The sequence below is a fragment of the Gryllotalpicola protaetiae genome, assembly GCF_003627055.1.
GTDB classification, from domain to species: domain Bacteria; phylum Actinomycetota; class Actinomycetes; order Actinomycetales; family Microbacteriaceae; genus Gryllotalpicola; species Gryllotalpicola protaetiae.
Genome location: NZ_CP032624.1, coordinates 2,195,694 through 2,308,380, shown reverse-complemented (window position 1 = coordinate 2,308,380; position 112,687 = coordinate 2,195,694). Strand labels below are relative to the sequence as shown.

Here is a 112,687-nt window from a genome sequence, read left to right as displayed (position 1 = left end):
TCGCCATCACGTCGTTGACGGCGAAGACCACGTCGGGCCGCTCCTCGCGCTCGAGCACCTGCCCCATCGCGTCGTAGCCGCCGTTGCGCGTGAACTCCGCGTGCACGATCTCGATCGAGTCATACGGATGCCCGGCCGCCGTGTACCCCAGAGTGAATCCCTCCGCGCGCTCGCGCGACGTCATCAGCCGCTCCGGCCCCGCGAGCACCACGGGGTGGCGGTAGCCGGCGGTGGCAAGCCGCACGGCGAGCGACCCGGCGCCCTCGGCGTTGTCGAAGGCGATCGTGTCGAACGGCAGCCCCGCCTGCGAGACGAGCACGACGTGCCCTCCCTCCGCCTCGAAGCCGCGCAGCTGCGCCTCGAGGCGGTCGGTCACCGCGGCGTCCGTCACCCGGCTGCCGACGAGCACGATCCCGCTCGGCCGCTGACCGCGCAGGGCGCCGACGAGCTGCACTTCGCGCTCGGGGTCACGGCTCGACACGCTCATCGTGGCGACCAGTCCCCCGGCATCCGTCGCCTTGATGATGCCACCTGCGATCTGCGCGAAATACGGGTCGGTGACGTCGGCGACGATGATGCCGACCGCGTTGGTGCGGCCGCGCGCGACGGCCTGCGCCTGCAGGTTCGGCGCGTAGTTCAGCAGCTCCGCGGCGGCGAGCACACGGGTGCGGTACTCGTCCTTGACCCTGCGCGCGCTGCCGTTCAGCGAGCGCGACGCGGTCGCGAGAGAGACACCGGCCTCGCGCGCCACGTCCTGCAGGGTCGCAGGCGGCCGCACCGCGGTCGGCAGCGATCGCTCATCGCGCGCCATCCTGCCTCCCTTGCGTCGTGAACCGGGCATCCAGCAGCTCGAACATGCCCTTCGCGCCGATCACGGCGAACAGTGCGAAGAGCCCGGCCAGCAGGCCGAGGACGAATTCGGATTCCAGATAGATCGTCGCACCTGCGAGCACAAGAAGCGCGACATTCGTCACGGTCGAGCGCGGCGCGGCGACCAGCGCGTACCCGGCGAGACGCAGCACGTCGCGCGTGCGGAACGCGTACCGGCTGATGATGAGCAGCACCGCGCTGAACCAGATCGTCGACAGAGCGGCGACGATGCCGACCACCCAGCGCAACGCGAGGCTCGCGCTCGGCGAGATCACGTCGGCGCCCGCCGCGATGAGGAGCACCCAGTACGGCACCCAGACGAGCAGCGTCTGCCGCCAGTTGAGCGCATAGCCGCGCCAGAACGACGTCACCGGTCCGCGGTCGCGGTCGGCGAGGTGCACCCGCGTCGCGTAGAGCAGCGCGGTCCAGGCGGGGCCGATGAGGATGCCGGCCAGCGCGATCGTCACGGCGCCGGGCGCCATGACGACCGCGAGGGCGAAGGGCAGGCAGACGACGAGGAAGCAGGCCGTCGGGCCCAGGACGCCGTAGACGGCCTGGGTCAGGCGGTGGAGCGGGCCGCTCCCGAACTCCCTCGTCGTCTGCGCGGTCATGATGACCTAGCTCTTCTTCTTCGACTTGTTGGCGTCGTCGTACGCCTTGTTGGCCGCGTCGACGTAGGCCTGCAGGCCCTTGCCCTTGAGCTCCGACACGTAGTCCGACCAGTCGGACGAGACCGACTTGCGACCGAGGATGAAGTCCATCGTCCACGTGTTGGTCGAGTCGGTGATCGCCGTCTGCTTGAGCGCGGCCTGCTGCGCCTCGATCGGCGTGTACGGGATCGACGGCGACGGCGGGATCGGCTTGAAGTTCGCGATCGACTTCTGCCAGGCGAGCTCCTCGGCGGGCATGGTCGACTCGACGATGGCCGTCGTGCCGCCGTACATGAAGTTGCCGCAGCTGTAGCCGTCGTCGATGCGGATGTCCTTCGTGGCGCTCGGGTCGCCGAAGCCGTACGCCGCGAGCTTCCAGCCGGGGGCGGTGTCGTACTTGCCGTCCTTGTAGGTGTAGGTCTCGCCCTCGACACCCCACTTCACGAGGATCTGCGCGGCATCGGAGTACCACTGCCAGTCGACGAACTGCAGGAACGCCTCGAAGTCGTCGCGCTTGGCCACCGACGACGAGAGCATGATGCCGTTCTCGAGGCGGCTGCCCGAGACGACCTTTCCCTTCGGGCCGCCGAGCAGCACGTTCTTGGAGATCTTCGCGCTGGTCAGGCCGTTCTTCGCAAGCGAGGTGCGGTCGAGCTGCAGCTGCTGTGCGTTGGTGCTGATGACGAAGGTCTTGCCCGTCGCGAACTTCGACGCGGCGGTGTCATCGGTCTGCGTGAAGGTCTCCGGGTCCATCAGGCCGGCCTTGACGAGTCCCGCGAAGTAGCTCACGAGCGCCTTGTAGTTGTCATCGGCCGGCGTGTAGAAGAACTTCTTCTTGCTCTGGTCGAACTGCAGACCGTTGTTCAGGCCCCAGCTCGACTTCGTGACGGCGCTGTAGCCGCCCATCGTGCCATAGACCTGCGCGGCCTGGTTGATCGCGTTCGCGCCGCCGTAGCGGTCCGAGTAGACGTAGCCGTCGGTGTGCGCCTTCTTGAGCTCGGTGAGCGTCTCCTTGAACTCGTCCCAGGTGGTCGGGTGCTTGATGCCGAGCTTGTCGAGTTCGTCGTCGCGGAACGAGAAGGTGTAGTCGGGGTTGAGCGACTGGTGCAGGCCGGGCAGCAGGTAGTACTTGCCGTCCGACTGCTTCAGCGTGTCGACGTCGGCCTGGAGGTTCCAGTCCGCCACCTTCTTGGTGAAGTTCGGCATGTACTTCACGTAGTCGCTGACTGCGAGCACCGCGCCGCCGCCGACGAACGGCGACTCCTGACCGGGGTAGGTCTTGGCGATGATGTCCGGAGCGTTGCCGGCATTGATCAGCACGGACTTCTTGGTGGTGAAGTCTGCGAAGGGGATGACGGTCGGCGTCAGAGTGACGTTGGTGCGCTTCTGGATCTCCGAGAACACGGTCCAGGTCGGCTTGTAGGGGTAGGCCGGGTTGTCCTGGAACAGCATCGACACCTTGAGCGGCTTCGTCGCCTTGAACTGCTTGCCTGCCGCATAGTCCTTCATGTAGCCGGTGGTCTTGCCGGCGATGGTCAGGCCGCCGGTCGTGGCCGCCTTGGTGCTCGCCTTCGAGCTGCAGCCGGCGAGGAAGCCGGTCGCGGCGCCCGCAAGGCCCATGACGAGGACGTCACGGCGAGATACTTTGATTGACATTTTCTGCGAAACCTCCGTTGGTGTTGCAGCTTCTTGGTTGTGTGGTGCGGGTAGAAGAAAATGACGAGCGGATGCCTGCGCCAGGCGTCCCCCAGAGGGCTCAGCCCTTGACCGAGCCGAGCATCACGCCCGAGACGAAGTAGCGCTGGACGAACGGGTAGACGCACAGGATCGGGATCACGGTGAGCACCATGGTCACGGCCTTGATGTTGGCGCTCACCTGGGTCAGGTTGCTGTCGGCCGAAGCTCCCGCGTCCTGCGCACCGGTCGCGCCGGCGATCAGGTTCCGCAGGTACACCGTCACGGGCATGAGGTCCGAGTGGTCCATGTAGAGGAACGCCGAGAACCACGAGTTCCAGTTGGCGACCGCGTAGAAGAGGATCATCGTCGCGATCACCGCCTTCGACAGCGGCAGCACGATGCGCAGCAGGGTTTCGTATGTGCTCAGGCCGTCGATCGATGCCGCCTCTTCGAGCTCACGCGGCATGTTCTCGAAGAACGACTTCATCACGAGCACGTTGAACACGCTGATCGCGTTCGGCAGGGCGATCGCCCAGATCGTGTTCGTCAGGTGCAGGTGGTTGATCAGCACGTACGTCGGGATCAGGCCGCCGCTGTAGAGCATGGTGACGAGGGCGAGGCCGATGAAGAAGCCGCGGCCCTTCAGGTCCTTGCGCGAGATCGCATAGGCGAAGATCGTCGACAGGAACATCGAGACGACGGTCGAGACGACCGTGTACACGACCGTGTTCCGGTAGTTGACCCAGAACGTCGGGTCGCTCGCGACGAGCTTGTACGTGTCGAAGTTCCAGCCGCGCGGCCAGATGGTCACCACGCCCTGGTCGATGAACTTCTCGCTCGACAGTGACTGGGCGACCACGTTGACGAACGGGTAGAGCGTGATCGCGACGGCGAGCAGCAGGATGACCACGTTGACGACCGCGAAGGCCTTCTCGCCGCGGGTGCGCGAGAGCGCGGTGCGGCGGCGCCTCGGTCGTGCCTTGCCGGCGAGTTCGGGGGCGGCGGCGATGGTGCTGGCCGCCTGGGCGTCGATCACCACAGGCTTGCTCCTACGATTCGCTTGGAGATGAGGTTGGCTGCGCCGATGAGCACCAGGCCGATGAGCGCCTCGAAGATGCCGATCGCTGCGGCGTAGCTGAAGCTGCCGGACTGGATGCCGACGCGGTACAGGTACGTCGAGATGACGTCAGAGGTCGAGTAGGTCGACGGGTTCTGCAGCAGCAGGATCTTCTCGAACCCGACGCTGAGGAACGAGCCGATGTTGAGGATCAGGAGGGTGACGATCGTGGGCGCGATGCCGGGAAGCGTCACGTGCCAGGTCTGCTGCCAGCGGTTGGCGCCATCGATGCGGGCCGCCTCGTAGAGGTTCTCGTCGATCTGCGTGAGCGCGGCGAGGTAGAGGATCGTTCCCCAGCCGACCGTCTGCCAGATCTCGCTGCCCACGTAGATCGCGGGGAACCACCCCGGCTCCTGGATGAAGGAGATCTTGTCGAGCCCGACGGTCGTAAGCAGATGGTTGATCGAGCCGGTCAGCGACGTCAGCTGCAGGATCATGCCGGCGACGATGACGATCGACAGGAAGTGCGGCAGATACGTCGTGGTCTGGACGAAGCGCTTGAATCCTGCGGAGCGCAACTCGTTCAGCAGCAGCGCGAGGATGATCGGCGCCGGGAACCCGATGACGAGCGCGAGTCCGCCGAGCATCACCGTGTTGCGGAAGACCAGCCAGAAGCTCGGGTCGGCAAGGAACAGCTCGAAGTTCTGGAACCCGGTCCACGACTCGCCGAAGATGCTGCCGCCCGGCACGTACTGGCGGAACGCGATCACGTTTCCGGCCATCGGCAGGTACCGGAAGATGATGAAGTAGGCCACCGGCAACACGAGCAGCGAATACAGCTGCCAGTTCTGGTGCCAGCGGCGACGTGAGCGCACCTTCTTCGAGCCCTGCCGCATTGCGGTGGCTCGGGGTGTCATCGTCGACATCCGCGTCCCTCTCGTTTGGCGACGCGGCGGCTGAGGTCTACCGCGTCGTAGATCGTTTTCGCTCGGTTCGAATTCGTGCGAAACGATTTCGAAGAGCGATCGAAAGCGAAGCTAACGGACGTACGCTTTCCGCGTCAAGTCGAACGGGTAAGCGTTTCCCGAAATCAGGTCTCGATAAGGTTACGAACCGAGCGGGACGGCGCTACGACGCTCGACCATCGTGGTCGCCAGCTCGATGTGCCGTGCGACGTGAGCGTCCGGGTCGACGGCGAGCTGCTGCACCAGCCGGATCGCCTCAGCAGCCATCTCGGCGAGCGGCTGATGCACGGTGGTCAGAGCGGGCGAGAGATAGCGCGAGAGCACCGTGTCGTCGAAGCCGATGACGGACAGCTCGCTGGGGATGCGGATGTCACGCTCGCGCGCCGCCTCGTAGAGACCCGCCGCCTGCTGATCGGAGCTGCAGATGATGGCGGTGGGTCGCTCGGGCAGATCGAGCAGCCTGCCGCCGGCATCGTGGCCCCCGCTCACCTGAAAGCGGCCTTCGACGACGAGCTCCGGCTGGAACTCGATGCCGCTGCGGCGCAGCGCGGAGGCATAGCCCTCGAGGCGATGCATCGCGGCCGGGGCCTTGTATGGGCCGACGATGAACCCGATGCGGGTGTGGCCGAGCTCGAGAATCCGCTCGGTCGCTGTGAACATGCCCGCCCAGTTGGTGGCGCCGATCGTGGCGAACCGATCCGAGACGTCGAAGCTCGGGTCGATCACGACCACCGGTGCGTTCAGCTCCTGCAGGGCGCGCAGATGGTGCTCGCCGAGGCTCGGCAGCGCGGCGATGACGCCGTCGGAATGCCGCGCGGCGACCGCGTCGAGCCAGGTGGGCAGATCGAATCCCGGGTTCACCGATGACGTCACGACGACGGCGGAGCCACGGTGCGCGGCCGCCGCCTCTGTGCCTCGCACGATCTCGAGCGCCCACGGTGAGTCGACCCCTTCGATCAGCAGATCGATGACTCCGGCGAGATCGTTCCCCGGCGCCCGACGCGGGGCATAACCCGTGTCCTGCAGAGCGCGCTGCACCCTGGCGCGCGTCGCGTCCGAGACATCCGCCCGGCCGTTGAGCACCTTCGAGACCGTCGGAACCGATACGCCGGCAGCCTTCGCGACGTCGGCCATGGTTCCACGCGTTCCCGCCATCGGGTGTCCTCTCGGGTCTGGTCGCCTTGCGCGAACGATTTCATCCGCCTAGGCTCGCTTGACGTTCAAGAGTATCGAAAAACTTTCGATTCTCGTAACGCCCACGGCACTAATCAATGAAGATTTCGAAGGATTCCCGTCCATGACCAGCACTCCCAGCTCGCTCTCGCTGCTCCACGACGTCGGCTCAGAGGTCGCGGTGCGTGCGGGGGCCGAGTTGTTCCGCTACGTGTACCGCCCGACCGAGGCGCAGTACGAGTCGCCCCGCCCCTACCTCCACCCGATCCGCACCCGCTCCGGCAAGCTCGTCACGGTGTTCCGCCCACACGACCACGTGTGGCACAAGGGCATCACGCTCTCCTTGCCGAATGTCGGCAAGCACAACTTCTGGGGCGGCGCGACCTACACCCGCGCGACCGGCTACGCGAACCTCGACAACAACGGCTCGATGGAGCACGTGGAACTGCTGGAGGCATCCGTCACCGACACCGCAGCCACCTTCGCGCACCGCCTCACCTGGGTGAGCGAGCCTGCGGCCGGTCAGGCCGCAGGCGACCCGGTCGTCGACGAGGTGCGCACCATCCGCGCCGTCGTGACCGACGCCGGTGCGGATCACTGGGTGCTGACCTGGTCGAGCACCATCACCAACGTCTCGAGCGCCCCGCTGCACATCGGCTCCCCCACCACCGAGGGCCGCGACAACGCGGGCTACGGCGGGCTGTTCTGGCGTGGGCCCCGTTCGTTCACGGGCGGCTACATGGTCGGCGCCGACGGCACAGAGGGCGAAGACCTGCGCGGCACCCAGAGCCTGTGGGCCGGCTTCAGCGGCAAGCACGACGACATCGACGCAGAGTCGACGGTCGTCTTCATCGACGGCACGTACGGCAGCGACCTGCCCACCAAGTGGTTCGCGCGCGCCGAGCCCTTCGCGTGCCTCAACCCCGCCCCGTTCTTCGACGAGGTGCGCACGCTCGAGCAGGGCGAGAGCCTGACTCTCGACTACGCCGTCGTGATCGCCGACGGTGCGAGCGACAAGGGCCGCATGGCTCAGCTGGCGGATGCCGGAGTGAAGGTGCTCGCAGATGCGGGCGTCCGCGTCCAGACCGAGGCGGTGGCCCGATGAGCGCCCCGATCCGCATCGGCATCGTCGGCACGGGCGGCATCGCCCGCGTCCACGCCGACAACATCGCGAAGCTCGGCGACCAGGCCGTCATCGTCGGCGCCGTCGACGTCGACCCCGAGCGCCTCGCCGGGTTCCAGGCAGAGTTCGGCGTCGAGGCCGGCTACGGCAGCCTCGAGGAGCTGCTCGCGCAGGGCAAACCCGACATCGTGCACCTCTGCACCCCGCCCGGGCTGCACAAGGAGCAGGCGCTCGTGGCCCTCGCGGCCGGCGTCGACGTGCTCTCCGAGAAGCCGCCGGCACTCTCGCTCGCCGAGATCGACGAGCTCGTCGCCGCTGAGCAGGCATCAGGGGCGCATTTCGCCACCGTCTCGCAGCACCGCTTCGGCGGCCGCGCGAAGTGGCTGCGCGAGCGCCTCGCCGACGGCAGGCTCGGCCGCCCGTTCGTCGCGGTCTGCAACACGCTGTGGTACCGCCCGGACTCGTACTTCGACGTGCCGTGGCGCGGCAACTGGGCGATCGAGGGCGGCGGCCCGACGATGGGTCACGGCATCCACCAGCTCGACACGCTGCTGTCGATCCTCGGCCCGTGGTCAGAGGTCGTCGCCGTCTCGGCTCGGCAGGCACGCCCGGTCGCGACCGAGGACCTCTCGACCGCGATCGTCACCTTCGAGAACGGCGCCGTCGCGACCGTGGTCAACAGCCTGCTGTCCCCGCGCGAGACGAGCTATCTGCGCTTCGACTTCGAGTTCGCGACCGTCGAGCTCGAGCACCTCTACGGCTACGGCGACGACAACTGGAAGATCACGCCGGCGCCCGGTCATGAGGAAGAGGTCGAGGCCCTGTGGGCAGAGGGGCCGCACGGCAACTCGGGCCATGCCGCGCAGTTCCGCGAGGTCATCGTGGCGCGCGAGCAGGGACTGCCGCTGCCCGTCGAGACGGCGTCGGCGCGCCGCACGCTCGAGCTGATCGCCGGCATCTACGCGTCGTCCTTCACCGGCGCGCGCGTGGCGACGGGCGACATCGACGCGGATTCCCCGTTCTACACGAGCATGGAGGGCAGCGGCGCCCCATGGCGCGAGGCCCTCGTCGCGGCCGAATGACGACAGGTCTGGCGGGAGAGCCCGGGAACGCTGGGGAGGCCTTGAACAGAGGCCTCCCCGGTGGCATCGCCGTGTCACGCCTGCGCGTGTACGACTGGCCGACCACCGACGGTCGCATGGGCGGGTCGCCGCACCTGCACACCGCGTCGACCGAGGGCTACGTCGTGCTCGTCGGCACGGGCGAGCTCGAGTCGCTCAGCTCGCGCGGGCTCGAGACGACGCCGCTGCACCCCGGTGCGGTCGTGTGGTTCACGCCCGGCACGGTGCACCGCCTCATCAACGGCAGCGGCGACCTCGACATCCTCACCCTGATGTCGAACGGCGGCCTCCCCGAGGCGGGCGACGCCGTGCTGACCTTCCCGGCCGAGGTGCTCGCCGACCGGGATCGCTACGCGGCAGCGGCTGCGCTGCCGCAGACCGATGACCAGGCCGAGCTCGAGCGTGCCGCCCGCGCCCGACGCGACCTCGCCCTCGAGGGCTGGGCCGAGTTGCGCGCCCACGCGGAGGCCGACCTCGTCGACGCGCTCGACGGGCTCTACTCGGCTGCCGCGGCGCTCGTCGCACCGCGCATCGACACGTGGCGCGAGATCTGGCAGGCAGGGCCGGCCGCGCAAAGCGCCGCGACGGGCCAGACGCTCGAGCTGCTCGCCGCTGCTCAGACCGCGAGCCTCTACGGCAGTGGCGTCGCACAGCTCGACCCGCTTCCCGGGCTCGAGCGCTGGGGCATGTGCGGCCGCCTCACCGTGTGGCCGAAGGTCTGAGGAACAGCGAGAGAACGCCCGGTTTGTCACCCTTTCGTGGGGGTGCCGGCCGGGCGTTTTCGATGCCACTATCTCGCCTCGAGGGGAAGGGAATCCGGAAGGCTCCCTGCACATGTCGAACACCAACGTGGCGGAACGCACTGATGCGGCATCCGCTGCCATCAATGTGGCCAACACTCAGCTGCTGCTGCGCGCCCTGGGCGAGTCCCAGGCCGGTCTGCTGCAGCTCCTTCTTGCGAAGGGCTTGATCAGCGCGACCGATCTGATCCGTTTCGGGCTGTCCTGAACGGGATGTCAGGCGACGCGCGCCCGCTTTGCGACACCCTGCACGAACGACGCCTGGCCTGCGTGCTGCCAGTCGTCGCCGATCACCGAGATCAGCCGCACGCCGAGCGTGACGGGCGGGTCCCACGACGTGTCGACGACGCGGTCGAGGTCCTCGCCGGTCAGCGTCGTGAGGTACGCGACGGTCGCGTCGTGCACGGCGTCGTGATAGCCGAGCAGCAGCTCGGGCGACGCCATGACCGACACGACCTCGCTCGTCGAGTGGCCGTACCCCGTCGAGTTGCGCGGCAGCGGCAGTGCGAAGCGGTCGGCCCATTCCGTGAGCCACAGTTCTTCGGTTCCCGCCACATCGGCCACCTGCGCGTCCTGCCCGCGGGTCAGATGCCAGACCAGCCACGCGATCGTGTTCGCCTCAGGGTCGATGCGGTAGCCGAGCAGCTCGGGGCTCGCCCCCTCGACCACCCGGTGCACGATCCCGCGGATGCGATCGAAAGCGTCGATCAACAGCTCGTGTTGCTCCATGCCCTCGAAATTACGCGCGCAGGATGCCTCAGGCCAGCGTCTTCGCGAAGAACTCGTTGACCTTCTCCCAGGAGTCCGTCGCGGCCGCCTCGTCATAGGTGTGCGCGTTCGTGTCGTTGAAGAACGCGTGGCCGGTGCCCGGGTAGACGGTCGCCTCGAAGTCGACGCCGGCGTCAGACATCCGCTTCTCCACCTCGGGCAGGCCCGTGATGAGCCGCTCGTCCTGCTCGCCGTAGAAGGCGCGAACCGGGCATGCGAACCCGTCGAACTCCGTCGTCTGCGGTGGGGCGCCGTAGAACGGGGCGGCGGCACGCACCCGGTCGTCGGCCGCGGCGAGCGCGAAGGTGTAGGTGCCGCCGAAGCAGAAGCCGGTCGCGGCGATGCGGCCGGCGACGCCGGGCTGCACGTCGAGCCAGTCGACGACCTGCTTGAGGGCGCTGACAGCCCACGACCCGTACTCCGGTTGCTGGGTCGGCGCCATCTTCTCGCGCATCAGCGGTTGCATGCGGGTGCGCTCTGCCTCGTCGTCGCTGTTGCGCAGGCGATACAGCTCGTTGCCGACCTCGGGGGTGATGCCCGCGTGGCTGAGGATGTCGGGGGCGACGACGAGGTAGCCCTGCCTCGCGAACCGGTCGGCGATGTCTTTGATGTGGTCGACGAGGCCCCAGATCTCCTCAATGACGATCAGACCGCCGCGCACCTCGCCCGTGGGGCGCGAGACGTAGCCGCTGAATCCGTCGAATTCGATGTAGTTGTCCATGTTCGAGACGCTACTGGCCTTGTATTTGCGGGAGCCGCGACCTGTTGGCGCGCGACGTCGAGACGGCTGTCAGCACGCTTACAGCACGAATACGCCCTGGGAACCATACGGACACGGCATCTGCCGGCGGCCTCTCATGGGCATCTGGGGGCTGGCGCTGTTGCCAAGTCCGCGGACGGATTCGGCGAGCACGGCGGTGTCCCGCGACCGGTGATCTCCTCTGATTCCGCGGAATACCGGGCGGCAACCACGGCAGGTCACGCATTCCAGCACAGCCGGCTACGGGGTGGACGCATAGGTCTCGGTGACAGAGCCACCGAGACAGGGGCATCTGGGGAAGCCCCCAGAGCGCTGGATCGGTGGCGCCCCACCTACCCCGGGATGCCCCCGGAGAATCCGACACCGATCATGACGACGACAAAGACCCCGACCTGCCAGAACTGCGGAAAGGCCCACCCCAACCTCGACATGGGCCTGCGCGGCCGGCTCGTCAACCTGCAAGAGGCCGCCTACGTCACCGGCTCAGCGCCGAAGACGATCCGCAACTACTCCGAGCTCAAAGACCCCACCGAGAAGGCGCGGCGGTGGCCGGTGCGCTCGACGAAGGTCGGCGGCCTGAAGTTCGTAGGCGACGACATCGCCTGCCACATCGCCAACGGCCTCAGCTGACGCGCTCACGAGACAAGGAAGACGATCATGGGACGACCGCCTCTGGCTCCCGGCTCGCTCGGGAAGATCGGACCGCCTGAGCTCAACACGAGCGGCACATGGACGGTGCGCGCCAGGTTCCGCTTCCCGGACACTCTCCAGACCGAGGGCGTCCGACACACAGCCGAGACCCCGGAGCTCGCCATCGCGGGGCTGCGCGAGTGGGCTGCGAATTACAGGGAAACCATCGGCACGCGGAAGCTCAACTCGAAGTCCACCCTCGCAGACCTCATGGAGGGCTGGACCAAGCACTGGCTGAAGGTCGAGGAGCGCACCCCTGGAACGATCAACACGAACCGGACGACGACCAGGAAGCTCCTCAAATGCTTCGGGGCCGGCCGGCTCCTGGAGGACATCGACCCGGACATCGTCGATGAGATCATCGAGAAGCTGCACCACGAGTTCCCGGCGCAGAGCCGGGCGGTGCACAACCTCATCGTCCGCGCTCTCACGTGGGGACAGTCACGCGGCGCCGTAGACCGCACTTGGCATTATCCGAAGGCAACGACCAAGCCCAGCTACAGGCCGCGTTGGGTGAAGGAGAACGACGGGCGGCCGATCACTTACTCGCCGCGGCAGATCCTCGACTTCCAGCGCGCGCTGCGCGAATACCGGACGCTCGTCACACCTGCCAACGGGAAAACGCCGTACTACCTGCCGCAGCACCGCACGCCCTACTACGCGATCCTCGCGGACATGGTGTGTCTGCAGTTCGCCGTCTGCCTGCGCGCGAGCGAGGCTCTGGCGCTGACCGCCGACTGCGTTCGGTGGGATGAGGAGATCGGATGTTATTTTGTCGACGTCCGCCACTCGCTGGTCCATAACGCCGGCAAGCCGTTCCTCGGCCCGACGAAGACGAAGTCCAGCCTGCGCGAACTACCGGCGCTCCCTGAGTTCAACGAAGTGATCTCCCGCCTCCTCCACGAGGCGCGGAAAACCGGCGAGAACACGGCGCTGCTGCGAACACCGAAGCGCCGTTTCGCCGACCACGGCACCATCTACCGGCAGTTGCGCATCTTCCGGGAGAACGCCGCAGAGCTCGGGCTCATCGACGGGATGGAGAACCTGAAACTGCACCAGGTCAGGAAGTCGTCGGCCACCTTCATCAGGAACGAGCATTCCCGCGACGTCGCCAGAATCTTCCTCGGGCAGCGCGAAGGATCGACCGTCACCGACGACTATGTCGGCAGCAAACAGGTCATCGACCAGGCACGCATCGCGGCCGTCGCGGCGATTGGTGCGCACATGGCGTTGGCACCCGAAGCATACGCAGACGACGAGCAGGACGACGACCCGAACTTCGACTGGGCTGCCTAGACATCGCGTCCACGCAGTAGGGCGACGGGCTCAGCTGGATGCCGTCACTTCGCCTCAGACGGCAACGGCCACGCAGGCTTCTCGAGCCGGTGCTCCGGATTCTTACAGCGCCAGACAAGCGTCGTTCCGTCGTCGAGGACGTGCAACCCCATCTCGAACAGCCCGCACTCGCACACCCGCTCCGGGTCGAGCGCCCCGTCCGCCCACCGGCGCTCCGCAAGTTCGTTGTCGCCGACGAGAATCGTTCCGATCTCCTCGGTGAGCCACGGGGTGACGTCTACCTCAGGTTCAGGGCCGGAGACCGGGATCACTTCGAGGTCGGTTGGAACCGTGAATTTCGAGAGCTGGTCGCCCGGCAACTGGATCTCGACGTTCCCGGACGTGTCGAGGACTCGCATCAAGCCGTCGTATAGCTGGATCGTGCGAACGTCCTCGGAGGCCAACCGGTAGACGGCACCATCTGCTCGGAGCTCGTAGGCGCTGTCGATGATCGCTGCTCGCATATACCGATGATCCCGCAGACCCCGGCATCCGTCTCAGTCGATGCGGGAGCTGATCAGCTGCCAGTCCCCCGCATCGAAGCTCGCCTCGAGCTCGCGTCGGGACTCCGGGTAGCTGGGCGCATCGACCACCAGCTCCTGCGTCTCACGCGAGCCGGCGCGGATCTCGAGCGTCCCCGTCTTCTGATCGACGCCCCAGATCCGCTCGGCCTCAAAACCGCCAGGCACACCGGCCAACAGCTCGGCTCGGACCGCGGCCTGATCGCTGCCGCTCGCCTCCGCCGAGTAGATCTTCCGGCTCCGGATGACTCCCACGATGCGCACGGTCTCCCAGCTTACGAAGCGGTCGCGTTCAGCTTCGGATCGGGGCTTGGAGTGTCGGGACGAGCATGCTTATTCTGTTCACCTGATCGAACACGATGACGAATGTCGAGGTGCATCTGTGCTGACCCAAGTCGAACTTGTCGGGGCGCCCGCCGAGTTGTGGCTCGATGAGCGGCGGCTGCCCGAGCGCATGGTCGCGGGCGGTCACCGCTGGATCGTCATCGACGAACCGAGTGTGCTCGACACTGTCGAGCCCTCCCCCGCACTCACGCATCGGCCGGCCGGCGTCGTGCCGCGGACGTTGCGGTTCACCGCACGGTCCTTCGACGAAGGTGAGGCACTCGTCTTCGACGTGGAGCGGGAGATCGGTGATCACTGGGTCGTCCGAGCCACCTACGTCTAGCGATGACCAGGGATCTGTCGATCGGCGCGGGCGATGACCTCTCGCGTGTACCTCAGCTTCAAATGCAGCCATTGAGCCTCTCGCAGCGCGAGATTGCGTCGACCGATGACGCTCTCCGGCCGCTCGACCCGCCAATACCGGTCAAGGTGTGGGTTCACGTACTGACACCGGACGGCATCCTGGCGGCGTTCGTCACGGCCGAGGCGACCGCCACCAGCTCGAAGGTAGTCCGCGTGCGCCGGACCGGCGGCTCGACATGGGAGACCCATGTTTGGGCACCCGCCGTGCGGCGCGTCGATCCCGTCGCACCATCGCAGAGGCGACCGTCGTCGGGGTCGACCGTCGCGAACGCCGCGCGGTAGCCTCACCGCATGTGCGCTTCTTACGGCCTCGGCGGAGGCGGTCACGAGGGCGACCCGCTCCCCTCCGACCCTGATCTTGCGCCCCTCGACGAGCGCGTCGAGCTGAGTTTCGACTTCGGCAAAGGCTGGGGCTCGAGGGTCCGCGGAAAGCACACGCTCACCGGGAGGAATGCACGGAACCTCAACCCCATGTTCCGACGCGACGACGTCTGCACGCTGCTCGACATGGCCTGGTTCAAGCTCTGGCCCGGCGGCAAGTTCGATACGAAGGCGAACACGTTCAACGCCCGAGCCGAGAACCTTGTCAGCAGATGGAGCGGCTCATTCAAGACATCGCGGGGTCTTGTGCCGGCAGACTGGTTCGACGAGAAAGGGAGCCAGTTCACGACCGCCGACGGTCAGCCGTTCATGATCGCGACTGTCTGGAACCAGGTCCATGAGGAGGACGGCAACCTCCTCACGACCTATGCCTTAGTGACGCGCCCCGCGGCCGGAGCCGTCGCCACCAAGCACGACCGTATGCCGCTGCTCCTACCTCCCGAGCTCTGGGAAACGTGGATCGACCCGCACGAGGTCGGGACCCGCCAGCTCGCCGAGGCAGCGGTCGCGGCATCGAACGACCTCTCAGGGGGCGTCCGGTTCCTGAACGAGCCAGACGCCGAGCCCGGGCTGCTCGATCTCGGCTGACGTTTCTCCTGCTGTATTGAGGTGGTCGGCGAGCCCGCCAGCGTGATTCGGTCTGTGATCTTCCGAGTGCGTGATCTCGAAGTTCTGTTCATTGATCAGGGGTGCTCTGCCGCGCTATCAGCTTGAGCGCGCGCGCGATGCGTCTTCGGCATGCCGGCCTCGTCCGGCCCGAATCCACACTGGGCGCATGACATCCACATGGACCCGAGGGCGCCGCATCGGCGCATCGGTCATCGCCGCGGCCTCGCTTGCCGCCATCGCAGTTGTCGTTCCCGTTCAGATGGGCTTCGCCTCCTCGAACTCTTCCCCGGCCCCTCACGGAGCCCCGTCCGGCGGCAAACCGACCATCGTGCTCGTACACGGCGCGTGGGCGGACGGGTCGAGCTTCGCTCCGGAAACCGCCGCCCTCCAGCGCGACGGCTACAAGGTTCTCGTTGCGCCGAATCCGCTGCGAGGGGTCGCGAGTGACGCAGCCGTCCTGAGCGCGTTCCTCGCGCAAAAGACGAGCGGTCCTGTCGTCCTGGTCGGGCACTCCTACGGCGGCGCCGTCATCAGCGCCGCGGCCACGGGCAACGCGAACGTGAAGGCGCTGGTCTACATCGACGCCTACGCACCCGATCAGGGCGAGAGCACGCAGGACTTGACGAACGCAAAGCCCGGCTCACTCCTGAACGTCGACCCGACTACGGTGTTCGACTTCGTCCTTCCGACGCCTGACGCAGGGCAGGGTGACTGGGACGCTTACATCAAGACCGACCACTTCAAGGCGGTCTTCGCAGCGAGCCTGCCGACAGCCACGACCGATGCCCTTGCGGCTGCCCAAAGCCCTGTCACCTTGGGCGCGCTCGCAACACCCTTCGCTGGGACGCCTGCGTGGAAGACCATTCCGAGCTACTTCTTCATCGGCACCGAAGACAAGCTTTTGCCGCCGGCCGAGCAACTGTTCATGGCGAACCGCGCCCACGGGAAAATCACGCAGGGTCGTGCACCGCACCTCGCGATGCTCGCCGACCCCACGCAGGTGACGGGCGTCATCCTCGACGCCGCCCGATCCTGCCAGCACGGAGGTCGGTAACGTGCCTACCATCGCCGCGGAAGACGGAACCCAGCTCTACTACAAGGACTGGGGTGATGGACCGGTCGTCACGTTCTCGCACGGCTGGCCGCTGAACGCGGACGCCTGGGACGGGCAGATGTTCTTCCTCGCCGAGCACGGCTACCGCGTGATCGCACACGACCGACGCGGGCACGGCCGCTCCGAGCAGGCGGCGACCGGCAACGACATGGACGGATACGCCGCAGACCTGCACGCGGTGATCGAAGCGCTCGACCTTCGTGACGCCAGCCTGATCGGCCACAGCACGGGCGGCGGAGAGGTGGCGCGCTACATCGGGAATTACGGCACCGAGCGGGTCGCTAAAGCCGTCCTCGTCTCCGCCGTTCCGCCGATCATGCTGCAGAGCGCGACCAACCCGGAAGGCCTTCCGATTGACGTGTTCGACGAGCTTCGTGCCGGTGTCGCCGGGGACCGATCACAGTTCTACCGTGATCTTGCCGTGCAGTTCTACGGTGCCAACCGCGACGGCAGCCACGTCTCGCAGGGCACGCTGGAGCAGTTCTGGCTATGGAGCATGCAGGCCGGGGCCCTGAACGCCTACGAGAGCATCCGCGCCTTCTCGGAGACCGACTTCACGGAGGATTTGCGTCGGTTCGATGTTCCGACGCTCGTCATGCACGGGGAGGACGACCAGATCGTCCCGGTGCACGATTCCGCACGCAAGTCCGCTCGGCTGATTCCCGGTGCGGAGGAGATCTACTACCCGGGAGCACCCCACGGGCTCACGGCAACACACGCAGAGCTCGTCAACGCGGCACTGCTGGCGTTCCTCCAGAGCTGAGAGAAGAGGGTACCTCAGGAACTGCAGCCAGCTCCAGGAACCGTCGGGTCGTTGGCCCGGCGGTTCCTGCGCGTCGAACGAGACCTATGTGCCGCCTGGCCGGCTTGGGCAGTGCCGCCAATGTCAGGCCTTCAGCGCGAGCTTCGATGGCGTCGGGGCGCGGGAGGATCGCGACGGAATGGGTCCACCTCATGATCGGCGAGATGAGCTCGCAGCTCGAGACTTCCAGGCGCGACGCCGGAGCCTCCCCCAGAGAGGCGAAGAGCGAGCCGGCGCGATTCCGCGTGCGCGTCATAGGCAGATGGATGAGGGTGCGGCCGCGAAGCTGCTCTGGCGTCACGACTGGCAGCTCGGCCTCTGTCGTCGCCGAGTTGTGTCCGCCTGGGCCGAGGACAACGACCAGCTCCTCGGCGCCGACGTATGTCACCTCCAGACCGTCCGCGTCTGCCGGGAGTTCAACGATCGCGAGGTCGAAGGCCGAAGAGGCAACGGCAGCTAGGGCTTCGGCGTCGGAGGATGCGGAACCGGCGCGTATCGCGACGCTGGGAAACGCTTCGTGAAATCGGCCGACAAGCTCCCCGAGGAGCGCCCGGCTCAGGTCGGTTGTCCCGATCACAGTCAACGTCCCGCGTGTCCCGCGCCTGACCAGCTGCACTGCGTCACGGATCGCTCCGGTCTCACGCAGTGCGCGGCGCGTCGGTTCGATCAGCGCCTCACCGGCCTCGGTCAGGTGGACCCCGCGGGAGGTGCGCACGAAGACCTTCACGCCGAGCTCCCGCTCCAGCATCGCGACCCGGCGCGTCAACGCCGGTTGGGAGAGGAAGAGCCGCTCGGCCGCGGCGGAGAAGCTGCCGTGCTCGTGGATCGCCACGATGGCCTCCAGCGCCCGCAAGTCCATGGTCTTCGCCTTCTATCGGCGGGTGCGAACGCCGATTTCGATGATGATGATAATCTAATTGAACATGTGGCGCCAGCACGGCCCACCGGATGATGCGGAGGCAGGAATGGGACGCTCCTCTCGTGCGGACGCGCAGCAGCATCGCGAGGACATCGTCGAGGCGGCGGCCGCGATCCTGAAGCGCCGCGGCCTCGATGGGGCGACCATCCCGCAGATGATGGCCGAGGTTGGGATGACGCATGGTGGCTTCTACCGCCACTTCAGCTCCAAGGACGAGCTCGCCGCGGCCGCCATCGACCATGCCTTCGCTGAGCAGCGGGCCGAGTTCGACGGCATCGCAGCGCGGCACGCCGGCGACCACGCCGGCGCCCTCGAGGAACTCGCAGCGATCTACCTGTCGGAACAGCACCGGCTTCGGCAGATAGACGACTGCCCGGTGGCTGCACTCGCCACCGATGTCGGGCGCAGCGCACCCGGGTCGGCCATGCGCGATCCGTTCACGCGCGGCCTCGATCAGATCCTCGAACAGATTGCGGCGCTGGGCAGCGACACCGCCGGCAGTGACGAGGATCGCCGCGTCGCTATCGGGATCTTCGCGACCCTGGTCGGCGCGATCAGCCTCGCGCGCGCGACCGACGACAGAGCGCTTGCCGCAGAGATCCTCGACGCGGCACACACCCATCTCGACCAACTCCGGTAGTCGTCGATACCGGTTCCGATGCCAGCCATGCATCCCGCGCATGTGGAACCCGCATGGCCCGCCGCGCCGCCTACGGTCTGAATTGAGATCACGCTCGTCATTCGCAGAACAGCAGGGACACCCGTGACGCAGACATCAGCGACCGCAGATGCGGGTCGGCGGACGCCCGCCGGCGCGACCAATGGCATCGGGCTCGTCCACTTCGGGGTGCCTCTCGGCGTTGCCGGCCTCGCTGGGGCTTGGACCGCAGCCCAGGGAGCACTGAACGCGAGCGCGTGGGTCCCGGACGGCCTGTGGACCATCGCCGGCCTGCTGTGGTTGATCTTCGGAGCGCTCTACATCGGGCGGAGGCTGCGCACGCCGGGCTGGTTCCGGGCAGATCTGCACCATCCGGTGCTCGGGCCGTTCGCCGCCTATCTGCCCCTCATCGCGGTGCTCCTGATGACCCACTTCGGGCAATACCTCGGACGCGCGGCCGAGCCGATCGTCTGGGTCCTTGTCGCATGCTCGATCGTCGTGGCCGCACAGCTCTTCGCCCACTGGCTGATCGGCGATGTCAAGATCGACTACCTGCACCCCGGCTACTTCCTTCCCGTCGTCGCCGCGGCATTCGTCAGCAGCATCGGCCTGTCCAGCGTCGGCGCACATGACGGAGCCATTGCCGCCTTCGGCGTCGGCCTGTTCTTCTGGCTCGTGATCGGAACGATCGTCACCGGCCGCCTCATCACCGGAGGTGCGCTCCCCGACCAGGTCAAGCCGACACTCGCCGTGCTCCTCGTCCCGCCAGCCGTCGGAGGCGACGCATGGATCATCCTCAGCGCGGGACAGGCGAATGCGGTCGGCTACGGCTTCCTCGGGCTCCTGATCACCTTGCTCCTCGTCCAGCTCGTCCTCATCCAGGCGTACCGGAAAGTTCCGGTCAGCATCTCCTTCTGGACCTTCATCTTCCCCATCGCAGCATCCGCGAACTTCGTCATCCGCTGGACAGCCGCCGCCCCGTTCCCGGGGGCGACCGCGATCGCTTGGGCGGCGCTCGGACTTGCCACGCTCGCCGTCGCCACGGTGGCGGCAGTCACCCTGGTACCTCGCCGCTGACCGACCTTCCCCAACCGACGAAACGAGCCGCCATGACATTCAGCCAGCCGTTCCTCGACAGGAACCGTCTCTTCAGCGCCACGAGAGCCCACCACGGGAAGAAGATCTACCCCGCCGGCGAGCTGTGCGTCATCACCTGCCTGGACCCGCGAACCGACCCGGCCGAATTCCTTCAAGCCGAACTGGGCGAGATTGCGGTGATCCGCAATGCTGGCGGCCGGGTCACCCGGGAGGTCCTCAACGACCTCACGCTTATCACCTTCCTCGCGGAGAAAAAGCTTCGGCCCGAAAGCGAAGCGCTCTTCGAGGTCGCGATCGTCCATCACAACGACTGCGGCACGAAAGCCCTGGCCGATGAGCAGTTCCGCCATGCCTTTGCCGAACACACCCACCTCAGCGAAGCGGCCCTTGTCGCAGAGGCTGTCGTCGACCCCGCCCTGACAGTCGCCACCGACGTTGACCTCGCGCTGCACCACAACGCGCTGTCCCGAAAGATCTCCGTGTCCGGACATGTCTACGACGTCGAAACTGGACTGCTGACGACGGTCATCCCAACCTCTCCGATGCCCGCAATCGCGGCGCCCGAAATGGCTCCTGAGGAGGGCGCACGCTGATGCTCCGATGGGCGCCGTACCTCAACTTCCGCGGGAATGCGCGGAAGGCGATGGAGCACTACCAGTCGATCTTCGGCGGCGAACTGATTCTCAACACCGCCGACGACCTCGGCATCGAACTGCCCGCACAGCGCCGAAACCAAGTCATGCACGCCCAGCTGACGACGTCCGCCGGGATCGTGCTCCTCGCCAGTGACATTCACGCAGAGGACACGGATCAGCAGAGCAGTGGAAATCTGCACTCGATCATGGTCTACGGGGACGAAGCCGAGACCACACAGGTCTGGGAACGACTCACTGAGAATGGCACCATCACCGTGCCGCTCGCGCGTTCAGCATGGGGCGACTTCTTCGGAGCGACCGTCGACGAGTACGGCGTGACGTGGCTCGTCAACAGCCGATGACGAGCGCCCAATCGGCACTCAGTGCACGGTCGAGCCCGAACCGGGCGACGCGTATTCGTAGACGACCGCTGACCAGTGATTCTCGATCTGATCCCAGGCACCACTGCCTTGATATGCAAGCCTGAACCGGTCGTTTAGAAGCGGTTCGAGAACCTCGATCACACCCGGAAAGAATGCCGTTTCGGGCGAAAGCCCGAGCCCAAAGCTTGCGATGATCGAGTCGTCGGCGCCCCGCAACCAGACGCCCCAGCCACGCTCGATCGGCAGCGCGACGACGCGGAACACGTGAGCGGGGTCATAGCCATCGGGAAGAGGCGCTTGCTCGGTCATCTCGCCACGGTAGAACAGGCCGTCCCGAAGGCCGCAATGAAGAACATTCCGGGGGCGATGGCGCCGTGCCCTCCTCTCCCTCCATACTCACGTCATGCCCTTCGAGCGCCAGTATGCCGAACACGCGGCCGCCGCGGAGGACGCGGGCCCGGAGTCCGTCCCGTGGGCACTGAGCACCGCTGCAAGCTTCGCCCTCCCCACCGACGAGAAGCCCGTGGTCGCCGCCTCATCCGAGATCATCGGGCGTCTTCTCGTGGTGAGCGGGAACGAGGAAGAAGGCACGCGGATGTTCGATGACTATGCGAGCCCGGCACTCGTCGCGATCGGACAGCCGCGTAGAGCTGAGGCGCTTCGGCGACTTACCCATTGACCGGCCGTCGTGTCGCGAATAGGAACAGGACACAACACATGACGGATGCCGCGCCCGAGATTGCTGCACTCGCCTTCAACGTCGTCATTCCCGATGATCTTCGCTGGCGAGACATTCGCCGGGGAGTCGAGTACGACCTTCAGACGATCACCGTACGGCTCCTTCCAGACGGCAGCGTTGCCGCGAAGGCTTACGGCCGACCAACTGCCGGAGGACGCGGCGGGTACGTCTCATTTCCGGTCCCGAGTCGCCCCGAGATCGCTGACCTGATCTCGGCGGCCGCGGACAGGGCTGCAGATTTGTGGGCTCGTCACGAGCCGTATCTGTGATCCTGATTCGGTGACCGCTGTCCCTTCCTCCTGGATCGAACACCGCCGCGCATCGGATCGCGAACGAGTCGGCTGGCTGCGCGAGGAAGGTGACGGCTGGGTGGCCGTCGATCTGCTCGGGCGGGATGTGACCGGAGTCGTGTCGCTTGATCAGGCTGAGGGGACGCTCGACGAGCTGGGGCTCGGATATCTCGCGGAGCGTTACGAGATAGTCCTCGATGAAGGCCGCGTCGAGCCGGTGCGCATCGTCGAGGTGACGCCGGACCGCATCATCCTGAAAACTGAGGACTGGGGCGCCATCGACGCACCGGTTGAACGGCACGAGCTGTCATGGCCGGCCCCGCCGGCGTTGCGGCTGCGACGTCCGTAGGCCGCCGACCGCGCCGCAGCCGTGCCGATACGCTGCGCCTGCGTGAAGGCCGTGGCGGTGGACGTGCCGTGTGAGCCGGCTCACACCGCGATGCGGTGGCTCGCCAGCCACTCGTCGAGGACGCCCGCGGTTTCATGAAGGAACTCATCCACGACCGCCTCAGAGTCAGGTTCCGGCGCACCGTCGTCGCGCGCATCGTCAAGCTCGTCGCTCAGCGCGACAAGGCGCTGCGCGATCTCGGGACCTGCGTGCCCGACGAGCGCGTGCGCGAGGTCCGCGAGGAGGCGTGCGGGTGTCCCCTGCTCCGTGAATCTGTGCAAAGTGATGATCACTGCGTCATCTCTGGACATGCCCTCCCAATCCACGCCGACCTCGTCGAGCGCACCGTGGAGGACTTTGTCGAGCTCGGCGTCGTCGGATGCCGGCAGGCCGGCGAGCTCACGAAGAGCGGACCCATCAGCACCGCCAGAGAGCGCACGTACCGCCCCGTCCACGGCCGTCGGCGCTGCCTCCTGCCCGAGCAGACGCAGCGCATGAGCGGTGACTAGCGCGCGGACCCCGGCGTCAGTCGAGAGCATCAGGCCTCATCAGATCAGGTCCTTCGACCAGCTGCGCCCGAGCCCACCGCCGCCTGGCAACCTCATCTACCTTGACCAACTCTTCCCGTCCCGCCGGCTCGAAGACATCGCGGTCCATGTCGAACCGGCGATCGGGTCTGGACAGGTGTGCGGCTCCGAGGTGATCTCGGCGCCGCAGGTGATGCAGACGGTCATCAACCGATGGTGGCACGTTTGCGTCGTTGAGTGATCGAGTTCTCCACGCTGATTGAAACGGCAGCCGCTTCGCTTCCTAGGTGTAGTTCCTCGTGAGGTTGTGAACGCGTTCTGAGGGGCTCTTGCCGCCGATGCCGGTGTGGGGTCTGTGGTGATTGTAGTGATGGACCCAGGCCTGGTATTCGGCGGCTCGGGCTTCCTCGGACGCGTACGGCTTGGCGTAGGCCCACTCGGCGGCCAGGGTGCGGTTGAACCGCTCGACTTTGCCGTTCGTCTGCGGCCGGTAGGGTTTGGTGAACTTGTGCTTGATCGTCCCGAGCTCCTTCGCCAGCAGCCGTGAGCGGTAGGCCGAGCCGTTGTCGGTCATGACCCGCTCGATCGTGATGCCGGCCTCGGAGAAGAACGCTTTCGCGCGCTGCCAGAACGCGACCACGGTCTCCTTGCGCTCGTCGGCGAGGATCTCGGAGTACGCCAGCCTCGAGTGGTCGTCCACGACGTGGTGCAGGAACGCGTAGCCGCGCCCGGCCTTGCCGTGCCCGGTGTTGTTCCTGTTGCCCTGCTGCCGGCCGAGCACCCGGTGGCCACCGCCGTCGGGGATGCGGCCGAGCTTCTTGATGTCCATGTGCACCAACTCGCCCGGCTTCTGACGCTCGTAGCGCACCGGCTTCGGCTTCCGGACGGGCAGGCCGGTGTTCTGATCCAGATGGGCGAGCTTGGGCATCCGGTACCGGCTCAGGACGCGCTCGACGGTGGTGCGGGCCAGATGCAGGTGGAAGGCGATGCGGTGGGGGCCCCAGCGGCGGATGAACCGCAACGCGACGATGCGCCGCTCGGTGCGCCTACTGGTGCGGTTCGGGCTCGAGCGCGGCCGGGAACTGCGATCGGTCATCGGCAGGCCCGCGCGCAACCGATCCGCCCACTTCTTGGCCGTGGCCGGCGAGCACTGGAACCGCTCGGCTGCCCGCCGATAGGACCAGCCCTGCTCGAGGATCGACTGGGCCAACCGCAGCCGGCCCTTCGGAGTCAGATGGGCATTAGCGTGAGTCACGAAGACCTCCGGTGAACGAAGTGAGTGTGGTAACCCACATCGTCCCGGAGGTCTTCACTACATCAACCCACGTTCACAACGTGCCGAGGAACTACAGCTAGCCGGCGGCGCTCTGGGGGCGATTCAGGCGACCCTGACGAGCGGCAGGAAGATCTCGTCGATGATGTCGGCGATGGCCGTCGAGGACACTGGCCGCATCGTCATCATGAGTTCGTGCAGGAACAGATCGAAGGCGACGCTGCGCACGCGCGGTGTGAGCTTCGCGGGGTCGATCTCGCCCCGGTCGACGGCCCGCTGAAGCATCCGATCGATGGCCTCCGAACGGGCTTCCACCAAGCCTTGACGCAACTCGCCGAGGTTCGTGCCCGTGTCGCTGTAGAGCGCGCCCAGCCGGCTTAGGAGCGCGATTCCCTTCTGCGCTCGCGACCCGTTCGCGTTGTTCATGAACTGGATGAGGTCGCCGCGCAGGCTGCCGGTATCGGGTACTTCGATGGTCTGCTGGAAGCCGCGATTCCGGATGGCGGCCTTCACCAAGTCCTGCTTGGTGGACCACCGCCGATAGAGCACGGTGCGGGCGGCCTGGGCCCGCGAGGCGACGGCATCCATGGTGAACGCGTCGTAGCCGCGCTCGACGAGCTCGTCCCACGCCGCGTCGAGAAGTGCGGCGTCGAGTTCGGCACCTTTGCGACGACGCTGCACGGATGGGTTTCCGCTAAGCAACATTGTGTTTCCTCCGCGACGATCGTATCCTTGAAACTAAGCAACAGTCTGTAGCTTCATTGGAGGACATCGTGGCAGACAAAGTGAAGATCGAGCCGGCGGTGTGGCGCGTCATTTGGACAGCGCTCGTCGGCGGTCTTGCGGTGCTGTTCGACACGACTATCGTTGCGGTCGCGCTGCATACCCTGGCGACCAAGCTCGACGCATCCGTCGCGACGATCCAGTGGGTGAGCACCGGCTACCTGCTCGCGCTTGCCGTCGTCATGCCCGTCACGGGGTGGGCGCAGCGGACGATCGGGCGCAAGCGCGTCTGGATGATCGCGCTGACGGTGTTCATGGTCGGCTCGATCCTCAGCAGCCTGGCCTGGAACGTCGAGAGCCTGATCGCCTTCCGGGCACTGCAGGGCGTCGGCGGCGGTGCGCTGATGCCGCTCATGGGCACGATCGTCGTCCAGGCATCCGGCGGAAAGAACCTGGGCCGCATCATGTCGATCATCGGCATCCCGATCGTGCTCGGGCCCGTGCTCGGGCCCGTCCTCGGCGGCCTCATCCTGCAGAACCTCAGCTGGCCGTGGCTGTTCTGGGTGAACGTGCCGGTGTGCCTCATCGGGCTCGTCATGGCCGCGTTGTTCCTGCCGAAGGACCCCGCGGTGACGAGGGCGCATTTCGATGCGGTCGGCTTCGTCCTCCTCGCCCCGGGCCTGGTCGCGCTGCTCTACGGCTTGAGCAACGCCGGCCAAGCCGGTGGCTTCGCGCAGGGCGACGTCGAGGTGCCGCTGATCGGCGGGGTGATCCTCGTCGCCGGGTTCGTCTGGTGGGCACTCCGCCATCGCGGCAAGGCATTGCTGGACCTGCAGCTGCTCAAGTACTGGCCACTGGCCTCCGCTTCGCTCGTGCAATTCTTCTCCGGCGTCTCGCTGATCGGCGCGATGCTGCTCGTACCGCTGTACTTCCAGGAGCTCCGCGGCACCTCTGCGCTCGGCGCCGGCCTCATCTTGATCGCCCAAGGCGCCGGCGCGCTCGCGGTGCGCTCGTTCATCGGGCGCCTCTCCGACCGGTTCGGGGCCCGATGGCTGGTCGTGACCGGGTTCTTCATCGTGCTGCTGGGCACCGTGCCGTTCGCGTTCGCCGACACGACGACCAACTGGGTCACGCTGATCGCCGCGTTGTTCGTTCGCGGCCTCGGTCTCGGCGTCGTCACCACCCCTCTCATGACGGTGGGGTTCCGCGGCCTCCCCGGACCCGACGTGCCCGACGCCAGCATCATCAGCCGGGTCTCCCAGCAACTCGGCGGCTCGTTCGGCGGCGCGGTGCTGACCGTCATCCTTGCCGGAGCGGCAACCACGGCAGCCGCAACGGGCGCACACGGACTCTCTGTCGCGGCGTTCCAACAGAGCTTCTGGTGGGCCACCGGATTCACCGCGCTGGGCGTCGCGCTGTCATTCCTTCTCCCGGCCAGCTTGCCGGCGGCCGCCCCGCATCCCGGCGGCGCGGGGACCAAGACGGAAGAGTCCGCGCCTGCGGCGAGATAGCGACCATCACACCGACAACCACACCGACACCGACACCGACACCGACACCGACACCGAAAGCGAAACGCTCATGACACTCCTGCCCCACTATCCGATCGCGATCGTCGGCGGCGGTCTCGGCGGACTGACCGCCGCCGCGGTCCTGCACGTCAACGGCATCGAATCGACGGTCTTCGAGCTCGAGGCGGGCCGCCATGTCCGCACCCAGGGCGGGATGCTCGACATCCACCAGGGCACCGGCCAGAAGGCCCTCGACGCCGCCGGACTCTTCGAGGTGTTCCTGAAGCACATCCTCCCCGGCGGCGAGGCCACCCGCATCCTCGATCGAAGCGGGGCGGTGCTGCTGAACGAAGAGGACAACGGCGAAGCCGGCCGGCCCGAGATCGAGCGCGGCACCCTTCGCGAACTGCTCCTCGACGCGCTTCCTGCCCACACCGTCAACTGGGGTTCCAAGGTCACTGCCGCCCGCGCGGTCGAAGGCCGCCCCGGCCGGCACGAGGTGCAACTCGCCGACGGCACGGGCTTCACCACCGATCTGCTCATCGGCGCCGATGGGGCGTGGTCGCGGATTCGCCCGCTCGTCTCCGACGCAGTGCCCGCCTATAGCGGGATCTCCTTCATCGAAGCCGACCTGTTCGAGGCCGACGCCAGGCATCCGGTCGAGGCGGAAGCCATGGGCGGCGGCATGCTCTTCGCGCTGGGTGGAGACACCGGGATCATGGGGCACCGAGAGCCCGACGGGAGCCTGCACGTCTACCTCGGCCACCGATCTGAAGAGGCCTGGATCGACACCATCGACTTCAACAACGACGCCGCCGCGAAGGTCGCGGTGCTACGGCTTCTCGATGGCTGGGGCGAGAACCTGCGCGGGTTGATCGCGAACGCAGACACGATGCTCACGCCCCGCCACATCCACGCCCTGCCCGTCGGCCACTCCTGGCCGCGCGTGCCCGGCGTCACCCTCATCGGAGACGCCGCCCACCTGATGTCGCCGTTCGCCGGCGAAGGAGCGAACCTCGCCATGTACGACGGCGCCGAGCTCGCGCGCGCAATCGCGGAACATCCAGGCGCGACAGAGGACGCGCTCGCGCAATACGAAACCGAGCTCTTCCCCCGTTCCGAGGCGTCCGCATCCGAGACGGCCGAGAGCATGGAGCTGATCTTCGCCCCCGATGCGCCCAAGGGCCTGCTCGAAATGTTCGAGATGATCGCAACCCTCACCGCACAAGGGGCCGGCGGCGGGGAGCCGTAAAAAGAGCGACAGGTCAGAGTAGCGCGTCGAATTCGATGCTGTCGCCCCATAGTTCGCTGACGGGAGCGACTTTGGGCGCGTTGCCCATGCGCCGCGTCCGCCCAGGTTGGGATAGCGTTTTCCCGATGTCTGCCCCTCACCTTGCACGTTCCGGCAGCGCAACGCTGCTCATGGTCGATGACGCCCCGTTTGTCATCCGCGGCGGTGAGCTCGGGAACTCGAGCGCCGAGCGCGCCTACCTCGACGAGTTCTGGCCGAAGCTCGAGGCCATCGGCCTCAACACGGTCGTCGCCCCCGTCTACTGGCATGCGATCGAACCCGAGGAAGGCGCCTTCGACTGGGCCCTCGTCGACGAGCTGGTCGACGACGCGAGCGCGCACGGCATGCGCCTCGTGCTGCTGTGGTTCGGCACGTGGAAGAACAGCATGTCCTGCTACGCGCCCGCGTGGGTCAAGACCGACCTCGCGCGCTTCCCGCGGGCGCGCACCGCACGCGGCCAGACGCTCGAGCTGCTCACCCCGTTCGCGGCCGAGAGCCGCGACGCCGATGCGCGCGCCTTCGCCGCGCTCATGGCTCATCTGCGCGAGACCGACACGGAGCACACGGTGATCATGGTGCAGGTCGAGAACGAGATCGGCATGATCGAGGACCCGCGCGACCACAGCGAGCAGGCGGATGCCGCGTTCGCGGGCCCCGTGCCCGCTGATCTGCTGCCGGCCGGGGCTCGACCCGGCACATGGACCGAGGTCTTCGGCGACTCCCCCGCCACCGAGGAGCGCTTCATGGCGTGGGCGTTCGCGCGCTACGTCGACGCGGTGGCTGCGGCGGGCAAGGCCCAGCTCCCCGTGCCGATGTACACGAACGCGGCGCTGATCCGCCCGGGCGCGACACCGGGCCAGTACCCGAGCGCGGGCCCGTTGCCGCACCTCGCCGACGTCTGGCGCGCGGGCGCGCCGAGCCTCGACTTCATCGCCCCCGACATCTACTTCCCGAACTTCGCCGAGTGGGCCGATGCCTACGTCGACAGCGGCAGCCCGCTGTTCGTGCCGGAGGCGCTGCGCAGCATCGACGCGGCGGCCAACGCGCTCTATGCGTATGGCCGGCATGCGGCGCTCGGCTTCTCGCCGTTCAGCATCGAGTCGATCTCGGGCGAGGCCGAGTCGTACCTGACCGCCGCCTACGACGTCGTCGCGCAGCTCACCCCGCTCATCGCGGCCCACGCGGGCGACGGCATGATGACCGGACTGCTGCCTCCGTCGGACGACATGCGCGCCCCGCACCGCGTGCGCCTCGGCGACATCGTGCTGTCGGCGAGCTACGAGCGCGTCGGCGCGCCAGCGCTCGCCGACGGCGTGATCAACGAGTCGGGCGACAGCCACGGCACCCGCCGCCTGCCATCGGCGGCGATCGTGATCCGCACCGCTCCCGACGAGCTCGTCGTCGCCGGCATCGGCGTGACGCTCACCTTCCATTCTGTCGAGGCAGGCGGCGACACGGTCGGCATCCTCGACTGCCAAGAGGGCCGATTCGAAGCGGACGGAACCTGGCGCCGCACGCGCTGGCTGAGCGGCGACCAGACCCACCAGGGGCGCCACGTGCGCCTCGAGCCGGGCCGCTTCGCAATCCAGCGGGTGCGCCTCTACCGCTACCGGTAGCCGCCCCCGCGCCGGCGGGTGCGAAACGCACGTTCGTTCGCCGTCGAACGTGCGTTTCGCACCTCTGGATCGCGGCTAGAGCCGCGCGAGCGCTTCCAGCACGTCGGCGACCAGGTCGGCGGCGGTCTCGACGCCGACCGAAAGCCGCACGATGTTGGTCGCGATCGCGAGCGGGGTATCCTTCACGGACGCGTGCGTCATCTCGCTCGGGTACCCGATGAGCGACTCGACGCCACCGAGTGATTCGGCGAGCTGGAACACCCGGGTGGACTCGGCGAAGCGGCGAGCGGATGCCTCACCGCCGGCGAGTGCGACGGAAAGCATCCCGCCGAACCCTGACATCTGCCGCGCCGCGAGCTCGTGCCCCGGGTGCATCGCGAGCCCGGGGTAGAACACCCGCTCGACCGCGGCATGCCCCTCGAGCGCCTCGGCGACGGCCTGCGCGTTCGCGGAGTGCTGCCGCATGCGCAGCTCGAGCGTCTTGATGCCGCGGCTCGTGAGGAACGCGTCGAGCGGCGACGACACGGCGCCGACGGCGAACTGCTGGAACGCGATCGCCTCCCCCACCTCGTCGAGGCCGGGCGCGATCACGACCGCGCCGCCGATCACGTCGGAGTGCCCGCCGAGGTATTTGGTCGTCGAGTGCACGACGATGTCGGCCCCGAGCGCGATCGGCTGCTGCAGCGCGGGCGACGCGAAGGTGTTGTCGACCACGGCGAGCGCGCCCGCCTCGTGCGCGAGTTCGGCGAGAGCCGCGATGTCGCTGATCTTCATCAGCGGGTTGCTCGGCGTCTCGACCCACAGCAGGCGCGTGTTCGGTGCGCCAAGAGCCGAGCGCGCGGCATCCGTATCGCCCAGATCGACGGTCGTGAGCCGCACGCCCCACGCGCCGAACACCCGGCTGATCAGGCGGTGCGTGCCGCCGTACGCGTCGTTGCCGAGCACCACGTGGTCGCCGGGCTTGAGCGTCGCGCGCAGCACGGCGTCCTCGGCGGCGAGCCCCGACGCGAACGACAGCGCCCGCGCGCCGCCCTCGAGCGCGGCGAGCTGCGTCTGCAGCGCATCACGGGTCGGGTTGCCGCCGCGGCCGTACTCGTAGCCGTTCCGCAGGCCGCCGATGCCGTCCTGCACGAACGTCGAGGTGAGGTACACGGGCGGGATGATCGCGCCCGTGGTCGGGTCGAACTCCTGTCCTGCGTGAATGGCCCTGGTGGCGAATCCGTCAGTCATGTCTTTCCTTTACTTGCTCAAGAACGTGAGGAGATCGGCGCGCGTCAGCACCGTCACCGGGGCGCCGCCGTCGGTGATGAGCAGGGCGGATGCCTCGGCCAGCCGCTCCTGCGCGGCGGCCACCGACTCGCTGATGCCGATCAGGGGCAGCGGCGCCTGAACGACCTTCGCCACCTCGTCGCCGAGCGCCGCCTCGCCCGTGAACACCTGCTCGAGCAGCGTGGCCTCGTCGAGCGCGCCGACGACCTCGCCGAGCACAACGGGCGGCTCGGCAGACAGCACGGGCAGCTGCGAGACGCCGTACGTTCCCATGATCTCGATGGCGTCGTGCACCGTGTCGTGCGGGTGCGCATGGACGAGCGCGGGCAGCTCGCCCGACTTGCTCGCGATCACATCGCGCACAGTGTGCTCTGCGGCGGGCTCGCTGAAGCCGTAGGAGCGCAGCCAGCCGTCGTTGAAGATCTTGCCGAGGTAGCCCCGACCGCCATCAGGCAGCAGCACGACGACCGTGTCGTCGGGGCCGAGGGTCGCGGCGACACGCAGCGCGGCGACGACCGCCATGCCGCTCGAGCCGCCGACGAGCAGGGCTTCCTCGCGCGCGAGACGGCGGGTCATCTCGAACGCCTCACGGTCGCTGACGGCGATGACCTCGTCGGGCACGCTCGGGTCGTAGGCGGGGGGCCAGATGTCCTCGCCGACGCCCTCGACGAGGTAGGGGCGACCTGTGCCGCCTGAGTACACCGAGCCGACGGGGTCGGCTCCAATGATGCGCACGCGCCCGTCTGAGATCTCTTTGAGGTAGCGGCCGGTGCCCGTGATGGTGCCTCCCGTGCCGATGCCGGCGACGAAGTGTGTGACGGTGCCGTCGGTGTCGCGCCAGATCTCGGGGCCGGTCGACTCGTAGTGGCTGCGGGGTCCGTTGGGGTTCGCGTACTGGTTGGGCTTGAACGCCCCGGGGATCTCGGCGGCGAGCCGGTCGCTGACCGAGTAGTACGAGTCGGGGTCGTCGGCGGCCACCGACGTCGGCGTGACGACGACCTCTGCCCCGTATGCCGTGAGCACTGCCCGTTTGTCCTCACCGACCTTGTCGGGCAGCACGAACACGCAGCGGTAGCCGCGCTGCTGCGCCACGAGCGCCAGCCCGACGCCGGTATTGCCGCTGGTCGGCTCGACGATGGTGCCGCCGGGCTTCAACAGCCCGTCGCGCTCGGCGGCGTCGATGATCCGCTCCGCGATGCGGTCCTTGGCCGAGCCGCCGGGGTTGAAGTACTCGACCTTGGCGAGCACGGTGGCGGGGATCCCGGCCGTCACCTTTGTGAGGCGGACGAGCGGCGTGTCCCCGATGAGGTCGACGATGTGATTCGCGATACGCACGACGCGCCAGCCTAGGCGGGCCGACCGAGAGCGGCAATCGGTGTTACGGGCTCGCCACTGCAGAGCTACCTAGACTGGCCGCATGCCGCTGTCCGAGCTGTCGAGCACCGCGCAGGATTACCTCAAGGTGATCTGGACTGCCACAGAATGGGCGCCCGGCCCGGTCACCGTGACGCTGCTGGCCGACCGCATGGGCGTGCGCAAGGCGACCGCCAGCGACACGGTGCGGCGGCTCGTCGACGCGGGCCTGCTCGAGCACGAGCCATACGGGGGCGTCGACCTCACCGAGCTCGGCCGTGAGCACGCGATCGGCATGGTGCGTCGCCACCGCATCCTCGAGACCTTCCTCGTCGACTCGCTCGGCTACGCGTGGGACGAGGTGCACGACGAGGCCGAGACCCTCGAGCACGCCGTCTCCGACACGCTCATCGACCGCATCGACGCGATGCTCGGCCACCCCGCGCGTGACCCGCACGGCGACCCGATTCCCACGCCGGACGGCCTGCCGCATCTGCCCACCGCGATTCTGCTGGCGGATGCCCCAGCCGGCGTCGCCCTGACGGTCGAGCGCATCTCCGATTCCGACCCGGAGGTCCTGCGCGGCCTGGCCGCCCGCGGCATCCGCCCCGGCTCCGTGCTGACGCTCCCCCTCGACCTGTCGCCGCAGGAATCCGCGGCGATCCGCGTCTCGCTCTAGAACGCCAGCACCACCAGCACGACGTTAAGCACCACGATCCCGGCGGCGACGATCACGGCGAGCACGCGCGTCCGCACGGCGTCCACCGCGTCCCCCATCACCGCGCGCGAGCCGGTCAGCCTGATCAGCGGGATGATCGCGAACGGGATGCCGATCGACAGCACCACCTGGCTCAGCACGAGCGCCCAGGTCGGGTCGACGCCGACCGCGAGCACAACGATCGCCGGGATCAGCGTGACCGCGCGGCGCAGCAGCAGCGGCACCTTCACCTTGAGCAGCGCGCCCATCACGACCGCGCCTGCGTAGGCGCCGACCGACGATGACGCGAACCCCGACGCCAGCAGCCCGATCGCAAAGGCGACGCCGACGACCGGGCCGAGCGCGTGGGCGATCGCCGCATGCGCCCCCGGGATCGTGTCGGTGCCCGGCACGCCGCGCAGCGCGTCGGCGGCGAGCACGAGCATCGCGATGTTGACGACGCCGGCGATGACCAGCGCGGCGATGACGTCGACGCGATTCGCCGCGAGCAGCGCGCGCCGATGCTTCTGCGACTTGTCGGTGCGGTGCCGGTCGCGCGACAGCGCCGAGTGCAGGTACACGGCGTGCGGCATAACGGTCGCGCCGAGCATGGAGGCTGCGAGCAGCACCGTGTCGCTGCCCTCGAAGCGCGGCACGAGTCCGCCGGCGAACCCCGACCAGTCGACCGGCGAGACCACGGCGCCCGCGACGAATCCGACCGCGATCACCGCGAGCAGGGCCATCACTGCGAATTCGAAGCGGCGCTGACTGCGGGTCTGCACCGCGAGCAGGCCGATCGACGCGACGCCGACGATCACACCGCCCGCGACGAGCGGCAGCCCGAACAGCAGGTTGAGGGCGATCGCCCCGCCGAGCACCTCGGCGAGGTCGGTGGCGGCCGAGACGATCTCGGCCTGGGCCCAGAAGGCGAGCCGTGCGGGGCGGCCGAGCCGCTCGGCGAGCAGCTCCGGCAGGCTCTTGCCCGTCACGATGCCGAGCTTCGACGACAGGTACTGCACGAGCATCGCCGAGGCGTTGGCCAGTACGAGCACCCACAGCAGCAGGAATCCGTATCTCGCGCCCGCCGTCAGATTCGCGGCGACGTTGCCGGGGTCGACGTACGCGATGGACGCGACGAACGCGGGGCCGAGCAGGGCGAGGCGACGCGCCCACTTCGGGCGCGGACGTGATGCAGGGCGAGCGGATGTCTGCTCCGAAGCATCCGCATCGATGGCCATTGCCGCTCCCCTGAAAAGTTAGTACAGACTAACTCTCCGAGGGTAGCGCCAGCTCGGCCTGCTGTGTGTACAGCCGCGCGTACACGCCGCCCCGAGCGAGCAACTCGAGGTGCGTGCCGCTCTCGACGAGGCGCCCGCCGTCGATCACGAAGATCACGTCGGCCGCGACGATCGTCGACAGCCGGTGCGCGATGGCGATCGTCGTGCGCCCGCTCGTCGCCGAGTCGAGCGCCTGCTGCACGACCCGCTCAGACACTGAGTCGAGCGCGCTGGTCGCCTCATCGAGGATCAGCACCTCCGGGTCCTTCAGCAGCACCCGCGCGATCGCGATGCGCTGCTTCTCGCCGCCCGACAACCGGTAGCCGCGCTCGCCGACCAGCGTCTCGTAGCCATCGGGGAATCGTGCGATCGTCTCGTGGATGTTGGCCGCCCGGCACGCCGCCTCCAGCTCGGCATCCGTCGCCCCCGGCCGCGCGTAGCGCAGGTTCTCGGCGATCGATGCGTGGAACAGGTACGTCTCCTGGCTCACGATGCCGATGTGCGAGACGAGCGATTCGCCGCGCAGCTCGCGCACGTCGCGCCCGGCGAATCTGACGACGCCGCCGGATGCCTCGTAGAACCGCGGAATCAGGTATGAGACCGTCGTCTTCCCCGCCCCCGATGGCCCGACGAACGCCGCGAACCGCCCCGGCTCGATGCGGAACGACACGTCGTCGAGCGTCGCCCGCTCACCCGGCCGCGCGTCGGGGTATCGGAACGTCACGCCCTCGAATGCGACCCCAATCGCCTGTCGTGGCGGCCGCTCGCCGTCCGCGCACTCGTCCTCGGCCGGGCTGACCGGAACGGCATCCGCCCGGTCTGCGATCGCCGGCTTCAGGTCGAGGTACTCGAAGATCCGCGCGAACAGCGCCCCCGAGGTCTGCAGGTCGAGGGCCACGCGCATGAGCCCGATGAGCGGGAACATCAGACGCGCCTGCACGGTCGTGAACGCCACGATGGTGCCGGCCGTGACGTTGTGCGCACCCCCGGTGATCAGCCACCCCGCGACGAGATACACGATGGCGGGAACCGACGACAGGAACACCTGCACCATCGCGAAGAACCACTGCCCGCTCATCGCCTGCCGCACCTGCAGGCGGATCTGGTTGTCGTTCTCGTCCGCATAGCGCGCGATCTCGCTGCGCTGCCGGTTGAACGACTTGGAGAGCAGGATGCCGGAGACCGACAGCGTCTCCTGCGTGATGGCGGACATGTCCGACAGGCTCTCCTGCGTCTGCCCCGCGATGCGGGCACGCACCTGGCCGACCCTGCGCTGGGCGAGCACGAGCGCCGGCATCAGCACGACGGAGACGATCGTCAGCTGCCAGTTGAGCAGCAGCATCGCGACGAGGGCCGCGATCACCTGCACCGTGTTGCCGATGACGCTCGAGACGGTGTTGGTCAGCGCGTTCGCGACGCCCCCGACGTCGTTCTGCAGCCGCGACTGGATGACACCCGTCTTGGTGTGCGTGAAGAAGCTCAGCTCCATCGCCTGGAGGTGCCGGAACAGCTTGACCCGCAGCGCCCCCATGACGTTGTTGCCGATGGTCGCGGTGAGCCAGGTCTGCCATACCCCGATGAGGCCGGATGCCACATACAGCAGCACCATCACCACGACGAGCGTCACCAGCACGGGCACGTTCACGCCGCCGCCATGCGGGAAGAGCCCGTCGTCGAAGATCCGCTGCACCAGCAACGGCGGAATGACGCTGATCGCGGCCGAGAGCAGCACGAGCACGATTGTGACGAGCAGCTTGCCGCGGTAGGGGCGGAACAGGCCGCCGATGCGCCGCACCAGATGGTCGATCGTCGGCGCCTGCGCGTTCAGGGCCCGCTGCGCCGCGTAGTCGCCGCTGCTGATCCGCCCGCCCGGCGCGCGGCGGGCGCCGATACCGCTCACCGTACGAGGCTACGCGGCCTGAGGCATCCATGGGTCGCCTGCAAGCGCTTGACGCAAGCGCTTGCAGTGTCCTGTCGCATGGATTAGCTTGCCCTACTAACCCCCTTGGCGGGGGCCATGCAATCAGCTCAATGAGGAGTGTCATGAAAGCATCACGCCGACCCCTGCTCGTCGCAGGGCTCGCAATCGCCTCGGCCGCAGCGCTCTCGCTGGTCGGCTGCTCTGGTGGCGGTGGCGGGAGCAACAGCTCATCTGGCGGCAACGACCGCGGCCCGATCACCTACGTCCAAGGCAAGGACAACAACAACGTCATCCGTCCGCTGATCGACAAGTGGAACACGGCGCACCCGAAGGAGAAGGTGACGCTGAAGGAGCAGTCCGACAACGCCGACCAGCAGCACGACGATCTCGTGCAGCATTTCCAGGCGAAGGATTCCGGCTACGACGTCGTCTCCGTCGACGTCGTATGGACGGCGGAGTTCGCGGCGAAGGGCTGGCTGCAGCCGCTCACCGGCAGCTACAAGCTCGACACGTCGAAGCTGCTGCCCGCGACGGTCAATTCCGCGACGTACAACAACACGCTCTACGCGGCGCCGTTCGCGACCGACGGCGGGATCCTGTACTACCGCAGCGACCTCGTGAAGACCCCGCCGGCCACGTGGGACGACATGATGAAGGACTGCGACATCGCCAAGGCGAACAACATGGACTGCTACGCGGGCCAGTTCGCCGACTACGAGGGCCTGACAGTGAACGTGGCAGAGGCGATCAACACCAACGGCGGCACCGTCGTCGGGAAGGACGGCAAGACGCCGACCCTCGACACCTCTGACGCGAAGGCCGGCTTGCAGCGCCTCGTCGACGCGTTCAAGGACGGGAACATCCCGCAGGCTGCGCTCACCTACCAGGAGGAGCAGGGACGTCAGTCCTTCGAGGCCGGGAAGCTGCTGTTCATGCGCAACTGGCCGTACGTGTACTCGCTCGCCACGACCGACGGCAGCTCGGTCGTGAAGGACAAGTTCGCGGTCGCGCCGCTTCCGGGCGTCGGCAGCGGTGCCGGCGCGTCCAGCCTCGGCGGTCACAACATCGCGGTCAGCCAGTTCTCGAAGCACAAGGCGACGGCGGTCGACTTCATGAAGTTCATGGAGTCCGATGACTCCCAGAAGTACCTCGTGGTCAAGGCGTCCAACGCGCCGGTGATCGCGTCGCTGTACAGCGATCCCGACCTGAACAAGCAGCTGCCGTACCTGTCGACGCTGAAGAAGTCGCTCGACAGCGCGGTGCCGCGCCCGGTCAGCCCGTTCTATCCGGCGATCACGAAGGCCGTCGCAGACGACTCCTTCGCGGCGCTGAAGGGCACCGAGTCGGTCGACCAGGCCTTGAGCGACATGCAGAAGGCCATCAAGACGGCCGGGTCTGGCAGCTAGCCGGCCATGTCCGCCACTGTGATCGGGGCGGCGCGCGGTTCTGACGCGCCGCCCCCGAGCGAGAAGCGCGGCGGCCTGCAGCGCGCCCAGCGCCTGCGCAACCGCAACGCCCTGCTGCTCATCATCCCCACGCTCGTGCTCCTCGCGATCGTGATCGGGTACCCGATCGTCAGCGCGATCATCACCTCGTTCCAGAAGGACGCAGGGCTCGACCCCGCGACCGGATTCTTCGTCCAGGGCGGGTTCGCCGGCTTCAGCAACTTCACGCACTGGCTGCTGCAGCGCTGTCCGACCGGCGACGGCGGCACAACGAGCTGCCCGCCCGGGAACCTCGGCGCCCAGTTCTGGAACTCGACGTTCACGACCTTCTTCTTCACCGTCGCGACGGTGGTGCTCGAGACCGTGATCGGGTTCTGGATGGCGATCGTCATGAACCGCGCCTTCTCCGGCCGTGCGCTCGTCCGCACCGCGATCCTGGTTCCGTGGGCGATCCCGACGGCGGTGACCGCGAAGCTCTGGGTGTTCATGTTCTCGGTCGCGGGCATCGTGAACGCGCTGTTCAACTCGCACATCCTGTGGACGAGCGACGACTGGCCTTCGCGGTTCGCGATCATCATCATCGACGTCTGGAAGACGACGCCGTTCATGGCGCTGCTGATCCTCGCGGGTCTGCAGCTCATTCCGGGCGAGGTCTACGAGGCGGCCAGGGTCGACGGGGCATCCACTTGGAAGACGTTCTGGACCGTCACGCTGCCGCTGGTCCGTCCTGCCTTGCTCGTCGCGGTGCTGTTCCGCGTCCTCGACGCGCTGCGCATGTACGACCTGCCGGCCATCTTCGGCGGCGGGAACGCGACGGCGACCTGGTCGATACTGGTGGTCGAGCAGCTCAGGCAGGGGCCGAACTCGGCATCCGCCCTCTCGACGATCGTGTTCGTGTTCATCTTCCTGATCGCGTACATCTTCGTCAGATTCCTCGGGGCCAACGTCGTGCAGACGACGCAGGCGCAGCAGAAGGGAGAGCTGAAGTGACGACAGCAGCCGCCCGCGTCGGCACGCGCGCACGTGCCGGCGTCGAAGAGCAGGTCGACGTCAACCGCGCCGCGGTGTCGCGGCGACGCTGGACGAGCACGCGCACCTGGGTCCAGGCCGCCGTCATCATCGTCTGGTGCCTGCTGCCGTTCTACTGGATGGTGGTGACCTCGTTCCGCGATGTCGGCTACACCTTCGACACCGCGTTCTGGCCGACGCACGTGACACTCGACAACTACGTCACGGCCCTGTCGACGCACTGGGGCAACCACCTCGGCCACGCCCTGCTGAACAGCCTGATCATCGGGGCGTCGGTCACGCTCGTCGCGCTCATCGTCGGCGTCTTCGCGTCCTACGCGCTGGCGCGCATCGAGTTCCGGTTCAAGGGCATCGTGCTCGGCCTCATCATGGGCGCGTCGATGTTCCCCGGGGTCGCGCTGTTGACGCCCCTGTTCCAGCTGTTCACCAACATCGGCTGGATCGGCACGTACCAGGCGCTGATCATCCCCGAGATCTCGTTCGCACTCCCCCTCGCGGTCTACACGCTCACCTCGTTCCTGAGAGAGATGCCGTGGGATCTCGAGGAGGCGGCGCGCATCGACGGGTGCACCTCGGCCCAGGCGTTCCGCAAGGTGATCCTGCCGCTCGCCGCCCCCGCGGTGTTCACGACTGCGATCCTCACCTTCATCTCGTCCTGGAACGAGTTCCTGATCTCGAGCCAGCTGTCGAGCGACAGGACGCAGCCGGTGACGGTCGCGATCGCCTCGTTCACGGGCAGCCTTCCGCACCAGGTTCCCTACACGGCGATCATGGCGGCGGGCACCATCGTGACCGTGCCGCTCGTGATCCTCGTGCTGATCCTGCAGCGCCGCATCGTCGCGGGCCTCACGGCAGGCGGTGTGAAGGGATGAACGGGGTGCTGAACTGGAAGGCGATCGAGCTGGTCGACATCGCGATCGGGATCGTCGGATTCTTCGCCTTCGCGTTCCTCATCGTCACCGGCGTCAGTGAGCTGACCGGCGCCCCGGCGCTCGGCTGGGCGCTGGCTCTGCTCGGCGTCGTGATCGCGCTCGGGCTGCTGCTCGCACTGCGGCGACGGATGCTTGCGGCAGAGGCCCGCGGCGGAGCGCAGGTGTCGACCGCCTGGGGTGGCTCGTTTGACGAGTATCGACGACGTCGCAAGAGCTAGCGGGGTATCGACCGCCACGGTCTCGCGCGCGCTGAGGGGGCTTCCCAATGTCTCCCCCGCAACGCGCGAGACCGTGCTGGCGACCGCAGAGGAGCTCGGCTACGTCGCGTCATCGAGCGCGTCCGGTCTCGCGACCGGCCGCACCCTCGCGATGGGTGTCGTCGTGCCGAACGTGAGCCGCTGGTTCTACTCGACGGTGCTCGAGGGCATCGACTCCGAGCTGCGCCGGGTCGGCTACGACACGATCCTGTTCAACCTGGGGCTCAAGGGCGAAGACCGCGAGCGCGTCTTCCACCGCTCCATCCTGCGCAAGCGCACGGACGCCGTGATCGCGCTGTGCCTCGATTTCACGCCGTCGGAGCGCGAGCAGCTCGCCTCCCTCGGCCACCCGACGATCGTGGTCGGCGGTCCGGTGACCGGGCTCAGGCACCTCGGCATCGACGAGCTCGCTGTGGCCCGCACGGCGACCGAGCACCTCATCGCGCTCGGCCACCGCGCGATCGGCCACCTCGGGGGCGCGACCGAGCACGGGCTCAACAAGCGCGTCCCCGAGCGCAGGCGGCGCGGCTACGAGCTGGCCATGGCGGCCGCGCGCCTCGCGGTGCGACCGGAATGGGAGGAGTCAGGGGAGTTCACGATCGCGAGCGGCCGAGAGGTCGCGTTGCGGATGCTGAGGCGCACTCCGCGCCCGACGGCGCTGTTCGCGGCCTCAGACGAGATGGCGATCGGCGCGATACTCGCGGCGCGCGAGCTCGGCATCGACGTGCCGGGCGAACTGTCGGTGATCGGCATCGACGACCACCCGCTCGCCGCCACCTTCGGATTGACGACGATCGCCCAGGACGCATTCGGTCAGGGCTGTCTCGCCGCGCGGCTCATGCTCGACGAGCTGGCGGGGTCGCCGCCGCACGCGGGCTCCGGTCGCTACCCGACCGCCCTCATCGAGCGCTCCTCCACATCGGCTCGCTAGTCAGCGTCCCCCACGCCGACCGCCTCGCCGACCTCGACGCGATCCTCCTCAGCGCCATCCGCGCGCCCGAGCTTCCCGCGCCCGAACACGACGATCAGCGTCGCGATGACGAGCACGATCACGCCGTACCAGAACGGCGCGGCCGTGGTGCCGAAGTGCCCGGCCAGCGTCGAAGCGAGCGGCGGAGCGATCGCGCCGCCGACGAAGCGCACGCCGGAGTATGCGCTCGAGGCGACCGGCCTCGGCAGATCGGTGGCCTCCATCGAGCACTCGGTCAGGACGGTGTTGAGGATGCCGAGGAACAGACCGCCGACGATCACCAGCACGACCAGCGCGGCGACGCTCGTGTGCAGCAGCGCCGCGAGCAGCAGCACGACGGCGAGCAGTGGGATCACGATGATCAGCACGGTCGTCCGCCGAATCCGCGCGGTCAGCAGCGGCGCGCCGAACACCGAGGTGATGGCGACGGCGACGCCCCACCCGAAGAAGATGTAGCCGAGCTGCATCGCGCTCGAGACACCGACGGCCTGCAGCGCGAACGGCGTCCAGGCGAGCAGCACGAAGAAGCCCATGTTGTAGAACAGCGCGGTCGCCGCCATGATCGCGAGCGCCGGCCGACCGAGGCCGCGGAACGGCGCGGACAGCGGCGTCGGGGTCGGCTTCGCCTGCGGTCCACGCAGCATGGTGATGATCGCGACGAACCCGACCGCCATCAGCGCCGCTGTGCCGAAGAACGGGCCGCGCCAGGAGACCTCGCCGAGCAGTCCGCCGACGAGCGGTCCGACGGCGAGGCCGAGCCCGAGCGCCGCCTCGTAGAGGATGATCGCGTTCGCCGCGCCGCCTGAGGCCGCGCCGACGATCGACGCGAGCGCCGTCGAGATGAAGAGCGCGTTCCCGAGGCCCCACCCCGCCCGGAATCCGATGATCTGGCTCACCGTCGCGCTCGAGCCGGCGAGTGCCGCGAACACGATCACGAGCGCGAGGCCGATGAGCAGCGTGCGCTTGGCGCCGATGCGGCTCGACAGCCAGCTGGTGAAGAACATCATGACGCCCGTGATCAGCAGATACGTCGTGAACAGCATCTCGGTCTGCGTCGCCGTCGCATGGGTCGCCTCGGCGATCGCGGGCAGGATCGGGTCGACGAGCCCGATGCCCATGAAGGACACCACGCACGCGAATGCGATCGCCCAGACCGCTACCGGCTGCTTGAGGATGGATCCGGATGCCTGCTCGTGTGCCATCTAGTGCGACAACTCCTTCGTGCGATTGTGCGTGCCGGCCGCGACCGGGTCGTTCAGCTCGACGCGCTCCTGCAGCAGCGCGACGGTGCGCCGCAGGGCGTCCAGTTCGCCGGCGTCGAGGTCGGCGAAGTACGGGTGCAGGGCGGATGCCAGCTCGTCGCGCCACGCGTCGACGGCGGCCACACCTGCGGCCGTCACGGCGATCTGCGCCGCGCGGGCGTCGTCGGGGTCGGCAACCCGCCGGGCCCAGCCGCGCTCGGCGAGGCCGGAGACGAGCTTGGTCATCGTGGGCTGCGCGACCCTGCTCAGGGTTGCGAGCTCGCCGACGCGCATCGGCCCGCTCTGCTGCAGCACGCCCAGTGTGCGCCAGGTCGCCGACGATTCCGTGCTTCCCGTCTTCTGCGCCGCGATACGCACGAGCCGGGAGTTCGCCTGCACGAGGTCGCCCAAGAGCGTGTGCAGGTCGGTCCGCTGTGCCATGCACGCTAGTTTACATAGCCGAACTATCTATTTCAACAAGAGAAAGGGCGCCGCACCGGAGTGCGACGCCCTTTCGAGCAATCAACCGGGTCGCCCCGGCCTGACTACTTGAGCGTGACCGTGGCGCCGACCTCTTCGAGGGCAGCCTTCGCCTTGTCGGCGGTCTCCTTGTTGGCGCCCTCGAGGACAGCCTTCGGAGCGCCGTCGACGACGGCCTTCGCCTCACCGAGGCCGAGCGAGGTGAGCTCGCGGACGACCTTGATGACCTGGATCTTCTTGTCGCCGGCGGCCTCGAGGACGACGTCGAAGGAGTCCTTCTCCTCGACCTCTTCAGCAGCGGCGGCACCGCCGGCAGCGCCGGCAGCAGCAACGGCGACCGGAGCCGCAGCGGTGACCTCGAAGGTCTCCTCGAAAGCCTTGACGAAGTCGTTCAGCTCGATGAGCGTGAGCTCCTTGAACGCGTCAAGCAGTTCCTCAGTGGAAAGCTTTGCCATTGTTTCTTCTCCTTGTTGAATGTGTACTCACCGCTGCTGCACTCACGTGCTTACGCAGCGGACTCCTGCTTCTCACGCAGCGCGTCGACGGTGCGAACAGCCTTCGACAGCGGGGCGTTGAACAGATAGGCGGCTCCGAACAGCGAGGCCTTGAAGGCGCCTGCCAGCTTGGCCAGCAGCACCTCACGGCTCTCGAGGTCGGCGAGCTTGCCAACCTCTTCCGCGGACAGCGGGCGGCCATCGAAATAGCCGCCCTTGACCACGAGGAGAGGGTTTGCCTTGGCAAAGTCGCGCAGACCCTTCGCAACGGCGACAGGGTCACCGTGGACGAACGCGATCGCAGACGGGCCGGCGAGCTCGTCGTCGAACGCCGTGATACCGGCGTTGTTCGCTGCGATCTTGGACAGCGTGTTCTTCACCACGGCGTACGACGCGTCGGTGCTGATGGAGCGGCGCAGTTCGCGCAGCTTCGCAACAGACAGACCGCGGTACTCGGTCAGCAGAACGGCAGTCGAGCTCTGGAAAAGATCCGTGAGCTCGGCAACCGCGGCTTCCTTGTTCGCCATGGCCACTCCTTATGAATTCAGCACTCGAGACGGATGCCTCGAGCCGCCGCAGCCCGCAAAGAGAAGTACAAAGAAAAAAGCTCCGAGCGCAGGGCACGGAGCTTGTCGATCGAACGATCTTCAGAACGTGAACCTGCGCGGGTCGCCTCTTTCGAGAACCTTGGTCCGGATGCTTATGAGGGCACTCCGGAAACCTGCGGTCTTTGGCTTTCCTCTAGGCTACCAGACGATCAGACGTGGTCCCGCCACGTGTGCTTCGGGTCATATCCCAGAAGCCGACGGGCCTTCTCGATCGAGAGCAGGGTGTCGTTGACCCCGAGCTCCCCGCGCACTTCGACGCCCGGGAACACCTCGGCGACGAGTTCGGCGTTCGGCCGCGTCATCACCGTGTCGGGTGACGCGATCACGAACCGTTCGAAGCCTGGCGTCGAGTACTCGAGCGCCCTGAGCACGGCCTGGCCGCCGTCGCGCGCGTCGATGTACCCCCACAGGTTCCACTTCCGCAGATTCGCGTCGGCGTCGAAGGCGGGGAAGTCGGCGTAGTCCTCGACGTTCATGACATTCGAGAACCGCAAGGCCACGATCTTGAGGTCGGGGTACCAGCGTGCGAGTTGCTCGGCCTGCTTCTCTTCCAGCAGCTTGTTGAGGGAGTAGACGGATTCCGGCAGCTCCACCTCTTCGTCGAGCGGGATGTACGGAGGCGGCGTGATGAACGGAAGGCCGAGGATCGTCTCGCTCGAGGCGAAGACGACGTTGCGGATGCCGAGGCGGGTCGCAGCGTGGAACACGTTGAACGTCGTCAGCGCGTTGTTATGGAACGTCGCCTCGTCGCTCACCACGCCGGGTGCGGGAATCGCCGCGAGGTGAACGACAGCCTCGTAGGGCGTCGGGCCGTCCTGGTACGAGCCGTCGCGCACGCCCGACAGCGCCGACGTCACGTCACCGAAGTCGGTGAGATCCACCCGCAGGAATCCGGACCCGCGCTCGCCGGCGCGATCGAGGTTCGTGACGTCGTGGCCGGCCTCGCGCAGATAGGCGAGCACGTTCGTGCCGAGCTTCCCGGACCCACCGGTGAGGGCGATCTTCATTGACGGCTCCTGCCTGTCGAATCGATACGACTCAATACAACCACGTCCCGTGCGCGGGTGAAACAACGCGTCCGCAGGCGACGTTTCACCCGCGCACGCGTCGTTTCACCCGCGCACAGGGACGAGCGGCAGTCGCACGATGAACGCCGTCCGACCCGGCTCGCTCTCGACGGCGATCGATCCGCCCTGGGCATCCACCACGGCTTTCACGATCGCGAGCCCGAGCCCGGTCGACCCCGTCTCGCGTGAGCGCGAGCTGTCGCCGCGTGCGAAGCGCTCGAACAGCACCGGCTGCAGTTCGGTCGGAACGCCGGGGCCGTCGTCGACCACGGTCACCTCGGCGTAGTCGTCGACCGGGCGCATGCCGAGGGTGACGGTCGTCCCGGCCGGGGTGTGCACTCGCGCGTTCGTCAGCAGGTTGGCGAACACCTGGTGCAAGCGGGTCTGATCGCCGATCACCTCGACCGGCTCCCCCGGCAGATCGATACGCCAGCTGTGGTCTGGGCCGGCCGCGTGCGCGTCGGACAGCAGGTTGATGAGCAGCATCGACAGGTCGACGGGCTCGCGGTCGAGTTCGCGACCCTCGTCGAGGCGGGCGAGCAGCAGCAGGTCCTCGACCATGGTCGTCATCCGCTTCGCCTCGGACTCGATGCGGCCGATCGAGTGCTGCACGTCGGGTGGGATCACCTCACCGGAGCGGCGGGTCAGCTCCGAGTACCCGCGGATCGACGCGAGCGGCGTGCGCAGCTCGTGCGAGGCATCCGAGATGAACTGGCGTACTTTGCGCTCGCTCGCCTCGCGCGCCGTAAGAGCGGATGCCACGTGCCCGAGCATCGCGTTGAATGCGTTGCCCACCCGACCGACCTCGGTACGGGGGTCGGTGTCCTCATCCGCGACGCGAACCCGCAGCGCGACCTCGCCGCGATCGAGCGGAAGAGTCGACACGGTCGTGGCCGCGCCGGCCACCCGATCGAGCGGGCGCAGCGAGAGACGCACGATGAGCAGGCCGATGCCCGCGGCGAACGCGGACGCCGCGATCGTCGCGAACAGCATCGTGATCGCGAGGTGCTCGGTCGTCGCGTGCGCCTCGGCGAGCGGCAGCCCCATGATGAGGTGCTGTCCGTCCGGCAGATCCTCGGAGGCGACCCGGTACTCGCCGAGATTTCCGCCCAGATTGACGGAGGTGGGCGTGCCGTCCTGCGGCAGGGACGTCATCTTGGTCACGAAGTCGGCGTCTGCGACAGCTCGGTGCGCCCCGCCCTCCGAGCCGGTCGGCTGGTAGTAGCTGCTTGTGACATGTTGCCCATCGAGCAGCGCGGCGAGCGTTCCGCCTGGTTGGCCGGTGTACGTGACGATCGTGTCCGCGCCCACCGGCTGCCCGTGAACGTAGCCCGTGACCGCAAGCTGCAGCCCGCGCTGGCTGGCCAGCTCCAGCTGGGCGTCCACCCGGCCGATCAGATAGTCGTTGAGAAGCACGACGCTCACGATCCCGATCGCGACACCCAGCACCGCAATGAGCGCGGCAACCGCTGCGACCAGTTTGCGACGCAGGGTCCACGATCTGAACGGATGCCGGAACCAGCCGCCCACTCGCCGCAGGAACCCTCGGACCGCCGACGTCCGCCCGGCTGCTCCGGTGCTCATCGGCACCGAGGCTACCGGCCCCGCTGCCGACTGTGTCATCTCGCGTCGCGCCTCACTCGACGGCCTTGACCATGTATCCGGCGCCGCGCACGGTGTGGATCATGGGCTTCCGGCCGGCGTCGATCTTCTTGCGCAGATAGGAGATGTAGAGCTCGACGACGCTCGAGGTGCCGCCGAAGTCGTAGGACCACACCCTGTCGAGGATCTGCGCCTTGGAGAGCACCCGGCGCGGGTTCCGCATCAGATAGCGCAGCAGCTCGAACTCGGTCGCGGTCAGGCTGATCTGCTCGCCTGCGCGGGTGACCTCGTAGCTGTCCTCGTCGAGCACGAGGTCGCCGACGACGATGCGCGGGTCGCTGGTGTCGGCGATGAGGGCGCGCGAGCGGCGCAGCAGGCTGCGCAGCCGGGCGACGAGCTCCTCGAGGCTGAACGGCTTGGTGACATAGTCGTCGCCGCCGGCCGTGAGGCCCGCGATGCGGTCGTCGAGCGAGTCCTTGGCGGTGAGGAAGAGCACAGGCGTCTCGTTGCCGCCCTCGCGGATGCGGCGCATGACCTGCAGCCCGTCGAAGTCGGGAAGCATGATGTCGAGCACGACGGCGTCCGGCTTGAACTCGCGGGCCACACTGACGGCCTGATGGCCCGTGCCCGCGCTCTTCACCTCCCACCCCTCGTAGCGAAGGGCCATCTGCAGCAGGTCGGTCAGGGTGTTCTCGTCGTCGACGACGAGCACTCGGATCGGCGAGCCATCGGCGTGGTGAAGATGTGCCTGCGCGGTGCGCGAATCGGACAGGTCGATGCTCATTCTGCCGATTATCCGCGTGACCTTTCGAGACCGCTATGCCGAACTTATGGCTTGGCTGTGAGAACGGATGGTTGGGCTCAGAGTTGCCCGATCTCCTGCAGCACGGAACGAATGGCATCCCCGCTGCGGTGGAAGGCGTCGTGCTCGCTCTGATTCATCGGCACACGCAGAACGCGCTGCACTCCGCCCGCCCCGAGCACGCACGGCACAGACAGCGCGATGCCGTCGACCCCCTCGTAGTCGCGCAGAACCGTGCTCACCGGCGTGACCATGTGCTCATCGCGAAGAATCGCCTCGACCAGCCGCACCCCGGCGAGCCCGATCGCATAGTTCGTGGCGCCCTTGCCGGCGATGATCGAGTACGCCGAGAGCACGGCCTGGTTCGCGAGATCGGCGAGCTTCTCGTCGTCGAAGATCTTGGTGCCCGACTCGTCCGTCCACCCGCTGATCGGCGAGCCGCCGATGGTCGCGTTCGACCACAGCGGGAAGGCGCTGTCGCCGTGCTCGCCGAGGATCATGGCGTGCACGTCGCGCGGGGCGACGCCTGCGGTCTCAGCGACCAGCCACCTCAGCCGCGACGAGTCGAGAGTCGTTCCCGAGCCGATGACCTGACCCCGACGCAGCCCGGCGACGTCGACGGCCACCTCGGTGAGCACGTCGACCGGGTTCGTGACGAGCATGTACACCGCATCGGGAGCACGCCTGACGAGCTGCGGCATGAGGTTGCGGATGATCTCCGCGTTGGTGTTGACGAGCTCGAGCCGGCTCTGCCCCGGCTGCTGCGCGGCTCCCGCGGTGATCACGATGACGTCCGAGGCGGAGAGCACGTCGAGGTCGCCCCCGCCGGTCACTTTCGCGCGATGGGCGAACGGGGTGCCATGGGCAAGGTCGAGCCCCTGCGCCTCTGCACGAGCCGCGTTGAGGTCGTAGATGACGACCTCGTCCGCTGCGCCGCGGATGAGCGCCGCGTAGGCGAGAGAGGTGCCGACCGCCCCCGCGCCGATGATGCCGAGCTTCGTGGTTCGCAGGTTGGCCATGAAGTCATCATTCCGCCGCAGCGGTCCCGAGTCCATGCTTCTTGGCAGGTGCGTGTCACCTGCCCGAAAAGCGGGCGCGTTAGGCTGGCGACGCGGTCAGAGTCGACCGGGGGAAAGGCGGATCATGACGGCTGAGCAGGTGGTCGACGCCGCGGAGCACGACGCAGCGCTGCACGGCGGCGTGCCCGAGCCGACCGAGATCGCGCACGGCGTGTGGACACTCCCGATGGAGTTCCCGAGCAAGGGCCAGCCTCTGCGCTACACGCTCAGCTATGTGCTGACGGATGCCGCAGGCGGCGTGCATCTCATCGACCCGGGTGTCGACACCGACTCCAATTGGAAGCGGCTCGAGGCGCACCTCGCCGCGCGGGGGCGCAGCAGCGCAGACATCCGCTCGGTCATCGTCACCCATCTGCACTTCGATCATCTGGGCATGGGCGCCCGTGTGCGCGCGATGACCGGCGCTGAGGTTGTGCTGCACCGCCTCGAGCAGGCGGCGATCGACGGCGAATTCGGCGGAGAGGACCGCGAGCGATTCGACCGCTGGGGCGTGCCGCACGAGCGCCGCGACGAACTCGCGCGCATCACAGCCGAGCGCTTCTCGAAGGCGCAGATCACGGCGGATCGGCTCGTCGAGGGCGGCGGTCGGCTCGTGCTCGGTGACATCGAGCTCGACGTGATCTGGACGCCCGGTCACACGTACGGCAGCATCTGTCTGCGCGACGCGGAACGGAAGCTGCTGTTCACGGGCGATCACGTGCTCCCCGTGCTCAACCCGGGCCTCGGCCTCGGCGGCCCGACGCCGAGCAACCCGATCAGCGACTACCTCGACGCACTCGACAGGGTCGCCGGCTTCGACGACCACCAGGTCTGCCCGGGGCACGGCTACCGCTTCTTCGGCCTGCGCGCCCGGTGCGACAAGCTCGGCGCCCATCACGCCCGGCGCACCGCCGAGGTGGCTGAGGTGCTCGATCGCCTCGACCGCCCTTCGGTCTGGCAGGTCGCCTCCGAGCTGTACTGGAGCCTCGGGTGGGAGAACCTGTCGCATTACCTGCTCGACTCGGCGCTGGCGCAGGTCGAGATGCACATCGATCGGCTCGGTCGCACGGCCGAGACCGAGCGCGCGGCCTAGCGTCGAAGGCGTCAGGGCGTATCGTTCACACGTGACCTCGACCGAGCAGAGCAACACCACCGCCCTTGAGCAGCGCCGCGTCGCCCGCGAGTCGACTCGGGTCGGCGGCGAGAACGCCCGATCGTGGCAGCTGGTCTCCGCGCTTCAAACGAGCCGCTTCGATCTGGCTCAGCTGGGCCGGGCGGATCAGATCGTGCTCGACCTCGAGGACGCGATCGACGGCTCGCTCAAGCAGCAGGCCCGCGAGAACGTGGTCGGCTGGCTCGAGGGCGGCGGCTCGGCGTGGGTGCGCATCAACGACTGGACGACGGTCGACTGGTCCGACGACATCGCCGCGCTCGCGGGTGTTCCCGGCCTCGCCGGCGTGATGCTCGCGAAGACCGAGGCCGCAGAGCAGGTCACCGACACCTTCCAGCGCCTCGGCGGGTCGACCCCCGTGGTCACGCTGATCGAATCGGCGCTCGGCATCGAGGACGCGGCAGACATCGCGCGGGCACGCGGCGCCTACCGCCTCGCATTCGGCTCCGGCGACTATCGCCGCGACACGGGCGCCTCCAACACGCCCCTCGCGATGGCCTACCCGCGCACCAAGCTCGTGCTCGCCAGCCGCATCGGCGATCTCCCCGGTCCCATCGACGGCCCGACCGTCGCGAGCACCCACCCGGTGCTGCGCGAGCAGGCGGCCGATGCCGTCGCGCTCGGCATGACGGGCAAGCTCTGCCTCGATAGCGAGCAGCCGGCCGTCATCAACGAGTCGATGAGCCCGTCGCCCGCCGATGTCGCCTGGGCCCTCGACTTCCTCGCCGAGTTCGAGGCCGACGGCCGCGTCATCCGCGACGGCTCCGACAAGCCGCGCCTCGCCCGCGCCGAGACCATCAAGCGCCGCGCGGACCTCTTCCGCATCGAGCCGAGCTCGTAGTCGCTACGCCTGAGCAATCACGCAAGTTCCGAATACGTCACATACGCGAACGCCGACGAGTCCGGCGCCCAGCTGCCGACGTTCATCGCGCCCTGCCCGCCGAACACGGTCACCACGTCGCGTCCGGTTCCGCCGTCGGGTGTCGTAAGCCTGATCCGCACGTCGGCGATGTTCTCGGGGTGGCCCTTCGTGCCCGGCGGGTAGCTCACGTACACGACATGCTCTCCCGAGGGCGACGGGTGCGGGAACCAGTTCACGCGCTCGTCATCGGTGAGCTGCACGAGGGATGCCCCGTCCGGCCGCACCCGGAACAGCTGCGCATGCCCCTCAGCGCCGCCGGCGCGCTCCGAGTTGAAGTAGACCCACTCGGCCCCGTCGGGACCCGGCCCGAACTCGGCGCCGTCGTCCTGGAATCCATCGTCCGTCAGCTGTACCTCGTCGCCGCCTCCGAGCGGCAGCAGGTACACATTGGTCACCCGCCGGTCGCCGTCCCACGACAGCCCGATGTAGGCGAGCGTCGCCCCGTCGGCCGACACGCCGTGCAGGTAGTGACGGAAGTCGCCGCGGTCCCGGGACACCTGCCGCGGCCCGCTGCCGTCGAGCGGAATCGCATAGAGATGGCCGTCCTCCGCCGATACGTAGACGGTCGACCCGTCGGGCGACACGACGTGGTCGTTGTTGATCTCAGGGATCCCGCCGAGATCGATCTCGGTCAGCACCGCGCCCTCAGGCGCAGCGTCCGCGGGCAGCCAGAACAGCCGGCCGCCGCCGTTCACGACGAGCGCCGTGCCGTCGGGCGTCCAGTTGGGTGCTTCGAACAGCAACTGGTCAGAGGTGGTCACCTCGCGCGCGGCATCCGCCGCCAGGTCGTAGACCCACAACGTCGCCGACTGCCCCGGTGCGAACCCGCGTGCCATCAGATCTCCCGCCATTCGCCGCTGTCCGCGGCCTCCATCACTGCCTCTGTGACGCGCACGGCGCGCAGTCCGTCCTCGAAGCGGGGCAGACCATCGGGGGCCGCCCCGCCGATCGCCGCGTAGCTGTCGGCGACGAACGCGTTGAACGCGTCCTGATATCCCTGCGGATGCCCCGCGGGCGTCGTGACGAGCCGCGCCGCCTCCGGCGCGAGCTGATCGGAATCCCTCGGCACCAGCAGCGACCCGGCGCGCCGCCCGAGCCACAGCGTCTCAGGCTGCTCCTGATCGAACACGACGGATTCCTGCGCTCCGCCCACCTCGATGTGCAACCGGTTCTTCCGTCCGGGCGCCAGCTGCGAGACGAGCAGCGTGCCGATCGCCCCGCCCGCGGTCTCGAGCGCGACCGACACCGCGTCCTCGGTCTCGACACGCGGGTGCTCGGCGCGGTCGGCGATGAACGTCCGCTTCGACGCCGCGACGCGCGCGACCCGATCGCCGGTCACGAACTCGATGAGGTCGACGAGGTGCGAGCCGATGTCGGCGAAGGCCCGCGAGCGACCGCCGGCCGAGACATCCACCCGCCAGTTGTCGTCGCCTGCCGACAGCAGCCAGTCCTGCAGGTACGAGCCCTGCACCGTGAGAACCCGCCCGGTCTCACCGGTGGCGACCCGCGCCCGCGCTTCACGCACGAGCGGGTGGAAGCGATAGACGAACGGCACCGTGGCGACCTGGCTGCCGGATGCCTGCACCAGCCGCTCCGCGTCAGCGATGCTCGTCGCGAGCGGCTTCTCGCACACCACGTGCTTGCCTGCGGCGAGCACGGCGAGCGCTTGCGGCGCATGCAGCGCATTCGGCGTGGTCACATGCACGACATCGATGCCGGGGGCAGCGAGCAGCTCGTCGAGTGAGCCGTACGCCTGCTCGATCCCCAGTTCCTCTGCGGCCGCCGCACCGCGGGCCGGTGACGAGCCGACGACGCCGATCAGCCTCGCCCGAGCGGCGCGCGCCGCCCTCGAGTGCACGGTCGCCATGAACCCGCCGCCGACGATCCCGACCCCGATCGGCTCCGATCGGAGCACACGATCGACGATATCGGCGGACCGGGTGTCGAAGGCCTTCTGGCGACCGCGCCCCATCAGAGCGTCGCTTCGCTGGGCGACCACGTCTCGGGAAGCGCCGGCGTCGGCACGAAGCTGCTCCCGACCTCGACCCACTCGCCGCTCTCGGCGGCCTCGATCGTCGAGACCATCACGTCGAGGGCGTGGAACGCCTGCTCGCCTGAGGCCCGCTCGGGCACACCCGCGCGAATGGCTCGCGCGAGCTCGACGACACCTGTGCCGCGCGCCGCCTTCTCGCCGGTGGTCGCGATCGTCTCCTCTGACCCGTCGGCCTTGTGCAGCACGAGGTCACCCACGAACATGTTGGGGTCGACCAGCTCGAGCGCGCCGTCGACGCCGGTGACCTCGAACAGCGTGCGTCGGATCTGCGAGTCGAAGCTGAAGATGCTCTGCGACGTCTGCCCTCTCTCGAACTCGAAAACGGCCGTCACGTGCGTCGGCACCGTGACCTCGAAGCTCTCGCCGGCACGCGGCCCCGAGCCGATCGTGCGTGACGCCTTCGACGTCGAGGCGACGGCCGCCACCCGCTTGACCGGCCCGAACAGCTGGATCAGCGTGGTGACGTAGTACGGCCCGACGTCGAACAGCGGACCCGCCCCTTCCTGGAACAGGAAATCGGGATTCGGGTGCCACGACTCGGGCCCTGGCTGCTGCATCAGCGTCAGCGCCGTCTTCGCCTCGCCGATCGCCCCCGACTCGATGAGCCGCCGCGCCGTCTGGATGCCCGCTCCGAGGAACGTGTCCGGCGCCGTCGCGACTCGCAGTCCGGCGGCCCGTGCGGCCGTGAGCAGTGCGCGCCCGCTCTCGCGGTCGAGCGCGATCGGCTTCTCGGTCCACACGTGCTTCCCCGCCGCGAGCACCTGCTGCGCGACCTCTGCGTGCACCTTCGGGATCGTCAGATTCACGACGATCTCGATCTCCGGGTCCGCGAGCAACTGCTCGACGGTGCCGAAGCGCGCCACCCCGAACGCCTGAGCCTGGAACTGGGCGCGGTCGAGGTCGATGTCTGCGATGAAGCGCACCTCGACATCGGGGAACGAGGTCAGATTGGTGAGGTACTGCGTGCTGATGTTGCCCGCGCCGATCACTCCGACGCCGACGCGCCCGCTGCCCGCGGCTCTGCCGGCCGCGGCGCTCGCAAGCCCGCTCATGCGAGTCCCTCGCTCTTCAGGAACGCGACGCTGTCGGCGACGGCTTGGAAGCGGTCGCCGCGCGAGTCGTCGAGCTCGATGACGCGCAGCGCCGTCGGCGCTGCCTCGATGATCGAGCGGATGGGCAGCGAGCCCGATCCCACCGCGACCTGGTCCTTGTTCTCGTGCGTAGCGGGGCCGTCCTTCACGTGCAGCGCGATCACCTTCGACCCGAGCTCGCCGAGCAGCTCAACCGGGTCGGTGCCTCCCACCGCCGCCCAGTAGGTGTCGAGCTCCAGCGAGACAGAGCCGGGCAGCTGTGCCGCGAACAGTTCATACGCGGGCCTCCCGTCGATCTTCGTCTCGAACTCGAACGCGTGGTTGTGGTATCCGATCGCGAGACCGAATGTCTGCGCCTTCTCGGCGGCGGCGGCGAGATCAGCGACGATCGCCTTCACGCCGTCCGCGGTCTGCCACCGCTCTTCGTCGATGTGCGGATCGATGAGGGTGCGGATGCCGAGGGCTGCCGCCTTCTCGAAGATCGCCTCTTGGGTCTCCCCCACGAACCGCTGGTGAGCGGTCGGGCTCCTGAGCCCGGCGGCGGCGAGCCCGTCGCCCAGTCCCTCGAGCCCCACGATGTTGAATGCCTCGACCTGGGTGAACCCCAGTTCGGCCAAGCGCGCGAGCGTGCCAGGCAGATCCGCCTGCAGCGCCTCGCGCACGGTGTACAGCTGCACGGAGAGCAGTGACTCGGTCACGTAAGCAGTCCTCTTCCTCGTTGAAGTCGAATGGATTCGACTTCATTCAATCAGGCTTCCGTCGCCGGTCAAGCAAAAGGCCATTGTTTGCCGCCGACTTTCGTGTCTGTGATTGAATTCGGTCATGTCTGACGCGCGCGGCCAGCTGGTGGCCCCTGATGCGCGCGCGCTGCTGCGGATGCTTCGCACAGGCGGCCCGAAGACCCGGGCTCAGCTTGCCGAGCTCACCGGCCTGGCCCGCTCGACGGTGTCGGCCCGCCTCGAGGGCCTCCTCTCATCGGGCCTGGCCGTCCCCGCCGGCGATGAGTCGTCCACGGGCGGCCGCCCGCCGGCCCTCGTCGCGTTCAACCCGGCCGCTCGCGTGGTGCTCGCGGTGGATCTCGGCGCGACCCACGGCGTCGTCGCGTTGACCGATCTCGCGGGAAGCATCCTGCACACCGAGTCGCGGGAGCTCGCCATCGCGTCGGGTCCCGAGCCTGTTCTGGATTGGGCGATCGCGGCCGCCAAGCGCGTGCTCACGGCGAGCGGCCGCGCCCGCACCGAGCTCGTCGGCATCGGGGTCGGGCTGCCCGGTCCGGTCGAGCACGCGAGCGGCCTCCCGACGAATCCGCCGATCATGCCCGGCTGGAACCGCTTCGACGTGCCCGGCTACGTCGGCCGACACTTCGACGTTCCGGTCCTCGTCGACAACGACGTCAATGTCCTTGCTCTCGGCGAGCACGCCGTGACCTGGCCCGACGTCACCGACATGGTGTTCGTCAAGGTGTCCACGGGCATCGGCGCCGGGATCATCTCCGGTGGGCGACTGCAGCGCGGCGCCCAGGGCTCGGCCGGCGACCTCGGCCACGTCCGCGTCCCCTTCACGAGACGCACCCCACAGCACGGCGCGGAGGACGCCGACCTCGAGGCGCTCGCGAGCGGCCCCGCGATCGCCGCCTGGATGACGGAGCGCGATGCCCCCGCCCTCACCAGCCAGGACGTGATGGAGGCCGGTCTCCGCGGCGACCCGCTGGCCGTCCAGGGCCTGCGCCAGGCCGGTCGCGATCTCGGCGAAGTCCTCGCGACCGTGGTCAACCTGCTGAATCCGTCCGTCGTGGTCATCGGCGGCAGCGTCGCCCGTGCAGGCGAGCACTTGCTCGCCGGCGTCCGCGAGGTGGTCTACGGCCAGTCCACCCCGCTCGCCACGCAGAACCTCAGCATCGTGCACTCGCGCGCCGGTGCCACGGGCGGCGTGCTCGGCGCGGCCATCATGGTCATCCAGCGCGTCCTCGACGAAGCATCCGCCTGACTCCATCCACGACAAGAAGGACACCGATGTCTCTCCCCGCTCCCCGCTTCCCCGACCCGTCCGACGCACCGACGCTCCGCTGGGGCATCCTTGCGCCCGGCGGCATCGCCCGCAGCTTCGCGGGCGCGCTGCGCGATCACACCCGCCAGCAACTCGTCGCCGTCGCCTCCCGGTCGCAGGCTCGCGCGCAGGCATTCGCCGACGAGTTCGACGTGCCGCGTGCTTATGACGACTACGGCCGACTCGTCGCCGACCCGGAGATCGAGGCCGTCTACGTCTCCTCGACGCACAACGCGCACCTCGACCTCGCACTCCTCGCGATCGCGGCCGGCAAGCACGTCCTCGTCGAGAAGCCCGCCGGTTTCTCGGCTGCCGAGGCGCAGCGCATGCTCGACGCGGCCCGCGAGCGGGGCGTCTTCCTGATGGAGGCGATGTGGACCCGCTATCTGCCCCACACCGACGTCGCCCGCCAGCTGCTCGAATCCGGCGCAGTCGGCGAGGTGCGACTGGTGACAGCCGATTTCGGCGTGAACGTCCCCTTTGACCCCGACAGCCGCATGTACGACCCGGCCAAGGCGGGCGGATCGCTGCTCGACCTCGGCGTCTACCCGATCTCCTTCGCCCAGTTCGCGCTCCCTGCACTCAATCAGGATCCGCGTCTGCACGTCGCAGGCTCCCTGTCTCCTACCGGATCCGACGCGCAGGTCTCGCTGATCCTCGAGGCGGATGCCTCATCGCACGCCCTCGTCCATATCGGCGTCGAGGCGCGCACCCCCTGGACCGCGACGATCTCCGGAACCAAGGGCCGCATCGAGATCGAATCGGCCTTCTGGTCGCCCTCGGCGCTCACGTTCTTCCCCAACGAGGGCGAGCCCGAGCATTACCCGCGCCATCGCTCGATCACCGGCAGCGGCGGCATGGCGTTCGAAGCCGCAGCATTCGCGCGCTATATCACCGACGGGCTGGACGATTCACCGCTGCACCCGTTCTCCGAGGCGATCGCCACCCTCCGCATCATCGACGAGGCGCGTCGCCGCCTGGGCTACACGGTGGGTCTGGAAGACTAGCTTCTCGTGACCGATCTGCTTCTCCCCGGCTTCGACGCCGACGAGAAGTCGGTCCGTCCAAGCCATCTCGACCGTGTCGTCGCGGACTCGAACGACCGCATACCGTGGCTCCGTGCCCGCAGCCGCGGCATCACCGCAACCGACGTCGCCAAGCTCTCGACGCCGCGCTCGGTCGAGGCGGCCGCGCGGGAGAAGTGGTTCGGCAGCCGCTTCAGCGGCAACGCATACACCGAGCACGGCCGCGACCGCGAGCCGGCGATCGCCCAGTGGGTCTTCGACCACCACGGCATCGCACCGTCGTCCCTGCTCTTCCACGCCGAGCGGGACAGGCGCCACCTGGCGACGCCCGACGGTCTGGCGGTGACGGATGCCGGTTCCGTCGTGCTCGCGGAGATCAAGACCACCAACAAGCCATGGCGCAGCATCCCTCGTCACTACCTCCGGCAGATCTGGTGGCAGCAGTACGTCCTCGGTGCCGAACGGACGCTTTTCGTGTGGGAACGGCACGAGGGCTTCGTCCCCGTCAGCGAGCCGGAAAGCCGTTGGGTGGACCGCGACGACGACGCGATCGCGGTCCTCGTGGGGCTTGCGGCGGACCTGATCGCGACCATCGACAGGCTCGCGAGCCGACACACGGGCGCAATCGGAGCGTAATGCCCCGCGGTTAGGCTCGTGCGAACCGAGGCCTGGAGGTTCGAGCCGTGACCGATCTGATGACCGCCGCGGTGCTCGAGCGCTTCGGTGGCCCCGAGGAGCTCAAGCTCGCGAAAATCGCCCGTCCGACGCGTATCAATGACGAGATCCTCGTTGAGATCCACGCGGCGAGCGTCAACCCGCTCGACGCCAAGACTCGAGCCGGCCGCGGCGTCGCCGCGGCGCTCGACCGCCTGCCTGCCGTGCTGGGCCACGACTTCAGCGGGGTCGTCGTCGAGTCGCCGTATGCCGCTCATCCGCTTCAGCCCGGCGACGCGGTGTACGGCTTCATCCCTGTTCCGCACTACTCGGGCAGCTACGCGCAGTATGCATCGGTCCCGAGTCTTTGCGTCGCGCCGAAGCCGGTCGGACTGTCTCACACGGAAGCCGCCGCCGTCCCCCTCGCGGCTTTGACCGCGTGGGGGGTCGTGACCACGATCGCGAAGGCGCACGAACGCCAGCGCATCCTCATCCATGCGGGCGCCGGCGGCGTCGGCCACTTCGCCGTGCAGTTCGCGGCGTACTTCGGTGCGCACGTCATCGCGACCGCGTCGACGCGGAACCTCGAATGGCTGCGCTCGCTCGGTGCCCGCGAGACCATCGACCACACCGCACACCGCTTCGAAGACGGCCTCGAGGACGTCGACGTGGTCATCGACTTGGTCGGCAATGATGTGCACAACACCGGAACGCGGTCGTTGGGCGTGCTGCGGCGGAACGGACTCGTCATCAACGTCCCATCCGGCAGCTGGCCGACACTCGAGGAGGAAGCCACCGCGGCTGGTGTCCGCGCGACGGCCTACCGCGTCGCCCCCGACGCTGCGACCCTGGCTGTCATCTCCCGTCTGCTCGAACAGGGTTCCGTGCGGCCCCACGTCGACGAGATCTTCCCCCTCGAGGACGTCGCCAGCGCGCATGCACGCATCGAAGCCGGTCACGTTCGCGGGAAACTAGCCATCACGACGGAGCGGTCTTCCTGATCAGCCTTTAAATGCGAAAGACCCCATCCGTCATGGATGGGGTCTTTCGTAATGGGTGTTCGGCGGTGTCCTACTCTCCCACAGGGTCGCCCCTGCAGTACCATCGGCGCTGGGAGTCTTAGCTTCCGGGTTCGGAATGTGTCCGGGCGTTTCCCTCCCGCTATGGCCGCCGAAACGTGTTCGACCAGGCACTGGTCTGTTTTCAGCTTGTGTGCTGGTGCCCGTATGTCGGGAACCACTCAGTGGACGCGAGTCAACAGTGAAGACTGATGTTGGGGTGTAACAAGTTGTCGGCTTATTAGTACCGGTCAGCTGCGCAGGTCTTTCGTCCCTGCTTCCACATCCGGCCTATCAACCCAGTCGTCTGGCTGGGAGCCTCTCCCCACGAGGGGATGGAGATCTCATCTCGAGGCCGGCTTCCCGCTTAGATGCTTTCAGCGGTTATCCATCCCGAACGTAGCTAATCAGCGGTGCTCCTGGCGGAACAACTGACACACCAGAGGTTCGTCCAACCCGGTCCTCTCGTACTAGGGTCAGATCCTCTCAAATCTCCTGCGCGCGCAGCGGATAGGGACCGAACTGTCTCACGACGTTCTAAACCCAGCTCGCGTACCGCTTTAATGGGCGAACAGCCCAACCCTTGGGACCTACTCCAGCCCCAGGATGCGACGAGCCGACATCGAGGTGCCAAACCATGCCGTCGATATGGACTCTTGGGCAAGATCAGCCTGTTATCCCCGAGGTACCTTTTATCCGTTGAGCGACGGCCGTTCCACAACGTACCGCCGGATCACTAGTCCCGACTTTCGTCCCTGCTCGACCTGTCAGTCTCACAGTCAAGCTCCCTTGTGCACTTACACTCGCCACCTGATTGCCAACCAGGTTGAGGGAACCTTTGGGCGCCTCCGTTACTCTTTAGGAGGCAACCGCCCCAGTTAAACTACCCACCAGGCACTGTCCCTTGACCGGATCACGGTCAGAAGTTAGATATCCAGAGCGACCAGAGTGGTATTTCAACAATGACTCCACGAACACTAGCGTGCCCGCTTCGCAGTCTCCCACCTATCCTACACAAGCCGCACCGAACACCAATACCAAGCTATAGTAAAGGTCACGGGGTCTTTCCGTCCTGCTGCGCGTAACGAGCATCTTTACTCGTAGTGCAATTTCGCCGAGTTCGCGGTTGAGACAGCTGGGAAGTCGTTACGCCATTCGTGCAGGTCGGAACTTACCCGACAAGGAATTTCGCTACCTTAGGATGGTTATAGTTACCACCGCCGTTTACTGGGGCTTAAATTCTCAGCTTCGCTCAATAAAGAGCTGACCGGTCCTCTTAACCTTCCAGCACCGGGCAGGCGTCAGTCCGTATACATCGTCTTGCGACTTGGCACGGACCTGTGTTTTTAGTAAACAGTCGCTTCCCACTGGTCTCTGCGGCCACTCCACGCTCCCCCAGCAAGTGGGTTCACGCTTCGGGCCCCCCTTCTCCCGAAGTTACGGGGGCATTTTGCCGAGTTCCTTAACCACGATTCTCTCGATCTCCTTGGTATTCTCTACCTGACCACCTGAGTCGGTTTGGGGTACGGGCGGCTAGAACCTCGCGTCGATGCTTTTCTTGGCAGCATAGGATCACCGAATTCCCCTTGACGGGTATGCGTCAGATCTCAGGCACACAGGAGACGGATTTGCCTATCTCCAGCCCTACATCCTTGCCCCGGGACAACCATCGCCCGGTACGGCTACCTTCCTGCGTCACACCTGTTAACACGCTTGCCTCCCCGGACTGGGTCGCATGCTCCGCCGGCGGCGCCCCCTCGAAAGGAGACAGTGCCGGCATCGGATGCTTAGCATTACCAGATCAGCATGGGCGGTTCTTCGCCGGTACGGGAATATCAACCCGTTGTCCATCGACTACGCCTGTCGGCCTCGCCTTAGGTCCCGACTTACCCAGGGCGGATTAACCTGGCCCTGGAACCCTTGGTCTTTCGGAGGACGGGTTTCTCACCCGTCTTTCGCTACTCATGCCTGCATTCTCACTCGTGTGGCCTCCACAGCTGGGTCACCCCGCTGCTTCACCGCCCACACGACGCTCTCCTACCCATCACCGCGACTGGACCACGAAGGCCTGTCTGCTGCGGCAATGCCACGACTTCGGTGGCGTGCTTGAGCCCCGTTACATTGTCGGCGCGGAATCACTTGACCAGTGAGCTATTACGCACTCTTTCAAGGGTGGCTGCTTCTAAGCCAACCTCCTGGTTGTCTGTGCAACTCCACATCCTTTCCCACTTAGCACGCGCTTAGGGACCTTAGTCGGTGGTCTGGGTTGTTTCCCTCTCGACGATGAAGCTTATCCCCCACCGTCTCACTGCTGCGCTCTCACTTACCGGCATTCGGAGTTTGGCTAACGTCAGTAAGCTTTTAGGCCCCATCGGCTATCCAGTAGCTCTACCTCCGGCAAGAAACACGCAACGCTGCACCTAAATGCATTTCGGAGAGAACCAGCTATCACGAAGTTTGATTGGCCTTTCACCCCTACCCACAGCTCATCCCCCAGGTTTTCAACCCTGGTGGGTTCGGTCCTCCACGACGTCTTACCGTCGCTTCAACCTGGCCATGGGTAGATCACTTCGCTTCGGGTCTAGGACACGCGACTAAAAACGCCCTATTCGGACTCGCTTTCGCTACGGCTTCCCCACACGGGTTAACCTCGCCACGTATCGCTAACTCGCAGGCTCATTCTTCAAAAGGCACGCCGTCACCGGAACAAGCCGGCTCCGACGGTTTGTAAGCGAACGGTTTCAGGAACTATTTCACTCCCCTCCCGGGGTACTTTTCACCTTTCCCTCACGGTACTTGTCCGCTATCGGTCATCTGGGAGTATTCAGGCTTACCAGGTGGTCCTGGCAGATTCACACGGGATTTCTCGGGCCCCGTGCTACTCGGGAACACCCTCCGGCCGGCGCAGCATTTCGGCTACAGGACTCTCACCCGCTACGGTCAGCCTTTCCAAGCTGTTCGCCTACACCACGCGCACGTCACCGCAGGAGAACGGCAGTCCTCCTCGAAGGGTCCCACAACCCCCACCACGCAACCCCTGCCGGGTATCACACGTGACAGGTTTAGCCACATCCGCGTTCGCTCGCCACTACTAACGGAATCACATTTTGTTTTCTCTTCCTGTGGGTACTGAGATGTTTCACTTCCCCACGTTCCCTCTACCCGCCCTATACATTCAGGCGGGAGTAACCAGGTCACCCAAAGGGCCTGGCCAGGTTTCCCCATTCGGACACCCTCGGATCACAGTTCGCTTATCAACTCCCCGAGGCTTATCGCAGATTGCTACGTCCTTCATCGGCTCCAGATGCCAAGGCATCCACCGTTCGCTCTTAGAAACTTGCCACCACAACATGAGTCAAAAAAGAATCGCTCCAAGAGCCAAAGCCCTCAGAACAGACCATTTTGGTGACCCGCAAACTCAAAAGAGCCGCGGATCTAAGATGCTCGCGTCCACTGTGTAGTTCTCAAAATACGGACAGCACCCCCCACCCGCAGAACAAAACCTGCATCGGGAAGGCCTGAAGAAAAACCGCTCAACCACCAACCGGCAGCCAGCACGGTCCCTCAGGACCCAACAGCGCGCACCCCCCGACCAACCCCAACCAGCCCCGTTCCAAACCCGAAGGCCGTACTGAGAACCGATCAGCTCGATCGGAGGCATCGTCAATGTTCCACCCATGAGCCCCACCCCACAGACATTCGCCATGGGCGCGGGTTCTGGACCAGCAAGCTGGTCAGATGCTCCTTAGAAAGGAGGTGATCCAGCCGCACCTTCCGGTACGGCTACCTTGTTACGACTTAGTCCTAATCACCGATCCCACCTTCGACAGCTCCCTCCTTACGGTTAGGCCACTGGCTTCGGGTGTTACCGACTTTCATGACTTGACGGGCGGTGTGTACAAGGCCCGGGAACGTATTCACCGCAGCGTTGCTGATCTGCGATTACTAGCGACTCCGACTTCATGAGGTCGAGTTGCAGACCTCAATCCGAACTGAGACCGGCTTTTTGGGATTCGCTCCGCCTTACGACATCGCAGCCCTTTGTACCGGCCATTGTAGCATGCGTGAAGCCCAAGACATAAGGGGCATGATGATTTGACGTCATCCCCACCTTCCTCCGAGTTGACCCCGGCAGTCTCCTATGAGTTCCCACCATAACGTGCTGGCAACATAGAACGAGGGTTGCGCTCGTTGCGGGACTTAACCCAACATCTCACGACACGAGCTGACGACAACCATGCACCACCTGTATACCGACCACAAGGGGGCGACCATCTCTGGCCGTTTCCGGTATATGTCAAGCCTTGGTAAGGTTCTTCGCGTTGCATCGAATTAATCCGCATGCTCCGCCGCTTGTGCGGGCCCCCGTCAATTCCTTTGAGTTTTAGCCTTGCGGCCGTACTCCCCAGGCGGGGCGCTTAATGCGTTAGCTACGACACGGAAACCGTGGAATGGTCCCCACATCTAGCGCCCAACGTTTACGGCGTGGACTACCAGGGTATCTAATCCTGTTCGCTCCCCACGCTTTCGCTCCTCAGCGTCAGTTACGGCCCAGAGAACTGCCTTCGCCATCGGTGTTCTTCCTGATATCTGCGCATTCCACCGCTACACCAGGAGTTCCATTCTCCCCTACCGCACTCTAGCCCGCCCGTACCCACCGCACGCCTCAGGTTGAGCCTGAGGATTTCACGGCAGACGCGACGAACCGCCTACGAGCTCTTTACGCCCAATAATTCCGGACAACGCTCGGACCCTACGTATTACCGCGGCTGCTGGCACGTAGTTAGCCGGTCCTTTTTCTGCAGGTACCGTCACCCGAAGGCTTCTTCCCTGCCAAAAGAGGTTTACAACCCGAAGGCCGTCATCCCCCACGCGGCGTTGCTGCATCAGGCTTTCGCCCATTGTGCAATATTCCCCACTGCTGCCTCCCGTAGGAGTCTGGGCCGTGTCTCAGTCCCAGTGTGGCCGGTCACCCTCTCAGGCCGGCTACCCGTCGTCGCCTTGGTGAGCCACTACCTCACCAACAAGCTGATAGGCCGCGAGCCCATCCATGGCCGATAAATCTTTCCACCCCCCACCATGCGGCGAGAAGTCCTATCCAGTATTAGACGCCGTTTCCAACGCGTATCCCAGAGCCAAGGGCAGGTTACTCACGTGTTACTCACCCGTTCGCCACTAATCCAGCCAGTGCAAGCACCAGCCTTCATCGTTCGACTTGCATGTGTTAAGCACGCCGCCAGCGTTCGTCCTGAGCCAGGATCAAACTCTCCACAAAAAACTTGCGGACAAAGTCCGACCATGACAAAAGAACATCAAAACTGACATTCAATCCATCAAATAAACCAAAGGAATCCCAACACCATCCAAAAACGGTGCCAGGGGTATTGGCATTGACAATGTGCACGCTGTTGAGTTCTCAAAGACCGTACGCACCCGGATTCGGCCGACCGGAAAACCGGCCGGATTCGCTCCGAGGCAACTTGTCTATCTTAGCATTTCGTGGCTCTCGCTCCAAATCGGAGCGGGCTGCGAAAGCAAGAAGATCATCTCCGCTTGAGGCCGGCGAGCTGAGCAGCTCAGCCGCACCTTTGGGGTGACAAGTAAGTAATTTACGCGGCACCAGGCCACCGCTCAAATCCAGGCACCCGCCCGGGCGTGTCGCGCTGAAGCCCGCGGAATCCGGCCACTCAGCGGGTCGAATCGATCGCCGCAAGCAGGCGCTGGAGGTCGGTGCCGTCCTCACGTATCTCGAGCTGGCGCCCGTTCACCAATACGGTCGGGACGTAGCGGAGGGTCACTCCCGTATCGCCGATCGGCCGGCCTATTGCCGCATCGTTCGCGTGCTGCACCCAGTCGTCCCATCGGCCCGTGTCGACCGCCTCGCGGATCGCGCTCGTCACGTGCACGCCACTCGATGCCGCGATCTCGAGCAGGCGATCGTTGTCGGGAAGGGTCGCCGTTTCGCCGGTCGGCTGCTCAGCAAGCACCGCGGTGTAGACCGCCGGGACTCGGGCGAGCTGCCCGTCGTCTGCGATCGCGGCGAGGAGGCGTCGGCGCGCAGGCACTCGCGTGATGGCGACCGCCATCAGCAGCGCAAGAGACGCGGCGCTCTTGCCGAGACGCGACCCGAAGCTGATAGCCATGTGCTGTATCTCGACAGATCGGCCGGGGCGGGTGCTGACGCCGGAGACGACGAAAGGCCCGCCGAATGGCGGGCCTTTCGAGGAAATAGCGCTTACAGTGCGTTGACGTCGAGCGGGATGCCCGGGCCGAAGGTCGTCGAGACGGCGCCCTTCTGGATGTAGCGGCCCTTGGCTGCGGCCGGCTTGAGTCGCTGGACCTCGTCGATGGCGACCTTGAAGTTCTCGGCGAGCTGGTCGGCGCTGAAGCCGGCCTTGCCGACGACGAAGTGCACGTTGGAGTGCTTGTCGACGCGGAACTCGATCTTGCCGCCCTTGATCTCCTCGACGGCCTTGGCCGGGTTCGGGGTCACAGTGCCGGTCTTCGGGTTGGGCATGAGACCACGCGGGCCGAGCACCTTGCCGAGACGGCCGACCTTGCCCATGAGCTCGGGGGTCGCGACAGCCGAGTCGAAGGCGGTGTAGCCGCCGGCGACCTTCTCGATCAGCTCGTCGCCGCCGACCTCGTCGGCGCCGGCCGCGAGAGCGGCCTCGGCCGCGGGGCCGGTCGCGAAGACGATGACGCGGGCGGTCTTGCCCGTGCCGTGCGGAAGGATGACGGTGCCGCGCACCATCTGGTCGGCCTTACGAGGGTCGACGCCGAGCTTCAGCGCGACCTCGACGGTCGAGTTGAACTTCACGGAGCCGGTCTCCTTCGCGAGGGTGACCGCCTCGTTCGGCGTGTAGAACTTGCCGACCTCGATCTTGTCGGCCGCGGCCCGGTAGGCCTTGGACTTCTGTGCCATGTCTGGTTCTCCTTGAGAGATGGTGGTCGTCGCGCCTGGCCGGCGCTGCCACGAAAAAGTTGTTGAGCCTCGGCGCTTACGCGTCGACGGTGATGCCCATGGAGCGGGCGGTGCCGGCGATGATCTTCTCGGCGGCGTCGAGGTCGTTCGCATTCAGGTCGACGAGCTTCTCCTGCGCGATCGCGCGGACCTGCTCGCGGGTGATCTTGCCCACCTTGTTGGTGTGGGGGACCCCGGAGCCCTTCGGCACGCCTGCGGCCTTCTTGATCAGCTCTGCGGCCGGCGGGGTCTTGAGGACGAACGTGAACGAGCGGTCCTCGTACACGGTGATCTCGACCGGGATGACGTTGCCGCGCTGCGCCTCGGTGGCGGCGTTGTACGCCTTGCAGAACTCCATGATGTTCACGCCGTGCTGACCGAGCGCGGGGCCGATCGGCGGGGCGGGGTTCGCGGCACCGGCCTTGATCTGAAGCTTGATCAGACCAGTGACCTTCTTCTTGGGAGCCATTGGTTTCCTTCTTTCTGTTCGAGTGCACCGTGAGGTGCGCTCTCCCGCGCGGCGGACGCCGGCGGTGGACCGTGGAATCTTAGTCGAAGAAGCTGGACGCTTCTTACAGCTTGGTGACCTGGTCGAAGCTGAGCTCGACCGGGGTCTCGCGCTCGAACAGCGAGACGAGGACCGTGAGCTTGCCGCTCTGCGTGTTGATCTCGCTGATGGAGCCGGGCAGGCCCGCGAACGAGCCTTCCTTGATGGTGATGGTCTCGCCGATCTCGAAGTCGACCTCGGCGGGGATCGCGCGGGCGGCGGCCTTCTGGCCCTTGGCGCCTGCGCGGCCGGCCGGAGCGGCCTCGACCTGGACGAGGCTCTTCAGCATCTCGAACGCCTCGTTGAAGCGCAGTGGCGTCGGGTTGTGCGCGTTGCCGACGAATCCGGTGACACCCGGGGTGTGACGCACGACCGACCAGCTGTCTTCGTTCAGGTCCATGCGGACGAGCACGTAGCCCGGGATGCGCACGCGCGTGACCATCTTGCGCTGGCCGTTCTTGATCTCGACCACGTCTTCCATGGGGACCTCCATCTGGAAGATGTAGTCCTGCATGTCCATCGACTGGATGCGGTTCTCGAGGTTCGACTTCACGCGGCGCTCGAAGCCTGCGTAGGAGTGGATCACGTACCACTTGCCCGGCTTCATGCGCAGCTCGGTCTTGAACGCCTCGTACGGGTCGACCTCGGCCTCGGCCGCAGCCTCTTCGTCGGCGTCTTCGAGGGCGTTAACGACCGCCTCGGCGTCTTCAGAGGTCGGCACCTCGAGCGCCTCGTCGACGACCTGGTCGGCCTCGGGGTCCGAGGCCTCGGCGATCGCGTCGAGGACCGCGTTCAGGTCGACGTCGTCGCCGTCGGCACCGGTCAGGTGCAGGGCACCGTGCTCAGCGGCATCCACATCGGCCTCGTCGACCGCGTTGATGCTGCCGGTCTGCGCCTCGTCGTCTTCAGCCGACTGCTCTGCGGCGGTCGCCCAATCGACGTCTTCGCGCTCACTCTTAGCCACTGCTCACCAATCCATTTCTGTTACTCGGTCTGCCGACTGCCGCCCGCAGGCCGTCTCACCCGTGAAGGTCAGGAACTGCCGCCACCGAAGGCGAGGAGCACGAGCCAGCCGAACAGCTGGTCGAGGCCGAACACCAGCGCCATCATGATGATCACGAAGATCAGCACGACGCCGGTGTAGCTGAACAGCTCGCCACGGGTAGGCGTGACGACCTTGCGGAGTTCGCCCATCACTTGACGGAAGAACAGAGCGACACGCGCGAAGGGGTTACGGCGCTCGGCGCGCTGTTTCTTCGCAATCGCTACGACGTCCTCGCTGGGCTCGTCGATGACTTTTCGGGCCACTCAGCTCACCTTTCACGGGCCGACACATCAGCGCCGGCTTGCAGGGCGGACAGGACTCGAACCTGCAACCTGCGGTTTTGGAGACCGCTGCTCTACCAATTGAGCCACCGCCCTATGGGCTGAAATCTCACTTCCCGCGACCGGAATCAGGGCATGGGAAAGCTTGGCAGATTTCAACTACCTCGGACAGTTTAGGCGAGGCGGGAGAGGGGCGCAAAACGAGGTGGGACGCCTCACAGGAGGCGGCGCTCGAGGGCCCACGCGGTGAGCTCGTGACGCGAGGAGAGCTGGAGCTTGCGCAGCACGGCGGACACGTGCGTCTCGACCGTCTTGATCGAGATGAACAGCTCGGTGGCGACCTCTTTGTAGGAGTAGCCGCGTGCGATCAGGCGCATCACCTCGCGCTCGCGCGCCGAGAGGCGGTCGAGCTCCTCGTCCGTCTGAGCCTGCTCGCCGGCCGCCGCGCCGAACGCGTCGAGGACGAAGCCGGCGAGTCTCGGCGAGAACACGGCGTCGCCACCGGCGACCGTCGCGACCGCGCGACTCACCTCGGCGCCCGAGCTGCCCTTCGTGATGTAGCCGCGGGCTCCGGCGCGGATGACGCCCACCACGTCTTCCGCCGAGTCGCTCACGCTGAGCGCGAGGAAGCGGGTCCCGGATGCGGCGGGCGCGGCCCGGCGGATCACCTCCGCGCCGCCGCCGCCCTGGCCGCCCGGCAGATGCACGTCGAGCAGGACGACCTGAGGGGCGTGCTGAGCCACCGCTGCGACGGCTGCATCGACGTCCCCCGCCTCACCCACCACGTGGATGAAGTCTTCGAGATCGGCACGCAGGCCCGAGCGGAAGATCGAGTGGTCATCGACGACCACAACCGTGATGGGCTCGGTCACGACTCGCCCCTCCCTCCTCCGTCGAAGTGCAGGTGCACCTCGGTGCCCGCGCCGCCGGCGCCGCGGCCGACGGATGCCGACCCGCCGACGCGCCGCATGCGGCCGATGATCGACTCTCGCACGCCGAGGCGGTGCTCGGGAACCTGCGCTGCGTCGAACCCAGGACCGCGATCTCGGATGAAGACATCGACGGCGGCGGTCGACGCCTCGATGTAGACGGACACGTCGCCGCCCGCGTGCCGGGCAGCGTTCAGCATCGCCTCGCGGGACGCCGCGGCCAGCTCGCCGCTCGAGCGCTCTGCGCTCGTGCCAACCGCGACGACATCGAAGCGGACCGCGTAGTCGAGCTCGAGCGCGGCGGCGTAGTCCTTGAGGTCGGTGGCCAGATCGCTGTCGGCTGTGCCGACACCCGCGTAGAGCCACTCGCGCAGCTCGCGCTCCTGCGCGCGGGCGATGCGGGCGACCTCGCTCGAGGCGCCCGCGCGGTTCTGGATCAGCGCGAGGGTCTGCAGCACCGAGTCGTGCAGGTGCGCGGCCATCTCCGCCCGCTCCTCTTCGCGGACGCGCTTGGTGCGCTCCGCCATGAGCTCGTGCCAGACCCGGATCGCCCATGGACCGAAGACCCCGACGGCCGCGAGCAGGACAGCGAGGGTGAAGAGCAGGCCGGAGACCACTCCCCCCGTCCGCCCCCAGAAGACCAGCAGGATCGCGGCGACGACCAGGCAGGCGACGACCCCTACCCAGCGCAGCGGGATACGGTGCCTGATCGGCGGCGCCGTCGCGCCGGCATCCGTCACTGCGTCCTCAACGGGCACCGTCGCCCACAGCCAGGCATAGAAGAGAACTCCGGCGCCGCCGAGCAGGCTGGTCGCGGCGAAGAGCCAGCGGACCGTCGTCACCTCCCAGCCGAGGTGCCGCGCGAGGCCGACGCTGACCCCGCCGACGACACAGTCGCGCGGGCGCAGCAGCGGCACGCGACGCGGGGTGGCGGGAACGGAGCTCATGCTGGAATCAAACCATTGCCAGGACGACCCTGACCCGGTCGGCGGCGGCAATTCAGGGTCGGGTCAGGGCGGTCCCTCATGGTGACCGTGCCCCGGCGGGCGGGACCATCGAAGTGTGACGAACCAGACATCGACTCCCACTCCGCCGTCGAACGCACCACGGCCCGAGTCCAACCGTTTCTTCACGTGGCTGCGCAGCCTAGGCGTGGTCCGTGCGGACGGGTGGATCGGCGGCGTGTGCGGCGGCATCGCCCTCCGCACCGGGCTCGACCCGCTGATCGTCCGCGGCATCGCCGTGGTGATCGCCATCTTGGGCGGCCCCGCCCTCTTCTTCTACGCCGCGGCATGGCTGCTGCTGCCGGACACGCACGGCGAGATCCACCTCGAGCGGATGCTGCGCGGAATCTTCGACGCGCCGCTGATCGCCATCGGCGTGCTGGTGGTGCTCACCTTCATTCCGTTCACGCAGGGCGTGTGGTGGCTCGGCGGCCATGCCGTCGGCGCCGCCTGGTGGCTCGAAGGCCCCGCCGAAGTGCTGCGTGTGCTGTGGAACCTCGCCATCGTGGGCGCCATCGTGTGGTTCATCGTGTGGCTCGTGCAGCGCTACCGGAACAACCCGCCGCGGCCGCGGCCCTTCGATGGACCCCAAGGCGGACAGCCCGGTGCCGGCGCGGCTGCGCCGTTCGCGGCCGCCGCGCCCGCAGCTGCTGCGGCGGCTCAGCCAGCGGCTCCCGCCGCGGAGACGGCGCCGGCTGAGGCATCCGATCAGAAACCGCACGCGGACGCGGCCGAGCCGCCTTCCGCGCCTTCGGCGCCCGGCGCCGGTGCGACGAAGGACGACCTCAGCGAATGGCGGGAGCGCTACGCCGCCTGGCGCGCGCAGCACCAGGCATGGCAGGAGCAGCAGCGGGCACAGCTGCGCTCCGCTCGCGACGTGCGCAGCGCGGAAGTGCGGGCGCAGTCGCAGGCGCTCGCCGCCCAGTTCGAAGCCAAGCGGCTCGCCCGCCGCGCGGCCAACCCGCGCGCCGCGGGATGGGCCGTCGCGCTCGTGCTCGGCGTCGCGCTCGTCGCAGGCGGCATCGCCGGCGTCGTGGCGGCAGGCGACGCTGACGTGAACCGGTACGCCGCGCCGATCGGCATGGGCGTCGCGCTCGCCGTGATTGGGCTCGGCATGGTCATCGCAGGTGCCGCTCGGCGCCGCAGCGGCGTGCTCGCGTTCTTCGCCATCGCGACGCTCGTCATCGGGCTCGGCTCGTTCGGCTGGCCCGTGCACAACGCCACGGTCGGCTACACCCAGCTGCGCGCGGACCGCGACGTCAGCTACAGCCAGTTCGCCGGACAGGTCGAAATCGATGCGGCCGCCGCGGATCTGGGCTCGAGCGGCACGCGCAACGTCGAGATCGACCAGACCTTCGGCGCCGTCGCCGTCTACCTCGGCGACGGGGTGAAGGCACGGGTCGAGGTGACGAGCGCCGACTCGCACGTGCAGCCCTACACGCTCGAGAACGGCGACATGGTCAAGCAGACCGGCCAGCGGCTCAGCGCCTCGTCGCCGGGCAAGACGGTCGAGCGCAGCTGGAGCAACACCGACGGCGGCACGGCCGACCTCGTGGTCGACATCACGCAGGGCCACGGTGGGGTCTACATCTACCAGGGCGGCGAACGCCCCGACAGCGGCTTCGGCTACCTCGACTGAAGGGCAGGATCATGAGCGACGAGAAGAACACCGAGCAGACAATGAAGCTCGACGAGCTGTTCACGAGTGAGACGGATGCCGGGACCGCCGGTCCTTCGAACGCTGCGCCCGCATCGGCCGAAGCGCCGGCGGCTGCGACCAGCCCGCTTCCGGCGGCAGAGCCCGCGTGGCTCAGCCCGCGCGCGGACCGGCCGATGAGGACGACCCCGCGGATCCGCTGGGCCGGGATCATCTGGGGGCTCGTGTTCGTAGTCACCGGCTGGTTCGCGGTCTGGACGTTGCTCGCGCAGGAGCGCCGTGCGGCATTCAGCGACTGGATCCTGTCGCTCGACGGCGGCGGCTGGGCCATCGTCGGCGCGCTCGCGCTGGGTGCCCTGCTGCTCGTCATCGGGCTGAGCGAAGGTCTCAAAGCGGCGACGCGGCAGCGGGGGTAGCTGGTTTCCCTTCACGCGTCACGCGAGTGGACCAGCGGGTTGAGAGAGGCGGATGCGTGGGACATCCGCCTCTCTCCCTGTTCGTCGTCACGCGTCGCGGCGGAAGGTGCGCGTGCCGATCCAGAGACCGGCAATGACGAAGACCACCGCCCAGAACACCGCCCACAAGGTCGGGCCGGTGAAGATGTCGCCGGTGAACGAGGTGCGCAGGCCGTTGACGATGTACTTCGTCGGGATCAGGTCGGAGAGCGTCACCAGCCATTGCGGGGCGCCGGTCGCCGTGCTGATCGGCAGCATGATGCCTGAGAGCAGCATGACCGGCAGGGCGATGCTGTTGAGGATCGGAGCGAGGGCGTCCTCGCTCTTGGTGGTCAGCGCGAGCGCGTACGACGCCGCGGAGCATGCGCCGCCCAGCAGCATCGTGATGACGACGCCGAGGATCATCCCGGCGATCGAGCCGCGCAGGCCGAAGGCGAACGAGAGCGCGATCAGGATGACGGACTGCACCCCGACCAGGGAGACGTCGCGCAGCACGCGTCCGAGGAGGAGCGTGGTGCGGGGCGCAGGGGTGACCCGCTCGGCCTCGACGACGCCCTCGCGCCATTCGGAGACGAGGCCGAAGCCAGCGAACAAGGCACCGAACAGGCCGAGCTGCAGCAGCAGGCCCGGCACGAAGAAGGTGTAGGCGTTCGTCGTGCCGAGATGAGCTGCGAGGGGCTTCAGCAGCGGCCCGAACAGGACGAGATACAGGACCGGCTGGGCGAGGCCGATGATGATCCAGACCGGGTTGCGCAGGTTCTGGCGCAGCTGGCGGCGGTAGACGATGCCGGTGGCGGCGAGGGCGTTCATGGTGGAGTCCTTTCGGCGTCAGGCGTCGCGGAGCGAACGGCCGGTCATGGTGAGGAAGACGTCGTCGAGGGTGGGGCGGCGCACCTCGATCGACGCGAGGGCGACGCCGGCCGCGTCGAGGGAGCGCAGCAGACCGGGCAGCTCGACGCCGGCGCTCGGCACCCGACCGGTGACGATGCCGCCATTGACGTCGGTCGCGGCATCCGACGTGATGCGCGCCAGCTGCTGGGCCGCGATGCTGACATGGCTCGGGTCGCCGAGCACCAGCTCGATCAGGTCGCCGGCGACCTGGCGCTTGAGCGCGTCAGGGGTGTCGGATGCGACGATCTCGCCGTGGTCGATGACGAGAACGCGGTCGCAGAGCGCATCGGCCTCATCGAGGTAGTGGGTCGTGAGGAACACGGTCGTGCTGAGGCGATCGCGCAGGGCCGAGATGTGCGTCCAGAGGTTCGCGCGCGCCTGCGGGTCGAGGCCCGTCGTCGGCTCGTCGAGGAACACGAGGCCCGGATCGTGCACGAGGCCCATCGCGATGTCGAGGCGGCGGCGCTGACCGCCCGACAGGGTCTTCGGCTCGCGCTGCCACATGCCGTCGAGCTCGAGCTGCTCGAACAGCTCGCGGCCGCGCGCCTCGACGCGAGCGCGGTCGAGGCCGTACATCGCGCCGTGGTCGACGATCTCCTCTCCTGCCTTCACGCCCGACATCGCGGTGGACCCGCTCTGGCTGACGTAGCCGATCGCGCGCCTGACACCGACCGGGTCGGATTTCAGGTCGTGGCCGGCCACCGTGGCCGTGCCATGCGTCGGCGCGAGCAGGGTCGTGAGCATTCGCAGAGTCGTCGTCTTCCCGGCGCCGTTGGGGCCGAGGAATCCGACGATCTCGCCGGGCTCGACGTCGAGGTCGACGCCCTTGACGGCTTCGACCTGCACCCGCTCACGGCCGCGTCGGGTGTTGAAGGTACGGGCAAGGCCGCGGGCGTGGATCATGTTCGGCATCCTTTCGCTATATCGCGATATATCGCGTTTAAGATAGCGAAGGGGATGCTGCGGCGCAAGTGCGGCCCGCGCTCATTTCGAGACGCGCGCTTCGCGGGCTCCTCAATGAGCGGAGGCGGTCAGAGGATGACGGGCTCCGGCTGGAGGTTGATGCCGAAGTCGTTCGAGACGCGCGCCTGGATGAAGGTGGCGAGCTGGACGATCTCGCGCGCGGTCGCTCCCCCGCGGTTCGTCAGCGCGAGCGTGTGCTTGCTCGAGACCGCCGCCCGCGACCCTGGCAGCGCGAAACCGCGGCCGATGCCGCTGTGCTCGATGAGCCAGGCGGCGCTGAGCTTCACGAGCACCGGGCCGTGGGTCGGCTGGTCGGCCACGGGCCAGCGCGGGCCATCGCCCGGAAGCGCGCGCGCGAACGGCTCCGGGACGATCGGGTTCGTGAAGAAGGATCCGGCGCTGAAGGTGTCAGGGTCAGACGGGTCGAGCACCATGCCCTTCGAGCGGCGCAGCGCGATCACGGCGTCGCGGGTCGCCGCGAGCGAGGCTCGCGCGCCCAGTTCGACGCCGAGCGCCGCGGCGAGCTGGGAGTAGGCGATCGGGGCGCCTTCGGCCGAGGCATCCGGCCCCGCCTGCGTCAGTCGCAGCTCGACGGCTGTGATCAGGCCCTCGTAGCCGTGCTTGAAGATCGAGTCGCGGTACCCGAGTGCGAGCTCGGACGCCTCGAGCCGTCGAGTCTCGAGCGACTCGGCGTCGAGCACATCGACCGCGACGAGCACACTGGCGGCCTCTTGCCCGTAGGCGCCGACGTTCTGCACCGGCACGGCCCCCGTGGAGCCGGGGATGCCGCTCAGGGTCTCGATGCCCGCCCAGCCGTTGTCGACCGCGACGCTCACGAGGTAGTCCCACGGCTCGCCCGCCTGGACGCGCAGGCGCACCTCGCCGGCCGGCGCCTCGAGTCGCTCGATGCCACGGGTCATCACGCGCAGCACCGTGCCTTCGAAGCCGTCATCGGGGGCGACCGTATTCGAGCCGCCGCCGAGGATGAGCCACGGCTCGCCCCGGGACCACAGCTCGCGCGCCACCTCGACCAGTTCGGCCTCGGTCTCGGGCGCGATGAAGGCGGCCGGCACCCCGCCGACGTGCAGAGTGGTCAGTTCGGAGAGAGCGGGAATCGAGTCGGTCACAGGCGAATGAGCACCTGGGACTTGCCGAGCACCGTCTGCTCGCCGACCGTCACGGTCAGGTCGATGCGCGCCTGACCGGCTTCCTCGTCGAGCTTGCCGACCTTTGCGACGACGAGGATCTCGGCGCCGCTCTGCGGGTCGACGACGACGGGGCGCGTGAAGCGCACCTGGTAGTCGAGGATGCGGCCGGGGTCACCGAGCCAGTCGGAGACCGGCTGCACCGCGAGGCCCATCGTGAGCATGCCGTGCGCGAGGACGCCGGGAAGGCCGACCGACGCCGCGACGTCGTCGCGGTAGTGGATCGGGTTGAAGTCGCCTGAGGCGCCGGCGTAGCGGACGAGCGAGTCGCGGCTGAGGGGAAAAGCCGCCTGCGCGACCACGTCGCCGACGGTGAGGGTGTCGGTCATCTCAGTCCTCCGCTCGGACGACGATGGTCGAGATCGCGGTGACGACGTGCTCGCCCGCGGCATCCGTCACCACCGTGTCGGCCGTGATCATCGAATTTCCGCCCAGCGACTTGACGCTCGTCACCGTCAGACGGCCGGTGAGCTCGTCGCCCGCGACGATCGGGCGTGTGTAGCTGAAGCGCTGGTCGCCGTGGACGACACGGCTGAAGTCGATGCCGGCGTCGGGCTCGGCGAGCAGCTGGTCGAGCGTGAGCTGCTGGATCACGATGGGGAAAGTCGGGGGCGCGACGACGTCTGCGTAGCCCGCAGCCTGCGCCGCAGCGCTGTCACGGTTCACGGGGTTGGTCGCGAAGACGGCACGGGAGAACTCGCGGATCTTCTCGCGGCCCACCAGATAGGGCGCGGTCGGCTCGAGCGTGCGGCCCTGGATGTCGGGATTGATCGGCACCTGAGAAAGCCTAACGGGGGTTAGTTAAAGGGAAGGGCCCCGGTCGTGATCACGACCGGGGCCCTTCGGAAAGTTGTACGCCTACTGGCAGCTGTCGCACTGCAGCAGGTCCATCGGGTCGACGGGAACCGCGTAACCGCCGACGGTGTCGTTGCTCTCGTAGTCCATGGTTGCCCCCTCGAATCGAAGCTCGGTAGTGAAGTGCTGCCTGAGGCAGAACCTCTGCCGCGTTTGCGGTAGGAACACTATATATCCGGAATTACACGAATGTCATGCCACTAGATGTGGTGTTTTCGGAATTTTCTCTTCCACAGTCTTCAACACAGCTTGCCCACAAATCCATCCACAACCAGGATCCCCGGAACCACTGACATTCCGGGAAGTTGTGCACAGGAATCGCCGCCTGCCTCAGTTTGCGCAGGCGGCGATTTCATCGGCGTGTCGTTCTCGTTACTCTGCCGAGAACCCCCCGGTGACCGAGAACGAGCCGTCGAGCGCGAACGGGTCGGTCAGCCGGCTCGAGCGGTCGGTCACCGCGACCCTGGCTGCGAACTCACGGCCGGCGCGGGCGATGCGGTCGGGCAGGCTGGGCAGCGAGGCATCCGCCTGCCCCGCCCAGTCTTCGGTGGCGGCGTAGACGCCTGTCGGCAGGACGTCGGCGTGCATGTAGGTGAGGACCGGGCGCATCGCGTAGTCGAGCACCTGCGAATGCCGCGGCGAACCACCGGTCGCACCGATCAGCGTCGGCAGCCCCGTGAGCGCGCTCGGCTCGATCACGTCGAGGAACGACTTGAAGAGTCCGTTGAACGACGCGTTGAAGACGGGCGTGACGATGATCAGCCCGTCGGCGCCGGCCACGGCCTCGATCACGTCAGCGAGCCTCGGGCTGGGGAATCCGGTCACCAGGTTGTTGGTGACGTCCTTGGCGGTGTCACGCAGTTCGAAGACGGATGCCTGCACCTGCGTGCCGAACTCATCGCGCAGCGCCTCGATCGCGGCCGCTGAGAGGCGGTCGGCGAGCATGCGAGTGGACGAGGGCGCGCCGACGCCCGCGGCGACGACGGCGAGGTTGCGGGTGGTCATCTCTATGCCTCCACAGGGGTCTGGTAGGGGGAGCCGTCGGTGAGGTTGTCGCCGCGGTTCGCGCCCGGGCGGAAGTCTCGTGCACCGCCGTTCGCCGCTACGAGGGAGGCGTGCGTCGGCACGTCGGGCACACCGGGGGCGCGGCGGGCGTCGAGCTCACGGCGCAGCACCGGGATGACCTCCTCGCCGAGCAGGTCGAGCTGCTTCAGCACGGACGACAGGGGCAGCCCGGCGTGGTCCATCAGGAACATCTGGCGCTGGTAGTCGCCCACGTACTCGCGGAAGCCGAGGACCTTGTCGATGATCTCCTGCGGGCTGCCGACGGCGAGCGGCGTCTGCTCGCTGAACTCCTCGAGGGTGGGGCCGTGGCCGTAGACCGGGGCGTTGTCGAAGTACGGGCGGAACTCGCGCTTCGCGTCCTGCGAGTTCTTCGCGAGGTAGAGCTGGCCGCCGAGGCCGACGATCGCGTCCTTCTCCTCGCCGTGGCCGTAGTGCGCGAAGCGCTGGCGGTAGAGGGCGATCATGCGCTGGGTGTGGGAGGCCGGCCAGAAGATGTGGTTCGCGAAGAATCCGTCGCCGTAATACGCCGCCTGCTCTGCGATCTCCGGGCTGCGGATCGACCCGTGCCACACGAACGGCGGAACGCCGTCCAGCGGGCGCGGCGTCGAGGTGAACCCCTGCAGCGGCGTGCGGAAGTGCCCTTCCCAGTCGACGACGTCTTCACGCCACAGCTGGTGGAGCAGCGCATAGTTCTCGATGGCGAGCTGGATGCCGGAGCGGATGTCCTTGCCGAACCACGGGTACACCGGGCCGGTGTTGCCGCGCCCCAGCATGAGGTCGACGCGGCCGTCGGAGACGTGCTGCAGCATCGCGAAGTCCTCGGCGATCTTCACCGGGTCATTCGTGGTGATGAGCGTCGTCGCGGTCGATACGACGAGGCGCTCGGTCTGCGCGGCGATGGCCGCAAGCAGCGTGGTGGGCGATGACGAGAAGAACGGCGGGTTGTGGTGCTCGCCGACGGCGTAGACATCCATGCCCACCTCCTCGGTCTTCTTCGCGATCGCGATGGCGGCCTTGATGCGCTCGCCCTCGCTCGGCGTCACACCGGTGGTGGGGTCTGGGGTGATGTCACTGACCGAGAAGACCCCGAACTGCATTGAAGAGGACATGTGCCCGCTGCTTCCATTCCGTTCAGGAGCGGTCTGCTGGCCGCCCCATTTCCATACGTTTGCATAGAACTACGGATGCTCGGCAGATATTCCGCGACCTGTTGCGATGGCGCAGACCATCACGGCCACGCCCGTTCCGACCAGAGCGCCGCCGACCGTGTCGGTGAACCAGTGCGCCCCCACGTACGTCCGACAGACGGCCATGAGGAGCACATAGATCGTCGCGAGCACCGTCGCCCACGCGCGTCGGACGAAGAAGACGAGCACGGCCGCAGCGGTCGCCGCATTCGCCGTATGACCGGAGGGGAAAGATCCGAAATCGGAGATCACGAGCATGTGAGCCGGCCGCTCTCTGGCGAAGAGATGCTTCATGAGCTGCACGACGAGCCCGCTTGCGAGAGAGGCGCAGACGTAGACCAGCAGCGCGCGGTAGCGGCGTCGCACGAGAAGGACGACAGCGATCAGCAACGGCACGACCGCGATCCCGATGATGCCGCCGCCGATTGCGTCGAAGGTGAAGGCGACCGCATCGCCGACAGGCCCGCGCGTCGTCAGGATCCAGCGGGACCAGTGCGCGTCGAGCTCAAGCAGGTGGCTGTCTGCCTCGAGAGCGATGCCGAGGGCCGCGCCCGCTGCGATCAGCAGCGCACCCAGAGCGATCAGCGGCGTGCGCGCGGTGCGGGTCCCGTCGGCCATGCGACCATCTTGCCGGTCTCTCTGGTCGTTTCGGCTCGCCGTCTGGCAAGCCAGAGCCCGACGCCGACGATGACGAGGCCGAGGAGGGCCATAGGCCCGACGGGCGTGCCGAGGACGGGCCAGGAGGCGAACGCCGTCACAGCAGGCACTGCGAAGAGCAGCGTGCTGGCACCGGTGGCACCGCGCGACCTGATCAGCGCGAACAGCATCAGGGGCGCGACGACGCTTCCGGCGATCGCGAGCCAGACGAAGCTGCCGACCGCCTGGACTCCCCACGGGATCGCGAGCGCGCCCGCCAGCGGAGCCCACACCGCCATAACCACGGCGCCCGCGGCGGTCTCGACGGCGGCCTGCGCCGTCGGACCGCTCGCGGCACGCAGACGGCCATGAAGGAGCGTGCCCGCCGCGAGGCCGGCCAGCCCGAGCAGAGTCCACAGCAACGCGCCGGCGCTCGGCGGCTGCTCGACCCGGTCAGACAGGGTCACGACAACCCCGACGACGCCGAGGGCGATGCCGACCCAGCGGCGCCAGGTGAGCGTCTCCCACCTGAGCGCGGCCCCCGCTGCCGCGACGAGCAAGGGGGACGAGCACGCGATCAGCGCGACCGTGCCTGCCGGCATCCCCTCGGACAGGGCTGTGTACAGGCCGCCGAACTGAAGCGCGAACATCAGCACGCCGACACCGGCGAGACCCCAGAGCTCGCGGCCGCGCGGCCACGACTCCCGCCGGATCAGAGCGATGGCGCCGAGCGCGACGACGGCGAACACGAAACGCCAGAGCATCACTGTCAGCGGAGGCGTGACCGCGGTCGCCAGAGCGCCGACGACGTAGCCACTGCTCCAGAGCAGGATGAAGGCGATTCCGATCACATCGACGCGTAATGCTTTCACGCATTACACATTTGCACTCGCTTCGTAATACGTCAAACCATTACACTTGTGGTATGACGACTTTTCGCAGCGGCAATGGCGCCGCGTGGCTCGACCTCCTGTCGACGCGCGAGGGCCGCTATCGGGAGGCCGTGCGGCACGCCGACAGGATCAGCGCCCCGGACACGCTGCTGGCCTGGCTGGCGGCGAACGACCTTGAGCCGACCAGCGCAGTGACACCCGACGACGTGGAGCTCTTCGGCGCGGTGCGCGAGGCACTGCACCGCGCCGCCGTGAGCGCGCTGCACCATGAGCCGGCGTCTGCCGAGGACATCCGCATCCTCTCCGGTGCCCTGGGCGCCGATCGCGGCGTGCGGATCGAACGAGCCGCCGCCGGGCTGTCGCTGGCGCGGCCGGACACCGCGCGGGAAGCACTCGGACGGCTCACCCGCGCTGCCGTCGAAGACCTTGCTGGACCCCGCAGCGAACAGCTGCATGCCTGCGGCGACGACACCTGCGCCGGGATCTTCTTCGATCCCACCGGGCGCCGGCGGTGGTGCACCGACCAGTCATGCGGAAATCGCCTTCGCGTGCGCGCACACCGGAACAGGACCCGACAGAGTTCCTGAGCCTCCATTGGGGAGCGTCCCGCTACTGGGGGGTGGGGCAGTGGGACGCCCTACAGGAGGGAAACGCGAGGATCACTCGCACAGTCAGCAGATCAGAACAGCGGCCGTGGTGCAAGTCCCCCGCTCCAGGGCAGACAATACGTGCCCGGCGTTTTCAGCGGCCTCGTCCCGGGTACACGAGTGATGGAGGCTTTCGCCTTCCTCATTGAGATCCTGTCCCCAGCCGGATAGGGTGCCACTGATTTGTCACCTGCGGGGGCGGTAATGGATTCGGATCGGGGTGAGCCGACGTGGCTCAGGGCCACGATTCGCGGTGCCCTGATCGCGATGGCGGTCGGCGGCGGATTCTTCGTCCTGTCGCAGGCTCTGGCACCCTCTGAGGCGCATGCGGAGGCCCGTTCGAGCGCGGCTCAGGCCGGCTCGAGCGACTCTCTGCTCGGGCCGATCCTCACGGGCGCCGGCTCCACGCTCGGCTCGACGACGAGCACCGCAGATGGTGTCGTCGTCGGCGTCAGCACCACCGTGACCGCCGTCGCGACACCGGTCGACAGCACCATTTCGACCGTCGTGTCGACAACTGTGAACGCGCTTCCGGCCCCCGTTCAGACGCCGTTGACGCAGGTCGCGGCACCGGTCGCACGGGCCGTCACACACGTCGCCGCGCCCGTCACGCAGACCCTCTCGAACGTCGCTGCGACGAAGCCCGTCTCGTCGGTCCTCGGCACGGTCGCCGGCGCCGTCGACGGCGTCGTCTCCGACGTCGAGCAAGCGCCCGCGATCGGCGCTGTCGTCGGCGGAATCGCCGGTCAAGACCTGATCTCACACCTCACTTCACCCGCCGCAGCCGGCCTTGACGACGCCGTCGGCGACCTCGCGGGAACCGTCGGCACGACCGTGTCGCAGACCACCGACGCGGTGGCCTCCGGCGTCTCGGGCGACGGCCACGACGCGTCATCGCCGCCGATCACCGGCGGGCTCCTGCCGGGTGGCTCCGACAGCTCCGGGGCCGGCTCCGACCTCGGCCTGCTGGGCGGCGACGCTGGTGCTTCTGCGCTTTCCGGGGGCTCTGCAGCGGCCGCGTTCGGTCCGCTCGCCGGCAGCCTGTCGGGTCGTGGCACCACGGGTGTCGCCGCCGCTCGGACCGGATCCGCGGCGGCGGCGGTCGCAGCGTCCTTCACGGACCCTGCCCCTCCCGGCACACCTGGCGCGCCGGGCGGCCCGCAGTCGCCGCTGTCCAGCCTGAGCGCTACCTCCGTCGGCTCGGCGGCCGGAAGCCGTTCTGGTGGAAACGGGCCTGCGCAGGTGGCCGGTGCGCTGAGCGCCTTCGACTTCCCCGCGATCGCCGCGGGGTCTGGTTCTCACGTCGACGGAGACGCCCTGCCGGCGTCGCCCGTCTTCGAGAACGACTCCTCCCCTGACTAGGTAGGGCGTCGTCTGCCCGCTTGCCACCACCGGCGAGCGCGTGGCGGACAGACGCACCCATCGGGTCGTCCGCCATCGGCGGGTGATCCCTCCTACCCAGTCAAGGAGTTTTCTCAATGAAAGCCAATGCAGCAAGGGCGCTGTGGTTTGCAGTCGCCTTGGGGGGTCTGACCCTCGCGGGAGCCGCCGCGGCACATGCCGCCACCGGCGACCCGACAACGTCTACGTCTGATGCGTCGAACGCGCCAGGCACCGGGCCCGTCTCATCGCTCCTCGCGAACAACGGCCCCGTCGACGCATCAGCCGGCGACGGCGTCGTCGACAGCCTCGTCGGCACCGACACGGCCATCGCGCCGGTCACCGACGCCGTCAACCAAGCCACGGCGGGAACCTCGGTTCCCGACCTCGTGAACAGCCTTGTCGGTGCGGATTCCGCCGCAGCCGATGTCCCCGGGGACGGCAGCCTCGTGGACGGCGGGACTGTGGGCGACGCGGCGACCAACGTCGACAGCGTTCTCGGTGCGGCGAGCTCGGGCGGCGACGTGGCAGGCGCGCTGTCCGGCACCGTGTCCGGCGCCGTCAGCGACGTCAACACCACCCTGAACGACGCGCAGACCGACAGCTCGCAGCTGCTCGGCACCAGCGGCGTCGTGCCCGCCACGACGTCGAACGTCTCCGACACTGTCGGCGACCTGCTCTCCGGCGACCCGAATGCGGCAGGCGACGATCTCGCCACCACCGTGAATGACGCGCTCAACGGCACCGCGGACGCCACCGACTCGACCGGCCTCACGGACGACGCGCTGGCGGACACGCTGGGCGCCACCACGACCCCGGCCGGCGGCGCGTCTGCGGGCACGGACCCGATCGCGGGTGCGACCGACGACGGCGTCGTCGACTCGCTGCTCGGCGCCGACAACCCGGTCGACCAGGTCACCGACGGCGGCAACGTCCTCGAGGACCTCACCCAGGCCGACACGGGCACGCTCGACCAGACGGTCGGCGACCCGGTGGTCGACCCGCTGCTCGGCTCGGACAGTCCGCTCGACCCCGTGACCGGCGACGACTCGCCGCTCGCGGACGTGACCGGCGACGACTCGGCCCTGAACGACATCGCCGGTGACGGCGCGCTCGTCGAGGGCGGCCTCGTCGGCGACACCGCGACGGACGTCGACAACGTGCTCACGGACCTCGAGTCCGGCGGCGACGTCGTCGGCGATGTGACCGGCGCGGGCGGCCTGCTCGATGACGTCGTGACCGACACCGTCGGCACCGTGAACGATGCGCTCGCCGGCGTCGACCAGACCGCGGCCGACGCGGTCGCCGCGCTACAGTCCGACGATCCGATCGGCGGCCTTCAGGACGTCGTGAACTCCGACGTGACCACCCAGTCGGGCCTGCTCGACCCCGTGCTCACCGACGTTCTCGGCGACACCGACGCTGCGACCACTCCCGGTGGCGGCACCGACCCGGGCGACGGCACGAACCCCGGTGACGGCGGCAACCCCGGCGGCACCGATCCCGGTACCGGCGGCACCACTCCTGGCGGCGGCACGACTCCCGGAGACGGGACCAACCCCGGTGATGGCGGCAACCCCGGCGACGGGGGCAACGGGGACACCGAGACGACCGGTCTGATCACCGGCGCCGGCGTCCGCTCCGCGCCGCTCGCGCTCGACCCGGCAGCCGCGGCGGCCGCTGCGGGCGACCTCGCCACCACCGGCACGAACATCAGCGCCGGGCTGGCCTCCGCGCTCGCCCTGCTGATGATCGGCGCGGTCGCACTGCTGCTGCGCCGGAAGGAGCGGACCGCCGGCACTCCCCGCCGGTAGCCGCGTCCCTTGACTGGGGCCGACGCGGTCAGGAAGACGTGCCTGACCGCGTTGGCCCCATCGGCCATGCCTAGGCGACGGCGAAGAGGGCGGATGCCCCCACCGCGAGCGCTACGCCGAGGAGCTGCACCGGTGACAGCCGCTCGCGGGCGATGAGCCACGCGAGAAGCACCGTCGTCACGGGGTACAGATCGGTGAGCACCGTCACGACCGCGAGCTCGCCGCCGCGCAGCGCGACCACGAGCAACGTGTTCCCGATGCCGAGCAGCACACCGGACACGAGCGCCGGGAGCACGAGCGACAGGCCCCTGCGAGCGACAAGCACCGAGGCATCCGCCCCTGCGTCGAAGAACCGCAAGCCACGACCGAGCGGCGCGAACAGCCGCGCCGCGCTGAGCAGCACGGCCATCACGACGAAGCCGACGGCGCCTTCGAACACCGCGGGGATGAGACCGGCGTCATGCGGCGCGCGGTTCAGCGCGAGGATCGAGCAGCCGAACATCACACCGCCCGCGACGGCGAAGAGGCCCGCACGGAGGTTGGTGCGCTCCCCCGCGCCGAACCGCAGTGAGACGAGGGCGCCGCCCGCGACCGCGAGCACGATCGCGAGCCACGTCAGCCCGGACATCCGCTGCCCGATCACGACCGCCACGATCACCGGGACCGCGGATTCCACGGTGCCGACGACGGGGGTGGCGAGACTGATCGGCCCGGCGACCATCGCAGCGTAGAACGAGAGGGCGCCCGCGAGCGCCGCGAGGCCGGCGAGACCGCCCCAGAGGACAGCGCCAGGCGACCAGTGGCCGCCGGCGAAGAGCAGCGCGACGGCGCCGGTCACCATGGCCATGCCGTAGCCGACCAAGGTGGTGGGAGCGACACGCAGGCGGGCAGAGCTCACGCCGCCGTAGAAGTCGCCGAAGCCGTACGCGACAGACGAGGCGAGCGCGATGACGATCGTCGCGATCACTCGGTCTCCATTCGCGCTGCGCGCGCGCCGAACGACGAGGCGGCTGCGCGGCGCGTCAACTCTGGAGGATCGAGATGATGTTCCCTGACGGGTCGCGGAACCACCCGATGTCGGGCCCCTGCCCCACGGCCTTGCCGCGGACGATGCCGCTCTCGTCGTGCGGCAGGCCCTCGTAGCGCTCGAGCTCGACCCCCGCGGCCTGCAGCTCCGCGGCCGCCGCCGTGATGTCGGCGACCTCGAAGTTGAGTGCCGTGTAGCCGGCCGGGGTGAAGCTCGGCGACTCGTAGACGAAGAGGGTGCCCCCACCCGGCAACCGGAGGGTGAGCCCCGCAGGGTTCTCATCGACCGTGAGGCCGAGCTTGCCGCCGTAGAACTCCTTCGCGGCGGCGAGGCTGTCGACGCCGAGGCCGCTGAACGCGCCCGTGGATGTCAGCATGGGTTGGCTCCTTTGCTCGGCGTCAGTTTGCCGTCCGACGGGGGCGGCCGGAAGAGCTGCGCTTCTTGTCGACGCTGCGGCGCAGCGCCTCCATCAGGTCGACGACCTCGGCGCCCGCGCCCTCGTCCTCGCCCTCGGCCTCTTCGCCGAAGGTCGCGGCGGTGTCGACGGCGTCGCCCTTCTTAAGCTTCGCGTCGATGAGCTTCTGCAGCTCCTCCTGGTACTCGTCCCTGTAGTCCGCGGGGTTGAAGTCGGCCTCCAGGCTCTTCACGAGGGAGTCCGCGAGCTCTTGCTCCTTCGGGGTGACACGCGGAGGCTTGGCGAGAACCGAGAAGTCCGCGTCGCGCACCTCGTCGCCCCAGAGCAGCGACTGCAGCACCATGACCCCGTCGTCATGCACGCGCAGCGCCCCGAGGTGCGTCTTGTTGCGCAGAGCGAAGCGCACGATCGCGGTCCGGTCGGTGCGCTCGAGCGTCCGACGCAGCAGCACGTACGCCTTCACGCCGCCCTTCTCGGGTTCGAGGTAGTAGCTGCGCTCGAAGGTGATCGGATCGAGCTGGTCGGACGGCACGAACTCCACGACCTCGACGTCGTCGCGACTCGCCTCGGGCAAGGACTCGAGATCGTCGTCGTCGAGCACGACCGTGCGGTCGCCCGCGTCGTAGGCGTGATCGATGTGCTCGAACGGGATCACCTTGCCGCAGACATCGCAGCGGCGCTCGTAGTGGATCCGACCGCCGTCCTTGTCATGCACCTGGTGCAGCGCGATGTCGTGGTCGGCCGTCGCCGTGTAGATCTTCACCGGCACGCTGACGAGCCCGAATGAGATGGAACGCTTGCCGATTGCCCGCATGGAACCATCTGGCCCAAGCATCCGCTCGACTTCAACCCCCTAGAAGCCCGGTGCGCCGGGCCGTAGCCTGCGCGGGTGCCAGATTCTCGTAAGCAGCGGAAGAACGAACAGGTCGTGCAGGTCGACGGGCATCGCCTGACGCTCAGCAACCTCGACAAGGTGATGTACCCGGAGACCGGGACCACGAAGGGCGACGTGATCAGGTACTACACCGAGGTCGCACCGTACCTGCTGCCGTACGCGTCCGGCCGGCCCGTGACCCGCAAGCGCTGGGTAAACGGCGTCGGCACGGCCGAGAAACCGGGCATGGTCTTCTTCCAGAAGGACCTCGACGACTCGACGCCCGAGTGGGTCGCGCGGCAGATCATCCACCACAAGGACCACGACAACGCATACCCGCTGCTCGACGATGTCGCGACGCTCACCTGGCTCGCGCAGATCGCGTCGCTCGAGCTGCATGTGCCGCAGTGGAGATTCACGGATGCCGGCGAGCGCGGCAACCCGGACCGGATGGTGCTCGATCTGGACCCCGGCGAGGGCGTCGGCCTGCCCGAGTGCGTCGAGGTCGCCAAGCTGGTGCGCGCGGTGCTCGACGACATGGGGCTGTCGGCTGTACCCGTCACGAGCGGCAGCAAGGGGATACATCTCTATGCGCCGCTCGACGGGAAGTCGACCTCCGAGGAGGTCTCAGAGGTCGCGCACGAACTGGCCCGCTCGCTCGAGGCCGATCACCCCGACCTCGTCATCTCGACCATGAAGAAGGTCGACAGGCGCGGCAAGGTGATGCTCGACTGGAGCCAGAACAACGCGTCGAAGACCACGGTCACGCCGTACTCGCTGCGCGGGCGGTCACGGCCGTTCGTCGCGATGCCGCGGACGTGGCGGGAGATCACGTCAGGGCGGCTGCGACAGATCGAGCTGCACGAGGTGATGGGGCTGCTCAAGAAGAGAGGCGACGCCGCGGAACCCTTGATGCCGCGCGGCGCCGGCAAGCTCGCGGCCTACCGCAGCAAGCGCGACGCCGGGAAGACCCCGGAGCCCGTTCCGGAGGGCGAGCCACAGCCGGGCTCAGGGCGCTCGTTCGTGATCCAGAAGCACGCCGCGAGCAGACTGCACTACGACTTCCGCCTCGAACACGACGGCGTGCTGGTGAGCTGGGCGCTGCCGAAGGGCGTGCCTGAGCCCGGCGAGAAGAACCACCTCGCCGTGCACGTCGAGGACCACCCGCTCGAGTACGCGAGGTTCGCCGGCGACATTCCGAAGGGCGAGTACGGCGGCGGGCACGTCGACATCTGGGATCACGGCGAATACGACGTGGAGAAGTTCCGCGACGACGAGGTCATCGCGGTGCTGCACGGGCAGCCGCACGGCGGTCTCGGTGGCGAACCGGTCAAGGTCGCGCTGATCGCCACGCATCAGGGCGGCGATGAGAAGAACTGGCTGATCCACCGGATGGAACTGGATTCCAGAAAGAGGAAAGCACCGGCAAGGCATCCGTCGCCCAAGAAATCGACGCGCACCTACAAGCCGATGCTCGCGACGCTCGGCAGCGAGCGGTCGGTGCCCGACGATGACATCGCCGTCGAGATGAAGTGGGACGGGGTGCGCGTGCTCGCGTACGTGCGCGACGGGAAGACGCGGCTCGTGAGCCGCAACGGCATCGACATCACGACGACATACCCCGAGTTCGGCTCGCTCGCCGAGCGGACGGGCGGTCATGACGCGGTGCTCGACGGCGAGGTGATCGGGGTCGACAAGCGGGGGATTCCCGATTTCGGGCTGCTGCAGCAGCGCATGCGATTGACGAAGCCGGCCGACGTCGCACGGGTCGCGAAGGGCGTACCGGTGAAGTTCATGCTGTTCGACGTGCTCGAACTCGATGGCAGGGACGTCACGGACGAGAGCTACGACGAGCGGCGACGGATGCTGGAGGAATCCGTGCACTCGAAAGGCGACATCCTCGTGCCGCCCGCGTTCGACGGCACCGTCGCGGAAGGCCTGGCGCGGGCGCGCGAGCTGCGCCTCGAGGGCGTCATGGTGAAGAATCCCACCGCGCCGTACCGGCCGGGCAAGCGCTCGGAGGCGTGGATCAAGGTGAAGCTGCACCGCACGCAGGAGGTCGTCGTCGCCGGGTGGCGCCCCGGCAACGGCCGTCGCGCCGGCTCGGTGGGGTCGCTGCTGCTGGGGATTCCGGCGAAGGACGGGCTGCACTACGTGGGCCGCGTCGGCACGGGGTTCAACGACCGGGCGCTCGACGAGCTGTCGGCGCTCGCGAAGAAGCAGGCGCGGAAGACGACGCCGCTCGTCGACGTGCCTCGGGCCGACGCGAGCGACGCGCACTGGATGTCGCCGACTCTCGTCGGCGAGGTCGAGTTCGCCGAGTGGACGCGGGACGGCCGGCTGCGGCAGCCGTCGTGGCGCGGGCTGCGCCCCGACAAGGCGCCGTCGGACGTCGTGCGCGAGTCGTAGCCGCGTACGCGGTCGTCGAAAAGTGGGCTTATCCGACCTCTGTCGGCGACTTCGTGACGACCGAGGCGGGGGATTGGCGGTGGATCGGGCCCGACGCCTCAGCGAGCTCGCCGCCCGAGCCGCCCCAGCGCGCCGCGATGATCTGCGCGGCGATCGAGATCGCCGTCTCCTCCGGGGTACGGGCACCCAGGTCGAGGCCGATGGGGCTGCGCACCCTGGCGAGCTCGGCTTCCGTGAGCCCTGCCTCGAGCAGCCGGCGCTCGCGATCGTCATGGGTGCGCCGCGAGCCCATCGCCCCGACGTACGCGACCTCGGGGCCGCGCAGCGCCGTCATGAGCAGCGGCACGTCGAACTTCGGGTCGTGGGTCATCACGCAGATCACGGTGCGGCCGTCGATGCGACCGGCCTCGATCTCTCCCTCGAGGTAACGCGCCGGCCAGTCGACGACGACCTGGTCGACCTCGGGGAAGCGAGCGGGTGTCGCGAACACCGGGCGCGCGTCGCACACCGTGACGCGATAGCCGAGGTAGGTGCCGAGCCGAGCGAGCGCGGACGCGAAATCGATGGCCCCGAAGACGAGCATGCGCGGTGCGGGCGCGAAGCTGTTCACGAACACCCTCATGCCGGAGCCCATGCGCTCGCCCTCAGGCCCGAAACCCAGCGTCTCGGTGCGGCCCTGTGCCAGCATCCCCCGCACGTCGTCGCCGACGCGCATGTCGGCGACGGGCGAGCCGAGCGTGCCCTCGATCGAGTCGGGCCGCACGATGAGGCGCAGCCCCACCCGCGAGGCGTCGGGGTGCTCGATGATCGTCGCGACCGCGACGGGGCGGTCCGCCTCGAGATCGGCGGCGACGGATTCCAGCTCAGGGAACCGGGCCCGGGAGACCGGCTCCACGAACACGTCGATGATGCCGCCGCAACTGAGCCCCACGGCGAACGCATCGTCGTCGCTCACCCCGTAGCGCTCGAGCAGAGGGGCGGCACCGGTGATGGCATCCGTCGCCAATTCGTACACGGCGCCCTCGACGCACCCGCCGGACACCGAGCCTGCCGCCGCACCGTCGGCGGTGACGAGCATGGCGGCGCCCGGGTCGCGGGGCGCCGAGTTGAAGGTGCGCACGACCGTGACCAGCCCGGCGGTCTCCCCCGAGCGCCAGGCCCGCAGCAGCGGGTCGATCACATCGCGCATGGCTGTTCCTACTCCTTCTTCTCCCGATGGAACATCGAGCCGATCGCACCGACCATCAGCGACGCGCCGTTGATCGCGCCGCCCGCAGTCTCCCCCGTCGACGCGTCGCCCCCAGAGAGCATGCTCTGCAGGTTGCCGGCGAACACCTTCATGATCTGCTGCGACACCGTGTTGATCACACCTTTGCCCATCGCGGCCGCCTTGCCCGAGAGCGCGAGATCGCCGTGCACAACGCCGGTGGTCACTCCCTCGTCCTCGGTGAGCGTCACCGTCGCCGTGCCCTCGGCCGTTCCCTGCCCTGCCTTCTCCTGCCCCTTGCCCTTGAAGGTCGCGACATGCGCGGCGTCGTCGCGCGAGACGAGCTCGATCTGCCCGCGGTACTGCATGCTGAGCGGCCCGACCTTGACCTTCACGAGCCCCTTGTACGAGGTGTCGGAGAGCTTCTCGGTCAACTCGGCACCGGGTACCGCGGTGGCCACCCGTTCGACGTCCATCACCGTCGCCCACACCTCGTCGATCGGCGCCTCGACCTTGAAGCTGCTGTCCAGATCCATCACTCACGTCCTTCTCTTCTGATCCGTTTCGTCGTCCGCGATGACGCGGACGAGCTCCTGCAGCGCGGCGAAGCTGTGCCCGCTCACGAACGCGTCGCAGTACGGCAGCGCAGCTGCCATGCCGCCCGTGAGCGGCTGATAGCCGGGCGCCGCCTTGCGTGGGTTCACCCACACGATGCGGTGGGCGAGGCGCGCGAGGCGGGCCATCTGCCGCCCGATGTCTGCGGGGTCGTCCTGCGCCCACCCGTCCGAGATCACGACCACCACGGCGCCGCGCGCCGCGCCGCGCCTGCCGTGCTCGTCGATGAACGAGCGGATGCCGTCGGCGAGACGCGTGCCGCCCGCCCAGTCCTGCGCGCCGCCCGTGGCGCGATCGAGGGCGAGGTCGGGGTCGCGAACGGCGAGCTGGCGCGTGAGGCGGGTGAGCCGCGTCGCGAAGACGAAGGCCTCGGCGCGGCTCGTGACGACGGCGGCCTGCATGAAAGAGAGGAACGCGCGCGTGTACGGCTCCATCGACGCGGACACATCGCAGAGGATGACGAGCCGCCGGGGCGTCGGACGCGGGCTCGTGCGCAGCAGGCGCACGGGGTCGCCACCGGTGCGGTGCGCAGCGCGCAGGGTGCGGCGCAGGTCGAGGCGGTCGCGCTCGCGAGGCGAGCGACGCTCGCGGCGGCCGGGGCGCAGCGGCGTCGCGAGCACGAGCGCTTCGGCGAGGCGCCGCATACGGGCGAGCTCGTCTTCGTCGAGAGCGGCGAACGACGTCTCGTGCAGGCGCTCCTCCGGGCTCGTCGCGAGAAGCAGCGCATCGGTGCGGGCGGCGTTGTCGCCATCGCCGTCGCCGTCACCTGGCGACGCGGGCGGAGTCGGCCCGTCGCTCGTCTGCGTCGAGCTGGGGGCGAGCGGACGCCAGTCGACCGCCGTGCGACGACGGATCACGTCGGAGCTCGGGGCGTTCGGGTCGCCGCGCGAGTCGCTGAGGTCGGCGGCGCCGCCGAAGACGGCGTCGAACACCGCGTCGAAGCGCCGGAGCTGCTCGTGCGCGGTGACGAGCACCGCCCGGCTCGACCAGTACAGCTCGCTGCGCGTGCGCGGGGGGATGAGCCGCAGCGCCTCGACGAGCCACGCCGAACGGTCCGGCGTGACCGGCACACCCGCGCGGCGGAGCGCTGCGGCGAACGCCACGGAGAACGCTGCGGTGTCGACGGCGAAGGTGCGCGTGTCGGTGGGGGCGGCGGGCGGCTCAGGCATCCGTCGTCACCAGGTAGTCGGCACCGCGCGCGGCGACGAGCTCGAGGTCGTCGCGATTCTTGATCACCGCGCCCCAGGTGAGGGCGACGGATTCGTCATCGAGCCGACCCACGCCGAGGACCGTGAACGCGGAGACCCAGTCGATGAGCTCGGCGACGCCCGGCGGCTTCACGAGGTCGAGCGAGCGCAGCCGCGCGATCGCGGTCGCCGTCTGCACGACCAACGGCTCTGAGGCCGACGGCACCCGGCGGCGCACGATGTCGAGCACGCGCTGCGGGTCGGGGAAATCGATCCAGTGGTACAGGCAGCGACGGGTGAGCGCGTCGTGCAGCTCGCGCGTGCGGTTCGAGGTCAGGACCACGATCGGACGCTGCGCGCCGCGGATCGTGCCGAGCTCGGGGACCGTGACCGACCCCTCGGCCAGCGCCTCGAAGGTGAACGCCTCGAATTCGGCGTCGGCCCGGTCGATCTCGTCGAGCAGCAGCACCGCGGGGCGCGGGCCCGTGTGCTCGATCGCCTGAAGCAGCGGGCGGCGCAGGAGGTAGTCGGAGGTGAACAGGTCGTCGTCGGCGAGCGGCTCGTCGCGTGCCTCCGCGACGCGGATCGCGAGCAGCTGGCGCTGGTAGTTCCACTCGTAGAGGGCCTCGCCCGCGTCGATGCCCTCATAGCACTGCAGCCGGAAGAGGGGCGTGTCGAGCAGCGCGGCGAGCGACTTCGCCGCCTCGGTCTTGCCGACTCCCGCCTCGCCTTCGAGGAGCAGCGGCTGCCGCATGCGCACCGCGAGGAAGAGGGCGGTGAGCAGGCCGTCGTCGGCCAGGTAGCCCCCCGCGTCGAGCCCTGCGGCGAGCGCGGCGCGGTCGGGGACGAGCGCCTCGAGGGCGGCATCGGGCGCGCTCACAGGCACGCCGCCGGCTCCGCGGCCGGCCCTCCCACCGCGAGCAGCGCGCGGTAGTCCTCTTCCGTGTCGACGTCGCGCGGCACCGGCCCAGGGACCCGCACCCGCGCCACCGCCGCGCCGAGCCGGTCGACGAGCTTCCACACGCCGCGGTCGCCCCGCAGCGCGCCGAGCGCCGCGAACGTCGCGCGTGACAGGACGAACGGATGCCCGATGCCGTCGTCGTAGCGCGTCACTGCGATCGGCGCGCTGCCGCGCCCCGCGAGCACGGCGGCGATCGTCTCGGCGCGCACCCCCGGCTGATCGCCGAGCAGCATCACGACCCCGTCGATGTCGTCGCGCACCGCGGCGACCGCCGCCGCGATCGACGACGAACAGCCGCTCGTGTAGTCGTCGTTCATCACGACCTGGAAGCCGTCGGTGTCGACGACCGCGCGCACCTCATCCGCGTAGCCGCCGAGGGCGAGGATGCGCTGCCGGAACGGCAGCCCCCGCGCGAGATCGAGCACGGCGTCGAGCAGAACACCGTCGCCGTACGGCAGCAACTGCTTCGGGCGGCCCAGGCGGGACGAGCCGCCGGCTGCCAGCACGAGCGCCGCGAAGCGTGGCTCACGCGACGGCATAGGCACTCGGATCGCTGAGGAAGGCGGACTTGCAGCCGTCTGAGCAGAACCACACGGTCACGCCGTCGATCTCGGCGTGCGGCGTGGAGCCTGCGGCGACGACCGTCATGTGGCAGACGGGGTCGTGGGCTGTGGTGACGTGGCTCGCATCCGGCGCGTCGCCCAGCCGACCGGCGGCGACGTCGGATTCCTCCGTCGTCGACCGCACCTGCACGAGCTGGGCGAGCACCCCGAGCGCGATCTCGCCGGGCGCCGAGCCGCCGAGCCGCAGACCGGCGGGCGTGTGCACCCGCTGCCGCAGCTCGTCGGGCACGTTCAGCGAGCCGACGACGGCCGCACCGCGCTTGCCGCTCGCGACCAGGCCGATATAGGGGATGCCGGCGCTGAGCGCCCGCTCGAGCGCCGGCTCCTCTCCCCTCCCGTGCGAAGCGACGATCAGTGCGGCATCCGTCTCGCTCGGCTCCCACGACTCGCCGTCGGCGAGTTCCATCTCGAAGCCGACGTCTGCGCCGAGCCGGGCCAGCGCCTGCGCGACGGGCGAGCCGCCGACGACGACCACGTGCGCGGCGGGCACGATCGGCTCGAGGAACACGTCGATCGAGCCGCCGGACAGGCACGGGTTGTGCACCTCGACGGCGCCTTCGAGCTCGGTGCGCCCGACGTCGCCCGGCCGCACCTGCAGCAGCACCGGCTCGCCGGTCTCGAGCGCGTGCAGGCTGAACTCGCGAACGGATGCCTCGACGCACGTCCCCCCGACGAAGCCCGTCATCGCCCCGAGCGCGTCGACGACCGCCACGTCGCCTGCGCGGGCGCTCGTCGGGTGCTGGGTGCGCACGACGGTGGCGCGCACGAAGGCCTGGCGCTGCTCTTCGAGCTCGCGCTGCCGGGTGGTCACCGCCTGGAGCGCCGTCATCAGATCGGCGCCTTCGCGTGGCCCTGCATCGCATCCCAGACGCGCGCGGGCGTGCACGGCATGTCCATCGCGGTCACGCCGAGGGGGCGCAGCGCGTCGATGACCGAGTTGACGATCGCAGCGGGCGAGCCGACGGTCGCGGACTCGCCGATTCCCTTCGCGCCGATGGGATGGTGCGGCGACGGGGTGACGGTGAAGCCGGTCTCCCAGTCGGGCACCTCCATCGCGGTGGGGATCAGGTAGTCCATGAACGAGCCGCCGAGGTTGTTCCCGTCGGAGTCGAACTCGATGATCTCCATGAGCGCCATGCCGATGCCGTCGGTGAGGCCGCCGTGCACCTGCCCCTCGATGACCATCGGGTTGATGCGGGTGCCGCAGTCGTCGACGGCGAGGAAGCGGCGCACGGTCACCTTGCCGGTGTCCTTGTCGATGTCGGTGACGCAGAAGTAGGCGCCGTAGGGGTAGGTGAGGTTCGGCGGGTCGTAGGTGACCTCGGCGTCGAGGTTGCCGTCGACGCCGTCGGGCAGCTGCATGGTGCCGTGGGCCGCGAGGGCGATCTCCTGGATCGTCTTCCCCGCGCTCGGGTCGCCCTTGACGAACCAGCGACCCTTCTCCCACTCGAGGTCCTCAGGCCGGGTCTCGAGCATCGCCGCCGCGATGAGCCGCGCCTTGTCGCGCACCTTCCGCGTGACGAGCGCGACGGCCGCGCCGCTCACCGGGGTCGAGCGGCTGCCGTAGGTGCCGAGGCCGAACGGGGTGCGGTCGGTGTCGCCGTGCACCACCTCGATGTCCTCAGGGGGGATCCCGATCTCCTCCGCGACGATCTGGGCGAACGTCGTCTCGTGCGCCTGCCCCTGCGTCTGCACAGAGATGCGCACGACCGCCTTGCCCGTCGGGTGGATGCGCAGCTCCGCCCCGTCGGCCATTCCGAGCCCGAGGATGTCCATGTGCTTCCGGGGGCCGGCGCCGACGCCCTCCGTGAAGAACGAGATGCCGATGCCCATGAGCTCACCGCGCGTCCGTTTCTCCTGCTGCTCGCGGCGCAGCTCGTCGTAGCCGATCAGCTTCATGGCGTGCCGCATGGTCTTCTCGTACTCGCCGGAGTCGTACTCGAAGCCGGCCTTGTTGTCGTACGGGAAGGCGGACGCCGGAATGAAGTTCTTGAGCCGCAGCTCCGCCGGGTCCATGTCGAGCTCGATGGCGAGCCGGTCGATCATGCGCTCGACGAAGTAGACCGCCTCGGTGACGCGGAAGGAGCAGGCATACGCCACGCCGCCCGGCGCCTTGTTGGTGTAGACCGAGGTGACCTTGCCGTGCACGGCCTCCCACGTGTAGCTGCCGGGGAACAGGTTGAAGAAGCCCGCCGGGAACTTGGTCGGCTGGGCGACGCCGTTGAACGCGCCGTGGTCGGCGAGCACGTCGGCCCGCAGCCCCAGCAGCTTGCCGTCTCGGGTCGCCGCGATCTCGCCCTGCATGATGTAGTCGCGGGCGAACGACGTCGACATGAGGTTCTCCGAGCGGTCCTCCATCCACTTGACCGGATGCCCCGTGACGATCGACCCCACGATGGCGAGCACGTACCCCGGGTAGATGCCGACCTTGTTGCCGAAGCCGCCGCCGATGTCGGGCGAGATCAGGTGGATCTTGTGCTCGGGAATGCCCGAGACCATGGCGATCACCGTGCGGTGCGCGTGCGGCGCCTGGCTCGTCTCGTAGAGGGTCAGGTCGCCCGAGACCGGGTTGAAGTCGGCGACGGCGCCGCAGGTCTCCATCGGGGCCGGGTGCACGCGGGGGTACACGACCTCCTGCGTGACGACGACCTCGGCCTTCGCGAACACCGCGTCGGTCGCAGCCTTGTCGCCGCACTCCCAGTCCTGGATGTGGTTGTCCGTTCGACCCTCGAGGTCGTCGCGGATGAGCGGCGCGTCGGCGTCGAGCGCGTGCCGAGCGTCGACGAGCGGCGGCAGGATGTCGTACTCGACGTCGATCGACTCGAGCGCGTCGCGGGCGGCGTAGCGGTCGTCGGCGATGACGAACGCGACCTCCTGCCCCTGGAAGCGCACCTTGTCGGTCGCGAGCACGGCCTGCACGTCGTACGACAGCGTCGGGATCCAGGCGAGCTTCAGCGGTTCGAGGTCCTTGCCGGTCAGCACCGCGCGCACGCCGGGGCGGGCGAGCGCCTCGCTGACGTCGATCGAGACGATGCGCGCGTGGGCGACCGGCGACCGCAGGATCGCCCCGTGCAGCATCCCCGGCAGCACGACGTCGTCGGTGTAGTTGCCCTGGCCGCGCACGAAGCGCGGGTCCTCTTTGCGCTGCAGCCGGCCGAAGCCGACCGGACGGTCGGTGTCGCCCGCCGCGTGGTTGTGAGCGTGACCACGGCCGTGCTCGTAGCCGAGGTCGGCTGCGTCGACCTTCTCGCCGGTCTTCGGCTCGTCGATGATGGTCATGCGTGCGCCCCCTCGGTCTCGAGCTGTCCGTTGGTAGGGCCGCCGCCCGCGGCATCCGCGCCCTCATGCTCCGCCGCCCACTGCACGGCCCGCACGATCGTCGCGTAGCCCGTGCAGCGGCAGATCTGGCCCGAGATCGCCTCGCGGATCTCGCCCTCGCTGGGGTTCGGGCTGCGGTCGAGCAGGGCCCGGGCCGTGAGCATCATGCCGGGGGTGCAGAAACCGCACTGCAGCCCGTGCTCCTCCATAAAGCCCTGTTGGATCGGGTCGAGCTGCCCGCCCTGCTCGAGGCCCTCCACCGTCTTCACGGTGTGTCCGTCGGCCATCGCGGCGAGCACCGTGCACGACTTCACCGGCTCGCCGTCGAGCTGCACGACGCAGGTGCCGCAGTTGGACGTGTCGCAGCCCCAGTGGGTGCCCGTGAGCCCCAGGTCCTCGCGCAGGAAGTGCACGAGCAGCACCCGCGGCTCGATGTCGCGCTCGACCTCGCTGCCGTTGACCGTCATCGTCACATGCATCGTCATGCTCCTGTTGTCTGAATTCTCGCGATGGAGCGCCTCACAACTCGCTGGGTGAGCGCGTCGGCGAGGTGGCGCTTGTATTCCTCCGAGCCGCGCTGGTCGGCGAGCGGCTCGGCTGCGCGCGCGGCCGCCTGCCCGGCTTGGGCGATCAACTCATCAGACGGATGCCTGCCGCGCAGCACCGCCTCCGCGTCGGCCACCCTCGTCTCTACCCCCACCGCGGTCAGCCCGATCGCGATGTCGGCGATCGTGCCGTCCTCGGCGAGCGTCACGCCGGCGCCGGCCGCCGCCACGGCCCAGTCGCCGACGCGACGCTCGACCTTCTCGTAGGCGCTGGAGCTCCGCTCGCGGATCGGGAGCCGCACCTCGGTCAGCATCTCGTCGAACTCGACCGCGGTCTCGTACGGGCCGCGGTGGAAGTCCTCCATGCCGATCACCCGGTCGCCGTTCGCGCCGTGGATCACGGCCTCTGCGCCGAGCACCGTGCAGACGGTCGAGAGGTCCTCGGCGGGGTCCGCTTGACACAGCGACCCGCCGATGGTCCCGCGGTTGCGCACGACCGGGTCGGCGACGACGCGTTCGGCGTCCGTGATGATCGGGAACAGCGCGCGCACCTCGTCGGAATCGAGCAGCGTGCGGTGGCGGGTGAGCGCGCCGATCCGCAGCCGGTTGCCGTCGCGGCGGATGAAGTCGAGCTCGTCGAGTGCGTTGATGTCGATCAGCCACTCCGGTCGGGCCAACCGCAGCTTCATCATCGGAAGCAGGCTGTGGCCGCCGGCGATCAGCCGGGCATCCTCGCCGTACCGTGCGAGCAACGCGACCGCCTCATCGACGCTCGCCGCCCTCGCATAGTCGAACGGCGCCGGAATCTGCATGGCGGTCCCCTTTCGTCGCTGCGCTGCGAGCGGACCAACCGCCTGGTTCGCTGCGGCATACGTTGCCCCCGGCGAATGGGAGTGTCAACATCGACATAAGCGAAGGGTTATCAGGCTGTGGCAATGACGCTGAGCCAGCTGCGGACGTTCGCTCTCGTGGCCCGCCTCGGGTCGCTTCGAGCCGCCGCAGCCGCTCTCGGGATCAGTGAGCCGGCGGTGTCGTCGGCCGTCGCCGCCCTGCGCGCCGAGCTGCGCGACCCGCTGTTCCGGCGCTCGTCGACGGGCATCACGCTGACCCCCGGTGGGCGGGCGCTCGCCGAGCGCGCGGGCGAGATGGTGGGGCTCGCCGAGGCGACGCGGCGCGATGTCGCGCACGCGGGAACGTCCGGGTCCGAGCTGCGCGTGCTCGCGACGGCGGCGTTCGCCGAGCATGCGGCCGGAAGGGTGTTCGACCTGTTCGGCAAGTGGATGAAGTCCGACTCCGTCGACGTGATCGTCGAGGTCGCCGACGACATCGCGACGCTGCTGCGCGAGCGCGCCTACGACATCGCGCTCGGCGCGCGGCCCGCACTTGCGGCGAGCGCCGGGCTCGAGGTGGTGCCGTTCTTCAAGTACCAGCGCGTGATGGTGGTCTCGCGCAGGCATCCGCTCGCCGCTTCTCGCGGACCCGTGCCGCTCGCACGCCTGCTCGCCGTGCCGTGGTTCGCCGGGCCCGGCAGTTTCGAGCCGTCGACGGAGGAGGGCCGCTGGTTCGGCCGGCTGCCCGCGCTGCCCGAGGTGGTCGAGCTGACGAGTGAGACGGATGCCCTGGCGGCCGTCGCCGGCGGCGAGGGCGTCATGCTCGCGCTGCGTCACGTGGCCGGGCGGCGGGTCGCGGAGCCTCCGGCAGGTGCGGGCGCAGCCGCGGGGCCGGATGCCGGCGACGCCGACCTCGTGCGCCTCACGGTCGCCGACACCCCGATCGCCGGCATGTGGTGGGCGACGACGCTCGACGGCGGCCGGGCGACCGCGGAATCGCGCTCGCTGCAACGTTTCGTGACGACGGCCGCGGCGACGACCGCGATCGTGTCCCAGACGGGTTCGCGCGGACTGTCGCGCCGCGGCAACAAGTTCCACGTCGCGCTGTGGAGCTGACCGGGATGGCGCACGCGGTGTGAGAATCGAGGAATGGCCGACCTCGCCCGATACTCCCGCCAGCTGATGCTGCCCGGCTTCGGCGCGGGCGGGCAGGCCGCGCTCGGCTCGGCGCGGGTGCTCGTGATCGGCGCAGGCGGTCTCGGCAGCGCGGTGCTGCCGCAGCTCGCCGCGATGGGCGTCGGCACGATCGGCATCGTCGACGACGACGTGGTCGACACGACGAACCTGCACCGCCAGACGCTCTATGCGCCGTACGACGTCGGCGCCCCGAAGGCGGCGCGCGCCGCCGCCCGGCTGCGCGAGCTGAACCCCGAGGTGACCGTGCGGGCGCACCTCGACCGGCTGTCGTCGGCGAACGCGCTCGAGCTGTTCGGCGCCTACGACCTCGTGGTCGACGGCAGCGACAACTTCCCGACGAGGTATCTCGTCGACGACGCGGCGACGCTCGCCGGCATCCCGTCGGTGTGGGGCGCCGTGCACCAGTTCGGCGGCCAGGTCGGCATCTCGTGGGACGCGCAGGGCCCGACCTACCGCGACCTGTTCCCCGTGCCGCCCGAGCCGGGCACCGTGCCGTCGTGCGCCGAGGCCGGAGTGCTGCCCTCTGTGTGCGCCGTGGTCGGCGGGCTGCTCGTGTCAGAGGCCGTCAAGCTGATCACCGGGATCGGGTCGCCGCTGCTCGGCCGCGTGGTCGCGTACGATGCGCGCGGCGGCGGATTCCGCGAGCTTTCGTATGACCGCGACCCCGAGCGGATGCCCGTGGGCGAGCTCATCGACTACGAACGGTTCTGCGGGCTGGCGCCCGCTCAGGAAGAAACGGACTCAGCTGACATGGCCTCACCCGACGACGTCCCCGATGAGATCACCCCGGCGGCGCTCGCCGCGCTGCGCGAGGGCGGCGAGGCGTTCCAGCTCGTCGACGTCCGGCAGCCGTGGGAGGCAGAGCTCGCTTCGATCGACGGTGCCGTGCTGATCCCGCTGCGAGACCTTCCGGCGCGATGGCAGGAGCTCGACCCTGCGGCGCCGACGGTGATCTACTGCCACTCCGGCGTCCGCTCGGCGCAGGCCCGCGACCTGCTGCGCTCGATCGACTTCGAGAACGCGACCTCGCTCGCGGGCGGCATCGACGCGTGGTCCCGCGAGGTCGACGCGTCGATTCCGAGGTACTAGCCGCCGGCGAAGGGCGGGAGCACGTCGACCGTGCCCGACAGGGCCGTGTCGCGTGCGCGGCGCACGACGCCGCCGACGAGGAACGAGCCCGAGCGCAGAATCCGCCGCATCGGCTCGCCGTAACGCTCGAGCAGGGCGTCCTGCAGGGCACCGAGCGTCGCCGGCTCGACGGTCACAGGCTCGGTCTCGACCCCGGTCGCCTCAGCCGCCGCGGCGAAGTAGCGCACCTGGATTACAACAGGCACAGCCTCAGCCACCGATCGCCCCCATCGACCGCACTGGCGGCTCGAACCCGGGCAGCGCGATGCCGTGCCCTGCCTGCTTGTTCCACATCGCCGCGCGCCAGAAGTCCGCGAGGTCGGCGTCCGTCCCACCGCCCCGCAGCAGCGCACGCAGGTCGGTCTCGTCGTCGCCGAACAGGCACGAGCGCACCGTGCCCTCCGCCGTGATGCGGGTGCGGTCGCACGACTCGCAGAACGTGCGCGTCACGGAGGCGATGATGCCGAGCGTGGCGGGGCCGCCGTCGACGAGCCACTCCTCGGCGGGCGATGACGGGTCGTCACGGCCGATCTCGGTGAGCTCGAAGTGCTCGCTCAGCACGGCGATGAGGTCGGCCGCGGTGACCATGTGGTCGCGGGCCCAGTTGTGGTCGGCATCCAACGGCATCTGCTCGATGTAGCGCAGCTGCGCGCCGTTCTCGAGCGCCCATGCGAGCAGCTGCGGAGCGTCGCCGAGCGTCTCGCGCATCATCACGGCGTTGAGCTTCAGCGGCGAGATGCCGGCTTTCTTTGCTGCGCGGATGCCTGCGAGCACCGACTCGAGACGATCGCGTCGCGTCAGCTTCGCGAAGTGCTCGGGGTTCACCGTGTCGAGGGAGATGTTGACTCGATCGAGGCCTGCGGCGAGCAGCGCCGGCAGGCGGTGGTCGAGGCCGATGCCGTTGGTCGTGATCGAGAACTCGGCGCTCGGCGCGGCGGCGCGGCTCTCCGCGATGATGTCGACGAGGTCGGCGCGCATCAGCGGCTCACCGCCCGTGAAGCGCACCTCGCGGATGCCGAGCTCACGCACGGCGACGCCGACGAGGCGCCCGATCTCCGGTGCGGTGAGCAGGTCGTCGCGCGCAATGGTCGGCAGCCCCTGCTCGGGCATGCAGTAGGTGCAGCGCAGCGAGCACTTCTCGGTGACCGAGACGCGCAGGTCGTGCGCGACCCGCCCGAAGCGGTCGATGAGCTCAGGGGTGTCGGGGCGGCCCGCGGTGGGCGGCAGAGCGCGGGGGTCGCGTCGCAGCTGCGGCATCCCCAGCGCAATCGACGTCATGTGGGCCACCATAACCCGGCGTGCGCACGCGTGCGCGGGGGAAGTGACGTGTGCGCATGAGACGCGTCTCGCGCGGAAGCGTCGTTTCACCCGCGCACGCGGATTAGCCTGGGGCGCGTGACCGATTCGCGAACGGATGCCGCACCCGAGGTCCTCAGCGGGATCAGCGCCGAGCCGATCGCCATCGACGAGGTCGAGGCGTTCGTGCGGGCATCCGGCAACGGTGCCGTCGTGAGCTTCGCCGGAGTCGTGCGCGACCACGACGGCGGCCGAGATGTGAGCGCACTCGAATACCAGGCGCACCCTGAGGCCGAGCGGTTCATCGCCGAGTGCTGCCGCGAGGTCGCCGCCTCGACCGGGCTGCGAGTCGCCGCGATTCATCGGGTCGGCTCGCTCGAGATCGGCGACACCGCGCTCGTCGCCGCCGTCGCCGCGCCCCATCGGCGCGAGGCGTTCGAGGCGTGCGCCGAGCTCGTCGAGCAGATCAAGCACCGCGTGCCGATCTGGAAACGGCAGCGGTTCGCCGATGGTGTCAGCGAGTGGGTCGGGCTCTAGGCGATCTGGGGCAGCTTCGCGAGGGCGTCCTCGACCGCAACCCACGAGAGCATCGCGCACTTGACGCGGGCAACGTAGCGCGAGGCGCCGCCGAGCACGACGGCGTCGCCGAGCAACTCCTCGTCGCCCTCGATCGCGCCGCGCGAGCGCATCATCTCGCGGAACTCACCGATGCGGTGGGTGAGATCGGCGGCCGCCAGGTCGACGACGAGATCGGAGAGCAGCGAGGCCGACGCCTGCGAGATGGCGCAGCCGTGGCCTTCCCAGCTGATCGACTCGACCCGGTCGCCGGCGGCGTTCACGTGCAGCTGCACGGTGACCTCGTCGCCGCACGTCGGGTTCAGCTGGTGCGACTCCGCCGCGGCGCCGTCGCGCAGCCCGAAGTGGTGGGGCGCGCGGGCGTGATCCATGATCGTCTCGCGGTAGAGGTCTTCGAGGTCGTCGCTCACCCTCTCAGGCTACGTCGACCGTGCACATCGCGCCTGCCCGGTCGCAGGCGGCGTCAGAGGCTGCGGCGGCGAGAAGCCTGAGAGGATTCGTCACATGAGCGACTCACTCGTGCTGGGCCTCGACACTTTCGGCGACGTGCTCGAAGACGACGACGGCAGTACGAAGACGTATGCGGCAAGCATCCGCGACATCGTCGATCACGCCGTGATCGCCGATCAGGCCGGGGTCGACGCGATCACCCTCGGCGAGCACCACCGGCCGGAGTTCGCGATCAGCTCGCCCGAGATCGTGCTCGCGACGATCGCCGGGCGCACCTCGCGCATCAAGCTGGGCACGGGCGTCACGGTGCTGTCGTCCGATGACCCCGTGCGTGTGTTCGAGCGCTTCGCGACGCTCGACGCGGTCTCGAACGGGCGCGCCGAAGTGATCATGGGGCGCGGCTCGTTCATCGAGTCGTTCCCGCTCTTCGGCTACGACCTGGCCGACTACGAGCTGCTCTTCGAGGAGAAGCTCGGGCTGTGGGCGAAGCTGCTCACCGAGCAGCCGGTGACCTGGCGTGGGAAGACGCGCGCGCCGCTCACCGACGCCGACGTCTACCCCAAGACCGAGAACGGGTTGACCACCTATGTCGGGGTGGGCGGGTCGCCCGAGTCCGTGATCCGTACGGCGAGATACGGATTCCGGCTCATGCTCGCCATCATCGGCGGGGCGCCCGGGCGGTTCCGGCCGTACATCGACCTCTACCACCGCGCCGTCGCCGAGCTGGGGCAGCCGGCCGAGCCGGTCGGGGTGCACTCCCCCGGCTTCATCGCCGACACCGATGAGGAGGCGAAGGAGCTCCTGTTCCCTCGCTTCAAGCGCGTGCGCGACAAGATCGGGGCCGAGCGCGGCTGGGCGGGCGAGGTGACGCGCGAGCACTTCGAGCAGGAGGCTGCGGCGGGGTCGGTCTACGTCGGCTCGCCCGAGACGGTCGCGCGACGCATCGCCGCGACCGTGCGCGAGCTCGGCGTGCAGCGCTTCGACCTGCTTTACACCTCGGGTTCGGTGCCGGCTTCGGCCGCGGCGCACGCCGTCGAGCTGTACGGCACGAAGGTGATCCCGATGGTGCGGGATATTCTCTCCAGCTGACCCCCCTCGGTCGTCACAAAGTCACCCGATCAGAGCGCCTTCGCTGACTAACTGACGACCGGGCGCGGAGCGGGCCTGCCAGTCGTCGCCAAGTCACCCGAACGGCCGGAATGGGGTGACTTAGTGACGACCGGACACGCCGCTACGCGGGCTGCGGGGCGGATGCCGCAGCGCGCACCAGCTTCGAGGCCGGAACCATCCGCCCCCGAGCCACCGCGAGCGTCGTCGCGGCGAGCGCGCCGAGCAGCCAGAGCACGAGCGCCACGACATCGCCGCCCGACACGGCGAGCCCCTGCACGACCGCGCCGACGAGGTGCTGCGCCGGCCCGATCGGGGTGAACGATGCGAGCGTCGACAGGAACTGCGGGGCGGTTCCCACGAGCCCGGTCGCAAGCCCGAGCAGGATCACGAGCATCGACACGAACCGCCCCGTTCCCCCGAGCACGGCGACGAGGGCCTGGTTCACCGCGGCGAACGCGACGCCGGTGAGCACGCCGATGCCGGCGAGGCCGAGCCAACCGGAAGCGTCGAGCTGCAGCAGCGGCTGCAGCGCCCCGGCGACCGCGACGCCCTGCACCGCCCCGATGATCGCGGGCAGCACCATTCCACGCAGCGCGACGTTCGGCGACGAGCGCGGCGAGCCGAGCGCCGTGAGCGTCACCGGGCGCAGCACCATGAAGCATGCGAGCGCGCCGAGCCACAGGGCAAGCACCCCGAAGATCGGGGCGGCGAGGGCGCCGAAGCCCAGGGTCGCGCCCGACTTCGTGACGACCGGGTCGGCGACCACGGTCGAAAGGGCTTTGCGCTCGGCATCCGAATAGCTCGGAATCGAACCGGCTGCGGTTTTGAGGCCGTCGGCCAGCGTGCCGGTTCCCTCGGCGTACTGGCCGATGCCGTCGGCGAGCTGCGCCGAGCCGGACGCGGCGGCCTGGCTGCCCGAGGCCAGCTGCTGCGCCGCGTCGGACGTCTGCGACAGCCCCGACGCCACCGAGTTCGCGCCGCCCGCGAGCTGCTGCGCACCGGCGGCGGTCTGCGACAGGCCGGATGCCAGCTGCGCGGCGCCCGCCCCCAGCTGATCCGCGCCGGAGCCGAGCTGGGTCACGCCGCCCTGCAGCTGCCCGAGCGCGGCCGCGAGCTGCGGCCCCGTCATAAGACCCGCCGCCGCGGCCTGCTGCAGCTGAGCGATCTGCGCGCTCAGCTGATCAAGACCCGTTGAGAGCTGCTGCGCACCCGTGATGAGCGGCTGGGTTCCACCCGCCAGCTGCTGCGCGCCGCCCGCAAGACCGCCGACACCGCTCGCGACGCTCGACGCCCCCGACGCGAGCGGCACGAGCCCGTTCGCCAGCTGCTGCTGCCCGGCCGCGAGCTGCGCCTGCCCCGCCGCGGCCTGCTGCGCGCCCGACGCCAGCTGCGGCCCCTGCGCCGCGAGCTGCTGCGCGCCCGACGACGCCTCGCCGAGCTTGGCGCCGAGCGTGTTGAAGCCGACGTACACGTTGTCGAGGTAGGCCGCCGTGAGCTGCGAGCCGAGCGTCGACGCGGCCGTCGTCGCAACGGTCTGGCTGATCGTCTCATCGAGCAGCTTCGACGCCTGCGAGGTCTGCACCTCAAGCGTCGCCTTGCGCGCTTTCGCCGCGTCGGCGGTCGACGTCGCGGCCGCCGAGAAGTCCTTCGGGATCGTGATGACGGCGGTGTAGCGGCCGGAGTCGAGTCCGCTCGCGGCATCCGCCTTGTCGGTGATGACCCAGGAGAAGTTCTTGCCGGCCGCGGCAGAACCGGGCTTCGCCGTGCCGACGAGGCCGGCGGCGAGCTCGCGCCCGAGCGGCACGGTCTGCCCGTTGAGTGTCACCGGCTGGTCGTTGTTCACGATCGCGGCCTGCACGCGGTCGAGCCGCTCCTGCGGGTTCCACAGCGCCCAGACGAGCACGCCCGCAATGACGAACGGCACGAGCACGATGCCCACGATCGAGACGATCGACAAGCGGCGACGCGACGCGACGCGTTCGGAGAACTGGGTGAGGAAGGTCACTTATTTCACCTCGGCGAGGTCGGAGTCGAATGCGACAGAACGGGCGGATGCCGGCAACAGGGCCTGCGCGCGCGACGGCTGCGTCGTGCCGATGAGCACGGTCACGGGCGCCCAGCCGTCACTGCCGTCACCGCCGCTCACCAGGTCGGCGATCGTCTGGCGCAGGGCGGCGATCGCGGCGGGGTCGGTGATGCGGTCGACGCCGTCGAGCGCGACGAGCTCGAGGCCGGGGCGCAGCACGTCGACCAGGGTGCCGGCCGAGGCATCCGTCTCGAGCTCGACATACGCCGATCGTCTGCGCACCGCACCGGCGCGCTCGGGCAGCACGTGACCGAGCACCTTGAGCGTGCCGGAGTCGGGGCGTGCCCGGCCGGAGACGGCGAGCATGATGGCGCGCACCGCGGTCGGATCAGGGGCGGTGATGACGGATGCCGCACCGCGCGGCACCCGCGCCGAGAAGTCCTCGAACACCGGTCCGCGGGGCGAGCCGAGCCCGACGCCGTCGGCGGCGAGCGCGAGGTCGGAGCCCGCTTCCGGCCAATCCGCGAGCGCGAGCTCGCGCTCGAGCCCCTCACCCTCGATGTCGAACTTCGGCAGCGCGCGGTCGAGCCACTTCGGCAGGCGCCAGGCCCACTCGCCGAGCAGCGCCAGCACCGCGGGCACGAGGGTCATGCGCACGAGGAACGCATCGACGAAGACACCGACCGCGAGGCCGAGGGCCATCGGCTTGATGGTCGAGTCGCCCTCGGGGAAGAACGACGCGAACACGCCGAACATGATGATCGCGGCAGCCGTGACGACCTTCGCCGAGCCGAGGAACCCGGTCTCGACGGCGCGTTTGGCGTTGCCTTTGTGGACCCACTCCTCGCGCATGCGGCTGACGAGGAACACCTCGTAGTCCATGGCGAGGCCGAAAAGCACGCCCATCAGGATGATCGGCAGGAAGGAGATGACCGGCCCGGTCTGCTCGACGCCGAGGGCCTTGTCGCCCCAGCCGAGCACGAACACGGCGGAGACCGCGCCGAGCGACGCGACCACGCTGAACAGGTAGCCGATCGTCGCCTTGACGGGCACCGCGATCGAGCGGAACACCATCGCGAGCAGGATCAGCGAGAGGCCGACGACCAGCGCGCCGAACGGCAGCAGAGCGCCCGCGAGGCGGTCGGAGACGTCGATGCCGAGCGCGGTGAAGCCGGTGACCGAGATCGTGACGCCGTACTTGTCCTGCAGGTGCGGGCGGAGGTCGCGGATGCTCTTGACCAGGTCTGCCGTGGCCTGGCTCGTCGGCGCGCTCTTCGGGATCACCTGGATGATGCCCGTGTCGGCGGTCTGGTTCGGGGTCGAGAGCGGCACCGCGGCGACATCGGGCAGCTTCTTGATCTCGGCGGCGAGGTCGCTCATCAGGCCGACGGGATCGGTGCTCGTGACGATCGTGCCCGTGACGATCAGGGGGCCGTTATAGCCGGGCCCGAAGTGGTCGCTGATCAGGTCGTACGCCTGGCGCGCCGGCGACGACGCCGGCAGCTGGCCTGCGTCCGTCAGGTCGAGGCGCAGCTTGCTGGCGGGGAACACGGCGAGCGAGAGGATGCCCGCAACGACGACGATCGTGACGACGGGCCACTTCGTGGCGGCCCGCACCCAGCCGAGGAAGAAGCGGTTGGGCTTGGGAGGTTCCGGCACGACGGCGTCGGACGCGTCGTCATCGGTGTGCGCGGGAGAAACGACCGGTTCGCGAGAGACGTCTCCCCCGCGGACACGTGGTTTCACCCGCGCACGCTTCTGGCGCGGGGCGCCGAGGCGCGGGCCGCAGAACGCCAAGAGCGCAGGCACCATCGTGAGCGACATCAGCACCGCGACCGCGATGCCGAGCGCGGCCGCCGAGCCCATCGTCGTGAGGAACGGGATGTTCGCGACCGCCAGGCCGAGCAGCGCGATGATGACCGTCACACCCGCGAACACGACGGCCGAGCCGGCTGTCGCGAGGGCGCGGGCGATCGACTCGTGGAACTCCATGCCGTGCCTGCGCTGGTCGAGATGTCGGCTGATGATGAACAGGGCGTAGTCGATGCCCACCGCGAGGCCGAGCATGAGCGCGAGCATCGGGGTCGTCGAGGTGATCGGGCCGAACAGTGTGAGCAGGTAGATCGCCGCCATCGAGACGCCGATGCCGAGCAGCGCCGACAGCAGCGGCAGCCCTGCGGCGAGGAACGAGCCGAACGTCACGACCAGCACGAGGATCGCGATGATGAGCCCGATGCCCTCGGTGGCCGAGATCGCGGGGAAGCTGGTCGAGAACAGCGAGCCGCCCATCACCGCCTGGCTGCCGACGGGCAGCGACTTCTCGAGCGCGTGCGCCGAGCTCTGCAGCGCGTCCTTCTGCGCATCGGTGACGTCGGTCTCGCCCTGCGACATCTGGATCGAGATGATGCCGGCTCGCCCGTCCTTCGAGACGAGGCCGCCGTCGGCGTCGAACGGCGAGGTCGCCGACGAGACGCCCGGAAGCTTGGTGAGGGCAGCGGCCTCGTCGTCGAGCGCGGTCTGGAACCCGGCATCCGTCACCTTGGACCCGTCGGGCGCGACCACAACGAGCTGCGCGGTGGCCCCCGAGACCTGTGGGAACGTACGCGACAGCTGGTCGAGCGCCTGCTGCGCCTCGGTGCCCGGGATCGAAACGGAGTTGTCGAAACCCTTGCTGAACAGTGCGGCGCCGCCGCCGACGAGCGCCAGCAGGACGACCCAGCCGACCAGCACGACCCAGCGGAACCGGGTGATCCAGCGCCCCAACGCGTAGAGAACGGATGCCATCCGCCAGCCTTCCTGCCCCTGCTCGATACACATCTGTATCGAAGTCCCTGGAGCAAGGGTAGCGGTTCGATACACTGGTGTATCGGAGAGTTCGCTGAGAGGATGGTGCGGTCATGAGCACGGCCGAACAACCCCCTGGCGCAGCGTTGCGCAGCCGCGAGCACACCCGCGAGAAGCTGATCGACGCCGCCTTCGAGGTGTTCGCGGAGGTCGGGCTCAATGCGGCATCGGTCGAGCAGATCACCGAGCGCGCCGGCTTCACCCGGGGAGCGTTCTACTCCAACTTCGACAGCAAGGTCGAGCTGTTCTTCGCGATCGCCGACGACAAGTACACGCGGGCCTCCGAGGGTTTGCAGTCCGGGGTCGACGCGATCCTGGCCGAGGCGCTTCCGGCCGGGCATCCGATCACCGCCGACGCGCTCGAGACGATCGTGACGCGTGTGCTCGGACTCACCGTCGTCGACTCGAAGCTGGCGCTGTTCGAGTCGGAGTTCGAAGCGCTCGCGCTGCGCGATCGCGACATCGCGACGCGCTACGCAGGGCATCTGCGCGAGGTCGTGGCCGGGCTCGCCGGCCTGCTCGAAGGGGCACTCGCGCGCATCGGCGTGCGCTTTCTGCTGCCCGCCGAGCAGGCCACGCGCCTGCTCATCACGGCCTACACGGCGGCGATGAAGACGCACCTGCTGAGCGGCGGCGGGGACCAGCCGAGTGTCGCCGACCTCGCCGACGTGGCGGCTCTCGCACTCGTGCTCACGGAGCGGATGCCCGAGCGCTGAGCGCGCCGGCTGGAGCCGCGGGCCGCCGTCCCGTCGCTGCCCGGCGCCCCACGGAAGGGATTCGGGGACGAGCCGCCGGACTGCTCGGGCGCAGATGGGCCGATCGGGCGCGACGTTCGGACGACGCGGCGCGCCGGACCGACCCGATTGCGCCCGATCGGCCCGGAAGTCCGACTAGGCCGCGTCGGCGCCGCGCTCGGCCTGCGCCAGTGCCGCCTCGAGCTCGGCCGCGGTCAGACGCGGGCCGTAGGCCGGGGTGTCGCGCTCGGCGCGCCAGCTCTCGGCCACCGAGCCGATGTCGACCGCGTCGAAGCCGAGCTCGTCATAGAAGCGGCGCGCGAACTCGAGCGCGTCGGCGTGGTCGCTCGCGATCGCCAGCGCGCGGCGCCCGGGGTCACCGGCCGGCAGCCCCTGCACCGGGATGTGCCGCCAGTTGATGTGGTTGAACGCCTTCACGACACGCGACTCGGGCAGGTGCTCCTGCAGCAGACCGGTCGTGGTTGCGCGCTCTTCGTCCAGCGCGACGATCTGCCCATCACGCGCGGGGTAGTAGTTGTTCGTCTCGAGCACGATCTTGCCCGCGAGCGGCGCGGGGTCGAGCTGCCAGATGTTCTTCAGCGGGATGGACACGAAGGCGATATCGGCGGCGGCGGATGCCTCAGCCGCCCACGCCGCGCGGGCATTGGGCCCGATCTCCGCGACCAGGTCGGCGAGCGTCTCAGGCGCGCGCGAGTTGCTGACGACGACGTTGTAACCGAGCTGGGCCGCGAGGCGGGCGACGGTGCCGCCGATCTGGCCGGCACCTACGAATCCGAGAGTTGTCATGCTCGCGGAAACCGACGAAGCGGTGCGCGGATTCCCCGTGATAGCTGTTTGTCAGCGTGTTACGCAATGCGACCGGCGCGCTTGGCCGGCCTCCTGCTCGCGACGTACCGTCGTCACACCGAACCCCCGGAAGCAGGTGAACCCATGTCCCGCACGATCTCGTCGACAGTCCTCCCGATCCAGCGGGCCATGGCAGGGGCCACGCCCCGCGCCTGGCGCGACGGCCTCGTGATCGAGGCGTCCGGCAGCGGGCTCGGCGTCGCGTTCCTCGACGGCACGACCGTGCGGTTCGACGTCTTCGACGCCGTCGAACTCACCGTGGGTGAGCCCGTGGCCTATCACCCCGTCGCCGAGATCCTCGACGCGGGGAAGCTGGCGACGACGGCGCGCGCCGTCTAGCTCAGTCGGCCATCGAGGCCATCATGGCCTCGCACTTCATGACCATGTCCTCGCAGGCCATGGCGCAGTAGCGGCAGTGGTCGGCCATGTCGGCGTGCATGCGGCACTCGGCGGCGCAGGCCTTCCCCATCGTCACGCAGGCCATGAGCATCGCCTTCATGACGTCCATGTCCATGCCGGCGGGGCGCATCATCATGCGCATCGTGGCATCGGCCATGTCGGCCATGTTCGAGCACATGGCGGTGCACTTGGCCATGTCCATCTCGGTCATGTCGGCGCCGGCGCACATCGTCGCCGCCATCGAACAGGCGTTGAGCGACTGAATGCAGTCCTGCATCAAGCCCATGTCCATAGGCATGCCGCCCATGGGCATGGACTTCATCATCTCCATCGTGTCCACGTTGGTCTCCGTCTCATCGGCCCCGTGCGCAGCCAAGGCATCCGCTTATGTGACGAAATGTTACGGGTCGCCGGACCCGGAGTCACTAGGACAGGGCGATGGATTCCCGCGCGGGGGTGCGTGCGACAGCGACGACCGGCTCGGGCCAGTCAGGGTCGGGGACCGAGACGCGCAGTTCCGGCAGCACGTCGGAGGCGAACAGCTCGAGACTCTCGCGCAGGGATTCCTGCCCCAGCTCGCCCCCGTGGCCGCTGATGTGGATGACGGTGTTGCCGAACGCCTGCTGGTAACGGTGGATCTTGTCGAGCACCTCCTGCGGGCTGCCGACGAGCGCCGAGCTCTGGGCGAGGTAGTCGTCGTAGTCCTCGTAGAGCGTGAAGGTTCCCGGCAGCTGGTGACTGCCGTTCTCGCGCAGCGACGCGGCCAGCTTCTCGTACGAGGGGCGGAACGCCTCGCGCGCGTCCTGCGAGTTCGGCCGCACGACGAGCGCGATGTGGCCCGCGCCGACGAGCGCGTCCTGCGGGTCCCGGCCGAACTCGGCCCACTTCGCGCGGTAGTGGTCGATCAGGCGACCGTAGTGCTCGAGCGGGTTGAAGCCGTTCGCCGAGAAGATCGGGTCGCCGTGCTCGGCGGCGAGCTCGACCGAGCGCTCGGCCGAGGCCGAGCCGTGCCAGATGCGGATCTTCCGCTGCAGCGGCCTCGGCCAGATCTCCGCGTCGCGCAGGGGCGCGGTCCTGATGCTGGGCACGCCGGCCGGGGCATCCCATGTCACCTTCTGCTCGCTCCAGATCTTGCGCAGCAGCAGGTAGTTCTCACGGATGGTGTCCCACGCGTCGAGCCGGCCGATGCCGAACAGCTCAGCCTGCTCGGGCCCGTTGCCCTTGCCGATGATCAGCTCGAGGCGGCCGCCCGACAGGTTGTCGACGGTCGCGTAGTCCTCGGCGACGCGCACCGGGTCGAGCACCGAGAGCAGCGTGACGCCGGTGAAGAGACGGATGCGCCGGGTGAGCGCCGCGAGGTGCGAGAGCACCACCGGCGGGGCGCTCGACAGGAACGGCGGGTGATGCCGCTCGCCGACCGCGAAGCCGTCGAAGCCGAGCTCTTCGAAGAGGATCGCGTTCTCGACGGTCTGGGTGAGGCGCTCTGCGGGCGTCGGGACGCGGCCGGAGGCATCGGGCGTGTTCGGGATGATGTCGAGGCCGATGACCTTCACTGCGTCTCCTTGCTGGGGCGGGGTGGGAATTGGCGGGTGCGAAAAGCACGCTCACGGCGCGTTGAACGTACATTTCGCACCCCGGCACGTCTTCTGCGGGGCGCTCAGGCGAAGTCGCGGCCCGGGATCGCCTCGAGCAGCCGTTGCGTGTACTCCACGGCGGGCGATTCGAGGATGCCGGTTGCCGACCCTGTCTCGACGAGGCGGCCGCCCTGCATCACGCCGACGCGGTCGGCGATCTGCCGCACCACGGCGAGGTCGTGCGTGATGAAAAGGTAGGCGAGACCGAGCTCGGCCTGCAGATCGGTGAGCAGCTGCAGGATCTGCGCCTGCACCGACACGTCGAGGGCAGAGACCGCCTCGTCGAGGACGACGAGATCGGGCTCGAGGGCGAGCGCGCGGGCGATGGCGACGCGCTGCCGTTGGCCGCCGGAGAGCTCGGCCGGGCGGCGGGTCGCGAACGACGCCGGCAGCGCGACGAGGTCGATGAGCTCGGCCACCCGCTTCGCTCGCGCTTCGCGCACCGTGCCGAACGCGCGCAACGGCTCGTCGACGGCGTCCGCGACCGTGAAGCGCGGGTCGAGCGAGGCGTACGGATTCTGGTACACGAGCTGCAGCCGACGGCGCAGCTGCCGCAGCGCTTCGCCGCGGGCGTGCGTGTAGTCGTGTCCGTCGAGGGCGACGGCGCCTGCGGTGGCCGTCTCGAGGCGCGCGACGAGGCGCGCGGTCGTGCTCTTGCCGGAGCCGGACTCGCCCACGAGCGCGAAGGTCTCGCCGCGGGCGATGTCGAACGACACCTCGTTGACGGCGCGCAGTCTGTCGCGGCCGGAGCCGAAGTCCTTCGTGAGGTTCGCGGCGGCCAACAGCGTGGTGGCCGGGCGGACCGGCGCAGCATCCGCCTGCGCTCGCTCGCGCACCTGCGCAGAGGGCTGAAGCCGACCACCCGACAGCGCGGGCGCCGCGGCGACCAGGGCACGGGTGTACGGATGCCGGGGCGCGCCCAGCACCTGGGCCGCCGAGCCCGACTCGACGATCTCGCCGCCCTGCATCACGAGGATGCGGTCGGCGCGGTCGGCCGCGACAGCCAGATCGTGCGTGATGAGGAGCACCGCGGTGCCGCGCTCGCGGACGAGGCTCGACAGGTGGTCGAGGATCTGCTTCTGCACCGTCACGTCGAGGGCGCTGGTGGGCTCGTCGGCGATGATCAGCTCGGGATCGGGGGCGAGCGCGGAGGCGATGAGCGCGCGCTGCTTCATGCCGCCGGAAAGCTGGTGCGGGAACTGCTTCGCGCGCAGCGCAGGCTGCGAGAGCCCGGCGAGCTCGAGGAGCTCGACGGCCCGTATCGCGGCAGCGCGACGGCCTGCGAGCTTGTGCACGCGCAGCGCCTCGGCGACCTGCTCGCCGACCTTCTTGACGGGGTCGAGCGAGACCACCGGATCCTGCGGGATCAGGCCGATGCGCGCGCCGCGCACCTCGCGCCACTGCCCGCGGGAGAGCTTCGTCAGCTCGGTGCCGTCGAAGGCGAGCTCGTCGGCGGTGACCCGGGCGGTCGGGTCGAGCAGATGAATGACGGCTTGCGCGGTCGTCGTCTTGCCACTGCCGGACTCGCCGACGATGGCGACGATCTCACCGCGGCCGACCTCGAAGTCGACGCCGCGCACGGCCTCGACGCTGCGGTCTCCGGCCTCATACGCGACGCGGAGGTTCTTGACGGAAAGCAGCGCCGCCTCAGCATCCGTCATCGCCCTGCTCCGTTCTTCTCGAATGCGCGGCTGATGCGGTTGGCAGAGAGCACCACCAGAACTATGACTAGGCCTGGGAACGTCGTGAGCCACCACGAGGTGGCGAGGTAGTTACGGCCCTCCGAGATGAGCGCGCCCCATTCCGGCGCGGGCGGCGGGGCGCCGAAGCCGAGGAAGCTGAGCGACGAGATCGCAAGCACGGCGGTGCCGAACTCGAGCGCAGAGAGGGACAGCACGGGCCCGAGCGAGTTCGGCAGCACGTGCCTGCGCAGCACCGTGTACCAGCGCACACCCGAGGCGCGGGCCGCCTCGACGTAGAGCGCGGTCGAGATCGTGATGACCTCGGAGCGCATGACACGGGCGAAGCTCGCCGCGCTCGCGAAGCCCACCGCCACGGCCACGTTCACGATGCCGAAGCCGAGCGCCGTGATGATCGCGAGCGAGAGCAGCACGGTGGGGATGGCGAGCACGACGTCCATCACCCGCATGATGACGTCGTCGACCCAGCCGCGCAGGAAGCCGGCGAGCAGGCCGAGCACCGAGCCGACGACGAGGGCCAGGACGACCGCGAGAAAGGTGGCGGCGAGCGACTGCGCCGAG

At 68.4% G+C, this 112,687-nt stretch carries 114 protein-coding genes, 1 tRNA gene and 3 rRNA genes (2 of these 118 only partly in view); 45 read left to right on the top strand and 73 right to left on the bottom strand.

Annotation, left to right across the window (positions count from 1 at the left end; genetic code table 11):
• The 6 genes from D7I44_RS11350 to D7I44_RS11325 all read right to left on the bottom strand — a co-directional run.
• Nucleotides 1–811, bottom strand: the 5' portion of a protein-coding gene (locus D7I44_RS11350; protein ID WP_120789595.1) for a LacI family DNA-binding transcriptional regulator. The gene continues 245 nt to the left of window position 1, outside the view; the window shows 811 of its 1,056 coding nt (coding positions 1–811); its start codon is at nt 809–811; its stop codon lies beyond the left edge, outside the window.
• Entirely contained in the window at nt 798–1,481 is a 684-nt protein-coding gene (locus D7I44_RS11345) for a DUF624 domain-containing protein (protein ID WP_120789594.1), read from the bottom strand. The genes D7I44_RS11350 and D7I44_RS11345 overlap by 14 nt, the downstream gene beginning before the upstream one ends.
• Before the next feature lie 6 nt (nt 1,482–1,487).
• A complete protein-coding gene (locus D7I44_RS11340) occupies nt 1,488–3,176 on the bottom strand; it encodes a type 2 periplasmic-binding domain-containing protein (protein ID WP_120789593.1) in 1,689 nt (562 codons plus the stop codon).
• 100 nt (nt 3,177–3,276) lie between these two features.
• Entirely contained in the window at nt 3,277–4,236 is a 960-nt protein-coding gene (locus tag D7I44_RS11335) for a carbohydrate ABC transporter permease (protein WP_425459311.1), read from the bottom strand.
• Nucleotides 4,230–5,150, bottom strand: coding sequence for an ABC transporter permease (locus tag D7I44_RS11330; protein ID WP_245980283.1), 921 nt, complete (start codon nt 5,148–5,150; stop codon nt 4,230–4,232). Before D7I44_RS11330 ends, D7I44_RS11335 begins: the two co-directional genes overlap by 7 nt.
• 210 nt (nt 5,151–5,360) lie before the next feature.
• Complete coding sequence (locus tag D7I44_RS11325) at nt 5,361–6,353, bottom strand: LacI family DNA-binding transcriptional regulator (RefSeq protein WP_162940230.1); 993 nt, start codon at nt 6,351–6,353, stop codon at nt 5,361–5,363.
• A 163-nt stretch (nt 6,354–6,516) separates the two neighbouring features.
• Between D7I44_RS11325 and D7I44_RS11320 the strand changes: the two genes are divergently transcribed.
• The 4 genes from D7I44_RS11320 (at nt 6,517) to D7I44_RS18210 (ending at nt 9,644) form a co-directional block, all read left to right on the top strand.
• Nucleotides 6,517–7,497, top strand: coding sequence for a DUF6807 domain-containing protein (locus D7I44_RS11320; RefSeq protein ID WP_120789590.1), 981 nt, complete (start codon nt 6,517–6,519; stop codon nt 7,495–7,497).
• The gene (locus D7I44_RS11315; RefSeq protein WP_120789589.1) at nt 7,494–8,597 is read left to right on the top strand and encodes a Gfo/Idh/MocA family protein; all 1,104 of its coding nucleotides are present in this window, start codon (nt 7,494–7,496) and stop codon (nt 8,595–8,597) included. Before D7I44_RS11320 ends, D7I44_RS11315 begins: the two co-directional genes overlap by 4 nt.
• A 71-nt stretch (nt 8,598–8,668) precedes the next feature.
• Nucleotides 8,669–9,358, top strand: coding sequence for a cupin domain-containing protein (locus D7I44_RS11310; RefSeq protein WP_245979547.1), 690 nt, complete (start codon nt 8,669–8,671; stop codon nt 9,356–9,358).
• A 112-nt stretch (nt 9,359–9,470) separates the two neighbouring features.
• Nucleotides 9,471–9,644: a hypothetical protein gene (locus D7I44_RS18210; RefSeq protein ID WP_162940229.1), complete on the top strand. Its 174-nt coding sequence runs from the start codon at nt 9,471–9,473 to the stop codon at nt 9,642–9,644.
• An 8-nt stretch (nt 9,645–9,652) separates the two neighbouring features.
• Here the strand turns inward: D7I44_RS18210 and D7I44_RS11305 are convergent, their stop codons facing one another.
• Both D7I44_RS11305 and D7I44_RS11300 read right to left on the bottom strand, forming a co-directional pair.
• Nucleotides 9,653–10,165 carry a mycothiol transferase gene (locus D7I44_RS11305; RefSeq protein WP_120789587.1) on the bottom strand — a complete coding sequence of 171 codons (513 nt, stop codon included), beginning with the start codon at nt 10,163–10,165 and terminating at the stop codon, nt 9,653–9,655.
• 28 nt (nt 10,166–10,193) lie between these two features.
• The gene (locus D7I44_RS11300; protein WP_120789586.1) at nt 10,194–10,925 is read right to left on the bottom strand and encodes a dienelactone hydrolase family protein; all 732 of its coding nucleotides are present in this window, start codon (nt 10,923–10,925) and stop codon (nt 10,194–10,196) included.
• A 408-nt stretch (nt 10,926–11,333) separates the two neighbouring features.
• On the opposite strand from D7I44_RS11300, the gene D7I44_RS11295 reads away from it, so the two are divergent.
• Nucleotides 11,334–11,594 carry a hypothetical protein gene (locus D7I44_RS11295; protein WP_162940228.1) on the top strand — a complete coding sequence of 87 codons (261 nt, stop codon included), beginning with the start codon at nt 11,334–11,336 and terminating at the stop codon, nt 11,592–11,594.
• A 105-nt stretch (nt 11,595–11,699) separates the two neighbouring features.
• Nucleotides 11,700–12,950: a site-specific integrase gene (locus D7I44_RS11290; protein WP_162940227.1), complete on the top strand. Its 1,251-nt coding sequence runs from the start codon at nt 11,700–11,702 to the stop codon at nt 12,948–12,950.
• A 44-nt stretch (nt 12,951–12,994) separates the two neighbouring features.
• Here D7I44_RS11290 and D7I44_RS11285 read toward each other — a convergent pair whose 3' ends face one another.
• Both D7I44_RS11285 and D7I44_RS11280 read right to left on the bottom strand, forming a co-directional pair.
• On the bottom strand, nt 12,995–13,453 hold the full coding sequence (locus D7I44_RS11285; protein ID WP_120789583.1) for a hypothetical protein: 459 nt from the start codon (nt 13,451–13,453) through the stop codon (nt 12,995–12,997).
• A gap of 33 nt (nt 13,454–13,486) precedes the next feature.
• Nucleotides 13,487–13,765 (bottom strand): hypothetical protein, encoded by a 279-nt coding sequence (locus tag D7I44_RS11280; protein WP_162940226.1) that lies wholly within the window; start codon nt 13,763–13,765, stop codon nt 13,487–13,489.
• A gap of 127 nt (nt 13,766–13,892) precedes the next feature.
• Here D7I44_RS11280 and D7I44_RS11275 point away from each other — a divergent pair, with 127 nt between their 5' ends.
• From D7I44_RS11275 to D7I44_RS11255, 5 genes are all read left to right on the top strand, one after another.
• Nucleotides 13,893–14,177 (top strand): hypothetical protein, encoded by a 285-nt coding sequence (locus tag D7I44_RS11275; RefSeq protein ID WP_120789581.1) that lies wholly within the window; start codon nt 13,893–13,895, stop codon nt 14,175–14,177.
• A 2-nt stretch (nt 14,178–14,179) separates the two neighbouring features.
• The gene (locus D7I44_RS11270) at nt 14,180–14,539 is read left to right on the top strand and encodes a hypothetical protein (protein ID WP_120789580.1); all 360 of its coding nucleotides are present in this window, start codon (nt 14,180–14,182) and stop codon (nt 14,537–14,539) included.
• Nucleotides 14,540–14,548: 9 nt separating this feature from the next.
• Nucleotides 14,549–15,226 (top strand): SOS response-associated peptidase family protein, encoded by a 678-nt coding sequence (locus D7I44_RS11265; protein WP_120789579.1) that lies wholly within the window; start codon nt 14,549–14,551, stop codon nt 15,224–15,226.
• Nucleotides 15,227–15,413: 187 nt separating this feature from the next.
• A complete protein-coding gene (locus D7I44_RS11260; protein WP_245979545.1) occupies nt 15,414–16,301 on the top strand; it encodes an alpha/beta fold hydrolase in 888 nt (295 codons plus the stop codon).
• 1 nt (nt 16,302) lies between these two features.
• Nucleotides 16,303–17,124, top strand: a complete 822-nt coding sequence (locus D7I44_RS11255; RefSeq protein ID WP_120789578.1) for an alpha/beta fold hydrolase — start codon at nt 16,303–16,305, stop codon at nt 17,122–17,124.
• Here the strand turns inward: D7I44_RS11255 and D7I44_RS11250 are convergent.
• Nucleotides 17,090–18,022, bottom strand: a complete 933-nt coding sequence (locus D7I44_RS11250; protein ID WP_120789577.1) for a LysR family transcriptional regulator — start codon at nt 18,020–18,022, stop codon at nt 17,090–17,092. The two genes, D7I44_RS11255 and D7I44_RS11250, sit on opposite strands and share 35 nt — an antisense overlap.
• 64 nt (nt 18,023–18,086) lie before the next feature.
• On the opposite strand from D7I44_RS11250, the gene D7I44_RS11245 reads away from it, so the two are divergent.
• From D7I44_RS11245 to D7I44_RS11230, 4 genes are all read left to right on the top strand, one after another.
• Nucleotides 18,087–18,722, top strand: coding sequence for a TetR/AcrR family transcriptional regulator (locus tag D7I44_RS11245; protein ID WP_120789576.1), 636 nt, complete (start codon nt 18,087–18,089; stop codon nt 18,720–18,722).
• A 123-nt stretch (nt 18,723–18,845) separates the two neighbouring features.
• Nucleotides 18,846–19,817, top strand: a complete 972-nt coding sequence (locus D7I44_RS11240) for a TDT family transporter (protein WP_120789575.1) — start codon at nt 18,846–18,848, stop codon at nt 19,815–19,817.
• 32 nt (nt 19,818–19,849) lie between these two features.
• Nucleotides 19,850–20,431: a carbonic anhydrase gene (locus D7I44_RS11235; protein WP_120789574.1), complete on the top strand. Its 582-nt coding sequence runs from the start codon at nt 19,850–19,852 to the stop codon at nt 20,429–20,431.
• Nucleotides 20,431–20,835: a VOC family protein gene (locus D7I44_RS11230; protein WP_120789573.1), complete on the top strand. Its 405-nt coding sequence runs from the start codon at nt 20,431–20,433 to the stop codon at nt 20,833–20,835. Before D7I44_RS11235 ends, D7I44_RS11230 begins: the two co-directional genes overlap by 1 nt.
• A gap of 18 nt (nt 20,836–20,853) precedes the next feature.
• Here D7I44_RS11230 and D7I44_RS11225 read toward each other — a convergent pair whose 3' ends face one another.
• A complete protein-coding gene (locus tag D7I44_RS11225; protein ID WP_120789572.1) occupies nt 20,854–21,165 on the bottom strand; it encodes a hypothetical protein in 312 nt (103 codons plus the stop codon).
• Nucleotides 21,166–21,259: 94 nt separating this feature from the next.
• Between D7I44_RS11225 and D7I44_RS11220 the strand changes: the two genes are divergently transcribed.
• Genes D7I44_RS11220 through D7I44_RS11210 form a run of 3 tightly spaced genes read left to right on the top strand, consistent with a single transcriptional unit; the run spans nt 21,260 to nt 22,234 of the window.
• Nucleotides 21,260–21,535, top strand: a complete 276-nt coding sequence (locus tag D7I44_RS11220) for a hypothetical protein (protein WP_120789571.1) — start codon at nt 21,260–21,262, stop codon at nt 21,533–21,535.
• A gap of 38 nt (nt 21,536–21,573) precedes the next feature.
• Nucleotides 21,574–21,864 (top strand): hypothetical protein, encoded by a 291-nt coding sequence (locus tag D7I44_RS11215; RefSeq protein WP_120789570.1) that lies wholly within the window; start codon nt 21,574–21,576, stop codon nt 21,862–21,864.
• 10 nt (nt 21,865–21,874) lie between these two features.
• Nucleotides 21,875–22,234: a hypothetical protein gene (locus D7I44_RS11210; protein WP_120789569.1), complete on the top strand. Its 360-nt coding sequence runs from the start codon at nt 21,875–21,877 to the stop codon at nt 22,232–22,234.
• Nucleotides 22,235–22,314: 80 nt separating this feature from the next.
• On the opposite strand, the gene D7I44_RS11205 is transcribed toward D7I44_RS11210, so the two are convergent.
• The 3 genes from D7I44_RS11205 to D7I44_RS11195 form a co-directional block, all read right to left on the bottom strand.
• The gene (locus D7I44_RS11205) at nt 22,315–22,812 is read right to left on the bottom strand and encodes a hypothetical protein (RefSeq protein WP_120789568.1); all 498 of its coding nucleotides are present in this window, start codon (nt 22,810–22,812) and stop codon (nt 22,315–22,317) included.
• Between the two features lie 271 nt (nt 22,813–23,083).
• On the bottom strand, nt 23,084–24,055 hold the full coding sequence (locus D7I44_RS11200) for an IS481 family transposase (RefSeq protein ID WP_120789567.1): 972 nt from the start codon (nt 24,053–24,055) through the stop codon (nt 23,084–23,086).
• A 123-nt stretch (nt 24,056–24,178) separates the two neighbouring features.
• Nucleotides 24,179–24,778: a TetR/AcrR family transcriptional regulator gene (locus D7I44_RS11195; RefSeq protein WP_120789566.1), complete on the bottom strand. Its 600-nt coding sequence runs from the start codon at nt 24,776–24,778 to the stop codon at nt 24,179–24,181.
• Between the two features lie 68 nt (nt 24,779–24,846).
• Between D7I44_RS11195 and D7I44_RS11190 the strand changes: the two genes are divergently transcribed.
• From D7I44_RS11190 to D7I44_RS11180, 3 genes are all read left to right on the top strand, one after another.
• Nucleotides 24,847–26,307: an MDR family MFS transporter gene (locus tag D7I44_RS11190; protein ID WP_245979543.1), complete on the top strand. Its 1,461-nt coding sequence runs from the start codon at nt 24,847–24,849 to the stop codon at nt 26,305–26,307.
• A gap of 70 nt (nt 26,308–26,377) precedes the next feature.
• A complete protein-coding gene (locus D7I44_RS11185; RefSeq protein ID WP_120789565.1) occupies nt 26,378–27,559 on the top strand; it encodes an FAD-dependent oxidoreductase in 1,182 nt (393 codons plus the stop codon).
• A 125-nt stretch (nt 27,560–27,684) separates the two neighbouring features.
• The gene (locus tag D7I44_RS11180) at nt 27,685–29,214 is read left to right on the top strand and encodes a GH35 family beta-galactosidase (protein WP_120789564.1); all 1,530 of its coding nucleotides are present in this window, start codon (nt 27,685–27,687) and stop codon (nt 29,212–29,214) included.
• A 75-nt stretch (nt 29,215–29,289) separates the two neighbouring features.
• On the opposite strand, the gene D7I44_RS11175 is transcribed toward D7I44_RS11180, so the two are convergent.
• Nucleotides 29,290–30,444, bottom strand: coding sequence for a cystathionine gamma-synthase (locus D7I44_RS11175; RefSeq protein WP_120789563.1), 1,155 nt, complete (start codon nt 30,442–30,444; stop codon nt 29,290–29,292).
• Between the two features lie 9 nt (nt 30,445–30,453).
• Nucleotides 30,454–31,818, bottom strand: coding sequence for a cystathionine beta-synthase (locus D7I44_RS11170; RefSeq protein WP_120789562.1), 1,365 nt, complete (start codon nt 31,816–31,818; stop codon nt 30,454–30,456).
• Nucleotides 31,819–31,900: 82 nt separating this feature from the next.
• Here D7I44_RS11170 and D7I44_RS11165 point away from each other — a divergent pair, with 82 nt between their 5' ends.
• Nucleotides 31,901–32,515, top strand: a complete 615-nt coding sequence (locus D7I44_RS11165; protein ID WP_120789561.1) for a metal-dependent transcriptional regulator — start codon at nt 31,901–31,903, stop codon at nt 32,513–32,515.
• On the opposite strand, the gene D7I44_RS11160 is transcribed toward D7I44_RS11165, so the two are convergent.
• Together D7I44_RS11160 and D7I44_RS11155 are read right to left on the bottom strand one after the other, a co-directional pair.
• Entirely contained in the window at nt 32,512–33,771 is a 1,260-nt protein-coding gene (locus D7I44_RS11160; RefSeq protein WP_181445563.1) for an Nramp family divalent metal transporter, read from the bottom strand. The genes D7I44_RS11165 and D7I44_RS11160 overlap by 4 nt on opposite strands.
• A gap of 28 nt (nt 33,772–33,799) precedes the next feature.
• Nucleotides 33,800–35,710, bottom strand: a complete 1,911-nt coding sequence (locus tag D7I44_RS11155) for an ABC transporter ATP-binding protein (RefSeq protein WP_220093765.1) — start codon at nt 35,708–35,710, stop codon at nt 33,800–33,802.
• A 143-nt stretch (nt 35,711–35,853) separates the two neighbouring features.
• Here D7I44_RS11155 and D7I44_RS11150 point away from each other — a divergent pair, with 143 nt between their 5' ends.
• The 5 genes from D7I44_RS11150 to D7I44_RS11130 are packed head-to-tail and all read left to right on the top strand — an operon-like array spanning nt 35,854 to nt 40,325.
• On the top strand, nt 35,854–37,137 hold the full coding sequence (locus tag D7I44_RS11150; protein ID WP_120789560.1) for an ABC transporter substrate-binding protein: 1,284 nt from the start codon (nt 35,854–35,856) through the stop codon (nt 37,135–37,137).
• Between the two features lie 6 nt (nt 37,138–37,143).
• On the top strand, nt 37,144–38,166 hold the full coding sequence (locus tag D7I44_RS11145; protein ID WP_120789559.1) for a carbohydrate ABC transporter permease: 1,023 nt from the start codon (nt 37,144–37,146) through the stop codon (nt 38,164–38,166).
• Entirely contained in the window at nt 38,163–39,077 is a 915-nt protein-coding gene (locus D7I44_RS11140) for a carbohydrate ABC transporter permease (RefSeq protein ID WP_120789558.1), read from the top strand. Before D7I44_RS11145 ends, D7I44_RS11140 begins: the two co-directional genes overlap by 4 nt.
• Before the next feature lie 5 nt (nt 39,078–39,082).
• Nucleotides 39,083–39,355 (top strand): hypothetical protein, encoded by a 273-nt coding sequence (locus D7I44_RS11135; RefSeq protein WP_181445562.1) that lies wholly within the window; start codon nt 39,083–39,085, stop codon nt 39,353–39,355.
• Nucleotides 39,324–40,325 (top strand): LacI family DNA-binding transcriptional regulator, encoded by a 1,002-nt coding sequence (locus D7I44_RS11130; RefSeq protein ID WP_120789557.1) that lies wholly within the window; start codon nt 39,324–39,326, stop codon nt 40,323–40,325. The genes D7I44_RS11135 and D7I44_RS11130 overlap by 32 nt, the downstream gene beginning before the upstream one ends.
• Here D7I44_RS11130 and D7I44_RS11125 read toward each other — a convergent pair.
• The 8 genes from D7I44_RS11125 to D7I44_RS11090 all read right to left on the bottom strand — a co-directional run bounded on the left by D7I44_RS11125 (nt 40,322) and on the right by D7I44_RS11090 (nt 47,677).
• Nucleotides 40,322–41,566, bottom strand: coding sequence for an MFS transporter (locus tag D7I44_RS11125; RefSeq protein WP_120789556.1), 1,245 nt, complete (start codon nt 41,564–41,566; stop codon nt 40,322–40,324). The genes D7I44_RS11130 and D7I44_RS11125 overlap by 4 nt on opposite strands.
• Nucleotides 41,567–42,046, bottom strand: a complete 480-nt coding sequence (locus D7I44_RS11120) for a MarR family winged helix-turn-helix transcriptional regulator (RefSeq protein ID WP_120789555.1) — start codon at nt 42,044–42,046, stop codon at nt 41,567–41,569. It lies immediately after the preceding gene.
• Nucleotides 42,047–42,150: 104 nt separating this feature from the next.
• Entirely contained in the window at nt 42,151–42,540 is a 390-nt protein-coding gene (gene rplL / locus D7I44_RS11115) for a 50S ribosomal protein L7/L12 (protein ID WP_120789554.1), read from the bottom strand.
• Nucleotides 42,541–42,590: 50 nt separating this feature from the next.
• On the bottom strand, nt 42,591–43,106 hold the full coding sequence (gene rplJ, locus D7I44_RS11110; protein ID WP_120789553.1) for a 50S ribosomal protein L10: 516 nt from the start codon (nt 43,104–43,106) through the stop codon (nt 42,591–42,593).
• Nucleotides 43,107–43,336: 230 nt separating this feature from the next.
• Complete coding sequence (locus tag D7I44_RS11105; RefSeq protein WP_120789552.1) at nt 43,337–44,194, bottom strand: NAD-dependent epimerase/dehydratase family protein; 858 nt, start codon at nt 44,192–44,194, stop codon at nt 43,337–43,339.
• Nucleotides 44,195–44,299: 105 nt separating this feature from the next.
• Nucleotides 44,300–45,838, bottom strand: coding sequence for a sensor histidine kinase (locus D7I44_RS11100; RefSeq protein ID WP_120789551.1), 1,539 nt, complete (start codon nt 45,836–45,838; stop codon nt 44,300–44,302).
• Nucleotides 45,839–45,890: 52 nt separating this feature from the next.
• A complete protein-coding gene (locus D7I44_RS11095) occupies nt 45,891–46,640 on the bottom strand; it encodes a response regulator transcription factor (RefSeq protein ID WP_120789550.1) in 750 nt (249 codons plus the stop codon).
• Nucleotides 46,641–46,717: 77 nt separating this feature from the next.
• Complete coding sequence (locus D7I44_RS11090) at nt 46,718–47,677, bottom strand: L-lactate dehydrogenase (RefSeq protein ID WP_120790914.1); 960 nt, start codon at nt 47,675–47,677, stop codon at nt 46,718–46,720.
• Between the two features lie 124 nt (nt 47,678–47,801).
• Between D7I44_RS11090 and D7I44_RS11085 the strand changes: the two genes are divergently transcribed.
• Both D7I44_RS11085 and D7I44_RS11080 read left to right on the top strand, forming a co-directional pair.
• Complete coding sequence (locus D7I44_RS11085) at nt 47,802–48,809, top strand: MBL fold metallo-hydrolase (RefSeq protein ID WP_162940224.1); 1,008 nt, start codon at nt 47,802–47,804, stop codon at nt 48,807–48,809.
• Between the two features lie 31 nt (nt 48,810–48,840).
• Complete coding sequence (locus tag D7I44_RS11080) at nt 48,841–49,728, top strand: HpcH/HpaI aldolase/citrate lyase family protein (protein ID WP_120789548.1); 888 nt, start codon at nt 48,841–48,843, stop codon at nt 49,726–49,728.
• Between the two features lie 17 nt (nt 49,729–49,745).
• Here the strand turns inward: D7I44_RS11080 and D7I44_RS11075 are convergent, their stop codons facing one another.
• The 4 genes from D7I44_RS11075 to D7I44_RS11060 form a co-directional block, all read right to left on the bottom strand.
• The gene (locus D7I44_RS11075) at nt 49,746–50,645 is read right to left on the bottom strand and encodes a TolB family protein (RefSeq protein ID WP_120789547.1); all 900 of its coding nucleotides are present in this window, start codon (nt 50,643–50,645) and stop codon (nt 49,746–49,748) included.
• The gene (locus D7I44_RS11070; RefSeq protein WP_245980254.1) at nt 50,645–51,676 is read right to left on the bottom strand and encodes a Gfo/Idh/MocA family protein; all 1,032 of its coding nucleotides are present in this window, start codon (nt 51,674–51,676) and stop codon (nt 50,645–50,647) included. Before D7I44_RS11070 ends, D7I44_RS11075 begins: the two co-directional genes overlap by 1 nt.
• A 104-nt stretch (nt 51,677–51,780) precedes the next feature.
• On the bottom strand, nt 51,781–52,914 hold the full coding sequence (locus D7I44_RS11065) for a Gfo/Idh/MocA family protein (protein WP_120789545.1): 1,134 nt from the start codon (nt 52,912–52,914) through the stop codon (nt 51,781–51,783).
• Complete coding sequence (locus tag D7I44_RS11060) at nt 52,911–53,651, bottom strand: sugar phosphate isomerase/epimerase family protein (protein ID WP_245979540.1); 741 nt, start codon at nt 53,649–53,651, stop codon at nt 52,911–52,913. Before D7I44_RS11060 ends, D7I44_RS11065 begins: the two co-directional genes overlap by 4 nt.
• A gap of 124 nt (nt 53,652–53,775) precedes the next feature.
• Here D7I44_RS11060 and D7I44_RS11055 point away from each other — a divergent pair, with 124 nt between their 5' ends.
• Genes D7I44_RS11055 through D7I44_RS11040 form a run of 4 tightly spaced genes read left to right on the top strand, consistent with a single transcriptional unit; the run spans nt 53,776 to nt 57,679 of the window.
• Entirely contained in the window at nt 53,776–54,939 is a 1,164-nt protein-coding gene (locus D7I44_RS11055) for an ROK family transcriptional regulator (protein ID WP_120789544.1), read from the top strand.
• Nucleotides 54,940–54,965: 26 nt separating this feature from the next.
• Nucleotides 54,966–56,006, top strand: coding sequence for a Gfo/Idh/MocA family protein (locus D7I44_RS11050; protein ID WP_120789543.1), 1,041 nt, complete (start codon nt 54,966–54,968; stop codon nt 56,004–56,006).
• 15 nt (nt 56,007–56,021) lie between these two features.
• On the top strand, nt 56,022–56,660 hold the full coding sequence (locus D7I44_RS11045; protein WP_181445628.1) for a YqaJ viral recombinase family protein: 639 nt from the start codon (nt 56,022–56,024) through the stop codon (nt 56,658–56,660).
• Nucleotides 56,661–56,707: 47 nt separating this feature from the next.
• Nucleotides 56,708–57,679, top strand: a complete 972-nt coding sequence (locus tag D7I44_RS11040; protein ID WP_120789541.1) for an NADP-dependent oxidoreductase — start codon at nt 56,708–56,710, stop codon at nt 57,677–57,679.
• Nucleotides 57,680–57,736: 57 nt separating this feature from the next.
• On the opposite strand, the gene rrf is transcribed toward D7I44_RS11040, so the two are convergent.
• From rrf to D7I44_RS10985, 11 genes are all read right to left on the bottom strand, one after another.
• Nucleotides 57,737–57,853, bottom strand: a 5S ribosomal RNA gene (gene rrf / locus D7I44_RS11035).
• Between the two features lie 104 nt (nt 57,854–57,957).
• A 23S ribosomal RNA gene (locus D7I44_RS11030) occupies nt 57,958–61,079 on the bottom strand.
• Nucleotides 61,080–61,485: 406 nt separating this feature from the next.
• Nucleotides 61,486–63,011: ribosomal RNA gene (locus D7I44_RS11025) — 16S ribosomal RNA — on the bottom strand.
• Together the 16S, 23S and 5S rRNA genes form the textbook arrangement of a ribosomal RNA operon.
• A gap of 412 nt (nt 63,012–63,423) precedes the next feature.
• The gene (locus D7I44_RS11020; RefSeq protein ID WP_120789540.1) at nt 63,424–63,879 is read right to left on the bottom strand and encodes a DsbA family protein; all 456 of its coding nucleotides are present in this window, start codon (nt 63,877–63,879) and stop codon (nt 63,424–63,426) included.
• 92 nt (nt 63,880–63,971) lie between these two features.
• Nucleotides 63,972–64,661, bottom strand: a complete 690-nt coding sequence (gene rplA / locus D7I44_RS11015; protein WP_120789539.1) for a 50S ribosomal protein L1 — start codon at nt 64,659–64,661, stop codon at nt 63,972–63,974.
• A gap of 76 nt (nt 64,662–64,737) precedes the next feature.
• Nucleotides 64,738–65,169 (bottom strand): 50S ribosomal protein L11, encoded by a 432-nt coding sequence (rplK, locus tag D7I44_RS11010; protein ID WP_120789538.1) that lies wholly within the window; start codon nt 65,167–65,169, stop codon nt 64,738–64,740.
• Between the two features lie 103 nt (nt 65,170–65,272).
• Nucleotides 65,273–66,211, bottom strand: coding sequence for a transcription termination/antitermination protein NusG (gene nusG, locus D7I44_RS11005; protein WP_120789537.1), 939 nt, complete (start codon nt 66,209–66,211; stop codon nt 65,273–65,275).
• A gap of 68 nt (nt 66,212–66,279) precedes the next feature.
• Nucleotides 66,280–66,555: a preprotein translocase subunit SecE gene (gene secE / locus D7I44_RS11000; RefSeq protein ID WP_120789536.1), complete on the bottom strand. Its 276-nt coding sequence runs from the start codon at nt 66,553–66,555 to the stop codon at nt 66,280–66,282.
• A gap of 41 nt (nt 66,556–66,596) precedes the next feature.
• Nucleotides 66,597–66,669, bottom strand: a tRNA-Trp gene (locus D7I44_RS10995).
• A 119-nt stretch (nt 66,670–66,788) separates the two neighbouring features.
• Nucleotides 66,789–67,445, bottom strand: coding sequence for a LuxR C-terminal-related transcriptional regulator (locus D7I44_RS10990; protein ID WP_120789535.1), 657 nt, complete (start codon nt 67,443–67,445; stop codon nt 66,789–66,791).
• The gene (locus D7I44_RS10985; protein ID WP_120789534.1) at nt 67,442–68,449 is read right to left on the bottom strand and encodes an ATP-binding protein; all 1,008 of its coding nucleotides are present in this window, start codon (nt 68,447–68,449) and stop codon (nt 67,442–67,444) included. The genes D7I44_RS10990 and D7I44_RS10985 overlap by 4 nt, the downstream gene beginning before the upstream one ends.
• Before the next feature lie 115 nt (nt 68,450–68,564).
• Here D7I44_RS10985 and D7I44_RS18205 point away from each other — a divergent pair, with 115 nt between their 5' ends.
• Together D7I44_RS18205 and D7I44_RS10970 are read left to right on the top strand one after the other, a co-directional pair.
• Entirely contained in the window at nt 68,565–70,145 is a 1,581-nt protein-coding gene (locus D7I44_RS18205; RefSeq protein ID WP_162940223.1) for a PspC domain-containing protein, read from the top strand.
• 11 nt (nt 70,146–70,156) lie between these two features.
• On the top strand, nt 70,157–70,579 hold the full coding sequence (locus tag D7I44_RS10970; RefSeq protein WP_120789533.1) for a hypothetical protein: 423 nt from the start codon (nt 70,157–70,159) through the stop codon (nt 70,577–70,579).
• Nucleotides 70,580–70,666: 87 nt separating this feature from the next.
• Here D7I44_RS10970 and D7I44_RS10965 read toward each other — a convergent pair whose 3' ends face one another.
• The 9 genes from D7I44_RS10965 to D7I44_RS10920 all read right to left on the bottom strand — a co-directional run bounded on the left by D7I44_RS10965 (nt 70,667) and on the right by D7I44_RS10920 (nt 78,292).
• Nucleotides 70,667–71,428, bottom strand: a complete 762-nt coding sequence (locus D7I44_RS10965; protein WP_120789532.1) for an ABC transporter permease — start codon at nt 71,426–71,428, stop codon at nt 70,667–70,669.
• An 18-nt stretch (nt 71,429–71,446) separates the two neighbouring features.
• Entirely contained in the window at nt 71,447–72,412 is a 966-nt protein-coding gene (locus D7I44_RS10960) for an ATP-binding cassette domain-containing protein (RefSeq protein ID WP_120790912.1), read from the bottom strand.
• A 128-nt stretch (nt 72,413–72,540) separates the two neighbouring features.
• Nucleotides 72,541–73,599: a UDP-N-acetylmuramate dehydrogenase gene (locus tag D7I44_RS10955; protein WP_120789531.1), complete on the bottom strand. Its 1,059-nt coding sequence runs from the start codon at nt 73,597–73,599 to the stop codon at nt 72,541–72,543.
• Nucleotides 73,596–74,006: a MaoC family dehydratase gene (locus D7I44_RS10950; protein WP_120789530.1), complete on the bottom strand. Its 411-nt coding sequence runs from the start codon at nt 74,004–74,006 to the stop codon at nt 73,596–73,598. Before D7I44_RS10950 ends, D7I44_RS10955 begins: the two co-directional genes overlap by 4 nt.
• Before the next feature lies 1 nt (nt 74,007).
• Nucleotides 74,008–74,454, bottom strand: coding sequence for an FAS1-like dehydratase domain-containing protein (locus D7I44_RS10945; RefSeq protein WP_181445561.1), 447 nt, complete (start codon nt 74,452–74,454; stop codon nt 74,008–74,010).
• A gap of 450 nt (nt 74,455–74,904) precedes the next feature.
• Nucleotides 74,905–75,537, bottom strand: a complete 633-nt coding sequence (locus D7I44_RS10935; RefSeq protein WP_120789529.1) for a CE1759 family FMN reductase — start codon at nt 75,535–75,537, stop codon at nt 74,905–74,907.
• A gap of 2 nt (nt 75,538–75,539) precedes the next feature.
• Nucleotides 75,540–76,694 (bottom strand): LLM class flavin-dependent oxidoreductase, encoded by a 1,155-nt coding sequence (locus D7I44_RS10930; RefSeq protein ID WP_120789528.1) that lies wholly within the window; start codon nt 76,692–76,694, stop codon nt 75,540–75,542.
• A gap of 81 nt (nt 76,695–76,775) precedes the next feature.
• Nucleotides 76,776–77,402 carry a phosphatase PAP2 family protein gene (locus D7I44_RS10925; protein WP_120789527.1) on the bottom strand — a complete coding sequence of 209 codons (627 nt, stop codon included), beginning with the start codon at nt 77,400–77,402 and terminating at the stop codon, nt 76,776–76,778.
• Nucleotides 77,366–78,292, bottom strand: coding sequence for a DMT family transporter (locus D7I44_RS10920; protein ID WP_120789526.1), 927 nt, complete (start codon nt 78,290–78,292; stop codon nt 77,366–77,368). The genes D7I44_RS10925 and D7I44_RS10920 overlap by 37 nt, the downstream gene beginning before the upstream one ends.
• 53 nt (nt 78,293–78,345) lie before the next feature.
• On the opposite strand from D7I44_RS10920, the gene D7I44_RS10915 reads away from it, so the two are divergent.
• The 3 genes from D7I44_RS10915 to D7I44_RS10905 all read left to right on the top strand — a co-directional run bounded on the left by D7I44_RS10915 (nt 78,346) and on the right by D7I44_RS10905 (nt 82,154).
• Entirely contained in the window at nt 78,346–78,900 is a 555-nt protein-coding gene (locus tag D7I44_RS10915) for a CGNR zinc finger domain-containing protein (protein ID WP_162940222.1), read from the top strand.
• Between the two features lie 264 nt (nt 78,901–79,164).
• Nucleotides 79,165–80,322, top strand: a complete 1,158-nt coding sequence (locus tag D7I44_RS10910; protein WP_120789524.1) for a hypothetical protein — start codon at nt 79,165–79,167, stop codon at nt 80,320–80,322.
• Between the two features lie 116 nt (nt 80,323–80,438).
• Nucleotides 80,439–82,154 carry a beta strand repeat-containing protein gene (locus D7I44_RS10905; protein WP_162940221.1) on the top strand — a complete coding sequence of 572 codons (1,716 nt, stop codon included), beginning with the start codon at nt 80,439–80,441 and terminating at the stop codon, nt 82,152–82,154.
• Nucleotides 82,155–82,224: 70 nt separating this feature from the next.
• On the opposite strand, the gene D7I44_RS10900 is transcribed toward D7I44_RS10905, so the two are convergent.
• Genes D7I44_RS10900 through ku form a run of 3 tightly spaced genes read right to left on the bottom strand, consistent with a single transcriptional unit; the run spans nt 82,225 to nt 84,410 of the window.
• Nucleotides 82,225–83,121, bottom strand: a complete 897-nt coding sequence (locus D7I44_RS10900) for a DMT family transporter (RefSeq protein WP_120789522.1) — start codon at nt 83,119–83,121, stop codon at nt 82,225–82,227.
• A 55-nt stretch (nt 83,122–83,176) separates the two neighbouring features.
• Nucleotides 83,177–83,557 carry a VOC family protein gene (locus D7I44_RS10895; RefSeq protein ID WP_120789521.1) on the bottom strand — a complete coding sequence of 127 codons (381 nt, stop codon included), beginning with the start codon at nt 83,555–83,557 and terminating at the stop codon, nt 83,177–83,179.
• Between the two features lie 22 nt (nt 83,558–83,579).
• Nucleotides 83,580–84,410, bottom strand: coding sequence for a non-homologous end joining protein Ku (gene ku / locus D7I44_RS10890; protein ID WP_120789520.1), 831 nt, complete (start codon nt 84,408–84,410; stop codon nt 83,580–83,582).
• Nucleotides 84,411–84,485: 75 nt separating this feature from the next.
• On the opposite strand from ku, the gene D7I44_RS10885 reads away from it, so the two are divergent.
• A complete protein-coding gene (locus tag D7I44_RS10885; RefSeq protein WP_245979539.1) occupies nt 84,486–86,879 on the top strand; it encodes an ATP-dependent DNA ligase in 2,394 nt (797 codons plus the stop codon).
• A gap of 28 nt (nt 86,880–86,907) precedes the next feature.
• Here the strand turns inward: D7I44_RS10885 and D7I44_RS10880 are convergent, their stop codons facing one another.
• From D7I44_RS10880 to D7I44_RS10840, 9 genes are read right to left on the bottom strand one after another with little or no spacing between them, the layout of a single operon-like run.
• Nucleotides 86,908–88,068, bottom strand: a complete 1,161-nt coding sequence (locus tag D7I44_RS10880) for an XdhC family protein (RefSeq protein WP_120789518.1) — start codon at nt 88,066–88,068, stop codon at nt 86,908–86,910.
• 8 nt (nt 88,069–88,076) lie between these two features.
• Entirely contained in the window at nt 88,077–88,622 is a 546-nt protein-coding gene (locus tag D7I44_RS10875; protein ID WP_120789517.1) for an SRPBCC family protein, read from the bottom strand.
• Nucleotides 88,623–88,625: 3 nt separating this feature from the next.
• Nucleotides 88,626–89,870, bottom strand: a complete 1,245-nt coding sequence (locus tag D7I44_RS10870) for a vWA domain-containing protein (protein ID WP_120789516.1) — start codon at nt 89,868–89,870, stop codon at nt 88,626–88,628.
• Complete coding sequence (locus D7I44_RS10865) at nt 89,863–90,774, bottom strand: AAA family ATPase (RefSeq protein WP_245979538.1); 912 nt, start codon at nt 90,772–90,774, stop codon at nt 89,863–89,865. The genes D7I44_RS10870 and D7I44_RS10865 overlap by 8 nt, the downstream gene beginning before the upstream one ends.
• Nucleotides 90,765–91,388, bottom strand: coding sequence for a nucleotidyltransferase family protein (locus D7I44_RS10860; protein WP_120789515.1), 624 nt, complete (start codon nt 91,386–91,388; stop codon nt 90,765–90,767). Before D7I44_RS10860 ends, D7I44_RS10865 begins: the two co-directional genes overlap by 10 nt.
• A complete protein-coding gene (locus tag D7I44_RS10855; RefSeq protein WP_120789514.1) occupies nt 91,375–92,301 on the bottom strand; it encodes an XdhC family protein in 927 nt (308 codons plus the stop codon). Before D7I44_RS10855 ends, D7I44_RS10860 begins: the two co-directional genes overlap by 14 nt.
• Nucleotides 92,301–94,751 (bottom strand): aerobic carbon-monoxide dehydrogenase large subunit, encoded by a 2,451-nt coding sequence (locus tag D7I44_RS10850; protein ID WP_120789513.1) that lies wholly within the window; start codon nt 94,749–94,751, stop codon nt 92,301–92,303. The genes D7I44_RS10855 and D7I44_RS10850 overlap by 1 nt, the downstream gene beginning before the upstream one ends.
• On the bottom strand, nt 94,748–95,275 hold the full coding sequence (locus D7I44_RS10845) for a (2Fe-2S)-binding protein (protein WP_245979537.1): 528 nt from the start codon (nt 95,273–95,275) through the stop codon (nt 94,748–94,750). Before D7I44_RS10845 ends, D7I44_RS10850 begins: the two co-directional genes overlap by 4 nt.
• Entirely contained in the window at nt 95,272–96,147 is an 876-nt protein-coding gene (locus D7I44_RS10840; protein ID WP_120789512.1) for an FAD binding domain-containing protein, read from the bottom strand. Before D7I44_RS10840 ends, D7I44_RS10845 begins: the two co-directional genes overlap by 4 nt.
• A gap of 123 nt (nt 96,148–96,270) precedes the next feature.
• Between D7I44_RS10840 and D7I44_RS10835 the strand changes: the two genes are divergently transcribed.
• On the top strand, nt 96,271–97,281 hold the full coding sequence (locus D7I44_RS10835; protein ID WP_120789511.1) for a LysR family transcriptional regulator: 1,011 nt from the start codon (nt 96,271–96,273) through the stop codon (nt 97,279–97,281).
• Nucleotides 97,282–97,314: 33 nt separating this feature from the next.
• Nucleotides 97,315–98,451 (top strand): ThiF family adenylyltransferase, encoded by a 1,137-nt coding sequence (locus D7I44_RS10830; RefSeq protein ID WP_120789510.1) that lies wholly within the window; start codon nt 97,315–97,317, stop codon nt 98,449–98,451.
• Here the strand turns inward: D7I44_RS10830 and D7I44_RS10825 are convergent.
• Both D7I44_RS10825 and moaA read right to left on the bottom strand, forming a co-directional pair.
• Nucleotides 98,448–98,708, bottom strand: coding sequence for a MoaD/ThiS family protein (locus D7I44_RS10825; protein WP_245979536.1), 261 nt, complete (start codon nt 98,706–98,708; stop codon nt 98,448–98,450). The genes D7I44_RS10830 and D7I44_RS10825 overlap by 4 nt on opposite strands.
• The gene (gene moaA, locus D7I44_RS10820) at nt 98,701–99,768 is read right to left on the bottom strand and encodes a GTP 3',8-cyclase MoaA (RefSeq protein WP_120789509.1); all 1,068 of its coding nucleotides are present in this window, start codon (nt 99,766–99,768) and stop codon (nt 98,701–98,703) included. The genes D7I44_RS10825 and moaA overlap by 8 nt, the downstream gene beginning before the upstream one ends.
• A gap of 117 nt (nt 99,769–99,885) precedes the next feature.
• Between moaA and D7I44_RS10815 the strand changes: the two genes are divergently transcribed.
• The gene (locus tag D7I44_RS10815; RefSeq protein ID WP_120789508.1) at nt 99,886–100,323 is read left to right on the top strand and encodes a molybdenum cofactor biosynthesis protein MoaE; all 438 of its coding nucleotides are present in this window, start codon (nt 99,886–99,888) and stop codon (nt 100,321–100,323) included.
• On the opposite strand, the gene sufU is transcribed toward D7I44_RS10815, so the two are convergent.
• Entirely contained in the window at nt 100,320–100,733 is a 414-nt protein-coding gene (gene sufU / locus D7I44_RS10810) for a Fe-S cluster assembly sulfur transfer protein SufU (RefSeq protein WP_120790906.1), read from the bottom strand. The genes D7I44_RS10815 and sufU overlap by 4 nt on opposite strands.
• Before the next feature lie 133 nt (nt 100,734–100,866).
• Between sufU and D7I44_RS10805 the strand changes: the two genes are divergently transcribed.
• Entirely contained in the window at nt 100,867–101,901 is a 1,035-nt protein-coding gene (locus D7I44_RS10805; protein ID WP_120789507.1) for an LLM class flavin-dependent oxidoreductase, read from the top strand.
• Between the two features lie 142 nt (nt 101,902–102,043).
• On the opposite strand, the gene D7I44_RS10800 is transcribed toward D7I44_RS10805, so the two are convergent.
• Together D7I44_RS10800 and D7I44_RS10795 are read right to left on the bottom strand one after the other, a co-directional pair.
• A complete protein-coding gene (locus tag D7I44_RS10800) occupies nt 102,044–103,927 on the bottom strand; it encodes a YhgE/Pip domain-containing protein (RefSeq protein ID WP_120789506.1) in 1,884 nt (627 codons plus the stop codon).
• Nucleotides 103,928–106,732: an MMPL family transporter gene (locus D7I44_RS10795; protein WP_120789505.1), complete on the bottom strand. Its 2,805-nt coding sequence runs from the start codon at nt 106,730–106,732 to the stop codon at nt 103,928–103,930.
• A gap of 113 nt (nt 106,733–106,845) precedes the next feature.
• Between D7I44_RS10795 and D7I44_RS10790 the strand changes: the two genes are divergently transcribed.
• Entirely contained in the window at nt 106,846–107,508 is a 663-nt protein-coding gene (locus tag D7I44_RS10790; protein ID WP_120789504.1) for a TetR/AcrR family transcriptional regulator, read from the top strand.
• A 174-nt stretch (nt 107,509–107,682) separates the two neighbouring features.
• On the opposite strand, the gene D7I44_RS10785 is transcribed toward D7I44_RS10790, so the two are convergent.
• The gene (locus D7I44_RS10785) at nt 107,683–108,333 is read right to left on the bottom strand and encodes an NADPH-dependent F420 reductase (protein WP_120789503.1); all 651 of its coding nucleotides are present in this window, start codon (nt 108,331–108,333) and stop codon (nt 107,683–107,685) included.
• 144 nt (nt 108,334–108,477) lie between these two features.
• Between D7I44_RS10785 and D7I44_RS10780 the strand changes: the two genes are divergently transcribed.
• Entirely contained in the window at nt 108,478–108,732 is a 255-nt protein-coding gene (locus tag D7I44_RS10780; protein WP_120789502.1) for a nuclease, read from the top strand.
• A 1-nt stretch (nt 108,733) separates the two neighbouring features.
• Here the strand turns inward: D7I44_RS10780 and D7I44_RS10775 are convergent, their stop codons facing one another.
• From D7I44_RS10775 to D7I44_RS10760, 4 genes are all read right to left on the bottom strand, one after another.
• Nucleotides 108,734–109,123 carry a four-helix bundle copper-binding protein gene (locus D7I44_RS10775; protein ID WP_245980253.1) on the bottom strand — a complete coding sequence of 130 codons (390 nt, stop codon included), beginning with the start codon at nt 109,121–109,123 and terminating at the stop codon, nt 108,734–108,736.
• Between the two features lie 94 nt (nt 109,124–109,217).
• Nucleotides 109,218–110,345 (bottom strand): LLM class flavin-dependent oxidoreductase, encoded by a 1,128-nt coding sequence (locus D7I44_RS10770; RefSeq protein WP_120789501.1) that lies wholly within the window; start codon nt 110,343–110,345, stop codon nt 109,218–109,220.
• 104 nt (nt 110,346–110,449) lie between these two features.
• Nucleotides 110,450–112,087 carry a dipeptide ABC transporter ATP-binding protein gene (locus D7I44_RS10765; protein WP_120789500.1) on the bottom strand — a complete coding sequence of 546 codons (1,638 nt, stop codon included), beginning with the start codon at nt 112,085–112,087 and terminating at the stop codon, nt 110,450–110,452.
• Nucleotides 112,084–112,687, bottom strand: the 3' portion of a protein-coding gene (locus tag D7I44_RS10760; RefSeq protein WP_425459333.1) for an ABC transporter permease. Its footprint extends 323 nt past the window's final position; the window shows 604 of its 927 coding nt (coding positions 324–927); its start codon lies beyond the right edge, outside the window — the gene reads right to left on this strand; its stop codon occupies nt 112,084–112,086. The genes D7I44_RS10765 and D7I44_RS10760 overlap by 4 nt, the downstream gene beginning before the upstream one ends.

Coding starts and splice junctions, on each gene's coding strand:
- D7I44_RS11100 (WP_120789551.1), bottom strand. CDS start 45,838: ATGAGCACCGGAGCAGCCGGGCGGACGTCGGCGGTCCGAGGGTTCCTG.
- D7I44_RS10970 (WP_120789533.1), top strand. CDS start 70,157: ATGAGCGACGAGAAGAACACCGAGCAGACAATGAAGCTCGACGAGCTG.
- D7I44_RS11105 (WP_120789552.1), bottom strand. CDS start 44,194: ATGAAGATCGCCCTCACCGGTGGGTCCGGGAAGCTCGGCACGAACGTG.
- D7I44_RS10870 (WP_120789516.1), bottom strand. CDS start 89,870: ATGCCTGAGCCGCCCGCCGCCCCCACCGACACGCGCACCTTCGCCGTC.
- D7I44_RS11065 (WP_120789545.1), bottom strand. CDS start 52,914: ATGAGCGGGCTTGCGAGCGCCGCGGCCGGCAGAGCCGCGGGCAGCGGG.
- D7I44_RS11075 (WP_120789547.1), bottom strand. CDS start 50,645: ATGGCACGCGGGTTCGCACCGGGGCAGTCGGCGACGTTGTGGGTCTAC.
- D7I44_RS10930 (WP_120789528.1), bottom strand. CDS start 76,694: ATGCAGTTCGGGGTCTTCTCGGTCAGTGACATCACCCCAGACCCCACC.
- D7I44_RS11195 (WP_120789566.1), bottom strand. CDS start 24,778: ATGTTGCTTAGCGGAAACCCATCCGTGCAGCGTCGTCGCAAAGGTGCC.
- D7I44_RS10910 (WP_120789524.1), top strand. CDS start 79,165: ATGGATTCGGATCGGGGTGAGCCGACGTGGCTCAGGGCCACGATTCGC.
- D7I44_RS11270 (WP_120789580.1), top strand. CDS start 14,180: ATGACCAGGGATCTGTCGATCGGCGCGGGCGATGACCTCTCGCGTGTA.
- D7I44_RS10935 (WP_120789529.1), bottom strand. CDS start 75,537: ATGACCACCCGCAACCTCGCCGTCGTCGCCGCGGGCGTCGGCGCGCCC.
- D7I44_RS10915 (WP_162940222.1), top strand. CDS start 78,346: ATGACGACTTTTCGCAGCGGCAATGGCGCCGCGTGGCTCGACCTCCTG.
- D7I44_RS11305 (WP_120789587.1), bottom strand. CDS start 10,165: ATGGAGCAACACGAGCTGTTGATCGACGCTTTCGATCGCATCCGCGGG.
- D7I44_RS10855 (WP_120789514.1), bottom strand. CDS start 92,301: ATGACGGCGCTCCAGGCGGTGACCACCCGGCAGCGCGAGCTCGAAGAG.
- D7I44_RS11165 (WP_120789561.1), top strand. CDS start 31,901: ATGCCGCTGTCCGAGCTGTCGAGCACCGCGCAGGATTACCTCAAGGTG.
- D7I44_RS11320 (WP_120789590.1), top strand. CDS start 6,517: ATGACCAGCACTCCCAGCTCGCTCTCGCTGCTCCACGACGTCGGCTCA.
- D7I44_RS11150 (WP_120789560.1), top strand. CDS start 35,854: ATGAAAGCATCACGCCGACCCCTGCTCGTCGCAGGGCTCGCAATCGCC.
- D7I44_RS11325 (WP_162940230.1), bottom strand. CDS start 6,353: ATGGCCGACGTCGCGAAGGCTGCCGGCGTATCGGTTCCGACGGTCTCG.
- D7I44_RS10950 (WP_120789530.1), bottom strand. CDS start 74,006: ATGACCGACACCCTCACCGTCGGCGACGTGGTCGCGCAGGCGGCTTTT.
- D7I44_RS11345 (WP_120789594.1), bottom strand. CDS start 1,481: ATGACCGCGCAGACGACGAGGGAGTTCGGGAGCGGCCCGCTCCACCGC.
- D7I44_RS11055 (WP_120789544.1), top strand. CDS start 53,776: ATGTCTGACGCGCGCGGCCAGCTGGTGGCCCCTGATGCGCGCGCGCTG.
- D7I44_RS10905 (WP_162940221.1), top strand. CDS start 80,439: ATGAAAGCCAATGCAGCAAGGGCGCTGTGGTTTGCAGTCGCCTTGGGG.
- D7I44_RS11145 (WP_120789559.1), top strand. CDS start 37,144: ATGTCCGCCACTGTGATCGGGGCGGCGCGCGGTTCTGACGCGCCGCCC.
- sufU (WP_120790906.1), bottom strand. CDS start 100,733: ATGGATCACGCCCGCGCGCCCCACCACTTCGGGCTGCGCGACGGCGCC.
- D7I44_RS11260 (WP_245979545.1), top strand. CDS start 15,414: ATGACATCCACATGGACCCGAGGGCGCCGCATCGGCGCATCGGTCATC.
- D7I44_RS11265 (WP_120789579.1), top strand. CDS start 14,549: ATGTGCGCTTCTTACGGCCTCGGCGGAGGCGGTCACGAGGGCGACCCG.
- D7I44_RS11020 (WP_120789540.1), bottom strand. CDS start 63,879: ATGGCTATCAGCTTCGGGTCGCGTCTCGGCAAGAGCGCCGCGTCTCTT.
- D7I44_RS11330 (WP_245980283.1), bottom strand. CDS start 5,150: ATGCGGCAGGGCTCGAAGAAGGTGCGCTCACGTCGCCGCTGGCACCAG.
- D7I44_RS11295 (WP_162940228.1), top strand. CDS start 11,334: ATGACGACGACAAAGACCCCGACCTGCCAGAACTGCGGAAAGGCCCAC.
- D7I44_RS10845 (WP_245979537.1), bottom strand. CDS start 95,275: ATGACGATGCATGTGACGATGACGGTCAACGGCAGCGAGGTCGAGCGC.
- D7I44_RS10805 (WP_120789507.1), top strand. CDS start 100,867: ATGAGCGACTCACTCGTGCTGGGCCTCGACACTTTCGGCGACGTGCTC.
- rplK (WP_120789538.1), bottom strand. CDS start 65,169: ATGGCTCCCAAGAAGAAGGTCACTGGTCTGATCAAGCTTCAGATCAAG.
- D7I44_RS11245 (WP_120789576.1), top strand. CDS start 18,087: ATGTGGCGCCAGCACGGCCCACCGGATGATGCGGAGGCAGGAATGGGA.
- D7I44_RS11285 (WP_120789583.1), bottom strand. CDS start 13,453: ATGCGAGCAGCGATCATCGACAGCGCCTACGAGCTCCGAGCAGATGGT.
- D7I44_RS11300 (WP_120789586.1), bottom strand. CDS start 10,925: ATGGACAACTACATCGAATTCGACGGATTCAGCGGCTACGTCTCGCGC.
- D7I44_RS10830 (WP_120789510.1), top strand. CDS start 97,315: ATGGCCGACCTCGCCCGATACTCCCGCCAGCTGATGCTGCCCGGCTTC.
- rplA (WP_120789539.1), bottom strand. CDS start 64,661: ATGGCACAGAAGTCCAAGGCCTACCGGGCCGCGGCCGACAAGATCGAG.
- D7I44_RS11220 (WP_120789571.1), top strand. CDS start 21,260: ATGCCCTTCGAGCGCCAGTATGCCGAACACGCGGCCGCCGCGGAGGAC.
- D7I44_RS11235 (WP_120789574.1), top strand. CDS start 19,850: ATGACATTCAGCCAGCCGTTCCTCGACAGGAACCGTCTCTTCAGCGCC.
- moaA (WP_120789509.1), bottom strand. CDS start 99,768: ATGACGTCGATTGCGCTGGGGATGCCGCAGCTGCGACGCGACCCCCGC.
- D7I44_RS11205 (WP_120789568.1), bottom strand. CDS start 22,812: ATGCTCTCGACTGACGCCGGGGTCCGCGCGCTAGTCACCGCTCATGCG.
- D7I44_RS10780 (WP_120789502.1), top strand. CDS start 108,478: ATGTCCCGCACGATCTCGTCGACAGTCCTCCCGATCCAGCGGGCCATG.
- D7I44_RS10785 (WP_120789503.1), bottom strand. CDS start 108,333: ATGACAACTCTCGGATTCGTAGGTGCCGGCCAGATCGGCGGCACCGTC.
- D7I44_RS10795 (WP_120789505.1), bottom strand. CDS start 106,732: ATGGCATCCGTTCTCTACGCGTTGGGGCGCTGGATCACCCGGTTCCGC.
- rplJ (WP_120789553.1), bottom strand. CDS start 43,106: ATGGCGAACAAGGAAGCCGCGGTTGCCGAGCTCACGGATCTTTTCCAG.
- D7I44_RS10850 (WP_120789513.1), bottom strand. CDS start 94,751: ATGACCATCATCGACGAGCCGAAGACCGGCGAGAAGGTCGACGCAGCC.
- D7I44_RS11340 (WP_120789593.1), bottom strand. CDS start 3,176: ATGTCAATCAAAGTATCTCGCCGTGACGTCCTCGTCATGGGCCTTGCG.
- D7I44_RS10925 (WP_120789527.1), bottom strand. CDS start 77,402: ATGGCCGACGGGACCCGCACCGCGCGCACGCCGCTGATCGCTCTGGGT.
- rplL (WP_120789554.1), bottom strand. CDS start 42,540: ATGGCAAAGCTTTCCACTGAGGAACTGCTTGACGCGTTCAAGGAGCTC.
- D7I44_RS11225 (WP_120789572.1), bottom strand. CDS start 21,165: ATGACCGAGCAAGCGCCTCTTCCCGATGGCTATGACCCCGCTCACGTG.
- D7I44_RS10960 (WP_120790912.1), bottom strand. CDS start 72,412: ATGATCCACGCCCGCGGCCTTGCCCGTACCTTCAACACCCGACGCGGC.
- D7I44_RS11180 (WP_120789564.1), top strand. CDS start 27,685: ATGTCTGCCCCTCACCTTGCACGTTCCGGCAGCGCAACGCTGCTCATG.
- D7I44_RS11175 (WP_120789563.1), bottom strand. CDS start 30,444: ATGACTGACGGATTCGCCACCAGGGCCATTCACGCAGGACAGGAGTTC.
- D7I44_RS11095 (WP_120789550.1), bottom strand. CDS start 46,640: ATGAGCATCGACCTGTCCGATTCGCGCACCGCGCAGGCACATCTTCAC.
- D7I44_RS11230 (WP_120789573.1), top strand. CDS start 20,431: ATGCTCCGATGGGCGCCGTACCTCAACTTCCGCGGGAATGCGCGGAAG.
- D7I44_RS10985 (WP_120789534.1), bottom strand. CDS start 68,449: ATGAGCTCCGTTCCCGCCACCCCGCGTCGCGTGCCGCTGCTGCGCCCG.
- D7I44_RS11250 (WP_120789577.1), bottom strand. CDS start 18,022: ATGGACTTGCGGGCGCTGGAGGCCATCGTGGCGATCCACGAGCACGGC.
- D7I44_RS11070 (WP_245980254.1), bottom strand. CDS start 51,676: ATGGCGACCGTGCACTCGAGGGCGGCGCGCGCCGCTCGGGCGAGGCTG.
- D7I44_RS10875 (WP_120789517.1), bottom strand. CDS start 88,622: ATGGATCTGGACAGCAGCTTCAAGGTCGAGGCGCCGATCGACGAGGTG.
- D7I44_RS10860 (WP_120789515.1), bottom strand. CDS start 91,388: ATGCCGTCGCGTGAGCCACGCTTCGCGGCGCTCGTGCTGGCAGCCGGC.
- D7I44_RS10765 (WP_120789500.1), bottom strand. CDS start 112,087: ATGACGGATGCTGAGGCGGCGCTGCTTTCCGTCAAGAACCTCCGCGTC.
- D7I44_RS10790 (WP_120789504.1), top strand. CDS start 106,846: ATGAGCACGGCCGAACAACCCCCTGGCGCAGCGTTGCGCAGCCGCGAG.
- D7I44_RS11160 (WP_181445563.1), bottom strand. CDS start 33,771: ATGGCCATCGATGCGGATGCTTCGGAGCAGACATCCGCTCGCCCTGCA.
- D7I44_RS10775 (WP_245980253.1), bottom strand. CDS start 109,123: ATGGAGATGATGAAGTCCATGCCCATGGGCGGCATGCCTATGGACATG.
- ku (WP_120789520.1), bottom strand. CDS start 84,410: ATGCGGGCAATCGGCAAGCGTTCCATCTCATTCGGGCTCGTCAGCGTG.
- D7I44_RS10965 (WP_120789532.1), bottom strand. CDS start 71,428: ATGAACGCCCTCGCCGCCACCGGCATCGTCTACCGCCGCCAGCTGCGC.
- D7I44_RS11315 (WP_120789589.1), top strand. CDS start 7,494: ATGAGCGCCCCGATCCGCATCGGCATCGTCGGCACGGGCGGCATCGCC.
- D7I44_RS10895 (WP_120789521.1), bottom strand. CDS start 83,557: ATGCTGACATCCACGGGCGCGTTCAGCGGCCTCGGCGTCGACAGCCTC.
- D7I44_RS10840 (WP_120789512.1), bottom strand. CDS start 96,147: ATGCAGATTCCGGCGCCGTTCGACTATGCGAGGGCGGCGAGCGTCGAT.
- D7I44_RS11050 (WP_120789543.1), top strand. CDS start 54,966: ATGTCTCTCCCCGCTCCCCGCTTCCCCGACCCGTCCGACGCACCGACG.
- D7I44_RS11090 (WP_120790914.1), bottom strand. CDS start 47,677: ATGGCCAACCTGCGAACCACGAAGCTCGGCATCATCGGCGCGGGGGCG.
- D7I44_RS11085 (WP_162940224.1), top strand. CDS start 47,802: ATGACGGCTGAGCAGGTGGTCGACGCCGCGGAGCACGACGCAGCGCTG.
- D7I44_RS11185 (WP_120789565.1), top strand. CDS start 26,378: ATGACACTCCTGCCCCACTATCCGATCGCGATCGTCGGCGGCGGTCTC.
- D7I44_RS10835 (WP_120789511.1), top strand. CDS start 96,271: ATGACGCTGAGCCAGCTGCGGACGTTCGCTCTCGTGGCCCGCCTCGGG.
- D7I44_RS11125 (WP_120789556.1), bottom strand. CDS start 41,566: ATGGCACACGAGCAGGCATCCGGATCCATCCTCAAGCAGCCGGTAGCG.
- D7I44_RS10880 (WP_120789518.1), bottom strand. CDS start 88,068: ATGCGCGATGTGATCGACCCGCTGCTGCGGGCCTGGCGCTCGGGGGAG.
- D7I44_RS11215 (WP_120789570.1), top strand. CDS start 21,574: ATGACGGATGCCGCGCCCGAGATTGCTGCACTCGCCTTCAACGTCGTC.
- D7I44_RS18210 (WP_162940229.1), top strand. CDS start 9,471: ATGTCGAACACCAACGTGGCGGAACGCACTGATGCGGCATCCGCTGCC.
- D7I44_RS11120 (WP_120789555.1), bottom strand. CDS start 42,046: ATGGCACAGCGGACCGACCTGCACACGCTCTTGGGCGACCTCGTGCAG.